Genomic DNA, 111,161 nt, shown 5'->3' with positions numbered 1-111,161 from the left:
AACGAAGACCCGAAACGCTGCGGCTGAATGGAAATTGCGCCCGTCACCCTCAAAAGCCGCGCGGACCATACTGATGGCCTATAATCAAGTCAAGCCAAGTCACGATTGCGTCCCTTCCGATTATGTATTTGATTTACTTGATGATATTGACGCGCACAGCAGCGCTGCACACAGCGTGACGCCGCACCGCAGCAGGTCTGCTTGCGAACGGCGGACGCAGCCGTGCTTTCGCCGCGCTCGCGGGATCAAAGAAGCCGCCGCGTTCGTTGATTTCGGGGCGGCTTTTTGGCGGCGGGTTGCCGGCCGAGGGTGTAGAATTGCAACCGCAGCCGCAGCAGTGCCGGGGCGGAGACAATGATGAGACCTGCGACGTCATCCACGACATCATGGCTCGCGGCGGCGGCCGCGGTGATGGTAGTCAGCGGCGGCCTCGCGGCCGCGCAATCTACGCCCGACGGCGAAAATGGCCGCTACAGCATGACGCCCATCCCCGAGGGCGTGCTGCGGCTCGACACGCGCACCGGCACGGTGTCGACCTGCACCAGGAACGGCGCCGGTTGGGCCTGCTACGCGGTGCCCGACGAGCGGACCGCACTCGACGCCGAGATCGGCAGGCTCCAGGCCGAGGTCGAGCGGCTGAAGGCACAGCTCGCGGCGGGGCCAACGGTATCGGGCAAGATCGACGAGGCGCTGCCGAAATCCGATCCACTCAGGAAGCCCGAGCCCAAGGTCGCCGAGGGCGAGCGCAAGATCGAGATCCCGCTGCCGAGCGAGCAGGACGTCGACCGTGTGATGTCGTTCCTGGAAAAGGCCTGGCGGCGGCTGATCGACATGGCCAACCGCGTGCAGAAAGACGTGTCGGGGAAGATCTGATGCGGGCCCCTCCATGACATCTGCCAGATCCGTCACCCGCTCCGCACCATCGTCCGTACAGGCCACGACCGTCACATCGGCACTGCTCACCGTGCAGACGCCTGGCCGCGGCTTCACCGATCTGACCAGCGAGGCCGCGAGATTCATCGCCGAGGCGCACGCGGGTGAGGGCGCGTTGACGCTGTTCATCCGCCACACCTCGGCCTCGCTGACGATCCAGGAGAACGCCGATCCCTCCGTGCTGGTCGATCTTACGACGGCGCTGTCACGGCTCGCGCCGGAGAACGCCGGGTGGACCCATGATACCGAGGGGCCGGACGACATGCCGGCCCATATCAAGACCATGCTGACGCAGACTTCGCTTCAGGTCCCGGTCCTGAGCGGCAAGCTCGCGCTCGGCACCTGGCAGGCGATCTACCTGATCGAGCATCGCAGCCGCCCGCACCGCCGTGAGATCGTGCTGCAATTCATCGGCAGCGATCGATAACCACACAAAGCAAAACCGGCCGCGGAGACCGCGGCCGGTTGGTGTCGTCGATTGCTGCTGCGATCAGGTCGCCTTGATGTCGACGTCCTTGGTTTCCGGCAGGAACAGGAAGCCGATCACCACGGTAATCGAGGCGAAGATGATCGGGTACCACAGACCGGCATAGATGTCGCCTGTCGAGGCCACGATGGCGAAGGCGGTGGCAGGCAGGAGGCCGCCGAACCAGCCGTTGCCGATGTGGTAGGGCAGCGACATCGAGGTGTAGCGGATGCGGGTTGGGAACAATTCGACCAGCATCGCCGCGATCGGGCCGTACACCATGGTCACGAACAGGACCAGGACGAACAGCAGGCCGATGATCGCCGCCGGCTGCGGACGGAAGACGTCGAACGGATGCGACATCTTCACGATGCCGGTGTCACCCGCCTTGGGATAGCCGGCCGCCTGCACCGCGGCGAGAACCGCCGGGTTGCTGTCCTTGGCATTGGCGTAGGGCACGTCCTTGCCGTTGACCACGACCTTCACGTCCGAGCCGGCCGGACCTGGCGTCGTCGTGTACCTGACCGACGATTGCGACAGGTAGGCGCGCGCGGTGTCGCAAGGCGCGGTGAAGACGCGGGTGCCGACCGGGTTGAACAGATCGCCGCACTTGGCGGGATCGGCCACCACCTCGACCTTGACCGTCTCGATGGCCTTTTCCAGCGCCGGGTTGGCGTTGGAGGTGATCATCTTGAAGATCGGGAAGAAGGTCAGCGCCGCGATCAGGCAGCCGCCGAGGATGATCGGCTTGCGGCCGATCTTGTCGGAGAGCATGCCGAACACGATGAAGAAGCCGGTGCCGAGCAGCAGCGACCATGCAATCAGCAGGTTGGCGGTATAGCCGTCGACCTTCAGGATCGATTGCAGGAAGAACAGCGCGTAGAACTGGCCGGTGTACCAGACCACGCCCTGGCCCATCACACCACCGAGCAGGGCGAGCAGCACGAGCTTGCCGTTCTGCCAGTTGCCGAAGGCCTCCGTCAGCGGCGCCTTCGAACCCTTCCCCTCTTCCTTCATCTTCTGGAAGATCGGCGATTCGTTCAGGCGAAGCCGGATCCAGACCGAGATGCCGAGCAGCAGCACCGAGACCAGGAACGGAATGCGCCAGCCCCACGCTGCGAAATCGGCCTCACCGAGCGCGGTGCGGGTGAACAGAATCACCAGCAGCGACAGGAACAGGCCGAGGGTTGCCGTGGTCTGGATGAAGGAGGTGTAGAAGCCGCGCTTGCCGTTCGGCGCATGCTCCGCGACGTAGGTCGCCGCACCGCCATATTCGCCGCCGAGCGCCAGACCCTGGGCGAGGCGCAGCACGATCAGGATGATCGGGGCCGCGATGCCGATGGTCGCCGCGTTGGGCAACAGGCCGACGATGAAGGTCGACAGACCCATGATCAGGATGGTGACGAGGAAGGTGTATTTGCGGCCGACGATGTCGCCGACACGGCCGAACACAATCGCGCCGAACGGACGCACCAGGAAGCCCGCGGCAAACGCCAGCAGCGCGAAGATATCGCGGGTTGCCGGCGGATAGGCCGAGAAGAACTGCGCGCCGATGATGCCGGCCAGCGAACCGTAGAGATAGAAGTCGTACCACTCGAAGACGGTACCGAGCGAGGAGGCGAGAATGACGAACCGTTCGTCCTTCGTCATCCCCTGCGCGCTCGATTGAGACACAGCCATTGTCGACATGTTTGAGTCGCTCCCCGAAAATCGTTTCCTCTCGCCCCCAGAATGTCCGGACGTGCCGGATCAGCCCAGGTCTTGGCCACAAGGTAACATCGGCGTGAAACCCTCCCCAATACGACTTTCGGCCTTGCGCACTGGTGCTGCGGTATCCAGCGCCGGTGTGCAAATGCCAAGCCGGGGGGATTAACCCCTTTGCAGCAAAGGGATAATGTCCACTTGCATGCCACGGCCGCTCGGGGAAGAATTGACGCACCCGGGATCTGTTCGCCGATCCGCCGCGAACGACAGCAAGAGAACGATGAACGCTCCTTCGACCCATCTCGTCATCGCCGACGATCATCCCCTGTTCCGCGATGCGCTGCGGCAGGCGGTGGCGGGCGTTCTCCCCTCGGCCCGGATCGACGAGGCCGGAACCTTCGAGGATCTGACCAAGCTCCTGGAGCAGACCTCCGAGGTCGATCTGGTCATGCTCGACCTCTCCATGCCCGGGATCTCCGGCTTTTCCGGCCTGATCTATCTGCGCGCGCAATACCCGGCGATTCCGGTCGTGATCGTCTCGGCATCCGACGACAGCGCCACGATCCGCCGCTCGCTCGATTTCGGCGCGTCCGGCTTCATCCCGAAGCGGTTCGGGGTCGAAACCTTGCGCGATGCCATCCTCAAGGTGATGGAGGGCGACGTCTGGGTCCCCGCCGATACCGACCTCTCCGCCGCCGCCGATCCCGACATGACCCGCCTGCGCGACCGCCTGGTGACGCTGACGCCGCAGCAGGTTCGCGTCCTGATGATGCTGTCGGAGGGCCTTCTCAACAAGCAGATCGCCTACGAGCTCGGTGTCTCAGAGGCCACCATCAAGGCGCATGTCTCGGCGATCCTGCAAAAGCTCGGCGTCGAGAGCCGGACGCAAGCGGTGATTGCCGCCGCCAAGATCGCCGGCGGCCAGTGGAAGCAGGGCACGCCGACGGGGTAGCGTTTGCGCGTCAACTGGCGGATGTCCGGGCTCGCGGCAGAGCGCAATCATTCGTCGCGATGAGAGCTTCGGCGGTTTTGACCCGTGTGGGCATGTCGATCGATGGATTAGCTGGACCGCTAAACCGTCGTTTGGAATAGACCGCCAGTAGCTGACGCGGCTAAGTTGGGGTCAAACCCCGGAGGATGAAGATGCCGTACTTCACAGCCAACCAGACCCAATCCGATCGCACGTCTAAGGTGCTTGCAGATGTCTTCTGTGCGCTTTTACTAGGGACCTTTTCCATCGTCTTTTTCGGCCTGGTTGGCGGCCTTATTGCTTTAGTTCTGCTGGAAGCTTGCTTGCTCGCCCTCGATTGGGTGATGCCGAGCGACGATGATGCCGCTGGGGTTGTCCGCTAGGAGATCAAGGGCCAACGAATGAGCAAGCCCGTAAAATCTGAAAGCGAACTCGTCGCCATGGCGAGAGCCGAGTTGAAGGTCCACGCCGACTGTCCCGATGGAATGACGATTTCCATCCTCCGCGACGGGAAATCCTGGGAGTTTCGGGCCAGCGCTGATCAGGCGACCTCTGATCGGCCGGGCTATCCTGAATGCGTTGCCATGCTGGTCCAGATTGGGGATCACCTCTGCAGGCAGTACGACGTCGAGGGTTAGGCGCGCCTCGACAGCCGACACCGGTCAGAAGATGCGGTCGATCACCATCGTCAGGCCAGCTGAGAAGGCCATGATGATCACCAGGGGGACTCCTGTCTCAAAGAATGGCAGCTCCATCCACCGATGTGACTGCCCGTTGCGAGGCAGGAAGACCCAGAGGAGAGCGATCGACAAGACGACCAGGAATGCGCCGATCACGAAATCCTCCTCTGGAGCAGTGATATCTCGCTGGAGGTTGTCCTCCGCCGGTCGCGTCGCCGGTAAGCCCCGAAGGTCAACCCAATTAAGCCTAGTGACGCTAACTTAGACATTGCTGCGGCAAACTGTCCATTTTCCTGTTGACCGGGAATTGGCCGACGGTAAAGGTGGCCCTGCTTCACGCGGCGGCTGAGACCTGAACGTGTCTTGCCGAAAACCGACAGCAAGAACGGGCGGAAGCATCAGGAGGGGTCAACTAGCTCCCGCGCAGACGTGGCAGGCAGCTGATGCAGCGCCATGGTCCTGCTCGCCTGGGGGATAGTACTCAGCGAGCGGGGACAAGGCATCGATGCGCCCATTGTTGGCGATGAGTACGGCTATCGACTGGCTGAACGAAAAGGTCGGCAACGTCTGCAATATTCTGGTGCTCGCGGCCTGCGTCGTGAGTGCTGTCAATGCGATGATCCGCTACGCCTTCAGCTACAGCTCGAACAGCTGGCTAGAGACACAGTGGTATATGTTCGCCGTCATCGTGATGTTCGGCGCGTCCTACACCTTTAAGCGCAACGAGCACGTCCGCGTCGAGATCCTTTATCTCATGCTCACCGAACGCGGCCAGCTGTGGCTGGACCTGATCGGGACATTGGTCTTCCTCGTCCCTGCCTGCCTGCTCCTCAGCTACCTCTCTTGGGGGATGTTCTACAATTCGTTCGTCATCGGCGAAATGTCCAACAATGCAGGCGGCCTTCTGCGGTGGCCGATCAAGTTCGTCCTGCCGGCCGGCTTCTTCATGGTGGCTTTGCAGGGTATCTCGGAGGTCATCAAGCGCGCCGCCGCCTTACGCGGTGAAGTCACCATCGATGCGAAATACGAGCGGCCGACCCAATGATCACGATCGAGATGATGCCGCCGCTGATGTTCGGCGGACTTGTGCTGGCGATGCTCATCGGCTTTCCGGTCGCCTTCACGCTGGCCGCCCTCGGGCTCTCGTTCGGATTTCTCGCGATCCATTTGGGATTTTTCGAGTTCAGCTTCCTCCAGGCGATCCCGGAGCGCATCTACGGCAGCGTTCTGTCCAACGAGCTGCTGCTGGCCATCCCATTCTTCACGTTCATGGGCGCGATCCTCGAACGATGTGGCCTCGCAGAGGACATGCTGGATTCGATGGGACAGCTGTTTGGCCCCGTTCGCGGCGGTCTCGGCTATTCCGTGATCATCGTCGGCTTCATCCTTGGGGCCATCACAGGCACAGTGGCGGCGCAGGTCATCGCCATGGCGCTGATCTCGATGCCGGTCATGATCCGCTACGGCTACAACGTGCGCTACATCACCGGCGTGCTCGCAGCCTCCGGCACCATAACCCAGCTGGTGCCTCCCTCGCTGGTTTTGATCGTGCTCGCGGACCAACTCGGAAAGTCGGTGGGTGACATGTATCTGGGCGCCTGGGGGCCATCGATACTTCAGATCGCGCTGTTCGCGGGCTACACCTTCGTTCTGAGCATCGTCAAACCGGGCCATGTTCCGGCGGTGCCGAAGGAAGCGAGGACGCTCAAGGGCTGGGCACTCTGGCGCAAATGCCTTCTGGGCATCATTCCGTCCGCCGTTCTGATCTTCGTGGTGCTCGGCACGATGATGCTGGGGCTCGCCACGCCGACCGAAGCGGGTGCCATGGGCGCCGTCGGCGCGATCGTCCTCGCCGTCATCCATCACAAGGATTTCAGCTCGGCCGGTCACAAGGTCTTGCTCGTGGGCGTGGCCGCGGCCGGCGTGGGCACCATCATCGGCATCTACTTCACGCCTAATCTGCCGTTCAAAATTGCGTTCGCGATTGCCTATCTGGCGGTGGCCTGGGCGTGTCTCGAGGTAATCAGGATTCCCGACCTGCGCTTGCTGGTAAAGCAGGGTTATGAGACCACCATGCGCATCACCTGCATGGTGACTTTTATCCTCATTGGATCGACCTGTTTCTCGATTGTCTTTCTCGGCTGCAACGGGGGCGTCTGGCTGGAACACATGCTGACATCGTTGCCGGGCGGTGTATGGGGCTTCTTAATCTTCATCAATCTGTTCATCTTCTTTGTCGCCTTCTTCCTCGACTTCTTCGAGATTGCCTTCATTATCGTTCCCATGATCGCGCCGACCGCCCTCAAGCTCCTCACGCCTGTCGTCGGCGCGGATGCCGCCTTGATCTGGTTTGGGATCATGCTGTGCGTGAACATGCAGACCTCCTTCCTGCATCCCCCCTTCGGCTTCGCACTGTTCTATTTGCGCGGCGTGGCGCCGAGGGAAGTCAAGAGTTCAGACATCTATTGGGGTGCGGTGCCGTGGATCGGTCTGCAGGCGATCATGGTTGCGGTCGTGATCGCATTCCCGATCACTGTCACCGGGTTGCTGGACGCCCCGATCAAGGTGGATCTGGATAAGATCAAGATCGAGATTCCGGACATCGAGTTGCCGCCACCGCTGGTCGATTTCGGGCAGCCCAAGAACTAAGGGACGTCCGCCGAAGCACTTCCGCTTTTCGTCCAACCCGGGCGGTTGACGCTCTCCGCTTTTCGCGCTGCTGCTGGAGATGACGGGACATCATGTGCGCGTTCTTCGAAACATGATTTGCAGGGACGTGACCGAGCCACCCCTAGGGGTTGGGCCGTCGTCGCTCAAAACAGCAACGGCTGGGTCAACCGATCGGCGGCCAAGTATTCTACTTTACAGAAATTCGGATTCAGCGTAAATCCTGGCTCACCCTGATCCGGCGAAAGGGGCGGTCGTACGTCGTCACGAGCCGCGGATCGGGCTGCGGTGGACGCTTTGGCGCCGTCGCGGATGTGGGACGCAGGGCGGGGTGATGGATTGAGCCGAGCCCCGTGAGCGCCTCGCAAGCCGCGTTGTACGAACGGCGCCGTTCGCGTAACGGCAAAACCGTGTGGTCCTGGCCGTCGTTGCTACGGTCAAGCGCTTGCGGATGCGGCATCTGCGCCAACCGGCGCGGTGTCGGTGACTTTCGTGAGGGCGAGGGAGGCCAGAGGGAACTCGGCTCCCGGGAGAGCACGGCATAAGCCGTCCGACCATCGCGCAGGGAAGGCCGTGTGTTCGGCTTCACCTGTATGCTGCTGTGCGGTTCCTTCTGCGTGTGCATTTCGCGCAGCGGACCGCGGGTGCGAGCCAGCACCCGGCCTTCCCTGCGCCCTTTCTCCAGGAGGGCGTGACGCGAAGCGCAAAACTCGGGCGAAACGCGCCGCGAGAAGACGAAGCCATGTCTGCGAGTCGAGACGCTGGTTTGAGGTCGATAACGGTTCACCTTGCGCCGTCATTGCGAGGAGCGCAGCGACGAAGCAGGGTACGCCGACGGGGTGATCCGCTACAGCGTGGTCAGAAGCACGCTGGCCGCTTTGATATCCGCCGTATCGGCGCCCTCGGCAAAGCCCTCGAGCGCCGATTGGAGCCATCGCTTCGCCTCGTCGCGCTGCCCGCGTCCGGCAAACAGCCCGGCGAGATCGATCGCAGCGCGCAGCTCCCAGGCCGTGGCGCCTTGCCGGCGGCTGAGATCCAGGGATTGCATGAAGTGGGCTTCTGCCTGCTCGGCGTCGGGCTCCGGCAGCGACAACAGAACTCTGCCTTTCATCCGCAGCAATTCGGGCATGTAGAGATGATCGCCGCTCTGATCGACGAGGCGGATCGCATCGTCGATCAGGCGCGCACTCTGCTCGACCTGTCCAAGCGCCAACAAGCCTTGAACCAGCGCGATGTTGAAGGTCGTGGTGAGCAGTTCGTAGCCGGCCTCGTGGAGCTCGCGTAGGCAAGCCATGATCGTATCGACGCCTTGCGCGGCGTCTCCCCGCCGGATCGCCAGTTCGCCTTTCACGCCGCGGCCCACCACGAGATAGGGACCCATCGAGCGAGATTCGGCATGCGCGATGAATTGGTCGATGCTCTGCTCGGCGCCGTCGAGATCGCCGTCCCAGAGCGAGATCGAGACCGCCCAGATCAACGCGATGCACAGCGTGATCGGATGCTCCATCTGCGCGGCTTCAGTCACCGTCTGTTGCGCCAGCTGCCGCGCGTCCGCGGGCCGGCCCTGCAACCAGAGTTCGCGCGCCAGCGTGATGCCGGCCCGGTTGCGATGATCGAAGCCATGGATGGTGCTGATTCGTTCCGCGCCCGGCCCTTGCCATGCGACCTCCAGCATGTTCAGCGCGTCGCGGTGCTCGCCGGCCAGATGCAGCGAGACCCCGAGCAACGAATGGGCGAGGACGATCGAGCCGGGATCGCCGAGCGGCTGCGCGACCGCAAGGCTCTGCTGCGCATAGCCAAGCGCGGCATGGAACTGCCCCATCCGTTCGTGAAAGATATGCATGCGGCCGAGCAGCTGCAGCTGGTTCGGCGCGTCGCCGCGCGCCTCCGCGATCGCAAGGCTCCTGCTCAAGGCCACGCGCGCCGCCTCGCTGCCGCCGCGCGTGAACATCAGGGTCAGCCCGAGGGCAGCCTGGATGTGCATTTCATCGGCGCTGCCGCGCGCGGACGGGGTCATCGCAAGCAGTGCCCGTTCCGACCAGCGCCGGCATTCGATCAAGAGGGACATCGCGAGGAAGATCGGCGCTGCCGCGGCGGCGAGCGCAATGCCGGCGGTGGCGTCGCCGCCCGCGCCAAAGCACCAGTCCAGCGCGGCACGCACATTGTGGAGCGCGGAGAAGTGGATCGCCCGTTCGTCGGCGTTCGGCGTTGCCGCCCATGTGCTGCCGGCCTGCTCCAGCCATCGCCGGTAGTAGGTCGCGTGGCGGGCGGCGAGCGCGGCATCGTTCGGCTCGATCTCGAGCAGATAGGCGCGCGTGGTATCGAGCAGACGGTAGCGCATCATGGCGCCGACCGGCCGCGGCGCGACCATCGATTTGGCGACGAGACTGTCGATGGCATCGAACAAGCGGGAGCGGTCGGCACGTTCATCCGGGACGACCTCGAGGGCGGCGTCGATGGTGAAGTGACCTGCGAAGACCGCCAGCCTGCGGAGGACGAGGCGCTCGATGTCGGACAGCAGCCCGTAGCTCCAGTCCAGCGTCGCCCGCAACGTCTTCTGTCGCGGCGGCGCGGTGCGCTGGCCCTGCCAGAGCAGATTGAGACGCTCATCGAGCAGCGCGGCCGTCTGCTCCAGGCCGTAAGCTTCGACCCGGCCGGCGGCGAGCTCGATCGCCAGGGCCATGCCGTCGAGGTTGCGGCAGATCCTCGCGATAGTCGCGGCGTTGGTATCGTCGAGCGCGATCTGCGCGCCGCCAGCGGTCGCCCGTTCGATGAAGAGCTGAAGCGCGGGATAGGTCTGTGCAGCCGCCGCACTCAGCCCGGCACTATCAGGCGGTACGGCGAGCGGCGCCAGTCGATAGACCTGCTCGCCCTCGACGCGCAGGGCTTCGCGGCTGGTGGCGAGGATGTGGACATCAGGCGCAGCGTGGAAGATCGCCGAAGCCAGCGGTGCCGCCGCGGCGATGACATGCTCGCAATTGTCGAGGATGAGCAGCAACCGCTTGTCCCTGACATGCGCGAGCAGCGCGGGCAGGGGATCGTCGGTCTCGGCCGGCAAGCCGAGCATCAACAGGATCGAGGTGATCACGAGATTGGGATCGCTGAGCGCGGCAAGGTCGACGAAATGCGCGGCGTCGGAGAACGTCGCGAGCAGGTCGTGGGCGATCGCCACCGCGACGGCAGTCTTGCCGACGCCGCCCGGACCGACGATCGTGACGAAGCGCGAGGTGAGAAGCTTGTCGGAGATGGTGGTGACCGCCTGGTCGCGCCCGATCATCCGTTGCAGCCGATTCGGCAGCTTGACCGGCGGCAGTTCCATCGGCGGGGACGAGCGCCGCGCCGCCGGAAGCTGCGTGTGCGAGATCGGTGCCACGAAGCAATAGCCGCGCCCGGAGAGCGTCGTGATGTATCGCGCGCCGTCCTTGCCGTCGCCGAGCGCCTTGCGGAGAGCGGCGATGTGAAAGCGCAGATTGGCCTCTTCGACGGTGATGCCGGGCCACACCAGCGCCATTAGATCCCATTTGCTGACGACCTCGTTCGGCCGCGACATCAGTGCGGTCAGCGCGTCGAACGCCTTCGCACCCAGCGGCACTGTGACGCCGTCGCGCGTCACGAGCCTTTCATGTGGCGCCACGGTGAATGGTCCGAACGAGAGTCTTGGCCCGGTCGGCGTGGTCATCGCGAAATCTTGCTCATTTGCGAACCGGATAGCCAGAGGGCAGCCATCCCGCAAGGCCTGCGTTGCATCGGCCTCAGACCTTGTTTGCAGGCCTCGCAACAGCTTCTGCGCCGGCCTCACAACTTCTCACAAGTCCAAACGGGTCTCCGGAGCGCGTCGCTGCTAGTCAGTTTGCGCGACTGCAAGGAGCTCTTCATGACGCAAACGGCAAAACTGCTCTACACGGCCCGGACCCACACCAGCGGCGGCCGGCACGACGGCATATCGCGCAGTTCCGACGGTCGCCTCGACGTCAAGCTGTCGCCGCCGGGCGGGGCCGGCATCGGCACAAATCCCGAGCAATTGTTTGCGGCCGGCTGGTCGGCCTGCTTCGAAGGCGCCATGGAACTCGCCGCGCGCAAGCAGAAGGTGACCCTTCCCAGGAAAAGCGCGATCGATGCGGAGATCGATCTGGTGCTCGACGAGGGCGCCTACGCGCTGAGGGCGCGCCTCAATGTCAGCCTGCCGGGACTCGACCCCGAGATCGCACGCGGCATCATCGATGAAGCGCATCAAACCTGCCCCTACTCCAAGGCCGTCCGCGGCAACATCGACGTCACGGTCGCGCTGATCTGACGCACCATCATAAATCCCGACAAGGTCACATCATCATGAAGCAGCTCATCGATCAGCACCGCCGCCAGTTTCTCGGCATCGCCACCGGAGCCGCCGCCGCCGGCATCGGCGTGATCGCGTTCGCTCGTGCCGAGACCGAACCGCAGCGATCCCAAGCATCGAATGCGTCCTTCGGCGCGATCAAGCAGATCGATGCCGGCGTTCTCAACGTCGGCTATGCCGAGGCGGGTCCCTCGAACGGTCCGGTGGCGATCCTGCTGCATGGCTGGCCCTACGACATTCACGCCTTCGTCGAGGTCGCGCCGCTCCTGGCCAAGGCCGGCTATCGCGTGATCATCCCATACCTGCGTGGCTACGGCACGACGCACTTCCTCTCCAGCGAGACGCCGCGCAACGGCGAGCCTGTGGCCATGGCCGCGGACATCATCGCGCTGATGGACAAGCTCGAGATCAAGAAAGCCGTCGTCGCCGGCTTCGACTGGGGTGCACGCACCGCCGACATCATCGCCGCGCTGTGGCCGGACCGTTGTCGCGCGTTGGTAGCGGTCAGCGGCTATCTGATCTCGAGCCAGGCTGCCGGCAACGCGCCGTTGCCGCCGCAGGCGGAGCTGCAATGGTGGTACCAGTTCTACTTCGCGACCGAACGCGGCCGGGCCGGATACGAGAAGTACACGCACGATTTCGCCAAGCTGATCTGGAAGCTGGCCTCGCCGCAGTGGAAGTTCGACGACGCCACCTTCAACAGGAGCGCGGCGGCGCTCGACAACAGGGATCACGTCGCGATCACGATCCACAATTACCGCTGGCGGCTCGGGCTTGCCCAGGGCGAGGCAAAATACGAGCATCTCGAAAAGAAGCTGGCCGCGGCTCCGCAGATCGAGGTGCCGACGATCACGATGGAGGGCGACGCCAACGGAGCGCCGCATCCCGAGCCGAGCGCCTATGCCAAGAAGTTCTTAGGCCGATACGAGTTTCGCCTGATCACAGGCGGCGTCGGCCACAATCTGCCGCAGGAAGCGCCACAAGCCTTCGCCAAGGCCGTCATCGACGCCGACGGCGCCTAGGCATTCGTCGGCACCTCCGTCCAGCCTCATTGATCGAGCCCGATGAAACATCATGACGATAGCCGAACCCGAAAAGAAGAAATCTCTCTACACCACGATGATCGTGCTGACCGTGGTCGTCCTCGTCGTGCTCCTGACCTGCATGCCCTACCTCGTCACGATCGCCTTCGCGGAAGGGCCAGCGGAACAGAGCGCGGCGGACGCCTCGCCGATCTTCGGCGTCACAATTCCAGCCGGCTATAAGCGGTGGGAGCTGATCGCGCCGGCCGAAGAGGCCGCGCCGCTCGACGAGCTGCGCGCTGTTGTCGGCAACCAGATCGCCATCGATGCCCATCAGGCCGGAAAACTGCCGTTCCCGGACGGCACCATCCTGGTCAAGCGCGCTTGGAAGCGAAAGCAGTCACCCGAGTTTGCGTCCGCGACGATTCCCGGCGCCGCCACCACGGTCCAGGTGATGGTGAAGGATTCCAGGAAATACGCGGCTACCGGCGGCTGGGGCTTTGGCCGCTTCATCAACGGCAAGCCGGTGGACGAGGCGCAGCACCGCACCTGCTTCGCCTGCCACGAAGCCCGCGCCAAGAGCCGCGACTATGTCTTCACGCGGCTTGCGCCTTGAGACATACGGTGACTGGCTTGAAGACTTGGTTCATCAGCGGCAGCTCTCGCGGGCTTGGCCGTGCCATCACGGAAGCGGCACTCGCCGCGGGCGACCAGGTGGTTGCCACTGCGCGGACGCTCCAACCGCTTGAACCGTTGCGGGAACGTTTCGCTGAAAGACTGTGCCTTGCAACGCTCGACGTCACGGATGAAGCTGCCGCGCCGGCAGCCATCGCGCTTGCTGCGGAGACGTTCGGCGGACTCGACGTGGTCGTCAACAATGCCGGCTACGGCGACCTCGGATCGGTCGAGGATACTGGCCTGGACTCGTTCCGGCGGCAGATCGAGGCCAATTTGATAGGCACCATTATCGTCACCAAGGCGGCGATTCCGGTGCTGCGCCGGCAGCGCCGTGGCCACATCATGCAAGTCTCGTCCGTAGGCGGCCGGATCGGCGCCCCAGCCCGCGCCGCCTATTCGGCCGCGAAATGGGGTATCGAGGGCTTTTCGGAATCGCTGGCGCGCGAGATGGCGCTGATCGGCGTGAACGTCACGATCGTCGAGCCCGGCGGCTTTCGCACCGGCTTTGCGCGAGCCGCACATGGGACCGGCGAAGGACGCCCGGAATACGATGCGCTCGTCGGCGCTGCCGTCAGGATGCAGCGCGATTACGACGGCCGGCAGCCCGGCGATCCAGCCAAAGCCGCGGCCGTGGTTCTGAAGCTTGCCGATATGGAGCGCCCGCCTCTGCGCATTGCGCTCGGAAGCGATGCCGTCGACGCCATCGCTGCGATCGATAAGCTCCGCCTCGAAGAGCTGGAGAGGTGGCGAGCGCTCAGCGTATCGACTGACTATTGACCCCGGGGGCCTCACTCCGCCGCCACCATTTGTTGCGTGCGCCACTGGCCCAGCAGGGCACGCAGCGAAGCCGGCTTCACCGGCTTGTTGAGCACTGCGATCTTCTCGTCACGCGCGGCGACCTGCACGGCGGGGCTGCGGTCGGCCGTGATCAGGATCGCAGGGATGGTATCGCCGAAACGGCGGCGGATCTCGCGGATGGCGGCGATGCCGTTGCCGCGATCGAGGTGATAGTCGACCAGAAGGCCGGTGACGCGGCGGCCGGCGGCTTCGATCGCAGCGATCGCGCCTTCGGGATCGGCGACCGCGATCACCTCGGCATCCCAGGCCTTGAGCAGCGTGCGCATGCCGTCGAGGATCGCCGCATCGTTCTCGATGCAGACGATCAGCGCGCCCGAGATCGGTGTGCGCGCCAGCGGCGTCGCGCTGGTCACGGCCGCGGTGTGGGTGACCGCCTTCGCCGTCGGCACGGTCACCGAGAACACCGAGCCGCCGCTTCGATTGCCGTCGATGGCGATGCCGTGCTTGAGCACGCGGGCCAGGCGTTCCACGATCGAGAGCCCAAGGCCCAGACCGCGCGCGATCCGCGCGCCCTGCTCCAGGCGATGGAATTCCTTGAAGATCTCGCCTCGCTTGACCGCGGGAATACCGACGCCGGTGTCGTAGACGCAGATCTTGAGCGAGGCGCCGCGGCGGCGGCAGCCGACCAGCACGCGGCCGCGCGGGGTATACTTGATCGCGTTCGAGATCAGGTTCTGGAGCAGGCGCCGCAGCAGGAGCCGGTCCGACTCGACCGGCAACGAGCAGGGCACGAAGGCGAGCTCCAGGCCCTTGGCGCGCGCGATCGGCGCGAACTCGATTTCCAGCGACCGCATCAGATCGGCCATCTTGAAGCTCGAGATCGAGGTCGCCATCGCGCCGGCATCGAGCCTGGAAATGTCGAGCAGCGCGCCGAGGATTTCCTCGATCGCCTGCAAGGATTCGTCGATGTTCTCGACCAGCCGCGTCTCCTCGCCATTGTGCTGGCGCTCGACGAGGCTGGTGACGTAGAGCCGCGCCGCGTTCAGCGGCTGCAGGATGTCGTGGCTGGCGGCGGCGAGGAAACGCGTCTTGGAGATACTGGCGTCCTCCGCCGCGCTCTTGGCGATGGCCAGCTCGGAGTTCAGCCGAGTCAGCTCCTCGGTGCGGTCGCGCACGCGCTTTTCCAACGTCGCATTGGCGCGCTCCAGCGCTTCGGCGGCTTCGAAGCTCGGCGTGACGTCGGTGAAGGTGATGACGAAGCCGCCGCCGGGCATGCGGTTGGTGAGCACTTCGATCACCATGTGGCGTTCCGGCAGCCGCTCGAGATAAGGCTCGCTGTCGGTGGTGTAGGCCGCAAGGCGCCGTTCCAGCAGGGCCTCGCGCTCGAGCGGATCGTTCGGATCGCCGAGGCCGATGAACTCCAGGATCTCGCGCAAGGGCGTGCCGAACTGGATCAGATGCAGCGGCACATTGAGGAGGTCGCCGAACTGCCGGTTGGAGCAGATCAGTTGCAGATCGGCGTCGAACACGGCGATGCCCTGACGCACATGGTTGAGCGCGGTCTGCAGGATCTCGCGGTTGAAATGCAGCGCGGCGTGCGAATCGTCGAGCAGCTTCAGCGCGGCCTTGGCGGAGACCGTCCGCTTGCGCAGCAGCAGCGACATCACGAGACGGGAGGAGGCCGCGCCGATCGAGGAGGCAATCAGATGCTCGGCGTGTTGCAGCAGCTCGAAATCGGCGGGCGCACCGGGCTCCAGCCGCACGTTGCGCCGCGCCGAGAAGGCCTCGAAGGAGTGTCGTGCGCGGTCGGGCCCGAGATACTGCGCCACCGTGGTCTGGATGTCCTGCACGGTGACGGTGCTGCGCCAGCGGCGGAAGCTCGGGGAGATCGGTGCGAGCGTATTGGGCACGAACAGATCGGCTTGCAGCAGCTCGATGGAGGATGGCCGGCGTGCCAGCGACAGCAGCACATAGGTCAGGATGTTGAGGGACAGCGACCAGATCACGCCGTGCATCAGGGGCGGCAGGTCGGCGCCGAACAGTGCCTGCGGCCGCAGCGCCTCGATGCCGAACGGGCCATGCTGCAGCAGCAGGATGCCTGAAGTCGAGGAATCCATGAAGCTCGGCATGAACAGCGTGTAGAGCCACACCGCAAACCCGACCAGCATGCCGCCGATCGCCCCGCGCGCGGTCGCGCGCCGCCAGAGCAGGCCGCCGAAGAAGCTCGGGGCGAGCTGGGCGATGGCGGCAAAGGAGAGCAGGCCGATCGCCGCGAGCTGGGTGCTGCCGAGCGCGCGATAGTAGAAATAGGCCATCACCATGATGGCGAAGATCGCGAGCCGGCGCGAGCGCAGCAGGAAGTTGCTGAAATCGGCCCCGCCGGCGCGCCCCTCCGGCCGACGTTTCAGCACCAGCGGCACCACGAGGTCGTTCGAGACCATGATGGAGAGCGCGACGCATTCGACGATCACCATGGCGGTCGCCGCCGACAGCCCGCCGACGAAGACGGCGACGCTGAGCAGGTTCGCGCCGCTCTCGATCGGCAGGGCCAGCACGTACATATCAGGGTCGGCCGTGCCGAACGGGAAGGTCACGAGGCCGGCGAGCGCGATCGGGATCACGAACAGGTTGATGGCGACGAGGTAGAGCGGAAACAGCCAGCGCGCGCGGCCGACCTCGGCATCCGAGGAATTCTCCACCACGCTGACGTGAAACTGGCGCGGCAGCAGCATGATCGCGCACAGCGACAGCAACGTCATGGTCAGGAAGTTGCCGATCGACGGCGAATAATCGATGGCGCGCACCGCTTCCGGCGTCCTCATCGCGCGCTCGATCAATTCATGCGGCGAGAACATCCAGAAGGTGACGAAGATGCCGGCGGCGAGGAAGGCGACCAGCTTGATGATGGATTCGGTCGCGATCGCCAGCATCAGGCCGTGCTGGTGCTCGGTCGCGTCGGTCTGTCGCGTGCCGAACAGCACAGCGAAGGCCGCCATCGTCAGCGTCACCATCAGCGCCATGTCGCCGAGGATCGGGATGTGCGAGAAGGCCTGGTCTTCGCTCAGGATTGTGCCCAGCGAAGAAGCCACCGCCTTGAGCTGGAGCGCGATATAGGGCACCGAGCCGATGATCGCGATTGCGGCGACGGTCGCCGCCACCGCTTGGCTCTTGCCGTAGCGGGCCCCGATGAAGTCGGCGATCGAGGTGATGTTGTGGGCTTTCGCCAGCTGGATCACGCGTCGGAGCACCCCGGCCCCCAACCCGATCATCAGGATCGGGCCGACATAGATCGCGAGGAAATCGGTCGAGGTGCGGGTCGCGAAGCCGACCGACCCGAAGAAGGTCCAGGACGTGCAGTAGATCGCCAGCGACAGCGGATAGATCAGCCCGGAGGCGCGGCCGCGACCGGCCGGCGAGCGGCGGTCGCCGTGGCTCGCCACCAGGAACAGGAAGCCGATATAGCCGAAGGCGGCGGCGATCACGCCCCAATCGTGCAGCATGGGTCGGGGGCTCTCTCCCTGGGCGCCGGCGGCGCCCGAGCTCATTTTCCTTGCAAACCTAGCGCGTTGAGCGGACGCAAGCGACAGCGAAATGCCGTGCGGCGGTAGGAACTGCCGGCGTCGTTAAGCGGTGGGGCGAGCTGTCCGCCCGCTCTTACCCTCCAGGGGAGGGTAAAAGAGGCCTATTCCGCGGCCAGCGACTTCGCGCGCAGCGGCAGGCCGAGGCGGTCCCACACTTGCAGCAGCGCTTCGGCGAGCTGATCGATCAGGCCCTCGTCGTGATAGGGCGAGGGCGTGATACGCAGGCGCTCGGTGCCCTTGGCGACGGTCGGATAGTTGATCGGCTGGATGTAGATCCCGTGCTGTTCGAGCAGCAGGTCGGAAGCCTGCTTGCACTTCTCGGGATCGCCGACGAACAGCGGTACGATGTGTGTGTCGCTCGACATCACCGGCAGGCCGGCGGCATTGAGGATCGCCTTGACGCGGGCGGCACGGTCCTGGTGGCGCTCGCGCTCCCAGCTCGACGTCTTCAGGTGCCTGATCGCGGCGGTCGCGGCCGAGCAGACCGCCGGCGGCAGCGCGGTGGTGAAGATGAAGCCCGGCGCATAGGAGCGCACGGCGTCGATGATCTGGCCGTTGGCGGCGATGTAGCCGCCGAGACAGCCGAACGCCTTGGCCAGCGTGCCCTCGAGAATGTCGATGCGATGCATCACGCCGTCGCGCTCGGCGATGCCGCCGCCGCGCGGGCCGTACATGCCGACGGCGTGGACTTCGTCGACATAGGTCATCGCGCCATATTTCTCGGCGAGATCGCAGATCCTGGCGAGCGGCGCGACATCGCCGTCCATGGAATAGAGACTCTCGCAGACGATCAGCTTCGGCCGATCGGGACCGGCCGCTTTCAACAGCTCTTCGAGATGCGCAACGTCGTTGTGGCGGAACACGATCCGCTCGCAGCCGGACTGGCGGATGCCCTCGATCATCGAATTGTGGTTGAGCTCGTCCGACAGGATCAGGCAGTTCGGAATGAGCTTTGCGATGGTCGGGATACCAGTCTGGTTCGAGACATAGCCCGAGGTGAACAGCAGCGCGGCTTCCTTGCCGTGGAGATCGGCGAGCTCGGCCTCGAGCTGCACCAGCGGATGATGCGTGCCGGCGATGTTGCGGGTGCCGCCGGCGCCGGTGCCGACGCGCGTCGCGGTCTCGACCATGGCGCCGACCACCTTCGGATGCTGGCCCATGCCGAGATAGTCGTTGGAGCACCAGATCACGACGTCGCGCTTGCCCTTGGGCGAGTGCCAGACCGCATGCGGGAACCGGCCGGCCGTGCGTTCGAGGTCGGCGAACACGCGATAACGCCGCTCGGTGTGGAGACGATCGAGGGCGGAATCGAAGAATTGGGCGTAATCCATCGGCAAACCTGCAACGGAACCTGACCAAGGGGACGGGTCTACTTAGAGCTTTTCCAGCTCCAATGTCTATGCGCTATCCCACATTTGGATCTGTGGGGCATTTGGGCAAAATGCCCTATCCGGCGCGTCTCAGTTTGATCCCGATCAATCCTGCGCGACATATAATGCTGCTCTGCACCATCTGCCGGGGCGACCCAGCCTATGGTCTTCCGTCGCGGCCCGGCGCGCGCTTTCCTTGCTCAACCAAGCTCTCGAAAGGACCCTTCCATGAAGCGCGTGATGATCCTCAACGGTCCCAACCTCAACATGCTCGGCATCCGCGAGCCGCACATCTACGGCACGACGACGCTCGCGGAGGTCAACGCGAGCTGCGAGGACGCAGCCGCCAGGCTCGGCCTCAAGCTCGCCTTCCACCAGTCCAACCACGAGGGCGTGCTGGTTGATCTGATTCAGTCGGCGCGGCAGGACGCCGAGGCCATCGTCATCAATCCGGCCGGCCTCTCCTTCACCTCGGTCTCGATCATGGACGCGATCAAGACGTTCGAGGGCCCGGTGCTGGAGGTGCACATCTCCAACATCCACGCCCGTGACGAATATCACCGGCACTCCAAGATCTCGTACGTGGCGACCGGCGTGATCTGCGGGCTCGGGCCGTTCGGCTACATCGCGGCGCTGCACGCGATCGCGAATATGAAGTGAGGCGCCAGCCGCGCCGGAGGTCTGCTCCCTCGCCCCGTTCTTACGGGGAGAGGGTTGGGGTGAGGGGCTGTTTCGGCAATGATGGTGAGAGTTGGACTCGCGGAGACTCCCCTCACCCGCCACGCTTCGCGTGTCGGCCTCTCCCCGCAGGCGGGGAGAGGCGAAGAACTCACGTCGTCCGAAACTGCAGCACGCCGTCCTGCATCTCGGGCGTGAGGCGGCCCTCGACGATCATGTAGTTGACGTGGGCGACGAGCTCGCCGGCGGCAAAGCCCATCTGGTGCTCGTCCAGCACGTGCTTGTTGAACACCACGGGCACCAGGGCGCGCGAGGTTTGCGGCACCTCACGGCAGGCTTCCGCGATCAATCGGCAGCGCTCTTCATGGTGGTCGGCGAGCTGCTTGATGCGGGTCTTCAATCCGTAGAACGGCACGCCATGGCCAGGCAGCACCAGCACGTCATAGGGCAGCGTCGTGGTGAGGCTGGCGAGCGAGGCCAGATATTCGCCGAGCGAATTCTGGTCGGGCTCGACCGCCCAGACGCTGACATTCGGCGAGATCTTGCTCAGCACCTGGTCGGCGGAGAGGAACAGCTTGTCGTCGGCGCAATACAGCATCACCTGGTCGAGGGCGTGGCCGCCGCCGGTGATGACCTTGAAGCGGCGCGTGCCGATCACGACGTCGTCGCCATGCGAGATGCGGCGGTAGGACGGCGGCAGCACCGAGACGCGCTTCAGATAGTCCTGGCCGCGGCCGAGCAGCTTTTCGGTGAGCGACTCGTCCATGCCATGGCGGCGGAAGAACAGCCGCTGCGCCTCGCGCCGCTCCTCGGTGCCGCGGTTCTGGTGATAGACCGATTGCAGATATTCGACCTGCGACATCACCAGCGGGCAGCCGAACCGCTCGACGATCCAACCGGCGAGACCGACATGATCCGGGTGGGAGTGGGTGACGATCAGGCGCGTGATGTTGACGCCTTTCAGCGGTCCGTCGAACAGCTTCGTCCAGGCCTCGATCGTCTCCTCGTTGCCGAAGCCGGCATCGATCATCGCATAGCCGTCGCCATCGGCGAGCAGGTAGATGTTCACGTGGTTGAGGCGGAACGGCAGCTTCAGCCGCGCCCACAACACGCCGGGCCGCACCTCGACCACCTGTTCGGGGCCGGGATGCTGTTCCCAGGGGTAGCGCAGGGCCTCGGCCGAGGACTGCGGGGTGTCGGTTTTCGAGCTCATGCTATCGGCTTAAACCCAGCGCGCGCGGGGCGCCAGCCGAAAAAGGATGCTGGGCGGCGACAGCATGGCGGTCATACCGAGGCAGTTTTCCGTAGCCCGGATTGCGCTACGCTCCATCCAGGCTACAGGACAGGGCCTTACGCCGCCCGCATGTCGTTGAGGAAGGCGTCGATCTCCCCGCGCAGCATATCGGCCTCGCGGCGCAGCGCGTCCGAAGCGCCCAGCACCTCGGTGGCCGCAGCGCCGGCTTCGGCGGACGCGGTGGAGACGCCGACGATGTTGCTGGAGACCTCGCTGGTGCCGCCGGCGGCATGCTGGATGTTGCGGGCGATTTCGCGCGTCGCGGCGCCCTGCTCCTCGACCGCCGCTGCGATCGTGGTGGTGACGTCGTTGATCTCGCCGATGATCCGGCCGATGCCCTGGATGGCGCCGACCGCGGAGGTCGTGACTGACTGCATGCTGGCGATCTGGGTGCGGATCTCGTCGGTCGCCTTGGCGGTCTGGCTCGCGAGGCTCTTCACCTCGGAGGCAACCACCGCGAAGCCGCGGCCGGCCTCGCCGGCGCGCGCCGCCTCGATGGTGGCGTTGAGCGCGAGCAGATTGGTCTGCGAGGCAATGGTCTGGATCAGGTCGACGACGACGCTGATGCGGCTCGCGCTGTCGGCAAGGCTCTGCACCGTGGCGTCGGTCGCTCCCGCTTCGTCGACCGCCTTTTTGGCGATCTCGGCGGAGGTCACGACCTGGCGGCTGATCTCCTGGATCGAGGAGGACAGCTGCTCGGTGCCGGCCGAGACGGTCTGCACGTTGACCGACGTCTCCTCCGCGGCGGAGGCGACCGCGTTGACCAGCGCGTTGGACTGGTCGGCGGTGTTCGACATGCTCTGCGCGGTCGATTGCATCGAATTGGCCGATTGGGCCAGATTATCGAGCGCGGAGCGCACCGTGCTTTCGAACTGGGCGATCTTCGCCTCCATGCGCGCGGCGCGCTCGGCCTTGGCGATACGGTCCTTGTCCTGCTCGCTCGTCAGCGCGCGGGTCTCGATCATGCTCTCCCGGAACACCTGCAGCGTGTTCGCCATCACCGAGATTTCGTCGTTGTGATTCTTCGAGCGGTAGATCTCGGTTTCGAGATCCCCGTTCGCGAGCAGCTGCATCGACTGCTGCAAGGCGCCGATCCGGCGCAGGATGTTACGGCCGACATAGAGCCAGACGAACAGCGCCGAGCCGACCAGCATCAGCGCGCCCAAGCCCAGCATGACCGACGTCGCGAGCGAAATCTCCTGCCGCGCCTGGAAGGTCGAGGTGTTGGTCTCTTTCTGCACGCCGTCGACGAGCTGCTGCACGCTGATGCCGAGCCCGACATTGAGCTTGCGGGTCTCGTCCAGGATGGTCTGGCCGTAGTCGATGGAGTCGAGCTCTTTCTCGCGCAGATTGAACACGCCGGTCTTGCCGGTGCCGAGCGCGAGCAGCTTTTCCGCGGTGTCGCGCAGCATCTTGTTGCCCTGGTTGTCCGGCAACAGATCGAGGTTCGACCGCAGGCGCCCCTGCGCCGTCTTGAATTCCTTCTGGATGTCATCGAGCTTGTCGCTGGTGTTCGCCGACAGCGCCGCGCTCATGTTGGCGGCGGCGAGATTACCGCTGGCGACGACGTTGCCGAGCTGACCGACGGTCTGCGCGGCGTCGGTCGCGTCTGCGGCTGACAGGTCGGCTGAACCGAGAATGGCATTGACGCGGGTCTGCGCGTCCAGCATCGCCGGACTCGCTGCGCCGACGAAGGCGCCCTGCGCGGCGCGAAGCGCGTCATATTGCTTGTCGTGCAGCGCCGCGATGTCGAGCCGTTCGCGGGCGGCTTTCGTCAGGCTCTGAGCCGCCTCGTTGATGCTCTTCATCGTCTCGCTGAGCCCGGAGACGACGCTCTTGTCGCCGCCGAGCTCGATGATCTCGTTGAGCTTCTGCTGCGTCTGCTCCTGTAATTCCCTGAGTTTCTTGGTGCGCTCGTTCAGAGCGTCCTCGCTCTGCGCCGCAAGCAGGGCCGGTCCCTGCGCCGCGAGGCTCGCACTCAGCGCCGACAATTGCAGGCTGGCGGAAAGGCGCGGAATGTCCCGTCCGCTCAGTTCAGTCATGCGTCCGCCGAGATTCTGCAGCGCAAGGCCGGCGCCGGCCGCGATCACGAGGCCCATGCCCGCGATGACCGCAAACGCCGCGAACAGGCTGCCGCGCACGCCCCATTTGGGCATTTTGAAACGCGGACGGAAACTGCCAAGGAAGCGGCCAAGGCCCAAACGGATCGGCATCGAAAATTCCCCCAATGTTCTTCTATTTGTGGCTGCAGTATCGGCAGCACCGGTTAAGGAATCGCAATGAGCCCAATCGGTTGACGTTGTTCCGCAGAGCGAAAAAAGAGGGGCCGGCAACGAGGCCGGCCCCTTCATCTTGATAAGGTCCTGGTAACCGATCAGTAGCGCGCCATGGCCGGGCTCGCCCAGTTGAAGCGGTAGTTGACGCCCGCCTTGAAGGTATGGTCGTCGGTGGTGAAGGCGCCGGTGCCGGCGAGCGGACCGGCAGTGAAGCTGGCGTCGCCGAAATTGTAGTACTGGTACTCGGCCTTGGCCGACCAGTTCGGGGCGAACATGTATTCGAGGCCGGCGCCGACGGTGTAGCCGTTGCGGTGATCGCCGGTGATGACGAAGGCGGCCGGCACGCCGCCGACGGTGACCCTCTCGTTGTTGTCCGAATAGGCGTAGCCGCCCTTCACATAGACCAGGCCGGGACCCCAGGTGTAGCCGACGCGGCCCGTGATCGAGCCGAGGCCGCGCTGGTCGTTGGTGTAGGCGATGCCGCCCGGGAACACGGCGCCGACGCTGCCGGAGAGCCAGGAATACTGGCCTTCGACGCCGACCACGAAGTTCGGGTGGAACTGCCAGTCCGCACCGACCTGCACGCCGCCGAGGAAGCGGCCGTTGCCGTTGTTGCCGGTGGAGAGGCCATTGAAATTGTTGTCGCTGGAGAACGCGCCGCCGACATGGGCGCCGAGATAGAAGCCCGTCCAATTGTAGATCGGCGCGGCGTAGGCCGGCGCGGGCGTCTTGTAATAATTGCGGTTGCCGAGATCGGCACCGACGGCCGGCGCAGCCGCGCCCAACACGAGCAGCGCCACGGTCGCAAACAGAATCTTCTTCATCGTCTTGAACTCCAGCACGTAAGGTCCCCGGCAGGCGCGTTTTCTGCGCCGCATTGGTTTTGCAGATAGCTCGCTTTTGACGAAAATGCTGTCACATCCGTGGCACAGCGACGGCCAACGTAACTTGTTGGGCCGTAAATGATTTTCGTGCTTAATGGCAACTTAAGAAGTGGTGAAGGAAGGCTTAACGGCGCACTCTGTCGGTAACTTGCGCGCGCCTTGCGTTAACCAAGACGCCGCCGTGCCTCATCGCGCATCTGCGCGCGAAAGGCGGCGCGCTTTGCCGGCCTGTCTTCCTCACGCACGTCGTGTCGATCGAAGATGTCGAACTTCTCCAGGATCGGATAGCGCTCGCTCGCCATCGCGAGCACGCGCAGTATCCTGGTCCCCTCCGGCGTCGGGCCGCTGACCTCCCAGCGACGGATGGTGTCGGCGCCGCCTCTTTCCGGCAGTCCGCAAAGCTTGGCCATGTCGGCCGCGCTGAGCTTGCGCTCGAGGGCATCGGAGAGGTCGTTGCGAAGCTGCTTCAGTTCGGCGCCGGTCATGCTTGCGTCCAGGGAAGTCACTGAAAGCAATGCACTAGCGCTGATTCGGGTCCATCCGAAGACGGTATGAGTCCGCCGCGCTCCGGCACCTTCGTCCGCACACGGAATTATGAAGGGAGAACCCATGGAAATTTGCCGATGCATGAACACTTGGCATATCGGGGCGCGCAACGGGTGAAGGGATCAGCCATGAAAACCATCAGACTCGCCATTTCCGCGCTGATCACGACGGGACTGCTTGCCGCACCATTCGCAGCTGAGGCGAAAAAGGTCCGGTCCAGCCGGCAATACAGCACTGGTGTGGTGGCTCCGACCTATGGCGGAGCCGGAGCGCCGGCCGCGCAACCGAGGGCGGCCTACGGATCGTCGGGACAGTCGGTTGGCACTGTCACCGCGCCGTCGATCGGATCATACAATTGGCCCTCGGTCGGCGTGACCAACTCGGCTCCCACCTGGAGCAACACCACGAGATAGAGGGCTCCGGCAAGGTGGAGGCCACTGGCGGATCAACGCATGCCGCTCGCCGATCCCGAGAGCAGATAAAGCGCGATGAGCAATGTCGCGACCGACAGCATCGTCGTGATCGAGACCGTGGCCGCAACCAGCTTCTCCTCGACCTTGTGTTCATGTGCGAGGACGTAGACGGTTTTCGCCGTCGGCACGGCCGCGCAGATGACCGCCGCAACCGTGTAGAGAGGGGTGAGGCCGATCACGACGCAAAGCCCGTAGACGATGAGCGGCATGACCACCAGTTTCACCGCCGAGAGCGCAAACGACGCTTTCAGGTTGGACCGCAAGCCCTCGATGGACAGGCCAAGCCCGATGGCGAACAGCGCGCACGGCGTGAGCGCGGCAGCGATCATGTTGAGATAGGCCGCGACCGGTGCCGGAATCGGCAGTCCCGTCACCGCCCAGGTGAGGCCGATGAACGTCGACAGCACCATGGGATTGAGCAGGATCTGCTTTGCCAGTCCCATAGAGCCCACGGAGGCCCCGCGTGCATCGCGCTTTTCCAGCAGGATCACCGTGATCGGAAACATCACCGCGGCCACGAACACCGTCGCGACGGCCGCGGGCAGGACGGCGGGTTGGCCGTAGATCGCATGCAGGATCGGCAGCGCAACGAACCCGGTGTTGGTCATCGCCGCCGCCATCCCGTGAATGGTGCTGCTGGCGAGGTCGTGTTTGCCGCCTGCGCGGACCGGCACGAACACGAGCGCGAAGCAGATCAGCGAGCCGCCGCCGAAGGCGAGCAGAAAACGCCATTCCAGGAGATTGCGCGCCGGCTCCTGGGCGATCGTGACAATCAACAGCGCCGGCATCGCCACGTTGTAGGCGAAATGCACCAGGGCATCGGCCAGCGCCCGCGAGAGATAGCCGAGCTCGCCGGCGAGCCAGCCGGTGACGATGATCGCGAATACGGGAAGAACGAGGCTGGCGACCTCCATCCGGCTTCCCCCTCATTTTCGAACAGGGAGGGTAGACCGGCAATGGACTGGCGTCACTCCGTGATTTGTGGGTCGCCTTGATTTGTCGGAGGAGAATCCGCCTCGCTAGATTCCCCGGCGCCCCTGGTCTCCGATCACGCAGCGCCAGGCCGCCAGGCGCTCGGCCGGATGCTGGTTCATCCATTCGGCAAGCTGCGGCGCGCCCATCAGGCAGGCCTGCACCGAGATTTGCGCAAAGTCCGACGTGGTGACGATCTGCTCGTGACAATTGGAGGGAGAGGCGAGGCTGCAAAGCACGGCGATGATCTTGATCACGATACGTTACCTCCGTCGCGGCCGATGAACGGGCGACGGATCGCCGGCCTTCCCTGGCCCTCGTCCGTCGGATCGACCGGCGGGAAGATGCTGTCGTAGATCGCCCGCGCTTCCTGGATGAGGCGCGTTCGCTCGCGCTCGGACTTCGAGACAAATCGAATAACTTCGCCCATGTTGGCTCCGAATAACAGTGTGAGTCCGTCATGAGATGACGTCGATCATTCAAACGTCATCTATGGTCATGCCCTTAAGCTTTGAAGCGGCCGGTCCGGTCACGACCGGATAAAAAGCGCGTGACCAGGCTGCGCAGTTCCCAGCATCCCGGTGCGTCTTGCTTGCTGGGTTGTTGAGCTGCCCATCACATCACGTTCGTTGTACGACGCCAGCCGCGACGAGCGACTATGGCGTCAAGTCACCCCTTGCCGACATGAGCAAGGATGATCTCACGAAAGCAAATGCCGCTGAATCGAATATGTTTCGCCTCGCTCGGCGTGCAAGTTTTTGGAACCATCACGGAAATCAATGAACGAGGACGAGCCGCCTCAGGCCGCCGGCGCGTGCTCCTTCCGTCCGGGCACGGCTGCGAGCAATTCGCGCGTATAGGCGTGCTCGGGCGCGGCGAAGAGTTGCGCCGTCGGCTTCAGCTCGACGATGGCGCCGCGCTGCATCACCGCGATACGGTCGCAGATCTGGGCCGCGACGCGCAGATCGTGGGTGATGAACAGCATCGACAGGCCAAGGCGCGCCTTGAGATCTTCCAGCAGCTTCAACACCTGCGCCTGCACCGAGACGTCGAGCGCGGAGACGGCCTCGTCCGCGACGATGATCTCCGGCTCGAGCGCAAGCGCGCGGGCGATGCCGATGCGCTGGCGCTGGCCGCCCGAGAATTCATGCGGATAGCGCTCGAGCGCGCCGGCGTCCAGGCCCACCATCTTGAGGAGATCGCGGGCGCGGTCGAACGCCACCTTCGGATCGGTCCCGGCTGCGATCGGCCCGTCGGCGATGATGTGGCCGATCTTGCGGCGCGGATTGAGCGAGGCGAACGGATCCTGGAAGATCATCTGGATGCGATGGCGCTCGCCGCGCAGCGCCTTGCCGGAAAGCGAGGTCAGGTCGGTCTCGCCGATCCGCACCGTGCCGCGGTCGGCTTCGATCAGTCGCATCACCAGGCGCGCTACCGACGACTTGCCCGAGCCGGATTCACCGACGAGGCCGAGCGTCTCGCCCTTGAGGATGTTGAAGTTGACCGCGCGCGCCGCATCGACGCGGCGGGCCTGGCGGAACCAGCCGCCCGACGTGACGTAGGTCTTGTCCAGCCCGATCACCTCGACGGCCTTGGCCCGATCGTCCAATGGCTCTCGCGGCGGCGGATCCATCGAGGGCACGGCGGCAAGCAATGCCTTGGTGTAGTCGTGCTGCGGCTCGTTGAAGATGGCCGCGGCCGGACCTTCCTCCACGACCTTGCCGTGGCGGAGCACCACGACCTGGTCGGCGATGTCGGCGACCACGCCGAAATCATGGGTGATGAACATCACCGCCATGTTGCGGCTCCGCTGGAGGTTGCGGATCAGCTTCAGGATCTGGGCCTGCGTGGTGACGTCGAGCGCGGTGGTCGGCTCGTCCGCGACCAGCACCGCGGGCTCGAGCGCGAGCGCCATCGCGATCATGGCGCGCTGGCGTTGGCCGCCGGAGAGCTGGTGCGGATAGGCGCGCACGATACGCTCAGGGTCGGGCAGGCCGACTTCGCTTGCCAGCGCCAGCGCCTTGGCCCGCCGCTCCTTCGGCGTGAGCAGGCCGTGCGCCTCGAACATCTCCGCCATCTGGTCGCCGATCCGCATCAACGGATTGAGCGCGGTCATCGGCTCCTGGAAGATCATCGCCAGCCGACGGCCGCGCAGATCGCGCCAGCCGTCGTCAGCGAGCTTGAGCAGGTCCCGGCCCTCGAACTGGATTTCACCGGAGGTGACCGAGACCGTATCCGGCAAAAGGCCCATCAGCGCATGCGCGCACATCGACTTGCCGGAGCCGGACTCGCCGACGACGCAGACGATCTTGCCGGGCTGCAGATCGAGCGAGAGACCGTCGACCGCGAAGGGGCGCTCGGCGCCCTTGGGCAGCGCGATCCGCAAGTTCCTGATGGAGACGGCGGGCGAGGCGGTCATCGTCAGCGGCCCTCCCGCGACAGGCGCGGATTGAGCGCATCGTTGAGGCCTTCGCCGATCAGGTTCAGCCCGAGCACCGAGATCAGGATGGCGATGCCGGGAAACACGGTGATCCACCAGGCCTGTCGGATCACGGTGCGGCCGGCGCCGACCATGTAGCCCCAGGAGATCAGATTGGGATCGCCGAGGCCGAGGAAGGACAGCGAGGATTCAAGCAGGATCGCGGTGGCCACCATCAACGAGGCCAGCACGATCACGGGCGACAACGCGTTGGGCAGGATCTCGCGCAGGATGATCCAGCTGTTGCTCTGGCCGGTGACGACGGCGGCCTGGACATATTCGCGCGTGCGCAGCGACAGCACCTCGCCGCGCACGAGGCGAGCGACCGGCGGCCAGCTCACCACCGCGATCGAGGCGACGATCGAATAGATCGAGGGCTGCAGGATGGCGACCAGCACGATCGCGAGCGCGAAGCTCGGAATGGTCTGGAAGAACTCGGTGAAGCGCATCAGGGCGTCGTCGACCTTGCCGCCGAAATAACCGGCCATGGCCCCGATCGGCACGCCCACGATCAGCGCCGCCAGCGTGGAGACGAGACCGACCAGAAGCGAGACGCGGGCGCCGAAGATCATGCCGGCGAAGATGTCGCGGCCGAGCGCGTCGGTGCCGAGCGGCACGGCCCCGAGCGTGAACGGCGGCAGGAACGGCCGCTGCACCATGCGCCAGGGCGAGTTCGGGAACAGCATCGGTCCGAACACCGCGACAGAGATTGCAACCAGGAGGATGACGAGCCCGATGACGCCGCTCGGGCTCTTCAGCATCGATTTCCAGAACTGTTTCATGCGGCGTATTCGATCCGCGGATCGACCAGGCGATAGACGAGGTCGGTGATGAGGTTGAAGGTGAGGACCATGGCGGAGCAGATCACGAACACGCCGAGCAGCAGATTGTAATCCCGCTGCAGCAGTGCGTCGTACATCAGCCGCCCGATGCCGGGCCAGGCGAATACGGTCTCGGTGATGACGGCGCCGCCGATCAGCGTGCCGGAATGCACGCCGGCGAGCGTCACCACCGGCAGCAGCGCGTTGCGCAGCACGTGGCGGCGCTGGATCACGGCGTCGGAGAGCCCCTTGGCGCGCGCCGTCTTGACGAAGTCGAGGCGTTTCACCTCCAGCATCGAGGCGCGCGTCATGCGGGTGTAGGTCGCCATGAAGAACAGTCCCAGCGTCATCGCCGGCATGATCAGGTGCTTTGCGACGTCGAACGCGTGGGCAAGGCCGGTGAGATTGGCGCCGACCGTCTCGTAACCGAAGCTCGGCAGCCAATCCATCGTGACCGAGAACAGGAGGATGCCCATCAGCGCCACCCAGAAGATCGGCATGGCGTAGAAGATCAGAGCGAACACGGTGATGGCGGTGTCGAGGAAGGTTCCGGCAAAGCGCGCGGCGAAGGTGCCGAACAGGATGCCGAGCGTGAGCGAGATCGCGAAGGCGGTCAGCGTCAACAACAGCGTCGCCGGCAGCCGCTCGCCGATCAGTTTTGCGACCGGAGCCTGCTGGCGGAAGGAAAAGCCGAGGTCGAGGCTGACGACGCCCTTGACGTAGATGAAGAGCTGCTCGGGCAGCGGCTTGTCGAGCCCGAACTTCTCCCGGAGCTGCTTGACGAAGACCTGATCGCTGGCCCCGGCCTCGCCCGCCATCACGATCGCGGGATCGCCAGGCGCCAGGCGGATCAGGAAGAAATTGAGAACGACGATCGCGAGCAGGACGATCACGCCCTTCAGGACGCGCTGAGCAACGAAGGAGAGCATCTAGTGAGTCATATTGGTGATGTGACCTGGCGCCACGGAGACGGAGTGACTCCCTCGCCCCGCTTGCGGGGAGAGGGTTGGGGTGAGGGGGACTTCCCGCGAACGTATCAGCAGTTGGACTCGTGGAGACTCCCCCTCACCCGAATGTGCGCTATGCGCACATTCGACCTCTCCCCGCAGGGGAGAGAGGTAAGAGGCTTCACTTGTCGAGCCATGCGTCCTTGAAGCCGTCATTGACCCCGATCCCCGTGGTGATCAGGTTCTTGACCTTGCAGCGCATGATGGTCGGAAATTGCAGCTCGAGCATCCAGGCAACCGGCACGTCCTCGACCAGGATCTTCTGCGCCTTCTCGTAGATCTCCTTGCGCTTGGAATCCGGCGTTGCAACCGCGCCCTCGGCGAACAGCTTGTCGATATCCGGGTTGGAGTAACCCTCGACGTTGTTGAACATCTGGCCCTTGGCGATGTTGCTGGAGATGTAGTTGCGTCCCACTCCGAGCGCGGGGTCGCCGTACTGGTAGAGATAGGTAAAGGCGATGTCGTAATCCCACTCGGCGATCTTCTGGTTGCCGCCGGCGACGTCGGTGGCGATCGTCTCGATGGTCATGCCGACATCCTGGAGGTTCTGCTTGACGGCTTCGCCCCAGCGCTGCCAGGTCTCGCCATAGGCGAGCGGCAGCAGGCGGATCTTTTCGCCCTTGTAGCCGGCTTCCTTCAGCAGTGCCTTGGCCTTGGCCGGATCGTAGGGGTATTTCTTCACGTCATCGGTATAGAACTTGATGGTCGAGGCCGACGGGCCGGTGGCGACCTTGCCGAGCCCGTTCCAGATCACGTCCTTCGCGAAGTCGCGGTCGACCGCATACATGATCGCCTGCCGCACCCGCTTGTCGGCGAGCGGACCCTGGCGGTTGTTCAGCCACAGCCAGGCCAGCGGCGAGAAGAATTCCCAGCCGGCGCCGGTGACGCAGGTGTCCTTCAGCTTGGACAGCCGCGGCACGTCGAAATTCTCGACCGAGCCGCCGGGCAGCACGTCGACCTTGCCGGTCTCGTAAGCCACCGAGCGCGCGGCGGCGTCCGGGATGATCTGCCAGTAGATCTCGTCGAGATGGGGCTTGCCCTTTTCGTGGTAGTTCGGATTCTTGACCAGGCGGATGAACGAGCCCTTCTGCCATTCCTTGAACATGAATGGGCCGGTGCCGATGGGTGCGTTGTTGTAGGGGTTGGTCTTCCAGTCGGTGCCTGCATAGAGATGCTTCGGCACCATCGGCATCGAGCCGACCTCGAAGATGCCGAGGAACGGGCCGAACGGCTGCTTCAGCGTGAAGACCACCGTATGATCGTCCGGCGTCTCGACCTTGTCGACCTGCGCCAAATTGGTGCGGGCGCGCGCATGGGTCTGCTTCAGCATCTCGATCGAGAACAGCACGTCGGCGGCGGTGAAGGGCTTGCCGTCGTGCCAGGTCACGCCCTTCTTCAGCTTGAAGATGTAGGTCTTGGCGTCCTCGCTGACGCTCCAGCTCTCGGCGAGCTCCGGCAGGGGATCGAGCTTGGGGCTGTAGCGCAAGAGGCCTTCGAAGATGTTGCCCGAGACCATCTGGGTCGGGCCGTTCTGGACCTGCGCAAGCATCAGGCCGGGCGGCTCGGGCTGGATCACGGCATTGATCACACCCCCCGTCTTCGGCTCTTGCGCCAGCGCAGGGGCCGCAAGGCCGCAAGCCAGGAGGAGACCAAGCAACACTCGTTTTGGCATGTCGTAATCTTTCTCAAGCGAGACCAGCCGGAAACGCTTCGCACGCGCCCTCGCGCGCAAAGCGACGGTCGGTCCATCCCAGTCCCCATCCGCCATCGAGGCTCACACAGTCCCGTTCGGCGCGGCAAGATGAAAGTCGCGACAGTGCTCGCACAAAAAATGTACAGCTCGTCCTGTTTCTCCGCCTGTGCGACGGCACGGCAGATCGGCCAGCTCCGAGGGATCAGGCGGCCTTCAGAAGTGAAGAGAGCATGCAGGGGCAGTGCACAAGTCCGCGCCTGCGACCAAAAGCATCAGCCCCTCATTTTGCGCCGAGCGCCCGCCGCAATTCGTCGAGCGCCTCTGCAAGCTGCTCGCGGTGCGCGATGTCGTCCTTGGGCAGCGCGGCGACGCTGCCGGCGAGCTCCCGCAGGATTCCGGCCAGAAGGCCGAAGTTGATGTGCAGATGCACCGATTTGCGTTCATCGGCCGCACCAGGATGTTGCAGCACCAGCGCAATGCCGCTGCCGTCGAGCTTCGCCTCGAAGCGGGACGAATGCTCGAAGGTGCCGACATAGAATTTGTCGGGATATTCGAGTGCGACCTCTGCCTTGTCGGGAACCGGCTTGGACATGCGAACCTCATCTATGCCCGCGCATTCTGGCCGGGAATGAGCCGGCCCGCCTTGCGCCAGGTCAGAGGCGGTCGACGCCAAATTTGATCCGGATCAAAGCCGGCCCGCCGCTTTTGCGATCGAATGGCAAGTAGCGGGACGCGGCTGCGCATCCCGTTTGCTTGAGCCGTGAGACGATGGATGGACATTCAGGCCACGACTATCCCTGCGGATGACGACGGCGGATCCGATGTCGCCGGTCTTGAGCCGTCGCCGGATGCGGGCGTGCAGCACTGCCTGCAATTGCTCGGCAATGTCGGCTTGCGCCCGACACGCCAGCGCGTGGCGCTGGGCCGATTGCTGTTCCTGGGCGGCCATCGTCACGTCACCGCAGAAAGTCTCTACGCAGAAGCGATGGCTGCGAACGCATACCTGTCGCTCGCCACCGTCTACAACACGCTGAACCAGTTCACCGAAGCGGGCCTCTTGCGCCGGATCGCGGCCGACGGCATCAAGTCGTTCTTCGACACCGACACGTCCCTGCATCCGCATTTCTATCTCGAAGGCGAGGACGTGCTGGTCGACGTGGCCGAGGGCCTCGCCTTCACCAAGATGCCCGAGGCGCTTCCCGGCCACGAGATCGCGCGGCTCGATGTCGTCGTCCATTTACGCCGGAAGCGAACCTAGCGCTTGCGCTGCAGGGAGGCTAAGACGCCTCACTGCAACCCGGCGCGGCGGAATCCCTCCAGATAGTGTTCGCGATCTCGCTCATTGGCCCACGGTAGCTGCGTCGCGATCCAGTGCAGCGAGATGCCCGGCTGGGTGCGGCGGAGCTCTCCGAGTGCCATTTCCGCAAGCGTGCCATCGCCAGTCATGCCGGCGGAGACGGCGAGCACGCGGTATGCGCCGGTAAGATCGCCGCGGTGGCGGATCGCCTCGCGCGCCAGCGCGATGGCCTCGCCATAGTGCCGTTCGGTGAAGCGCGCATAGGCGGCGATACCGTGATAGATCGCCAATGACGGATCGCGCGGCGACAACCGGATCGCCTTTTGCGCGGCCTCGAACGAGTCGTTCGAGCGTCCGGCATAGGACAGTGCCAGCGCGTAATAGCCCTGCGCCAGCGAGAAGTTCGGATTGAGCGCGAGCGCCTGCTCGAACTCGGACAGCGCGTCTGGGAGCCTGCGGGTCGAGAAGCAGACGCTGCCGAGCGCGGCATGTGCCCAGGCGTCCTCATGGTCGCAGCGTACCGCTTTGAGCGCGGCGGCTTCCGCGGACGGCGCAACCGCGGCCAGCTCGGTCCAGCCGAGATGCACGCCGAACATGTCGTTCACGGCCAGCACCGACAACGCCTGGCCGTAATCCGGATCGATCGCGATCGCGCGCGCGAGCAGCGCCTTCGCGGCCGCATGGTCCTGCCGGGTCACGCGCCAATAATGCGACAGCGCGCGCATCAACAGGTCCCAGGCGTCGAGGCTCGCCGGCGGCTTCCGACGGCTGCGGAAATTCTCGGCGGCGTGGATCTGCGGCTCGATCGCGGCGGCGATCGCGTTGGTGATCTCGTCCTGCACGGCGAAGACGTCGACGAGCTCGCGGTCATAGCGCTCGGCCCAGAGATGACCGCCCGACACGGCGTCGTTGAGCTGCGCGGTGATGCGCACCCGGTTGTCCGTCTTGCGCACGCTGCCTTCGACGATGTAGCGGACGCCGAGCTCCTCGGCGATCTGCCTGATATGGACCGCGCGTCCCTTGTAGGTGAAGGAGGAGTTACGGGCGATCACCATGAACCAGCGCTGCTTCGACAGCGCGGTGAGGATGTCCTCGCTGATCCCGTCGCCGAAATAGTCCTGCTCGGGATCCCCGCTCTTGTTCTCGAAGGCGAGCACCGCGACCGCCGGGCGGTCCGCCATGCGCGGGGGAGCGAGCCTGGCTTCGGTCCGCGCGGGCGATGCCGCCACCTCTTCCCGGACCTCGCCGACGAACCGAAAGCCCTTGCGCGGAATGGTCTTGATCAGGCGCTGGCTCGCGCCGTCGTCGCCGAGCGCCTTGCGCGCGGCGTTGATCCGGCTGTTGAGGGCGGAATCCGAGACGATGCGGTCGTTCCAGACCTGGCTGATCAGGTCATCCTTACTGACCACACGCGCCCGTTGCGTGACCAGATAAAGCAGCAGATCGAACACCTGCGGCTGCAACGGGACGGGTTTTCCGTCGCAAGTGAGCTCCCGGAGGTCGCCGTCCAGCACGTTGTTTTCAAAGCGAAATCGCACGTTCTCGTCGTCTCAAGCAAAAATCAAAGTCGTCTCAGGCGAAAATCAATCGTCCGCGAAAGCCGCGGGACGTCCGATCCGGCATGGTGCGAAGACCAAACCGTGTCGATGCCTCGGCACAACGGAGTGTTTCATGACCCAAATTGATCACCAGGTTCATTCTCTCGGCCCGGAGGTTACGGGCTCTCGTATTTTCAGGTTCATCGCCTTTCTGTACGGAATTGCGGCGTATCTCGTGTTTTTCGTCACCATTCTCTACGCGATCGGCTTCGTCATGGGGGTGATGGTGCCCAAGACCATCGATACCGGTGCCGAAGCGCCCGTCGTTCGCGCGGTCGTTATCAATCTGCTGCTGATGTCGCTGTTCGCAGTTCAACACAGCGTGATGGCACGCCGGCAATTCAAGGATTGGTGGACGCAGTTCGTCCCCAAGCCGGTCGAGCGAAGCACGTATGTGCTGTTCGCGAGCCTGTCATTGCTCCTGCTGTTCTGGCAGTGGCGTCCGCTACCCGCGGTCATATGGGAGGTCGAGAACCCCGATCTTGCCGTGACACTGGTCACATTGTCCTTCGCTGGCTGGGTGCTGGTGTTCACCTCGACCTTCATCATCAACCATTTCGAACTGTTCGGCCTGCATCAGGTGACGAATCATCTCGTCGGCAAGGAAATGCAGCCGCCGCGTTTCAAGACGCCGCTGCTCTACAAGTTCGTCCGCCATCCGATCTATCTCGGTTTCATCATCGCGTTCTGGGCGGCGCCAGTCATGACCGCGGGTCATCTCTTGTTCGCGGCCGTGACCACGCTCTACATCTTCGTCGGCATCGCGCTGGAGGAGAGCGATCTCGTCGATCTCTTCGGCGACGAGTACCGGCAGTACAAGCAACGCGTCTCCATGCTTATTCCCTGGCGCCGGTCGGTATAGTCTAGGCCAAGCCCCGCGCATCCAATCGAAACGGCGCGCGGGCGCCGACGCGCGATAGCGATCCATCGGAAAAAGGGAGACGTTCAAATGAAACATGTCGGAAACTGCTTCTGCGGCGCGGTCACGGTCGAGGTCACGGGCGCGCCGGAGGCGATGGGTTACTGCCATTGCCGCTCCTGCCGCTCGTGGTCGGGCGGCCCGGTCAACGCCTTCAGCCTGTGGAAGCCGGAAGCCGTGCGCATCACCGAAGGCGCTCAGAATGTCGAGACCTTCGTCAAGACGCCGCTCAGCCAGCGCAAATATTGCAGGAAGTGCGGTGGCCATCTCATGACCAACCATCCGCCGCTCGGTCTGGTCGACGTTTTCGCCGCCACCATCCCCACCCTCGCGTTCACGCCCGGCGTCCACGTCAACTATGCCGAGACCGTGCTGCCGATGCGCGATGGCCTGCCCAAGCTGAAGGATTTTCCCGCCGAGTTCGGCGGAAGCGGCGAAATGATGCAGGAATAGCGGCGCGCCTTTGGCATTTTTTCGAGAGGGCGGCAGAGCGCTGCCCTCTCTGGCTTCTTCCAAGAGAGAAGGATGAACGACTAGCCTCCGCGCGATTCGACCACCTTGCGGCAGGAATCGGACAGCTTCGACTTGTTCTCGCGCAGGCAGGCATTCATCTGCGACGGCTTGCCGATATGCTCGGCGCAGAATTTGCTGGCGTCGCCGCGGCAGGCCATTTGCTCCTGCACAGATGGACCGGACTGTGCGGCAGCAGGCAGGGCGGCAGCTGCGAGCAGCAGCGCGGCAAGAACCGAAATCTTCATGGAGCACCTCTTTGGAATTCTCGTTGGTCCCGACCGGGATCAATCGGGCCGGACCATTCCGCAAAGGCCGGGCGCCGGTCCATGCCATGTTCATGGCAGCGGCCAGTCCTCCCGCCCGCGGTACCCCCATCTTCATGGCATGTATCCGCGCGCCGACTTTTGTCATTCAGGCTGCACCTCGGCTGCGAGACCCGGTGATTGCGTCGGGACGCCGAACGGAACCAGGAGAGCAAGATGTCGAAGAGAGCTGGAGCGCTGGGCGCAGGGCTGACGGTCATGGCGCTGGCGGGCGCGGCGATGGTGTCGCTGGGCACGAGCCCGGCGCAGGCCGTGGTCTATTGCAAGACCGTCGGCGTGCCGAAGGGCTGCGTGGTGCGGCCGACTGGCGCCGTGGTGGTGGGAGCGCCGGTCGCGCGGGCTGCCGTCGCGACCCCCGGTGTCGGCGCGCCCGGTGTCGGTGTGCGTGCCGGCACGCCGATGAATCGCGGCGGCCCGGTCAATCGCGTCGGCGTGCGCTGATATTTCCGCTTCATTGAATTGATGCATCGCTTCGGGCCAAGGGGCCTGCGGACGAACCCCCCCGTCCTCCGCAGCCAATTTTACCCGGCCCGTCCCCTCTCTCCGTGCGCCCCACACGTTCGGGGAGGGGGCCCTTTCAGCCCGCGGCCATGTCGCTGTCGGGAAAACGTTGCGGCAATTTCAGCCGCACGCGCGTGCCGGAGGAATCAGACGTCAGGTCGAGCACCGCGCCGCAGCGGGCGGCGCGGCTTTTCATGTTGCGCAAGCCGCGCGCGGTCTGGCCGGCCCCCGCGGCCTCGCCATTGCCGGCCAGCGCAAAGCCGCCTCCGTCGTCAGTCACGCTGATCACGCCGTACGGCCCCTGGCCCGCGTCGAACGTGTCGATGGTCACCGCGATGCGGCGGGCCTGCGCGTGCTTGACCGCATTGGTCACGGCTTCGTCGAGGATGCGCACGATCTGGACGACGTGCCATGGCCTGAGCTCGGGATGCAGCGGCAGGCCCTGCGGCGTCGCCACGCGCCAGTCGAGCGTGATGTCGTGCGGGCGCAATTGGGCCGTGGCGCGCTCGCGCCAGGAGCCGAGCGCCAGCATCAGGTCGCCGCCAATGTCGTCCATGGAATCGATCACGAGACGGAGATCCTTCAGCGCCGCGCGGGCGGCATCCGTGATGCTCGCGCCCGTGCTGCCGCGTTCGGACAGCGCGACGATGCTTACGAGCTGGCCGCCAAGGCCGTCGTGCAGGTCTCGCATCAGGCGCGTGCGCTCGTTGGCGAGCGCCGCCGCGCGGGCGCGCTCCTCCTCGCGGGCAAAGCTCGCCTTCAGCCGCTCCTCGGCCTCCCGCACCCGCGTCACCAACTGGCCGGCAAAGCTGTCGACCTGGTTCAAGGCGCGGGCAAAGCGCCAGGTCAGCCCGGCGCCGATCGCGACCAGCATCGCCGAATAGGACAGGCGCGAGACGAAGATGCGATCGTTGCTCACGATATCGAGCACCGTGAGCATGTCCTGGACCCAGCAAACCAGCACGATGGTCACCGCGCAGCCGATCGTGAAGCTCGCCGCGTCCTGCCGTCGCACCACCGCGGTTGCGGTGACGCAGGCCATCAGGAACAGGCAGAGCCCGACGGTGGGAATGCCGAGCACCAGGAACAGGATGCGCGGCAGCGGTGGGCCTCCGATCAGCCCGACCACGAACACGAGGACGCCGGGCACGAACAGCAGCGTGCCGTAGCGCGGCCAGCGCCAGCCGAAGAACAGCACGCCGAACACGACGATCAGCGCGCTCTCGATCGGTGCGGAGGCCAGCAGCACCGCGGCCAGGTGCGAAACCGTAGCCGGCGGCACCGGCGGCGGCGCGAATGCCTGCACCACGCCGAGCACCATCGCCGTCGCCAGTACGCCATAGACCGGCTCGTGACGCCGCATCAGCCACATGATCGCGAGGATGACGGCCAGGATCGCCTGCCAGGCGGAAAACACCACCGGCAGGGTGACGAACAGCAGCGTGCGTGTCTCATAGGCCGGGCGCAAGGCGGCATCCGGCCCGACATAGACGGTGTCGAGGAAGCCCTTGAGCGGGCCCCATACGAACAGCCGCACCGTGATCTCGTTTCCGCCCTCGCGCAGCAGCGACGCGGGGATGGCGGCGATCTGCGGCGTGTTGCGGTCGGGCCGGTTGGCGTTGGTGTCGCGTCGGGAGTCGAGCACGACGACGCCGTTGACGGCGACCTCCACCGCGTTGCTGAAGCGCGGCAGGAACACCGACCAGCCCGAGGCCGCATCGCCGCTCCGGAACGTGAAGGTGCCGGCGTAGATCGGCGGGTCGGCCAGCGAATAGCGCGACGAGGTGAAATGCGGCAGCGTCACGGGGCGCGTCAGACCGTCCTCTCGCACCGAAAAATCGGTCACGGCGAAGTCTTCGGGATCGCTCGGCTGCAGCACCCGAATCCCCAGGATCGTGACGATCACGATCAGCACCTGAAGCAGCAGATAGGGCACGAGGCGCGAGGCGATTAGCCGGCGCCGCGGGCGTGTCGGTGCCTTCGCGGATGCCTTCGTAGGTGCTTTGGCCGCGATCTCGCTCACAGCTTGATCAGGCCCTGCTGCACCGCCTCGAACACTGCCTCGCTGCGCGTATGCACCTCGAGCTTGCGATAGATGTTCTTGATATGCCCAGGCACGGTCTGCTTGGACAGGCCGAGATGGCTCGCGATCTCGGCATAGCTGAAGCCTTTGGCGATGCCCCACAGGATGTCGATCTCGCGCGGGGTGAGCCTTGCCGTGTTGAGCGCGGGGCCGGGCGGCGGCTCCGCCGAATTCTGCGCGGCACCTTGCGTCCTGCGCACGATGAAGCGGGCGATCGAGGCCGAGATCGGCGAATGTCCCGCGACCAGATCGCGCACCGTGGTGGCGATGTCGGTGGGGAAGGCGTCCTTGAGCAGGTAGCCGGTGGCGCCGACCGTGATCGCGGAGATCACGCTTTCCTCGTCGCCCAGCGCGGAAATCACCATGATTTCGGTGTCGGGGAAGCGCTGCCGCATCTCGCGGATCAGCTCGACGCCGTGGCCGTCGGGCAGTCGCAGGTCGGTCAGCAGCACGCGCGGCGCGCCGGCGGCGAGGGCTTGCCGCGCCTCTGCGAGCGTACCGGCGCTGCGTACCTCGTAACCGGCCTTGACCAGCGCATCCTGGAGCCGCCAGCAGGTCGGCGCATCGTCCTCGACGAGGAGGATGGTGATGGCTTCACCCGTCTCGCCTTGTTCGGTCATGATCATGGTCCCGCGATCCGCGTGTCCCCCGCGGCGCGAGGCAAGTCTAACCGTAGCCCGAAGGCCGTGACACCCATAATCATGGGGGCGGGAAAGTCACGGGACTGCCATGTGCCGACCCAACGTTGCCGCGCGACGGAGTGCCGCCGCCAATCCAGCTTACGAAAGATCAACCCGCGGCGGCGGATATCGCCGCGCCAGGACCGATAGCGACAGCGGCCGTTCGTCTTCCGGCAGCTCCAGATAGGCCAGCACGAGCGGCCGCTTCCACTCGCCGACGCCGAAATCCATCGCCGTCCATTTCTGCGGCTCGGGCCCTTCGAGCCCCCGGACCCAGACGAAATAGCGGGGAAGGTCGTCCGTCTCCGTCGTGCGTCTCCTGGCCATCGAAGCGGTCCGCTGCATCAGATCGTTGCCGCACGATATAGGGAATATCTGGGGGAAGTCGAACGCCCCGGGGACGATCGGGGAAGCTTGCCGCCCGCGCCGGTGCCGGTTGGCGACAAAAGCGCTGTCGTTGCCCGTTAAGGTTCGATCCGTTCGAGAAATGATCGCGTCAGCGCGACAACCTCATCGAGGTTGGTTTCGAGCAGCCAATGGCCGCCATCCAGGAGATGCAGTTCGGCATCCGGCAGGTCGCGGAGATAGGCCCGCCCTGACTCCTCAGGCATGTAATGGTCCTGCGGCCCCCACAGGATCAATGTTGGCGGCTTGTGCTGCTGAAGATATCGGCGGTGCTCGGGAAACCATTGGCGGTTCGCCTTGAGGCCAAACAGAACGTCTGCGGCGGCGTCTTTCCGCCGCTCGGTCATCAGCGACCAGTGCAATCGCCAAAGGTCCGGCGCGATCAGTCCAGCCATGTCCGCACGCACATCATTCAGGAACTCGTCCCGGAAATTCTCTTCAGTGATAGCTTCCCTCATCGCCGCACGCATCTCCTGATCGGGCAGTGACCAGGACTTCTCGATGTCAGCGTATGCCGGGCCAAGCGCATCTTCGTAAGGTATGTCGCCGTTTTGAATGATCTGGGCCACCACCCTCTCAGGCCGCATGATCGCCAGCCTCGCTCCGATCGGTGAGCCAAAATCATGAAGGTAGATCACGAAGCGTTCGATCTTCAGCTGCTTCACGAACTGGTCGAGCCACGCGGCATAGCCGTCGAAGCTGTAGTCGAAGTCATCAGGTGTCCCGCTATAGCCGAACCCGGGATAGTCGGGAGCAATCAGCCGCCAATTATCGGCCAGTCGCGGCATCAGATTGCGGAATTCGTAGGATGAACAGGGATAGCCGTGCGGCAGCAGAACGACGGGCGCGCGTTCAGGACCGGCTTCTCGGTAGAAGGTATCCGCGGATCCGATCCGGACCCTGCAATGTCTGACGCGTGTGTCCATGTCTTGCTTCCTTTGTAGATAAAGCAACTTCGGGGGCGGGGTTCCCGGCATCTGCTTCGTGGTGGGTAGAACCGCAGGCGGCTCTGCGGAACAACGACCGGAAGCTCACCGTTACGAAGCAACACCGGAACGGGAGGTCGTTGTGATCCATCATGTCTCCGTCGGTACGAATGATGTTCAGCGTGCGAAGCGCTTCTACGATGCGGTCTTGCCGGTCGTCGGGATCACGCCGATGGCCGAGGACGAGGGTGGACTGGGCTACGGAAGCGGGACGTTTCACTTCAGCGTTCAAGTTCCGATCGATGGAAAACCCGCGACCGTGGGTAACGGCAGTCATATCGCCTTTGCCGTCGAGAACCGCGCGATGGTCGATCGCTTCTACGCAGCAGCATTAGAGCATGGTGGCAGCGACGCTGGCGCTCCCGGGCTGCGGCCGAGTTACGACCTCAACTATTATGGGGCGTTTGTCCGCGATCCAGACGGTCACAAGATCGAGGCCGTGACCTACTCGGCACAATAGTCGCGAGCGGGAAGGCGCCATGCCGACCATGCCCTATGCAATTATCGAAGCTCCTTCGACGCTCGGCCTTGCGACCGACGGCGTGGAGCGCTTGCCCGAACAGCTGCTGAAGCTTGGACTTGCGGAGCGCATCGGCGCACGCCGCGCCGGGCGGCTGGTGGTGCCTTCGAAAGATCCGGTGCCGGATCCCGAGACCGGCATCTTGAACGCCGGCGCAATAGCGGCGTGGTCGCCCCAGCTCGCCGACGCGGTGGAAGCGGTGCTTGTCGCGGGCGAGTTTCCGCTGGTGCTGGGCGGCGATTGCACGATCTTGCTGGGCTCGATGCTCGCGCTTCGACGGCGCGGCCGCTACGGCCTGTTGTTCATCGACGGCCACGCCGATTTTTTCCAGCCCGAGGCGGAGCCCAATGGTGAGGGCGCCTCGATGGACCTTGCCTTCGTTTCCGGCTACGGCCCGTCCCTCCTGGCCGACATCGAAGGTCACGGTCTTCTGGTCCGCCCTGAAGACATTGTGGCGTTTGGATATCGCGATCACCAGGATCAGGCGGAATATGGAAGCCAGCCGCTTCCCGAAGAGCTCAAGGTGCTTGATCTTCCGGCTGTGCGGGCGCGGGGCATCGAGGCCGCTGCACGCGAAGCCGTCGATTACCTGATGCGAGCCGAGCTGGACGGCTTCTTCATCCATCTCGACGCCGATTGTCTCGACGATGCCATCATGCCGGCTGTCGATTTTCGCGTGCCGGGTGGGTTGTCGTGGGACGAGTTATCGACCGTGCTCCGGGTTGGCTTGGCGAGTGGCAAGGCGGTCGGCCTGGAGATCACCATTTACAATCCGGGCCTGGATGAAGACGGCAGCGCCGGGCGTGGCCTGGCCGATGTGCTCGCAGCAACGCTCGGGTCGTAGTTCGAGTTTGCTGAACCAGTCCGACTTCGCCAAGAGGCTTCGCCGGACACGCTTCGCCCTTCTAGCCCCCACGCGAAGCCCAAAGGGCGAAGCGTGGTGCCCCTGGCCGGAATCGAACCAGCACTCCTTGCGGAACTCGATTTTGAGTCGAGCGCGTCTACCAGTTCCGCCACAGGGGCCCTCGGTCGGCCCCATAGGCGGCGTCGCGAAGCCGGCGGACTATAGCCATGGACGGGACGGGGTCAACCCGCGCCAAAGTGATCCCGGCCGTTCTCGACAGCCGCATGGGCCGGGGCTAGAGGCTTAGGGCGCGCGAGATACGAAAGAGGCTGCCGTGACCACCCAGAGTGCCGCCATACCTGCGTTCAAGCCGGGCGCCACGAGCCCCGCGCTGACCGCCGCGGCCTTGGTCACGCTGATCGGCGCAGCCACGATTGCGGGCGCCTGGTTCTTCCAGCTCGTCCTGGAGATCCTGCCCTGCCCATTGTGCCTGGAGCAGCGCTACGCCTATTACCTTGCGATACCGCTCGGTGTGCTGACGGCGCTGGCGGCGCGAAGCGGCGCGCCGCGGCCGCTGCTGCTGGCTGGGCTCGCGATCCTCGCTTTGGCGACGCTCGCCAATGCCGGCCTCGGCGCCTACCATTCCGGGGTCGAATGGGGGTTCTGGAAGGGGCCGACCGATTGCTCCGGTCCGGTCGTCAATCTCGGTAGCGCTGCTGATCTCTTGTCGAAGCTCGACACCGTGAAGGTGGTGCGCTGCGACGAGGTGCAGTGGCGCTTCCTCGGCCTCTCGCTCGCCGGCTACAACGTGCTGATCTCGCTCGTGATGGCCGCGATCGCCGCGTGGGGATTCGTGCAGACCGCGAAGCGCTAAAGCTCAATCGTCCACGTCGTCCTGCGTGCGCCCGAACAGGTGCACGATGCCCGGCGTTGCGATCGTCACGAAGACGAAACGCGACAGGTGGTGGGCGCCGACGAAGATCGGGTCGATGTGCAGCGTCAAGGCCAGCGCCAGCATCGCGTCCATCGCGCCCGGCGCGAAGGCGACGACGACGTCGGAGAACTTCACCTCCGTGGTCAGCGCCACGATGCCGACGAAGATCGCGGAGACGGCGATGGCCACGGCAAACGAGCCCAGCGCCGCGCGGAGGTGGCCGGCGAGCGTCTTGATCCGCATCCGCGCGAAACGGCTGCCGATCAGTGCGCCGATCCCGATCAGTGCCACGCCGCGCACCCACTCCGGCAGGCCGCCCTCGACCCATCCGGCACCATGCAGCACGCTGGAGCCGATCATCGCGCCGAACATCCAGCTCGCGGGAAACTTGATCAGCCGCAACACGAGCGCTGCGGCCAGCGACGCGGCGGCCAGCTCGAGCAGGTCGAGCGGCGAGGCGGTGGCCGTCGTCAGCGACGGCGCAGCCGAGGGCGTGACGCCTGCAATCGCCAGCACCATCGGCAGCGCGGCGGTCAGGATGATGACGCGCATGGTCTGCACCACCGCAATGCCCGGCAAATCGGCGCCGCGCTCGACCGCCAGGATCGTGATCTGGGACAGCGCGCCGGGACTGCCGGCCAGGAAGGCCGAGGTGCGGTCCCAGCCATGGATGCGCTGTAGGTAATAGCTCGACCCGAACGTGGAGCAGAACGTGGCGAGCGCAAGCAGGCCGATGGTGACCGGGTAGGTGCTGACCTGCTGAAGCAAATGGCGCGAGACGACCGAGCCCAATGAGATGCCGAGCAGCACCAGCACGGTCTGGGTCAGGAGCGGCGGCAAGATCAGCTGACGGCCGGCGATCGCGGCGATCCCGACCGCGATCATCGAGCCCGAGATCAGCCCGCCGGGAAGGCCGGCGAGCAGAAACACAAGGCCGCCGGCGGTGCCGATGACGAGCGTCTCCACCGTGCTCAGGAGCGTGGCACGGCTCGGCCATTCGAACGACAGGGAGGCGGTGATGTGCTTCACGCCACCTTATCGCAAATCGGCGCGAGGCGCACAATTGCAGGCTCGTCATGCCGCAATGCGCGGGCTCTCCCGCGGAGGCTCGGAAGGAATCCTGAGGGGCTTATTTCCTGTCGGCTGCGGGAGCTGTGGGAGCTGCGGCTGCGCTGCCGGCCTTCGCCTCCTTTTTGCATTCGCGACGGAATTTCTTGCGCTCCTTCCCCTTCAATCCCTTGGCATCCGCCTGCCTGGAGCATTCGAGCGACTCGGCCGAGCGCTCCTTCGCATTCTTCTCGGTCGCGGCAGCGGCATCAATCTTGGCGGCCGGCGCGGCGGTCTGCGCGATGGCGGTGCCGGTGACGAGCAGGGAGGCGAGAGCAACGGCGGCGAGGCGGGACGTGAAGGTCATGTGGTGCACTCTGCTAACGAGAATTGCGAAGGGCTGGAACGTCGGCTCGCGTTGCTGAACGCGACATGAATGAAGCCGAGCGGCAGCATCACTATATTTTGCCGGCGCAACGCATCGCGTCCTTGTCGCAAGCGGCCGGCACGCTAGGATAGCAATCCTCAATTCACTTCCGTCAGGGAAGATCAGGCAGGAGACCCAGGGATGACCATTCAGACGAAATTGTTGTGTGCGATCGCAGCGTCCGGTGTCGCGGCATTGCTGGCGAGCGTGCCGGCGCAGGCCCTGACCGCGCAGCAGTGCAGCGCGAAGTACCAGGCCGCCAAGAAGGACGGCTCGCTCGGCACCATGAAGTGGAATGACTTCCGCAAGGCCCAATGTGGTGCCGATGCGACACCCGCCGCTGCGCCGACTGCGGCTGCGCCCACAGCTCCCGCGGAGCCGAAGCAGGCCAAGAAGGAAGAGGCACCCGCCGCCGTGCCGGCCCTGCCGGCCGGACCTGCGGTCTACCCGAACGCGGTCGATCCGAAATATGCCAAGGAGACGCCCGGCAAGGCGCGCCTGCACACCTGCGTCGACCAGTACAATGCCAACAAGACCACCAACGGCAACGGTGGCTTGAAGTGGATTCAGAAGGGCGGCGGCTATTACAGCGAATGCACCAAGAAGCTGAAGGGCGCCGCCTGAGCTTCGCATTGCTGCGAAGGCCGGAGCAACGCTCCGGCCTTTTCGCCTGAACTGTCGCGCATGATCTTGTCAGAACACCTGCGCTCACCCGGCGCTTGGGGTCCGGATCATGCTCAGTCGAGCAGCTTCTCGGCCGATTTCGCCAGGAGTTGCGACCGCTTGCGCGGACCGCTCTCGACGAACAACAGGCTCTGGCCGAAGATGAAGCAGTAGAACAGAAAGGCCTGCGCATCGGCCTCTTCGGCCGCAAGGCCGGTCGCCCGATAGAGGTCGCCGACGTGCCTGAGCCGCGCCGCGTCGACGCTCGCCACCGCCGCCGCGGCGTTGTCCTCCGATCGGGCCCATTGCCGGATCGCGAGCTCGATCGCCATCCCTTCTGGATTGAGCCGCTCGGAATAAAGCTGGATCACCGCCTTCAGCCGCTCGCGGGGCGCTTGTCCGTCGAGGCTCGTCTGCTGCGCGATCGCGGCGATGCGGCCCTTGCGCCAGGCTTCGAGCATGGCCTCGAGCAGTGCGGCGCGGTCGGCGAAGCGCCGGTAGAAGCCGCCCTTGGTGACGCCGAGATTCTTGGCGAGCACCTCGACCCGCACGCCCTCCACCCCCGCGCGGCCGAGCTCGGCAAACCCAGCCTCGACCCAGACGTCGCCCTTGCCGTCGCTCATGAAGAAAGCCTCACCCGGTCTTGATACGGTGCCGTATTGCTAACGTGACACGGGTTTGATACGCTACCGTATCAACGAGCAAGGACGAAATTGCGGGAGGAAATGCGATGGAGCAGGAGGCGACCTATCGCGGCACGGTCTATCCGTGGCAATGCGACCATGTCGGGCACATGAACATCATGTGGTATGTCGGCAAGTTCGACGAGGCCAATTGGAATCTGTTCGCTCGTCTCGGCCTGACGCCGAGCTATTTGCGCATCTCCGGCCGCGGCATGGCCGCGGTGCAGCAGAACATCGCCTACAAGCGCGAGCTGCTCGCCGGCGACATCGTCGAGATCCGCAGCCATCTGCTCGAGATCAGGGACAAGTCGATCCGCTTCCGGCACGACATGACGAATGCCGAGACCGGCGAGCTCGCGGCGACGTGCGAGATCACCGGCGTGCACATGGACCGTCAGCTCCGCAAGTCCGCCCCGTTCGCCGATTGCATTCGCGAAGCTGCCTTGAAGCATCTTGCCGAACCAGCCGAGGTGTGAGCCATGACCGCATTCGAGCCGAAAAACCCGGGCTATCGCGCGGCGGCCATCGCCATGTTCGATGCCCAACCGGCCATGCGCACGCTCGGTATCGTGATCGTCCGGCTCGCGCCGGGCGAGGTCGAGCTGGCGATGCTGCATGCGCCGGCCCTCACGCAGCAGAATGGTTTCATCCATGCCGGCATCATCACGGCCGGGCTCGACAACGCCTGCGGCGTTGCGGCCTTCAGCTTGATGCCGGCGGAGGCCGGTATCCTCACCGTCGAATTCAAGACCACGCTGCTCGCGCCTGCCCGCGGCGAGCGTTTCGTCTTCAAGGCCGAAGTGGTCAAGCCCGGCCGCACGCTGACCTTCTGCGAGGCAAAGGCCTACGCCGAGCATGACGGCAAGATCACGCCGATCGCCACGATGAGCGGGACCCTGATGGCGATGCTGCCGGCGGCTTAGTCGAGCCGGGCGCGATTCGCGTGGCAATCGCGCCCGCGGCATTCTATATGACCCGTAACAATGGCCGGGGCGCGGGCGTATATCCGCAAGACGGGACCGGAACGGGACGATATGACTGGATTTGGGAATAATGGCCTTGGGCCGAGCCGGCGCGCAGCCTTGACGCTGATCGGAGCGGGCGCTCTCGCCGTGGGTGGGATCGTTTCGGCGCGCGCCGCCACCGGCGATGACGAGGTGCTGACCGAAGCCAAGGTGCTGCGCGATCCCGACACGCCGGTCGCAGGCAATCCCGACGGCAACATCACCATCGTCGAATGGTCCGACTACAATTGTCCCTATTGCCGCAAGCTCGAGCCCGAGCTGCGCCAGGTGGTCCAGGACGACGGCAAGGTGCGGCTGGTCATGAAGGACTGGCCGATCCTCGGGCCGGTTTCGGTCACCGCGGCGCGGAGCGCGCTGGCGGCCAAGTTCCAGGGCAAGTATCACCAGGCCCATGACGCCCTGATCGGCGTCAGCTCGCGCCTGACCGAGCCGCGCATCAACGAGCTGCTCGCGGCTGCCGGGGTCGACATGGACCGCTTGAAGCGCGATCTCACCGGCCACGCCAAGGACATCGACGCCATCCTCAAGCGCAACAACGAGCAGGCTGAAGCTTTCGGCTTCCAGGGCACCCCGTCCTTCATCGTCGGCAAGTATCGCGTGCCCGGCGTGCTCAGCATGACCGAGTTCGAGCAGGTCATCGCCGACGCCCGCAAGGCCAAGATGAACTGAGCCGGCGATATTTCAGGACGCAATACAAAGGCGCCGTCGCGGGTCTGCGACGGCGCCTCGTTCATGTCGATCGGACGAAATTACTTCGACGAGATCCGGACCCAGTCCTTGTGCGCGCGATCGCGCAGCGCATCCCAATCGGCCTTGGCGACGTCCCAGTTCACGATCGCTCGGTTGGTGGTCGCGATGTCGCCTTTGGCGACTGACGACGTCTGCATGGAATCATAGACGTAGACGCCGCCCGCAAGCAGCAACGCGCCCAGGATCATTCCGAAAAAAGTCTGCATGGCGAACCTCCGGTGACGGGCGATAACGTCGGCCCGGAGTGATGGTTCCGCGACTATGCGGCGCATCCAAGTGAGGTTGTTCATTCTCCATTCAGCCACTCCATCAGCTCCGCATTGATCTCGCGCGGATAGGTGTGGCTGAGGTCGTCGATCTCTCGATAGGTGACTTGGGCACCGGCGGCGGACAGCGCCGCCTGCGTCTGCCGTGCGGTCTGCACCGGAAACATCCAGTCGAGCTTGCCGTGAGTGATGAAGACCGGCAAGCCTTGCAGGCGCGTTGCGTCGGCCATCTCCGCCATCAGCGGATGGAAGGTCGCCGCAACCGGGGCGAGATGCGTGAAGGGCGAGGCGCCGTCGAGGCCGGTGACGTAGCAGAAGGTGCCGCCGTCGCTCATGCCGGTCAGCAGCATGCGCGAGGGGTCGATGCGCCAGCGGCCGCGTACAGTATCGATGATGCGCATGAGGTTCGGTGTGTCGGTGTCGTCGCCCATCAGCGCCCAGGTCGGGCCGGTCGCGGTCGGCGCCACCAGGATCGACCCGAGAGTGCGGGCGTCGCGGAGCCAGCTCCACAGAAAGCCGCGTCCGTTGCCGCTGCCGCCATGCAGCGCCATCACCAGCGGCATGGCACGCTCGGGCGCATAATATTCGGGGACATAGACCGAGAAGCCGCCGCGGCTGCCAGGCTCGTTGTGGTCGTGGAAGATGCCGGTATCTTCGCCCGCGCTGGCTTGGAGCCGCGACAACAAATCCGCATTGTCGCGATTGGCGGCGTTGAGGAAGAAGCTGCTCACCGGCGGAAACTGCGCTGCCAGCGGATAGAGCGCCTCCTGCGCGCGCGGGACAAGGCGCAGCGCGCGGAACACCGCGACGAGATCGCCATGGCCACGCTCGACCTCACGAATGCCGGCAAAGGCAGCGAGCGTCTCGCCGCAGGCGCGATCGAGCCGCTCGCGCAAGCCTCCGAACTGCTCCGGCCAATCCCCGATTGCTGCGTGCGCCGTCTGCAGCGCCTCGTCCGGCGTGCCGATCGCATCCATCACCGAGGCGAAGGCCGGTGGATGCAGATGCCGCTGGAAGAAGCCGAGCGCTTCCAGCGCATTGAGCAGCGGCGGCAGCACGGCCACGATGTCGTCCACCACGGCCTCGGTCATCGCCCGCTTCCTCAAAGCCTTTTGGATCAGTGCAGCTTCGGCGCCTTCAGGAGCTTGAAGCGATCGGTCGACGTCACGGTGACGTCGAAGGTGACGCCTTCGTGATGAACGGTGAGCGGCACGTCGACGCCGGCGGCGCCGAGCGCCCACATCTTCTTGTAGAAGGCGGTCTGGCTCGTCACCCTGTCACCGTTCACGGCGAGAATGACGTCGCCGGTCTTGAGCTCGGCGCGGGCGGCCGGGCCATTGGCGGAGATCCCGATCACCACCACGCGGTTGTCGATCTCGGTCGAATAGAGTCCGAGCCAGGGTCGTGCCGGCTTGTTGACACGGCCGAACTTGCGCAAGTCCTCCAGGACCGGTTTCAGGAGGTCGATCGGCACGATCATGTTGACGTGCTCGGCCTCGCCGTCACGTTCGCGATCGAGCTGGAGCGAGCCGATGCCGATCAGCTCGCCGCGTTCGTTGAGCAATGCCGTGCCGCCCCAGTTCGGATGCGCGGGAGCGGTGAAGATGGCCTCGTCCAGCAGATATTCCCAGTAACCGGCGAATTCCTGCTTGGCCACGATCTGGCTCGCGACCGAACGCGTGCGTCCGCCGGCGCCGCCGACCACGACGCGGTCGCCGATTCGTGTCGCCGCCGACGAACCGAGCGGCAGCGGCGCAATGTCGAGCTGGCCGAGCGCCTGCACCAGCCCGAACCCGGTCTCGGAATCGAAGCCGAGCGCATGGCCCTCCACCACTCGTCCGTCGGCGCGGTGCAGCCAGACCGACTCTGCCTCGGTGATGAGATAACCTATCGTGAGCACCAGGCCCTCATCGATCACGACGCCGTTGCCGGCGCGTTCGGTGCCCAGCGTCTCGGCACTGAAGGCGTCCGGAGGGATGATGGCGTGCAGGCCGACGACGGAGCCGAGTGCGCGGTCGAGATCGAAACCATAGTCGCTCGCCCGCGGCTGGTTCGCCGGCGGCACTCTCCATTCGGTCAGAGCGCTCATGGAGTTCTCCTGGCTGAGAGCATCGCTCCGGCAAGGCTGGCGGAGCGACGCGCGAAGCACGCCTAATTTAGGCCGGAGCAGGCCGTCTTGAAAGCCTCGTTCCCAACTATTCGGGAGAACGCCGCGTGAAATCTTGGAAAGGCCTGGAAACACATCGTCATCTGATCCGGCGCATGGCTGCTGTCCGGCGCGGTGCTAGGCGCCGTGCAGTGAAGCTGCTAACCATTGCCGCCTCGTTTGACCAAGGGATCACGGACGACAAGCATGGACAACCGCAGCGACATCTGGCGTGGCATCGACACGATCAAGGCACGCTTCATCGACCTCAGCGACAGGGTCTGGGGCATGCCTGAGGTCTGCTACACCGAGGCGCGGTCCGCCGCCGAGCATCTCGCCGAGCTCCGTCATCAGGGCTTCCGCATCACTGAGAACGTCGCCGGCATCCCGACTGCGCTGATCGGCGAGTGGGGCGAGGGCGGTCCGGTCATTGCCTTCATGGGCGAGTACGATGCGCTGCCGGGCCTCAGCCAGGAGGCGGGTGTCGCCGAGCATCGCCCGATCGAGACCGGCGGCCATGGCCATGGCTGCGGTCACAACCTGCTCGGTTCCGCAGCGCTGCTCGCCGCGACCGCGGTGAAGGACTGGCTGGCCGAGAACAAGGTGCCCGGCCGCGTGCGCTATTACGGCTGTCCGGCGGAGGAAGGCGGCGCGGCCAAGGCCTTCATGGTGCGCTCCGGCGCGTTCGAGGACGCCGACATCGCCATCACCTGGCACCCGCACAGCTTCTGGGAGGTGGCGGTAACGCCCTCGCTTGCGAATACGCGCGCGGATTTCATCTTCACCGGCCGCACTTCGCATGCGGCGGCCTCGCCGCATCTCGGCCGTTCGGCGCTCGATGCGGTGGAATTGATGAATGTCGGCGTGAACTACATGCGCGAGCACATGCCGAGCGACGCGCGCGTGCACTATGCCCTGCTCGACACCGGCGGCATCGCGCCGAACGTGGTGCAGGCCCATGCCCGCGTGCGCTATTCGATCCGCGCGCGCGATCTTCCCGGCATGAACGAGTTGGTCGAGCGTGTGTCCAAGATCGCGCAAGGCGCGGCGTTGATGACCGAGACCAAGGTCGAGATGAAGATCATCTCCGCGGTCTCCAACATCCTGCCCAACACGCCGCTGGAGCAGGCGCTGCATCAGGTCATGGAAGAGCTCGGACCGCCGCATTTCGACGATGCGGACAAGAGCTTTGCCGGCCAGATCCGTGCGACCTTGAGCGACAAGGATATCGCCTCGGTCTATTACGCGATCGGCATGGAGCCGACCGATCGGCCGCTGGCCGACTTCCTGGTGCCGCTCGATGCCAAGCGCAATCCGCTGGTCGGCTCCACCGATGTCGGCGACGTGAGCTGGGTGGTGCCGACCGTGCAGGTGCACGCACCGACGGTTGCAATCGGCACGCCCTTCCACACCTGGCAGGTGGTGGCGCAGGGCAAGAGCCCGCACGCGCACAAGGCCATGGTGCAGGCCGCCAAGGCGATGGCAGGTCTCGGCATCAAGGCGTTGACGGAACCGGAGCTGATCAAGGTTGCCAAGGCGGATCTCCAGAAGCGGACGGCCCGCACTCCTTACGTCTGTCCGTTGCCGGATCACGTCGCGCCGCCGCTCGACATGTCCGTGGCGTAGGAATTCGCCTCGATACTTCGTCTGATCCAGCGAACAAATTTTCCGCAGTGCAGCGCGCAATCCAGCAGATTTTGATGCTGGATTGCCGAACGGATGGGCTGCGGAGCGCAATTTTGCCCAACGGACAGCCAATAGACCGTTTGCATACACACGGTCCCAGTTGACGTGCACCCCATTCGGTGTGCCATCTACCGCCAGCTAAACTAGGCGGTCGCGAGCGGCCGCCTGCATCCATGTCGGAACCAGACGGGGGACAACCATGCTGGACAAAGAGCTGCGTTCGATGATCGGTCAGGTGAAGGACGGGCGGATGGACCGCCGCGCCTTCGTCAAGCGCCTCGCCGCGGTCGGTCTCACCGCTCCCCTCGCCAACCAGCTCCTCGCGCTTGGCGGCGTTGCCATGGCGCAGAGCCCCGCGGTCTACAAGCCGACCAAGCGCGGGGGCGGCGGCCCTCTCAAGGTGCTGTGGTGGCAGGGGCCGACGCTGCTCAATCCTCATTTCGCCACCGGCACCAAGGACCAGGACGGATCGCGGCTTTTCTACGAACCGCTCGCCAGCTGGGACGCCGACGGCAATCTCAACCCGATCCTCGCGGCAGAGATTCCCTCGCTTGCAAACGGCGGTCTCGCCGCCGATGCCAAATCGGTGGTCTGGAAAGTCAAGCCGGGAGTCAAATGGCACGATGGCAAGCCGCTGACTGCCGACGACTTCGTGTTCACCTGGCAATACGCCAGCGATCCCGCCACGGCTGCCGTCAGCATCAGCACCTATGGTGACATCACGGTCGAGAAGGTCAGCGATCTTTCGATTCGCATCCTGTTCAAGACCCCGACGCCGTTCTGGGCCAACGCGTTCGTCGGCGCTTATGGATGCGTTCTCCCCAAGCATCTGTTTGCCGACTACAAAGGCTCGAAGTCCCGCGAGGCGCCGAACAATCTTGCCCCGGTGGGCACCGGTCCCTACAAGTTCGTCGAGTTCAAGCCGGGCGATGTGGTCCGCGGCGAGCTCAATCCCGACTATCACATGCCCAACCGTCCGCATTTCGACACGATCGAGATGAAGGGCGGCGGCGATGCCGTCTCGGCGGCGCGCGCGGTGATCCAGACCGGCGAATTCGATTTCGCTTGGAACATGCAGGTCGAAGACGACGTGCTGCTGCGTCTGGAGAAGGGCGGGAAGGGCAAGACCGTCTATGCCACCGGCGGCGACATCGAGTTCATCGCGATCAACTTCACCGATCCGAACACTGAGATCGACGGCGAACGGTCCTCGATGAAGACCAAGCACCCGATCTTCTCCGATCCGAACGTGCGCAAGGCGCTCGCCCTGCTCGTCGACCGCGACTCCGTCAAGAAGGCGATCTATGGTCGGGCCGGCCGCACCACGGCCAACTACCTCAACGGCCCCGAGAAGTTCGTCTCCAAGAACACCTCGTGGGAGTTCAACATCGAGAAGGCGTCGAAGATGCTCGATGACGCCGGCTGGAAGGTCGGCGCCGACGGCATCCGCGAGAAGGACGGCAAGAAATTCAAGCTTCTGTACCAGACCTCGACCAACGGTCCGCGCCAGAAGACCCAGGCCATCGTCAAGCAGGCCTGTCAGAAGGCCGGCATCGACGTGGAGCTGAAATCGGTCGTCGCCTCGGTCTTCTTCTCGTCTGACGTCGCCAACCCGGACACCTATCCGAAGTTCTATGCCGACATCGAGGAGTTCCAGATCCCGATGACGCAGCCCGATCCGGCCCTGCACATGCGGCGCTACATCTCCGCCAATGTGGCCACCAAGGAGAACAAATGGCAGGGGCAGAACTTCCCGCGCTACGTCAACAAGGAGTATGATGACGCCATTGCTGCGGCTGAGACCGAGACCGATCCAGTCAAGCGCGCCGCGCTCTACATCAAGTGCAACGACCTGTTGTGGCAGGACACCGTGTTCATTCCGGTGATGCATCGCCTGCTGGTGGATGCCTGCTCCAACACGTTGCGGCCGGCGCTCTCGGGCTGGGCCAATCGGACCGATAACCTTCAGGACTGGTACCGGGAGGCATGAGCGCAGGCTAGACGGGATTCTTCCCTATGAGTCAGTATGTCCTGCGTCGCCTCCTGATCGCCGTTCCGAGCCTGCTGGCGATTTCGCTGGTGCTGTTCGTCGTGCTTGCGCTCGCGCCCGGCGATCCGTTCTCCGAACTGGCCACCAATCCGAACGTGCCGCCCGAAGTGCAGGCGGCACTCCGGGCCAAGTTCGGTCTCGACGACCCGATCTACCTCCGCTACCTGCACTGGCTCAACGCCATGCTGCACGGCGACTGGGGCTTCTCCTTCGTCAGCCGGATGAACGTCGACACGCTGATCCTCCAGCGCCTGCCCGCCACGCTCTACGTGATCGGCTCGGCGCAGATCCTGGCGCTGCTGATCGCGATTCCGGTCGGCGTCTATGCCGCGACCAGGCCGTATTCGCTGTTCGACCAGATCGCGAATACGCTCGCCTTCGTCGGCTTCTCGCTGCCGACCTTCTTCACCGGCATCCTGTTCATCCTGATCTTCTCGGTCACGCTGGACTGGCTGCCTTTCGTCTACACCACCGACATCAAGGCCACCGGCATCCGCTGGGTGCTGGAGATGATCCGTCAGGCGATCATGCCGGTGGCGGTACTCGGCCTGTTCCAAGCGGCGTCGATGACGCGCTTCGTGCGCTCGGCGATGCTCGACGTCATCCGGCTCGACTACGTCACCACGGCGCGGGCCAAGGGCCTCGGCCAGACCACGGTGATCATCAAGCACGTGATGCGCAACGCCATGATTCCCGTGGTCACGCTGATCGCGTTGCAGATGCCCGCGGTGTTCGGCGGCGCCATCGTCACCGAGCAGATCTTCCGCATTCCCGGCATCGGCTCGCTGCTGATCTCCTCCATCCTTTCCAACGACACGCCGGTGGTGATGGCCGTCACCTTCGTCTTCGCGTGCCTCGTGGTGCTGTTCAATCTCATCGCGGACGTGCTTTATGGCTGGCTTGACCCTCGCATCTCCCTCCGCTGAGCGGCGCGCCTATTCGCCCTGGCGCGAAGCATGGCGGCGTTACAGCCGCCACCGGCTCGCGGTGGTCAGCGCTGTCCTGCTCCTCATCCTGGTGCTCGCCGTCGTGCTTGGGCCGTTCGTGTGGCGTGTGAAGATCAACGAGATCGACATCGTCGCGGGCCTGCAGGGTCCGTCGCTCGCCCATCCCTTCGGCACCGACGATCTCGGCCAGGACATTCTGGCGCGCATGATCTATGGCGGCCGCATCTCGCTCGCGGTCGGGCTCGCCGCGATGCTGGTCGCTGTCATCATCGGCACAGTGATCGGCGCGCTCGCCGGTATGTCGCGCGGCGCGCTCGGACACGGATTGATGTGGCTCACCGACCTGTTCCTGTCGCTGCCGCAGCTGCCGCTGCTGCTGCTGCTGATCTATCTGTTCCGCGACGGGCTGAAGCAGGTGTTCGGGCCCGAAGGCGGCATCTTCATCTTGATCGTGCTCGTGATCGGAGGTCTGCGCTGGATGCCGGTGGCCCGGCTGGTGCGTGCCCAGTTCTTGTCGCTCCGCGAAAAGGAGTTCGTCGAAGCCGCCCGTGCGCTCGGTGCCAGTCCGGTGCGGCAGGTGGTACGGCACATCCTGCCCAATGCGGTCGGCCCGGTGATCATCGCCGGTACCATCGACGTCGCCGCCGCGATCATCGCGGAATCGACGCTGTCCTTCCTCGGCCTCGGTTTCCCGCCGGATACCCCGACCTGGGGCCGGCTGCTGTTTGACGCCAAGGATTTTCTCGACATCGGCCCGCACTGGGCGCTGTTTCCGGGCGGCGCGATCTTCGTCGCGGTGGTGGCCATCAACTTCATCGGCGACGGTCTGCGCGACGCGCTCGATGCGCGACGGGTGATCTGATGGCGCCGCTGCTCGAGATCAAGGGCCTGAAAACCCACTTCTCCACGGACGACGGCATCCTCCAGGCCGTCGACGGTGTCGACATCTCCATCAACAGGGGCGAGACGCTCTGCGTCGTCGGCGAATCCGGCTGCGGCAAGACCGTGACCGCGATGTCGATTCTGAAGCTGATCGCAATGCCGCCGGGCCGGATCGCGGCGGGCCAGATCATCTTCGAGGGGCGCGATCTGGTGCCGCTGACCAGCAACCAGCTCGACGAGATCAGGGCGAAGGAGATCGGCTTCATCTTCCAGGAGCCGATGACCTCGCTCAATCCGGTGCTCACCATCGGCGAGCAGATCGCCGAGAGCCTGCGACGGCACGAAGCGGTGACCAGGAAGCAGGCGCTCGAGCGCACCATCGAGATGCTGAAACTGGTGCAGATCCCGAACGCCGAAGGCCGCGTGCACAATTATCCGCATCAGTTTTCCGGCGGCATGCGCCAGCGCGTGATGATCGCGATGGCGCTCGCCTGCAAGCCGAAGCTGATCATCGCCGACGAGCCCACCACCGCGCTCGACGTCACCATCCAGGCGCAGATCCTCGACCTGTTGCAGGACATGAAGGACCGCTTCGGCATGGCGGTGATGCTGATCACCCATGCCATGGGCGTCGTCGCCGAGACCGCGCAGCGCGTCGTCGTGATGTATGCCGGCAAGGTGGTGGAGGAGGCGCCCGTCGACGATCTCTTCGGCGATCCCCGTCACCCCTATACGCAAGGCTTGATCCGCTCGATCCCGCGCATCGATCTCGACAGCGAGCACAAGACGCGGCTCGAGGCGATCGGCGGCTCTGTGCCGATCCTGATCAACCCGCCGGCCGGCTGCCGCTTCGCGCCGCGCTGCAAGTTCGCCATGAATGTCTGCACCGAGAAGGAGCCGCTGCTGCGCGAGATCGCGCCCGGTCACCGCATGGCCTGTCATCTCGGAGATACCAGCGTGGGAGCCGCGTCATGAGCGAGCCCTTGCTCCGCGTCAGCGGCCTGAAGAAACATTTCCCGGTGCTCGGCGGCCTCTTGTCGCGCCAGGTCGGCACCGTCTATGCGGTCGACGGCGTGTCGTTCTCGGTCAACCGCGGCGAGACGCTCGGCCTCGTCGGCGAATCCGGTTGCGGCAAGTCGACGACCGGGCGCTGCGTGCTGCGCCTGATCGAGCCGACCGACGGCGAGGTCACCTTCGACGGCCAGAACGTACGCAAGCTCGGCGGCAACGATCTGCGCGCGATGCGGCGGAACATGCAGCTGGTGTTCCAGGATCCGTTCGCCTCGCTCAATCCGCGCATGACGGTCGGGGCCATTCTCGGCGAGGCCTTTACCATCCACAATCTCGCCTCCTCCTCGAAAGAGCGCGAGGAGCGCGTTGCGGGGCTTCTGGTCAAGGTCGGGCTCAAGGCCGAGCACATGCGGCGCTATCCGCATGAATTCTCCGGCGGCCAGCGCCAGCGCATCGTGATCGCGCGCGCGCTCGCGGTCGAGCCGAAGCTGATCGTCTGCGACGAGCCGGTCTCCGCGCTCGACGTGTCGATCCAGGCCCAGGTCATCAACCTGCTGGAGGACCTTCAGGCCGAGCTGAACCTGACCTATCTGTTCGTCGCGCACGATCTCTCGGTGGTCGAGCACATCTCCGACCGTGTCGCGGTGATGTATCTCGGCCGCATCGTCGAGCTCGCGAAAGCCAGCGACCTCTACCGCAACCCGCAGCATCCCTACACCAGGGCGCTACTGTCGGCGGTGCCGGTGCCAGATCCAAAACTCAAGCGCGAGCGCATCCGCCTCAAGGGCGACGTGCCGAGCCCGATGAAGCCGCCCTCCGGCTGTCACTTCCACACCCGCTGCCCGATCGCCCAGCCACGCTGCGCGGAAAGCGCGCCGCCGCTGAAGGAGGGCGCGGGCGGCCATTTCGTGGCGTGCCATCTGGCGTAGTGCTATGTATCCGTAGACGGCCGATCAGCTCACGCGCTTTTCGCGGGCCATGCTATCACCTGGCCCGACATCACCAGCCGGTCTCGGCCGCTCTCCTTGGCGACGTAGAGCGCACGGTCGGCGGCGGCGACCAGCGTACTACAGTCCATCGCGGTCTGGGACGGAAGAGCCGCGGCGCCGCCGATGCTCGCAGTCACCAGCCGCGAAGGCGGATTTTGCGCGTGCAGCATGGCGAGATCGAGCAGCGCCTGGCGAATCGCTTCGCCGACCTCGGCGCAGCCTTCAGGACCGGTGTTCGGCAGCAGCACGGCGAATTCCTCGCCGCCATAGCGCGCCGCGAGGTCGGCCGGACGCCTGGCCTGGGCGGATAAAATCCGGGCCAGCGCGCGCAGGCAGGCGTCGCCCGCCAGATGCCCATAGAGATCGTTGAATTTCTTGAAATGATCGACATCGATCAGTAGCAGCGAGAGCTGGGTTCCGTCGCGCCGAGCCCGCGCCCATTCGTCGGCAAGGTGGTCGTCGAAGGCGCGACGGTTGGCGAGGCCGGTGAGACCGTCAGTGATTGCCAGCGAGGCGAGCCTGTCCTGAAGATCCTTCTGCTCGGTCATGTCGCGCACGACCGCGACGACGCCGTCGATCACGCCGCTGTCGGACGCCACGGTGACGTGTAGCGCCGCCTCGGCCCAGATCTCGCCTTTGTCGCGATGACGCTGCCGATAGACGAACCGCGCTTCCTCCGCCTCGCCATTCTTCAGCGCGGCGATGGCCTGCTCAACTCGTTCCATGTCGTCGGCGTGAATGCCGGCCAGGGCCGAGGTGCCCATCAGTTCTTCGGCCGACCAGCCGGTGATGCGCGCGCAGGAGGGAGAGACGTAGAGCAACCGGTTATTCAGCCCGATGCGGGTCACCATGTCGCTGGATTGCTCGGCCAGCAGGCGGAAATTGGCTTCCTTGGCGACCAGGGCCTGTGCCGTGCGCTGCCGCTGCAGCAACTGACGGACCAGATAGTAGCCGATCACCGCGATCAAGAGGACGAGTCCGAGGACGAAGCTCATGCGTGCTGCTGCCGCGCGTCGCCAGGGGGCGAGCACGTCAGCCTGCGACTTGCTCGCCAGCACCATCAGGGGATAGCGGCTGCTGCGCTGGTAGTAGCTCAGCCGCTCCGCGCCATCGAGCGGCGATTTGAAGTAATAGACCGCTGCGGCGGGGCGGCTTTTCCAGCTTCTGAACAAGGGCGCATCGGACAGGTCGCGTCCGACGAAGGCGCCGCTCTCGTCACGGCTGCGCGCCAGCATGATGCCGCTGTCGTTGAGCAGAGATGCCGAGCCGTTCGGCCCGATGTCGAACCGCTCGTAGAATTTGACGAAATAGCTGACGTCGATCGTGAGCAGGGCGACGCCGGCGAAGCCGCCGTCGGAATCGTTGATCCGGCGGGATGCGGTGACGATCCACTGACCGCCGGAGCGGCTCTTGACGGGTCGCCCGATCAGCGTGCCCGTGTCCGTAGAATCGCGATGGCGTTGGAAATATTCACGGTCGCTGTTGTTGAGCTTGGAGAAATCGAGGTGCTCCGTCGTGGCGAGCCAGCGGCCGGTCGCATCATAGATGAAGATGCCGCGGATGCGTTCCGATGATTTGCGGGTGGGCAGATAGGCCTGGAGCTTCATGATCGTGTCCGGGCCCATCCCGTCGATCTCGAGCCGGTGGACCAGCCCGACGAGAATCGTATCGGCAAGCTCGAACGTGTCGTCCGCGTGCTGGATCAGCGACTGAGCGAGGTTGGTGACGTCGATTTCGGCGTTCCTCAGATCGGCGTTGCGCGCCTCCCATTCGCGCCACGCACTCAGGCCGAGGATAGCCACGCAAGTCAGCACGACGAATCCGGCCGCCCAGAGCGGAAGGCGCGTCTTGCCGAGTTCGCGGCTTGTGACCATCAGGCTTGCTCCAAATCGGAGCAAACCTCTCACTTTCGCCTTAACGGCTTGTTGCAATATCCGCGATGATTGTGCGGGGTCTGTACTCGACCGGGAACATGGCCGACATCGAGTTCCACTCTCGTCGGCCCGCTTTCATGGTGGTGTCGCCGCGCGATGGGCGGCCTGACGTCTCATCCTTCCAACGTGAAGCCGACGCGCAGCGTCACCTGAAAATGACGCACGGCGCCGTTCTCGACATGGCCGCGCGTTTGCACGACCTCGAACCATCTTATTTCGCGAACGGTCTTGGAGGCGCGGCTGATGGCGTTCTTGATCGCATCCTCGATCGAGGTCTCGGATGATCCGACGAGGTCCAGGATCTTGTAGACGTGATCGTGCTCGGCTGTGGGCATGGCCTTCCCTCATTTGGTATATTGCCATCCGAAACATGCGTATGGCGGAACGTGCGCAGGCGAGCATGCCTGGCCCACGGTCTGAACGGTCGTGGGAGCTTCGGGTTCCTTGCTCCGCGATGGCCCGCATGCACCAGGCGAGGTGGAGCGGCCGGCGCTGGCCTGCTAAGCGCTGGGTATGGACACGGCGCGACGCGACAGGACGATCGGCTCTCTCTGCCTGTGCGTAACGGCGTTCGGCTGGGCGTTGAACTGGCCGCTGATGAAGCTGCTGCTGCAGCAATGGCCGCCTTTGTTCGCGCGCGGCCTTGCGGGTGTTTGCGCCTCGCTCATTCTCGGCACCCTGGTGCTGATCCGGAAGGAATCCTTCGCCGTTCCGCGCGAGGCGGTGCCGCGCCTCTTGTTTGCGACCTTCACCAACGTCTTAGCCTGGATGGGTCTCGGCACGGTCGCGATGAAATATGTGAGCGTGAGCGAGGGCGCACTGCTCGCCTATACGATGCCGATCTGGGCGATGCTGTTCGCCTGGCCGGTGCTGCACACGCGGCCGGCGCGACGGGATGTTCTCGGGCTTGTCCTCGGCATTGCCGGCGTCACGCTGCTCCTGAGCGGCAACGGTCTTGCGTTCAGCACCGACAAGCTGGTCGGCATTGCGCTCGCACTGCTCTGCGCCATCCTGTTCGCGCTCGGCAATGTGCTCAACCGCAAGCCGCTGCCGATGCCGCCGCTGGTCGTCGTCGCCTGGCAGGTCGGGCTGGGCTGCGCCACGATGCTGGTCCTCGGCGTGCTGTTCGAGCGCCCTGACGTCACCGCCATCACTCCGCTGGGGCTCGGCTGCTTCGTCTACATGACGCTGGTGCCGATGGGCCTCTGCTACGTCACCTGGTTCGAGACGCTGCGCCGTCTGCCCCCAACCACGGCGTCGACCGGCATGCTGATCGTGCCCGTGATCGGCGTCGTCTCAGCGGCGATCATTCTCGGCGAGCCGCTCGGCTATCGCGAATGGACGGCGATGGCGCTCACGCTCGGCGGCGTGACGCTGGCGTTGCAGCGGGGGTAGCAGAGCGCGCTGGCTCGCACCTACGGATCCAGCTCCGTATCCCAGTACAGATAGTCCAGCCAGCTGTCGTGCAGATAGTTCGGCGGAAACAGCCGGCCGTTGCGGTGGAGCTGGTGCACGGTGGGCGCGAACGCGGTCTGGCGCGGAAACATTTTGGACTGCGCCGGTGTGAGATTGCCCTTGCGCAAATTACACGGCGAGCACGCCGCGACCACGTTCTCCCAGGTGGTCTGGCCGCCTTTGCTGCGCGGGATGATGTGATCGAAGGTGAGGTCTTCGGGCGAGCCGCAATATTGGCAGGCGAAACGATCGCGCAGGAAGACGTTGAAGCGGGTGAAGGCGGGGTGGGTGGTCGGCTTGACGAAGGATTTGAGCGAGACGACGCTGGGCAGCTGCATTTCGAGCGTGGGACTTCGAACCGCCTGATCGTAATGTGCGACGATGTTGACGCGGTCGAGGAACACCGCCTTGATCGCGTCTTGCCACGACCACAACGACAGTGGGTAGTAACTCAGCGGCCGGAAGTCCGCATTCAGCACCAACACCGGCCAACTGCCTTGCGAGACATGTGCGTTCAAGTAACGCTCCCGGCCTCCAATATACGCTGCGAAGCAGCATGTAGTGACATACTACATGCAGCGTGACGGGATTGTGAAGCCCGTTGAGCGACTTATTCAAGCGCAAGCAATGCGGCGGCGGGGTGGCAAACGTGCTCAAAAAGCCGCGATCCAGGGGGCGCGCGGAACCGCCCCAGCATGGGCTGCCGTTGCCATGGCAGCTACTCCCGTACCCGCTCCAGCTTCTGCAGGCAGCGCGTCGCGCGCACCGCGGCCGGCATCTCCTCGTCCGGAAAGCTGGTCTCCCAATTGGTGACGCCGACCTCGCCGACATAGATATCGCCCTTCGAGTCCAGCGCGATGCCGTGCGGCGCCAGGAATTTGCCGCTGGCGACGCCCGGCCCCTCCTCGCCGCCGAGCCGCGCGATGCGATTTCCCTTGGTGTCCACGATCGACAGCCGCGGGCCGAGATTGGGTACATTGCGGTTGATGGCGAGGCCGGGGCCGAGCTCGCCGATCACGAAGGTCGGGCTTTTGGCCCCGCCGCAATAGCACAGCGCGCAGGGTCGGTGCAGATTGTTCCACTGCGTCTCGTATTTGCCCTCGCCGTCGAACACCTGGACGCGGTGGTTCTCGCGATCGGCGACATAGACCCAGCCGTCGGCATCGGTGGCGATATTGTGCACGATATTGAACTGACCGGGATCAGTGCCCGGCTCGCCCCAGCTCTTGATCAGCTTGCCGTCGGGCGTGAATTTGTGCACGCGCGCATTGCCATAGCCGTCGGAGACGTAGATCTCGCCCTTCGGCGACAGCGCGGTGTGGGTGCAGCGGTGGAACGGCTCGCCGCTCATGAACGGCGCCGGCTTTGCCGGGATGCCGATCGTCAGCAGCACCTTGCCGTCGGCGGTGCATTTGCGCACGGTATGGTCGCCGTCGTCGGTGCAATAGAGATTGTCGTCGGCGTCGATGTGCAGGCCGTGCGCGCGGGAAAACAGTCCTTCGCCCCAACTGCGCAGGAAATTGCCGTCGCGGTCCAGCACCACCATCGGGTGGGCGCCGCGGTTGAAGACGTAGACGCGGTCCTTGCTGTCGACCGCGACCGAGGCGACGTCGGTGAGTTGCCAGCCGTCCGGCAATTTCGCGAAGTTGTCGACGACGCGGTAGCGGTGCTCGCCGGTGCCGAGAATGGCTGGCATTGATCTCTCCTCTTGTCATTCCGGGGCGCGCGAAGCGTGACCATGATGCGCAATTGCGCATCTGAGAATCCATTGGGCAGCATACTCTGTGGTTAGATGGATTCCGGGTTCGCGCTTCGCGCGCCCCGGAATGACGGCTGTAGCTATATTCGTGCCAAAATCCCTTCCTCGATCGCCTTGATCTGCAGCGCCAGATATTTCGAGTTGATCCGGCATTGCGCCAGGCTCCCGGCGATGAACCAGAGGCCGGGCTGCCTGGTGCGCGCATACATGTTGCGCAGCTCGAAGCCGTCGCCAAAACCCCAGATCGGCCCGACGCGGTCGGCGATGCCGTCGCCGAACAGCTTGCGCACCAGATATTCCTGCGGCTTGTAGCCGGTCGAGAGCACGACCAGGTCGGCGGTAATGATCGAGCCGTCCTTCATCCGCGCGCCCTCAGCGTTGAAGCTTTCGATGTCGGAGAACTGCCTGAGGCTGATCTTGCCCTCGACGATCAGGTTGGAGCAGCCGACGTTGAAGTAATAGCCGCCGCCGCGGGTGAGGTATTTGAACTGCCAGCCGGTGCCGGCTTCGCCGAAATCGAGCTTGAAGCCGACGCGCGCGAGGCCGTCGAGTAGCTCCTTGTCGAGCTGCTTGGATTGCTCGGTCAGCATCACATGCGTCTTCTTCGCGAGCGGCGTCGGCATCGAGGCCGCAATCAGATCGTTGTCCTCTAGCGTGCCCTCGTTGTAGGTCGCATAAGCGAGCTGCGCCGACGGTTCGATATTGGTCACGAGTGTGGGCGAGCGCTGCACCAGCGTCACCTCGGCGCCGCTGGAATGAAGATCCTGCGCGATGTCGTGACCGCTGTTGCCGGTGCCGAGGACGATGGCGCGCTTGCCGGTCCAGTTCTCGCCGTCCTCGTAGCCGCTGGAATGCACCAGCGTCCCCTTGAAATTGTCGAGGGTCGCAATGTCGGGAATGTTGGCGATGCCGCTGACGCCGGTCGCCATGATCACATGGCGCGGATGCATGGTGCGCTTGCTGCCGTCGGCGCGCCGCAGCGTGACGGTCCAGTGGCCCTTGGCCTCGTCATAGGCCCCGCCCTCGAACTCGGTGCCGGTCCAGAAGTTCAGCTCCATCGCATCGACATAGGCCTCGAACCAGTTGGCGAGCTTGTCCTTGGGGATATAGACCGGCCAGTTCGGCGGAAACGGCATATAGGGCAGGTGATTCACCTGCACCTGGTTGTGCAGGGTCAGCGCGTGATAGCGCTTGCGCCAATTGTCGCCGATCCGCATCTCGCGATCGACGATCAGGGTGTCGACGTTCAGCTGCTTCAGCCGCGCGGCAATCGCGAGCCCGGCCTGGCCACCGCCGACCACCAGCACGGCCGGATCGTGGTCGGCATAGGCGCGCGCAGCGTTGCGCTGGTCGAGCCAGTTCGGCCCGCGGAAGTCGCGAGAATAGGCCTGCCCCCGCGGCCGCGAGGTGCCGAGCTGTTCCTCGAAGCCTTTCAATTCGTCGAGCGCGGTGAGCAGCGTCCAGGCTTTCAGGCTGTCGTCAGGGCCGTCGGGAATGAGCCGGACAATGCCGCTGCCGCGGCCGAGCGCGGTCTCAAAATTGAAGATCGCTTCGATGTTGTTGGTGCCGGCGCGCGTCACCCAGCGCGGCGGCGCCCGGTTCGGCGCGATCTTGAAATTGCTGGGCGCCGCCTTGGGCGCGCGCGCCGCAAGCTCCTGCGCGATCGCATCGCGGCCCGCGATGGTCTGCAGGTTCCAGCTCAGCGCCAGCACGTCGCGCCAGAAGCCGTCGGCGAGGAAGAGCGGGCCCAGCGTCGCGGGATCAGGTCTGCTTAAGGTGCGCTCGAAGTCGTCGAGCCACGCCTGTGCGGCGATGGAAATATCCTGCGTCCGGTCCAGCATGCGCGACCTCATGGCCGTCTTCGCGGCGTTTCCTCAGAGATCGAACGCTATACGGTTTCGCCGACCGCCAAAAGCCGCGGACCTGAGCGAGGCCGGCATGCGGCCCTGCCCGGACGGAATATGGCCCGGAATTCCGCACGTGCGGACGCGGCCGGAGGACGACTTAATCGCCGCCCGGCCTCCGGTCCGCCCAATAGGGGTCGCGCAGCTTGCGCTTGAAGATCTTTCCGGTTGCCTCGCGGGGCAGCGCATCCAGGAACTTGACCTCCTTCGGCACCTTGAAGTTGGCCAGACGCTCGCGCAGATAAGCCTGCACCGCGGCGGCGGAGAGCTGCTCGGCCCTGTCGGGCTCGATGCAGGCGCACAGCCGCTCGCCATATTCCGCGTCCGGAATGCCGAACACGGCGCAATCGCGCACGCCGGGCATCGCGATCAACACGTTCTCGATTTCGGCGGGATAGATGTTGACGCCGCCCGAGATCACCATGTCGCGCTTGCGGTCGCAGAGGAACAGATAGCCGTCCTCATCGAGATAGCCGACATCGCCGACGCTGACGAGACCGTCGCGCCCGGCCTCGGCGCGCGCCTGCGCCTTGCCGTGATAGTCGAAATCCGGCACCGCGGTCTGGCGCATGTAGATCTCGCCGACCTCACCAGCATCGCAGAGGCTGCCGTCGTCGCGAAAGATCTTGACGATGCCACCTTCGATGGCGCGGCCGACCGTGCCGGGCTTCTTCAGCGCCTCTTCGGCCGAGTGCCAGACCGGGATGCCGGTCTCAGTCGAGCCGAAATATTCGTTGATGACCGGTCCCCACCACTCGATCATCGCCCGCTTCACCTCGGGCGGGCAGGGCGCCGCGCCGTGCACGACGAAGCGCAGCGACGACAGGTCGTAGCGCTGCCTGACCGCTTCGGGCAGGCGCAACAGGCGCACGAACATGGTCGGCACCATGTGGATATGCGTCACACGGTGGCGCTCGATCAGCGCCAGCAGCTCCTCGGCGTCGAACCGCGGCTGAAGCACGATGGTGCAGCCGTTGCGGAAGGCCATCATGCCGTAGGAATGCGGCGCCGAGTGATACATCGGACCGTTGATCAGCACGACCTGGTCCTCGCGCGGCTTGATGCCGTAGGCGATCGCGCCGACGCGCTCCGAGGCGGCGGCCTGCTCCGGCGGCATCGGCATGCGCCGCACGCCCTTCGGCATGCCTGTGGTCCCCGACGTGTAGATCATCGCCGCGGCCCGGCGCGGCGGCTCCTCTGTTTCCGTGTGGCCGTCGCGCCAGCGGTCCCAATCGGTCAGGCCCGAAGAGATCTCGGTCAGCTCACGGGGAATGGCGAAGGTCGCCGCCAGCTCGGGCGGTGTTGCGACCACGAGCAGGCGGACATCCTCCGGAATGCCGCCGCGGATTTGTGGCAGCAGGTCGGCGTGGCAGATCAGGATCTTCGCGCCACTGTCGGTCAGGATGTAGCGGACCTCCTCGGCCTTCAGGTGCCAATTGATTGGCACCACGGGGCTGCCCAGTGCGGCCGAGGCCGCGACCACCTCGAACAAGGCGAAGTCGTTGCGCAGCATCATGGCAACCGGTGCGCCTGCGGCAAGGTCGAGGGCGCGCAGCCCGCTCGCCGCGCGTCTGATGCGCGCCTGGATCTCGTCATGGCCGATCCGGCGTTCGCCGCTGATGATCATGGTCATTCCCATTCCGTTGGAGTCAGCGATCGTCCAGCACGTCGCCGAAGCCGACCCAGCTCTTGCCGTTGAAGCGCCGCAGCTGCAGCTGCTGGAACGGCAGATAGTCGTCGGCGGCGGTGCTGACGGATATGCCGGGCAGCAGCAGCGGCAGCTTCACCTCTTTCAGCGAGGCGGACTGGCGCATGATGTTGTCGCGGCTGAAATCGTCCTTGCACGCCTTCAGCACCGTCATCAGCAGCGTCGCGTAATGGTAGCCGGCCGCATAGTTGGAGTTGGAGAGATCCGCGTTCGGCATGTACTGCTTCATGAAGGCGAAATACTCCTTCACGCCGGGATCGCTGGCCCATTGCGGGTCCATCGTGTCCTTCTGGTTGCTCGACGAGATCAGGCCGACGGCGTTGTCGAGCCCGGCCGGCTCCAGGAACGAAATCGACGAGGCCGAGGTCGGCACGAAGAACAGCTCGGGCTTCCAGCCGAGCTCGGCGACGCCCTTGATCATCTGCGAGGTGAACTTGCCGAGCACGACGCCGAACAGCACGTCGGCGCCCGATGCCTTCAGGGTCGAGAGCTGCGAGCTGATCGTCGGCGCGCTGGTCTCGTAGGTCGCTTCCGCAACGATCATGCCGGCAGCCTTGTCGCCGAGCGCGCGCTTGAAGCCGGCGACGTAGTCGCGGCCGAAATCGTCGTTCTGGGAGAGGATGGCGATCTTGGCGCCCGGCTTGGTGCGCAGCACGTGCTTGGCATAGACCACGCCTTCGGATTCATAGGCGGCCATGCCGGGCATGGTCCATGGATATTTCTGCGGATCGGCCCATTTGGTCGCGCCGGAAAGCACGAACAGCTGCGGCACCTTCTTGCCGTTGAGGTAGCGATGCACGGCGCTGTTGGTGGCGGTGCCGAGCGAGCCGAACAGCATCAGCACTTCGTCCTGCTCCACCAGCTTGCGGGTCTGCTCGACCGTCTTCGGCGGCGAGTAGGCATCGTCCAGCGTGATGAACTTGACCTTGCGGCCGTTGATGCCGCCTTCGGCATTGATCTTCTCGAAGAACGCCTCCTGCGTGCGGCCGATCGCGCCGAAGCCGGAGGCCGGGCCGCTATAGGGCAGGGTCTGTCCGATCCGGATCTCCGTGCCTTCGGCGTGGGCGCTGTCCGTGGCGAGTGCCAGCAGGGACAGACCGATCAGTGCGGCTGCCAGCTTCATGATATCCTCCCGTTTGTCTTGTCAGTTGGAGACGTCAGGCGCTGACGCGCATCAGGAAATCCTGCCTCGCCTGATCGAATTCACGCTTCATGCGGTCGACGAGCTCCGCGACGGGCGGGGCATCGGTGATCTGGCCGATGCCCTGGCCCGATCCCCAGATGTCGCGCCACGCCTTGGATTTCATGTTGCCGCCGGAGCCGAAATTCATCTTCGATTTGTCGGCGGCGGGGAGGTTGTCCGGATCGAGGCCGGCGGCAGCGATCGACGGACCGAGATAATTGCCGTGCACGCCGGTGAACAGGTTGGTGTAGACGATGTCGTGCGCGGCGTGCTGCGTCAGCGCCGATTTGTAGGCTTGGTCGGCATTGGCTTCCTGCGTCGCGATGAAGCGCGTGCCCATATAGGCGAGGTCGGCGCCCAGCGTCAGCGCCGAGGCGATGCCATAGCCGTCGCTGATCGCGCCCGACAGCAGGACGGCGCCGTCAAACCATTGCTTGACCTCGCGCACCAGCGCAAAGGGCGACAGCGTGCCGGCGTGTCCGCCCGCACCGGCGCAGACCAGGATCAGGCCGTCGACGCCCTGCTCGGCCGCTTTGCGCGCGTGCTTGACGTTGATGACGTCGTGGAACACCAGTCCGCCATAGGAATGCGCGGCCTCGACGATCTCCGCCGGCGGCCGCAGCGAGGTGATGATGATCGGCGCCTTGTGCTTGACGCAGGTCTCCATGTCCTTCATCAGCCGGTCGTTGGAGGCATGGCAGATCTGGTTGACGGCGTAGGGCGCGACCTTCTTGCCGGGATTGCGCGATTTGTACTCGCCGAGCTCGTCTTCGATCCGGCTCAGCCATTCGCCGAGCTTCTCGACCGGACGGGCATTGAGCGCGGGAAAGGAGCCGACGACGCCCGCCTTGCACTGGGCGATCACCAGTTCCGGGCCGGAGACGATGAACAGCGGCGAGCCGACCACGGGCAGCTCGAGCGAATCCTTCAAGAGATTGGGCAGTGCCATCATGTCCTCCCGAAACGCGGCCCCGCCGGCGGGCGGATGACGAGGCGTTTCCGTATTGATTGTCGCGCGGGCGGATGGGCCGCCCGTGGCCGCGGATTTGATCCCATTATAAGGTTGGACGGCGCCGCCCGGGCCGTTCAATAATGAACGGACGATCATTCAGGTATGAACAGGGCCGCCGATGGATTGGGACCTTTGCAAGACCTTCGTCGCGGTCGCCGATACCGGCAGCTTCACCGCCGCCGCCCGCCGCCTGCACACCAGCCATCCCACCGTCAGCCGCAAGATCGCGGCGCTGGAAGCCCAGCTCGGCACCAGATTGGTGGCGCGGGCTGCCGATGGCCTGGCGCTGACCGCGGATGGACGGACCTTGCGCGAGCACGCCGAGGCCATGGCGGCCGCAGCGCTGCGGGCCGAAACCGCAGTGGCGGCGGGTGGACACAAGGCGCGCGGCATCGTCAAGCTGTCGATCGGCGCGACGCTGGCCTCGCACTGGCTGATGCCGCGCTTGCCAGCCTTCCTGCGCGCGCACGATCATATCCAGCTCGAGATCATCACCCATCCATTTCCGGCGAGCGTGCGCCGGCGTGAGGCGGACGTGGTGCTGCGGCCCTTCGATACCGGGGAGGAGAACCTGGTCGGCCGCAAGATCGGCCGTCTCGGCACCGGCTTCTATGCCTCGCGCGATTATGCCGCCGGGCGGTCCCTGCCGGAAAGGCGCGGCGATTGGAAGGAGCACAGCGTCATCGGCTTCGCCGACCAGACGTCCAATGCGCAGCTTGCGCGCTGGAGCGACGTCGTCATGCGGCAGGCAAGGGTGGCGATGCGCTGCTCGTCCCAGGGGGACATGCTGGCGGCGGTCCGCGCCGGCATCGGAATCTCCGCGCTGTCGTGCTTCGTCGCCGAAGCCTATTCCGATCTCGTGCGCGTCGCCCCGCAGAAGCTCGCCAGCGTTGCGGATCTCTGGCTGCTGGCCCATCCCGACCTCGTCGAGCTGCCGGCGGTGCGCGCCGTAATCGAATTCGTCGCCGAATGCGCCCGGACCGACCGCGCGCGGCTGCGGGGTTAGCCCGATTCCGCGAGCACGCCCTCGCGCTTCTTCACCGCGCGGTAATAGCTCCACCACAGATGCGCCGCCGCACCGCGCAGCGGACGCCAGGGCTCGGCAATCGGCGCCATCTGCTTCTCCGTCGGCCGCGCCTTGAGGCCGAGGCCGATACGGATGCCTTCCTGCACGGCGAGGTCGCCGGCCGGCCAGGCATCGCCGTGGCCGAGGCAGAACAGCAAGTAGAGGTCGGCCGTCCAGGGGCCGATGCCGGGCAGCGCGATCAGGGTGTGATGCGCGGCGTCGGCATCCTCCTCGGCGAGCACGTCGAGATTCAGCCGCTGCGCGGCGATCTCGCGGGCGAGATGCTTGAGCGTCTTGATCTTGGCGGCGGAGAGGCCGAGCCGCCCCAGCCGGTCGGCGCGGGCGCGGCGCACGGCGTCATGGTCGAGCGGATCGAATGCGGCCGACAGCCGCCCCCAGATCGCCGCGGCGCTCGCGGTGGAGAGCTGCTGCCCGCAGACGATGTGCGCGAGCCCCGTAAACCCGGGCTCGCGCCGCCGCAACGCCGGCATGCCCGCGATCTCGAGCACGGGCTTGAGCCGCGGATCGCGCTTGATCAGCGTGTGGACGGCCTCTTCGAGATCGGACTGGGTTTCGAGGTGGATGGTCATGGCGGGCGGGTTCTCTCCAGCGTCATGGCGGGCTTGTCCCGGCCATCCACGTCTTTCTCACCGCGAGGCACTGTGTAGCATGAGCGGTGATCGTGGTGTTTGTTCGTGACGTTGACACCATCGGTCTGTGGTACCGAAGAACGTGGATGGCCGGGACAAGCCCGGCCATGACGAGATTCATGTGATGGCACCACCCGTTTTCCGATTCGCCCCGAGCCCGAACGGCTTCCTGCATCTCGGCCACGCCTATTCCGCGCTGCTCAACTTCGATCGTGCGCGAAAGACGGGCGGGCGGTTGTTGCTGCGGATCGAGGACATCGACGTGACGCGGTGCCGGCCGGAGTTCGAGACGGCGATCTACGAGGATCTCGCCTGGCTCGGGATTGCCTGGGAGACGCCGGTGCGGCGGCAGTCGGAGCATCTCGCCGATTATCGCGCTGCGCTGGACAAGATGTCTGCGCTCAGTCTCGTCTATCCCGCCTTCGAAAGTCGGGCCGAGATCGCAAGGCTGGTCGCGGCGCGCGAGGCCGACGGGCCGTGGCCGCGCGATCCCGACGGCGCGCCGCTTTATCCGGGCGAGGCCAAATCGCTGTCGGTTGACGAGCGCTCGCGGCTGATCGCCTCGGGCGCGCCCTATGCGCTGCGGCTCGACATGGCGGCCGCCTGCCGTCACGCCCCAGGCGTGAGCTGGAACGAGCTCGGCGAGGGGCCGGACGGCGCGCGCGGCGTGGTGCCGGCGCGGCCGGAGGCCTGGGGCGATGTCATCCTGGCCCGCAAGGAGACGCCGACCAGCTACCATCTCTCGGTGGTCGTCGACGACGCGCTCCAGGGCGCCAGCGAGATCGTGCGGGGGCAGGACCTGTTTTACGCCACCGCGGTGCACCGCCTGCTCCAGGTTCTGCTCGGCCTGCCCGAGCCGGCCTATCGCCATCACCGGCTGATTCGCGATGAGGCGGGTCGGAAGCTGTCGAAATCGGGCCGCTCGACCGGTCTGCGCGAATTGCGCGCGGCCGGCCTCACGCCTGCCGCGATCCGCCGGCTAGTGGGATTAGGTTAAGTTTCTCTGGGGGTTAGCGAAACGTCGCCGTGACTCCGGGCGTTCCTCCGTGCCATGCTTGGCCAGCGCGGGGTTCGAAGAGGGTACTTCGAAGGGGATTCATGGCGGCGAAGACGCGTCCAGTGCGCACCACCCGGACGTCCAGGCGGCGGCCGCTTCGGAAGCGGCCCAAGGCGGCCGGCCAGTTGCGCAAGCGCAGCACCAAGGCGGCTGCGCCTGATGTCGTCCAGGCGGCGCTGGCCGCGTTTGCCCATGAGGTCCGCACCCCCCTGACCGGCATTCTCGCGATCAGCGACCTGCTCGCGACCTCCGATCTCGGCGAGCGGGAGCGGCGCTGGGCCGACACCATCAAGGCCGGCGCCGAGCATCTGGCGAGCCTCGCCACGCTGTTCGTGGATGCTGCCAGAACGGAGAAGGGCGGCAGCACGCCGCGCCAGGATCTGTTCGATCTCAAGGCGCTCGCCCGCACCGCCGGCGATTCCCTGGCCGGCCGCGCCGCGGCCAAAGGTCTCCAGGCCAAGGTCGAGATCGCCGACAAGATCCCAGGGCTCGTGGTCGGTGATTCCGTCCGCCTGCGCGCCGCGCTTGAGAACCTGATCGACAACGCCGTGAAATTTACCGACCAGGGCGGAGTAGCCCTCGCCGTCGAGCCGTGGCGTCCCGCCAAAGGCAAAGCAAAGGGCAGGGTCGGCGTCGCTTTCGCCGTGTCCGACAGCGGCATCGGCCTGACCATGGCCGAGATCAAGCGGCTTTTCCGCCCGTTCACCCAGGCCAATGTCACCATCGCCGCACGCTTCGGCGGCGCCGGCTTGGGGCTCTCCTCGGTCAAGCAATTGGCGCGGGCGATGGGCGGCGACATCAATGTCGCTCCGCGCCGCGGTGGCGGCGCCACCTTCACATTGACGGTGTCGCTGGACTTGGCGGGACGGGGCAAGACCCGCAAGGCAAAGGACGGTAGCGAGCCCGAGGCGGCCGCTGCGCTTCGCGTTCTCAGCGTCGAGGACAATCCGTTCGGCCGCGTCGTGCTCAACACCATCCTGACCGAGCTCGGCCATCACGCCGAGTTCATCGGGCGCGGTGAGGACACCGTGAACCGGCTGGAGCAGGGCGCATTCGACGCGGTGCTAATGGACATGGTGCTGCCGGGCATCGACGGCATCGAGGCCATCCGGCGGATCCGCAGGCTGCCAACCCCGCTGGCTCGGATCCCGATCATCGGCGTGTCCGGCCGCGGCGAGGACGAGGCCGCCTCGCGCGAAGCCGGGGCCGACGCCTTCCTGGTCAAGCCTGTGTCTCCGAGGGCTTTAGCGACTGCGCTGCTTGAAGCGACACGCCGTGAGGAAGCCGCGACTTGATGATCGCGGCATTGAGCTCGCCGCCGTAAACGAAGATCGCGGCGATGAAGTACAGAAACACCAGCGCGATGATCACCGAGGCGAGGCCCGCATACATGGTCACGTAGTTGTTGGCAAAGCGGGCCAGGTATTGGCCGAACACGATGCTGGAGATCAGTGACGCCACGATGGTGAAGACGATGCCGGGCAGTATCTGCAGGAAGCTGCGCCGTCCCGCCGGCAGCCAGGCGTGCAGGATGATCAGCGCCACCACCAGCGCGCCGATGGAGATGCCGTAGCGCACCCAGGTGAGGATGCTCTCGTTGGATTCGACGAACAGCGGAATGTGGCGCCGCGCCGCCTCGATAATGAGCGGACCGAGCACGATCAGGAACGCCATAGCGAGCGCCGTGAAGGCCGCAATGATCGTATAGGCAATCGACTCCAGCCGAAGCCAGTACCAGCTTCGCATCTCCACCACCGCATAGGCGCGGTTGAGCGCCACCCTGAGCGCCTCGACGCCGTTCGAGGCGAAATAGACCGACAGCGCCGCGCCGATGGTCAAAAGGCCGGTCCGGGTGGTGGTCAGCACGTCATGCACCTCGCCCGAGATCGAATCGGCGACCTGCTTGGGCCAGACCTGGAGCATCAGGCTGGCGGCCTGGTCGGCGAGTTCCTTCGAGCCGAAGAAGCCGGCGAGCGCGGTCAGCACGATCAGGAATGGGAACAGCGCCATCAGCGTCGAGAGCGCGATGTGGCTCGCGATCGCCCAGCCGTCATCGGCGAGGAACGTGTAGAACGCGTCCTCAGCGACGCAGTAGATGTAGCGGATGGCTTTCACTTGGCACCTACGCCGCTGCTGTCTCCTTCTGAACGTAGGGAGAGGCCAGGAGAACAAGCAATGGGCGCAAATCGAAAAATCATCGCGCTACCATCTGATATTCTTGGCCCAAAAGCCAGTTCGCGAAGCCCCCTTTGTCATTCCGGGGCGCGCGCAGCGCGAGGCCGGAATCCATCTAGCCGCGGCGCAAGTGGCGCGATGGATTCCGGGCTCGACGCGCCGGGTCTCGCTTCGCTCGATCCCGCCGCGTCGCCCCGGAATGACGAGCTGGGGAGATGGCGGACCGGCACACACGGTGTTATCTACCCTCAAATGGCATCTTTTCTGAGTACTTTCATCCTGCCGGCCGCAGCCGGCGCCGTGGCGCTGGTGCTGCTGCTCGGGCTCATCAACATGATGCGCGGCGGCTCGCCCAACACCTCGCAGAAGCTGATGCGTTGGCGCGTGCTGCTTCAGTTCGTGGCGATCATCGTCGCGATGCTCGCGGTCTGGGCGATGGGACGCTGATCATGGTGGTGCTGAACCGCATCTACACGAAGACCGGTGACGATGGCACGACGGCGCTCGGAACCGGAGAGCGGCGTCCGAAATACGATCTGCGCATCGAGGCCTATGGCACCGTCGACGAGACCAACGCGGCGATCGGCGTGGTCAGGCTCTACACCGCGGAGATGCCCGAGCTCGATGCGATGCTCGGCCGCATCCAGAACGATCTGTTTGATCTTGGTGCCGATCTCGCCGTGCCGGAGCGGGAAGGCAAGGCCGAGCGGCTGCGGGTGGTGGCGAGCCAGGTCGAGCGGCTCGAGCGCGACATCGACATGCTCAACGACAAGCTCGCGCCGCTGACCTCCTTCGTGCTTCCCGGCGGCACGCCGGCCGCGGCCCATCTGCATGTGGCGCGCACGATATGCCGCAGGGCGGAACGCGTGATCGTGGAACTGGCGGCCCAGCCGGGCGAGCCGGTCAGCGCGGCTGGCATCCAATATATGAATCGCCTGTCCGACTTTCTCTTCGTGGCCAGCCGGGTCGTGAACGGCAATGGCGCCGGCGACGTGCTCTGGGTTCCCGGCCAGAACCGCTGACCCATCGCGCTCCCGCATTTCAGAAGGCCAAAATTAGACCCGTTCGCGCGTTGACCGGGGCAGATCGGGCCTTTAGGTTCCGCGCCAGTTGATAACCCCCCTCCCAAATTGAGTGAAAGAGGATCGATGAAGGTCTTAGTGCCGGTAAAGCGGGTGGTCGATTACAACGTCAAGGTCCGCGTCAAGGGCGATGGATCGGGCGTTGAACTCGCCAACGTCAAGATGTCCATGAACCCCTTCGACGAAATCGCTGTCGAGGAAGCGCTGCGCCTGAAGGAAGCCGGCAAGGCCACCGAGGTCGTGGTGGTCTCGATTGGACCTGCGCAGGCGTCCGAAACGATCCGCACCGGTCTTGCCATGGGCGCCGATCGCGGCATCCTGGTGAAGGCGGACGGCACCGTCGAGCCGCTCGCCGTCGCCAAGATCCTGAAGAAGGTTGCGGACGAAGAGCAGCCGGGCCTGATCATTCTCGGCAAGCAGGCGATCGACGACGACTCGAACCAGACCGGCCAGATGCTGGCCGCGCTGCTCGGCTGGTCGCAGGCGACCTTCGCCTCCAAGCTCGAGGTCGAAGGTACCGACTTCAAGGTGACGCGTGAAGTCGATGGCGGTCTGCAGACCGTGAAGCTGAAGGGACCGGCGATCATCACCACCGATCTCCGCCTCAACGAGCCGCGCTACGCCTCGCTGCCCAACATCATGAAGGCGAAGAAGAAGCCGATCGCGGAGAAGACGGTCGCCGATTACGGCGTCGACATCGCCGCGCGCCTCGAAGTTCTGAAGACGGCTGAGCCCGCGGGCCGCAAGGCCGGCGTCAAGGTCAAGGACGTCGCCGAGCTGGTGTCGAAACTCAAGAACGAAGCCGGGGTGCTCTGATGACGACGCTTCTGATTGCCGAACACGACAATGCGTCGCTCAAGGACGCCACCAACAAGGCCCTGACCGCAGCTGCCGCGCTTGGCGCGGATGTCGAGGTGCTGGTCGCCGGCCAGAACGCCAAGGCCGCGGCGGATGCCGCTGCCAAGCTCGCTGGCGTGAAGAAGGTGCTGCTCGCCGATGGCGACCTCTACGCGCACGATCTCGCCGAGCCGCTGGCTGCGCTGGTGGTGTCGCTGGCGTCCGGCTATGACGCCATCGTCGCGCCGGCGACCTCGCGCTTCAAGAACGTGATGCCCCGCATCGCCGCTCTGCTCGACGTCATGCAGGTCTCGGAGATCACCAAGGTGGTCGCGCCCGATACCTATGAGCGCCCGATCTACGCCGGCAACGCCATCCAGACGGTGAAGTCGAAGGACGCCAAGAAGGTCATCACGGTCCGCACCTCGACCTTCGCCGCAGCAGGCGAGGGCGGCAGCGCCCCGGTCGAGACCGTGGCGGCGGCGGCCGATCCGGGCCTGTCGACTTTCGTCGGTGAGGAAGTCGCCAAGAGCGATCGCCCCGAGCTGACCTCGGCCAAGATCATCGTCTCCGGTGGCCGCGCCATGCAGAGCCGCGAGAACTTTGCCAAGTACATCGAGCCGCTCGCGGACAAGCTTGGGGCCGGTGTCGGTGCCTCGCGCGCCGCGGTCGATGCCGGCTATGCGCCGAACGACTGGCAGGTCGGCCAGACGGGCAAGGTGGTGGCCCCCGAGCTCTATGTCGCGGTCGGCATTTCCGGCGCGATCCAGCATCTGGCCGGCATGAAGGACTCCAAGGTGATCGTTGCGATCAACAAGGACGAGGACGCGCCGATCTTCCAGGTCGCCGACTACGGCCTGGTCGCCGATCTCTACCAGGCGGTTCCGGAGCTGACCGCCGAACTCGGCAAGCTCGGCAAGTAAAAGGCATCGAAAACACCGGCCGGAGGTATAAACTCCGGCCGGTGTTGCGTTTCAGAGGCGTTTTCTTTGGCGTGGGGCGCGCCCTTGGAGGCGATCCAATCTAGGTTTCGAGCCAAGGTTCTGATTAAATCGGACCTCCCGGCTCGAGGGGAAAAGGCAGGGCGCGCCCCCCGCGCGCCGTTCCGGTGGATGACAATATGGCGGCAGTGATCAAGAAGGTCGGCGTGATCGGCGCGGGTCAGATGGGCAATGGCATCGCGCATGTCGCGGCGCTCGCTGGCTTCGACGTGGTGCTCAACGACGTTTCGGCCGACCGCCTCAAGTCGGGCATGGCCACCATCAACGGCAATCTGGCGCGCCAGGTCTCCAAGAAGGCCGTCACCGAGGACGACAGGGCCAAGGCGATTGCGCGTATCAAGCTAGCCGAGAAGCTGGACGATCTCGCCGATTGCGACCTCGTCATCGAGACCGCGGTCGAGAAGGAAGAGGTCAAGCGCAAGATCTTCCACGAGCTCTGCGCCGTATTGAAGCCGGAGGCGATCGTCGCCTCCGATACGTCCTCGATCTCGATCACGCGCCTCGCCGCCGCCACCGACCGCCCGGAGCGCTTCATCGGCATTCACTTCATGAATCCAGTGCCGTTGATGGAACTGGTCGAGCTGATCCGCGGCATCGCCACCGACGACGCCACCTTCGAGACCGCCAAGGACTTCGTCGGCAAGCTCGGCAAGCAGGTCGCGGTCTCCGAGGATTTCCCGGCCTTCATCGTCAACCGCATCCTGCTGCCGATGATCAACGAGGCGATCTACACGCTGTATGAAGGCGTCGGCAACGTCGAGGCGATCGACGCGGCGATGAAACTGGGCGCCCACCATCCCATGGGTCCGCTCGAGCTTGCCGATTTCATCGGGCTCGACACCTGCCTCTCCATCATGCAGGTGCTGCACGAGGGGCTGGCCGACTCCAAGTACCGCCCGTGCCCGCTGCTGGTCAAATACGTCGAGGCCGGCTGGCTCGGCCGCAAGACCCAGCGCGGCTTCTACGACTACCGCGGCGCCAAGCCGGTGCCGACGCGGTAAGGTGGCCTTGTGCCCCGGACGCAGCGCGGAGCGCTGCAGAGCCGAGGCCCAGGAGCCGCGCGCTGAAGGCTAGGTCCCGGCTCTGCGGTGCGTCACTTGCGTGCCGCCCCTTGTCCGGGACACGATTGCCCGTACTGCTCCATGACAATTCATGTCGCGTTAACCTCTCGCGCCTAGGTTACGGCCGGTACGAGGGTTCGCGTAATGGACATGATGGCAATGGTCAGCAGCATGCTGACCGCACAGCAAGGCGCGCTGCAGTCGAATATCGCGGCGACGCTGACCAAGCAGAACGCGGATATGGAGAAATCCACCGTCCTGACGCTGCTCGGCACCGGCCAGCCCTCGCTCGCCAATGTCGCCCCCGGCGTCGGCGGCAATCTCAATGTGACGGCCTAAACTCTTAAAGCGCCGCGGCGGCCTTGCCGGTTGCCGCGCGGATCAGCTTGAGCGCGTCCTCACTCGCCCATTCCGCCGGCCCCGCGATCGTCGCGATTTCACACCCCTGCGGGTCGACCAGCACGGAGGTGGGCATGCCCAGTGCCCGTCCCACGGCCTTAAGCTCCTGGAACACCTTGGCTTTCTGGTCGCTGAAATAGGCGAGCCGGGTCAGGTTGGCCTCTTTCAGGAAGGTTTTCGGCTTCTCCAGGTCGCGGGTGTCGATGTTGATCGCCACCACCTCGAAATTCGGGCCCGATAGCTTGCCCTGGAGCTCGTCCAGCGCCGGCATCTCCTTGCGGCAGGGCACGCACCAGGTGGCCCAGAGGTTCACCAGCAGGGTCTTGCCGCGGAAGTCGGACAGCTTCTTCGGCTTGCCCTCGGCATCCTCGAAGGTGAGGTCGGGCAGCTTCAGCGGGGCGCTCGCCATGGTCAGCGCCGCCACCTCGCCATGGGCGAACGGGGCGATCTTCTGCGCCGTCGCCACCGCCGCCTTGCAGGTCGGATCGCCCAAGGGCGCCCGGCTCGGGCCGAGCCCGTACAGCGCGGCGAAGCCGGCCAGCCCGACGATCGCCACGGCGGCGATGACGAAGGGGATGCGGCGCGTGGCGGAGGGCTTCTGGTCGAGCATATCGTTTGTCATCCGGTCGCAGATATGGCTATCAGGGGCCTCTTAATACGGCTGGCCGCGGCCAGCAAACGTGCGGCAAATCAGGCGTGAGCAGGGGATCATGAGCAACAAGATGTGGGGCGGCCGGTTCTCGGAACGCCCCGACGAGATCATGGAAGAGATCAACGTCTCCATCGACGTCGATCGTCACCTCTTCGCCCAGGACATTGCCGCGTCCAAGGCCCACGCCGCGATGTTGGCCAATCAGGGCATCATCACGGCTTCTGATGCGAAAAATATCGGCAAGGGTCTAGACACAATCCTGTCAGAGATCGGCAAGGGCGGCTTCGAATTCAAGCGCGCGCTCGAGGACATCCATATGAATGTCGAGAGCCGCCTGTCGGAGCTGATCGGCCCGGCCGCCGGAAGGCTGCACACCGCGCGTTCGCGCAACGACCAGGTCGCCACCGACTTCCGTCTGTTCGTCCGCGACGTCATCGACGAGACCGATGCCGCGCTCGCCGCGTTCCAGCAGGCCCTGGTGGACCGCGCGCTGGAGCACGCCGCAACCGTGATGCCCGGCTTCACGCATCTGCAAACGGCGCAGCCCGTCACGTTCGGCCATCACCTGCTGGCTTATGTCGAGATGGCGGCGCGCGACCGCGGCCGCTTCCAGGACGCCCGCAAGCGGCTGAACGAATCGCCGCTGGGCGCGGCTGCGCTCGCCGGCACCTCGTTCCCGATCGACCGCCATGCCACCGCGAAGGCGCTCCTGTTCGACCGCCCGATGGCGAACTCGCTCGATGCCGTCTCCGACCGCGATTTCGTGCTGGAGACGCTGTCGGCCGCCTCGATCTGCGCCGTGCACATGTCGCGCTTTGCCGAGGAGATCGTGATCTGGACCTCGCCGCTGGTCGGCATGATCCGGCTCAGCGACAAGTTCACCACGGGATCCTCGATCATGCCGCAGAAGCGCAACCCGGATGCCGCCGAGCTGGTGCGCGCCAAGACCGGCCGCGTCATCGGCGCGCTCAACGGCCTCCTGATCGTCATGAAGGGCCTGCCGCTCGCCTATCAAAAGGACATGCAGGAGGACAAGCAGGGCGCCATGGAGGGTTTTGCCGCGCTGTCGCTGGCAATCCGCGCCATGACCGGCATGGTCCGTGATCTCGTTCCGGACGAAGCCAAGATGAAGGCGGCCGCGGGCGAGGGCTATGCCACGGCGACCGACCTCGCCGACTGGCTGGTGCGGACGCTGAAGATGCCGTTCCGCGAGGCGCACCACGTCACGGGCCGCATCGTCGCCAAGGCCGCCGAGGGGGGCGTCGCGCTGCACGAGCTGCCGCTCAAGGAAATGCAGGCGATCGAGCCCAAAATCACCAAGGACGTGCTCGGCGTGCTGTCGGTCGAATCGTCGGTGAAGAGCCGCACCAGCTTTGGCGGCACCGCGCCGAAGAACGTGGCGTCCCAGGCCAAGGCCTGGGCGAAGCGGCTGGAAAAAGAGCGAAAATTGGGCTGAGGGCAAAATTTCGCTTATGTTTCATGGTCATCCGGCTCTCGCCAGAACGCGCCAATCTCTGTATGGTGCGCCGCGCGTAGTGGGGATTTTCGTCGTGACGTCAAAGTTTCGCCCGGCCGGCTCGGGGTGGGCCATCATTGTCTTGAGCCTGACGGCGCTCGCGCTTGCAGGTTGCGGCCGCAAGGGCCCGCTGGATCTGCCGCCGACCGCCTCCAACGCCCCCGCAGCCACCGGCGCCGCACCCGTCGAGCCCGAGACCGCGGCCCAGAAGGCGCCGAGCCTGTTCGAACCCACGGCCAGCGCGGATGCTGCGCCCGCGGCGGCCAAGGGCCGGAAGAAATCGTTTATTCTCGACCCGCTCCTGGACGAACCTCCCGGCAAGAAATAAGCCGGGACAACCGAGCCTGCGCCATGAACCATTTCGACTATCGCAACGGCGTGCTGCACGCCGAGGCGGTGAACCTGTCCGAGCTGGCCGCCACCGTCGGCACGCCGTTCTACTGCTATTCGACCGCAACGCTGGAGCGGCATTACCGCGTCTTCACCGAGGCCTTTGCCGGCGAGAAGGTGCTGGTCTGCTACGCCATGAAGGCGAACTCCAACCAGTCGGTGCTGCGGACGCTGGCCAAGCTCGGCGCCGGCGCCGACGTGGTTTCGGGCGGCGAGCTGAAGCGCGCTTTGGCCGCCGGCATTCCCGCCAGCAAGATCGTCTTCTCCGGCGTCGGCAAGACCGAGGCAGAGCTGCGCGCGGCGCTCGCCGCCGACATCCTCTGCCTCAACGTCGAATCCGAGCCGGAGCTCGAGCTGCTGTCGCGCCTGGCGACCGAGATGGGCAAGACCGCGCGCATCTCGCTCCGCGTCAATCCCGACGTCGATGCCGGCACGCATGCAAAGATCTCCACCGGCAAGTCCGAGAACAAGTTCGGCATCCCGATCGTGCATGCCCGCGAGGTCTATGCGCGCGCGGCGAAGCTGCCCGGAATCAAGGTGACCGGCACCGACGTGCATATCGGCAGCCAGATCACCGACCTGTCCGGCATGGAGACCGCGTTCCGCATCCTCTCCGAATTCGTACAGGAGCTGCGCGGCGACGGCCACGACATCAGCCACGTCGATTTCGGCGGCGGTCTCGGCATTCCCTATTACATGGATCGCGAGGCGCCGCCGGCGCCGGCCGCCTATGCCGCCATGGTCAAGCGCGTCAGCCACAATCTCGGCTGCACGCTGATGTTCGAGCCGGGCCGCATGATCGTCGGCAATGCCGGCATCCTGGTCGCGAAGGTGATCTATGTGAAGCACGGCGACGGCAAGAATTTCGTCATCATCGACGCGGCCATGAACGACCTGATCCGCCCGACACTGTACGAGGCGCATCACGACATCCTGGCGGTGAAGCAGCCCGCCAAGGGCGCCGCCACCATCAAGGCCGATGTCGTCGGCCCGGTCTGCGAGACCGGCGACTATCTTGCCCTCGACCGCACGTTGCCGACGCCCGCGCCCGGCGATCTCCTCGCCATCATGACCGCAGGCGCCTATGGCGCGGTGCAGGCCGGAACCTACAACACCCGGCCCTTGGTGCCGGAGGTGCTGGTGAAGGGCGACCAATACGCCGTGGTGCGCCCGCGCATCGAGGTGGAGCAGCTCATTGCAATGGACACGCCGGCGCCGTGGCTGTGAGTTGACGACATCGGCTCAACAGCCGCGGTGTCGTCCCCGCGTAGGCGGGGACCCATACTCCCAGGCAGTCATTGTGACGCCAAGCTAGTAACTCCGAGTCTTCGCCACACGTTGTCCTGTGGTTATGGGTCCCGGGCTCGCGCTGCGCGCGCCCCGGGACGACGAGCGGAGGGGCAGCGCTACTTCCCCGTCACTCCGCCCTTCGCTCCACCCACCACGACACCCGCTTTCTTCTCGATCGGCTTGATCGCCGCGGTGAAATCGGACTCGGCGCCTTCGGCGCTGATCACCGTTTCCCACAACCGTCCGACCGCGTCGGCGACCTCCATCGACAGGCCGAGCTGCTTCATCTCCTCCAGCGCCAGCCGCACGTCCTTCACCATCAATCCCGTGGCGAAGCCGAAGTCGAAGGTGCGCGGCAGCACCGCGCGCGGAAACTTGTCGCGGCTCGCGGTGTTCATGCCCGAGCCGGCATTGATGACGTCGATCATCACGGCGGGATCGAGCCCGGCCTTCACGCCCATCACCACGGCTTCCGACGTCGCGACGATCGCGGTCGCCGACAGAAAATTGTTGGCGAGCTTCATGGTCTGCGCCGCGCCCGGCTTCTCGCCGATGAAGAACACCTTTCCGATCACCTCGAGCGCGGGCTTGAGCAGCTCGAACTCGGCTTTCGGGCCCGACACCATCACGGCAAGCGTGCCCTTCTCGGCGCCGCCGACGCCGCCGGAGACGGGACAGTCGATCTGCACGATGCCGCGCTCGGCGAGCAGCCCGTGAATCTTCACAGCCATTGCCGAGCCGACGGTGGAGAGATCGACGAAGCGTTTGGCGCGCCTGCCCTCGATCACGCCGTTCGCTCCCGTTGCGACGTCGAGTGAAGCCTGCAGCGAAGGCAAACTCGCCATGACGGTCTCGGCCTGGTCAGCGACGTCCTTCGGCGACGACGCGGCAAGGGCACCGCGCGCGACCAGCTTGCCGATAACCTCCTTGCGCGTGTCGAATACGACGAGCCTGTGCCCCGCCTCGATCAGCCGCCGCGCCATCGGGAAACCCATGTTTCCGAGCCCGATGAATCCGATGTCCATGGTGTTTCCCTTTGGTTGTTGAAAACGCGCACACCGATGTCGTCCCGGACAAGCGCGCCCTAAAGCGCGCGCCGGTCCGGGACCCATAACCACAACAAGGAGGAATCGTCCCGCAAAGGCGCCGCTCCGAGTCGTCGTAGCAACATCGTCCTGTTGCTATGGGTCCCGGGCTCGCGCTTCGCGCGCCCCGGGACGACAGTTGAGATTGGCGCTGGGTCTCACGCCTTCCCGTCGATCTCTGCGAACACCTCGCGCGCGATGCGGAAGCTGTCGACCGCGGCGGGCATGCCGCCATAGATCGCGACCTGCATCAGGATCTCGCGGATCTCCTCGCGGGTGACGCCGTTGGTCAGCGCGCCCTTCAGGTGCGCGCGAAACTCGTGCTGACGGTTGAGGATCGCGATCATGGCGATGTTGAGCATGCTGCGGGTCTTGCGCGGCAGCTCCTCGCGGGCCCACACCGTGCCCCAGCAATATTCGTTGAGCATCTCCTGGAACGGGCGGTTGAAATCGTCGACGTTCTTCAGGGCGTTGTTGACATAGGCCTCGCCCAGCACAGCTTTGCGGACTTCCAGGCCCTTGTCGTGCATCTTCTTGTCCATGGCGTTTCCTTCGTTTCCCTCGAGATTGGCGCGCGGAAATTACGGGGTTGCACCCGGCCAGTCACGTCCTCGTGTTATGCGGGAAAAGGAGGCGCTCCCGTACGGGAACGGATGCCTCAGTGCTGCCGTTGTGATAGGCTCTGCTCTACCGGGCAACCTGGAGAGTTGATTGAACGGCGTCCCCCCCGAGCCGTCAGACCCGATCCGCAACGGCGATGCGCTGTCGCGGCTGAAGCTGGCGCAGGCCCTTGATCGGGCGACTTATGCCATCGCGTGGGAGCGTGCCTGGCCCAATGCGGCGCGCCTTCTGACCGTCGTCGGCCTGTTCCTGGTGGTGTCCTGGGCCGGCCTCTGGCTGGCGCTGCCGTTCACGGCCAGGGCCGTCGGTCTCGCCCTCTTCGCCGCGATCGCGGCGGCCGCCCTGTTCCCGCTGATTCGCTTCCGCTGGCCGAGCCGCGAGGAAGCGCTGGCCCGGCTCGACCGTGGCTCCGGCATCCGGCACCGCCCGGCCACCGCGCTCACGGACACGCTGACCTCACAGGACCCGGTCGCGCAGGCGCTGTGGCAGGCGCAGCGCGAGCGGACGCTTGCCTCCATCAAGCGCATCCGCGCCGGTGTGCCGCAGCCCCGGCTCGCGCTTCACGACCCCTGGGCGCTGCGTGCCCTCGTGATGGTGATGCTGGTCGCGACCTTCTTTGCCGCGGGTGACGAGCGTGCGATGCGCCTTGGCGCCGCCTTCGACTGGAACGGGGTGCTGGCGCCGGCCAATGTTCGCGTCGATGCCTGGGTCACGCCGCCGCTCTACACCGGCAGGCCGCCGGTCATCCTGTCGGCCGCCAACAAGGAAGCCGCGGCGCTGCCCGCCAGCGGCCCGCTTGCCGTTCCCGCCGGCTCGACCCTGATCGTGCGCTCCTCCGGCGGCAATTTGGATGTCGCCGTCTCCGGCGGCCTCAAGGAGGTCGCCCCGGCCGAAGCCAGCCCCAAGGGGACCAACGAAAGGCATTTCGCGATTTCCGGCGACGGCACCGCGCATGTCCGGGCGCCCTCCGGCCAGCCGCAATGGGCCTTCGCCGCCACGCCGGATCGTCCGCCGACGATCGCGCTCGCGAAGGACCCGGAGCGCCAGGCGCGCGGCGCGCTCCAGCTCTCCTACAAGATCGAGGACGATTACGGCGTCACCGGCGCCGAGGCGAAATTCGCCCCGCGGCCGACCGACGCCAAAGATGGTGCCAAGGATGGCCCTAAGGATGGTCCGAAGGCCGCCGTCGGCGATGGCGACAGCAGGACGGCGCGGCCGCTGTTCCAGCCGCCGAAATTTCCGCTCGCGCTGCCGAATGCGCGTACCCGCAACGGCGTCGGGCAATCCGTGAAGGATCTCAGCGAGGATCCCTATGCCGGCGCCGAGGTCACGCTGACGCTCACGGCCAAGGACGAGGCCGGCAACGAGGCCGCCAGCGAGCCGTTCAACATGCGCCTGCCCGAGCGGCTCTTCACCAAGCCGCTGGCCCGTGCATTGATCGAGCAGCGCCGCATCCTCGCGCTCGACGCCAACAAGAATTCGGACGTCTATGCCGCGCTCGACGGCCTGATGATCGCGCCCGAGATGTTCACGCCGGAGCCGGGACAATATCTCGGCCTGCACAGCGTGGCCCGGCAGCTCGAAGCGGCGCGTACCGACGATGCCCTGCGCGAGGTCGTGGCGAGCCTGTGGGCGCTTGCGGTGACGATCGAGGACGGCAAGATCTCCGACGTCGAGAAGGCGTTGCGCGCGGCCCAGGAGGCGCTGAAGCAGGCGCTGGAGCGCGGCGCGAGCGACGAGGAGATCAAGAAGCTCACGCAGGATCTGCGTCAGGCGCTGAACGATTTCATGCGTCAGCTCGCCGAGCAGTTCCGCAACAACAATGACCCGCAGCAGCTGGCGCGGCCGCTCGATCCGAACACCAAGGTCCTGCGCCAGCAGGATCTGCAGAACATGATCGACCGGATGGAGCGCCTGTCGCGCTCCGGCGACAAGGATGCCGCCAAGCAATTGCTCGACCAGCTCCAGCAGATGCTGGAAGGCCTGCAGATGGCGCAGCCGGGACAGTCCGGCGAGAGCGACATGGAGCAGGCGCTCAATGAGCTCGGCGACATGATCCGCAAGCAGCAGCAATTGCGCGACAAGACGTTCAAGCAGGGCCAGGACTCCCGGCGCGACCGCTCGCGCGGCAAGCAGCAGCAGGGCGATCAGTCCATGTCGGAGCTGCAGCAGGACCAGCAGGGACTGCGCGACCGCCTGAAGAAGCTGCAGGACGAGCTTGCCAAGCGCGGCCTCACCCAGAAGGGGCAGAAGGGTCAGCAGGGCCAGCAGGCACAGAAGGGCCAGAAGGGGCAGCAAGGCGAACAGGGCCAGCCCGGCCAGAACGGCGATCAGGACGGCGACCAGGGCGATGACGGCAGCCTGGACGCAGCCGACGGTGCCATGGGCGATGCCGGATCAAAGCTCGGCGAGGGTAATGCCGACGGCGCCGTGGACTCGCAGGGCAAGGCACTCGACGCCATGCGCAAGGGTGCGCAGAAGATGGCCGAGGCGATGCAGCAGGGTGATGGCGACGGCCAGGGCGACGGCCCCGGCCAGCGTGCCGGCCGGCAGCAGAGCGGCGGCAACCAGACCGATCCGCTCGGCCGGCCGCTGCATGGGCGCGAATATGGCGACGATTACACGGTCAAGATTCCCGGCGAGATCGACACACAGCGGGTCCGCCGTATTCTCGAAGAGCTCCGCCGCCGTCTCGGCGATCCTTCGCGGCCGCAGATCGAGCTCGACTATCTCGAGCGGCTGCTGAAGGAGTTTTGAGGGACGGCTCAGTTCTCGTAGCCCGGATGAGCGCAGCGACATCCGGGGCAGTGTTCCCGCATATTAGCTGCGCTGATGCGGGCTACGATCGCGCCACAGTTTTCGTCATTGCGAGCGCAGCGAAGCAATCCAGAGTCTTTCCGCGCCGGCAGTCTGGATTGCTTCGCTGCGCTCGCAATGACGATATGGGGATACCGCCGACGCTAGCCCTTCTTCGCCGCCAGCGCATCGGCGACCGCCGTGCGGATATCGGCGACCGAGAACGGCTTGGTCACGACGTCATGCACCAGCGCGTTCAGGTTCGAGGCGCGCTCGCGCTGGTCGGCAAAGCCGGTCATCAGCAGGATGGTCAGGTCGGGAAAATCGCGCGCCGCGGAGAGCGCCAGCGCGATGCCGTCCATCACCGGCATCTGGATGTCGGTGAGCAACAGGTCGAAGGCGCCATCCTCGCGGGTCAGGATCTCCAGCGCCTCTGCGCCGTCCTGGGCGGTGACGGTCTCGTGGCCGTCCATGGCGATGGCGCGCGCCACCAGCGCGCGCATCGAATCCTCGTCGTCGGCGATCAAGATCTTCGGCATGAGACGAACCTTGGTATCAACCTCCCCTGGGGGGCGATTATACGCTGCCGCCGGCAATGTCGCGCCGGTTGAAGAAACGAACGTCGATGTTGCGGCCTTCCGGCGGCGGTGAGGCCAGGCGCGAGCGGAAGAAGGCGCGCTCACCTGGCCGCAGCACGGTCTGCTCCAGCACCGCATTCCAGGCATAGATCTCCGCGCCCTGGGCGTCGCGCACGGCAAAACGCAGCCGCGGAATGTCGAGCGGCTTCTTGCCCTCGCCGACGATGACGCCCTCGATCACCAACACCTGTTTACCGTCCACGGTCTCGCTGGAGAGCTTGACGTCCTTGAAGGCGAGACCCCGCAAGTTCACCTCGAGCCCGACCATCTTGTAGAACGCTGCCGTCTGCGGCAGCAGCCGCACCACGTCGCCGCGCCAGAGCACCAGTGCCAGCACCAGCGCGCCCATCGCGGCGCAGGCGGTCGGCAGGCCAAGATAGGATTTGCGCGGAGCTGTGGTGGCGACCGGGCGGCTCACCCGCGCGCCGCGGCGGGGGAACAGGCTGCGGAACCAGGACTGGTGTTGCGCGCCGACGGCCTCCTCTTCGGCCTGCCGGGCCGCTGCCGACCATTCGTCCTCGGTCTCGCGGGTCTCCTCATCCGGCCAGTCGCTGGCGATCGAGGGACTATCGACGACCGGCGTATCAGTGGCGCCGTCGTCCTTGGCATAGGAGTTCCATTGTTCGGCGAGGTCGGACTGGTCGTCGGCTCGGCTGGCCGCGGCCATGGCCGGAACGGACGCCTCCTCGATGGCATCCTCGGCGTGGGCGATCCAGGTCTCCTTGCAGCGGGAGCAGCGGACCGCCCGCCCGTTCGCCCCAAGGCTCGCGAGCTTGATGGCGTAGGATGTCATACAATGGGGGCAGACGATATGCATGGACGAGCCTTGATGCATGAACGAAGGTCTTGACGATGCCACGGTCGCGGAGACCGGGCGCCCCTTATGCTACTGGGCGACCGTTAACGAACCGGAAACCATAACGGCGGCAAAACCCGTTGATCGCGTATGGCGGACCGCCGCAATGCGGCCCGCGCCCCCTCTCGAACGGAGCTGAGCTTGGTTCGGTTCGAAAATGTCGGATTGCGTTACGGTCTGGGGCCGGAGATTTTGCGCGACCTCACCTTCCAGATCCCCGCGCATTCCTTCCAGTTTCTCACCGGGCCGTCAGGTGCCGGCAAGACGTCCCTGCTGCGCCTGTTGTTCCTGTCGCATCGACCGACGCGGGGCCTCGTCAACCTGTTCGGCCACGACATCTCGCAGCTCGGCAAGGACGAGATCGCAGACCTGCGCAAGCGCATCGGCATCGTGCTCCAGGATTTCCGCCTGCTCGATCACATGACGACCTATGAGAACGTCGCGCTGCCGTTCCGCGTCATGGGCCGCAGCGAGTCGAGCTACCGCAAGGAGGTGATCGATCTGTTGCGCTGGGTCGGCCTCGGCGACCGCATGGACGCGCTGCCGCCGATCCTGTCAGGCGGCGAGAAGCAGCGCGCCGCGATCGCGCGCGCCGTGATCTCGCGGCCGCAGCTGCTGCTCGCGGACGAGCCGACCGGCAGCGTCGATCCGACGCTCGGCCGTCGGCTGCTGCGGTTGTTCATCGAGCTCAACAAATCAGGCACCGCCGTCATCATCGCGACCCACGACATCGGCCTGATGGACCAGTACGAGGCGCGGCGCCTGGTGCTGCACCAGGGACGGCTGCACGTCTATGAGTAGGCTGGACGAGCGCGGCGTGCTGGTCGATCTCGGGCAGGAGCGTCCGCAGCTTCCGGCCAAGGCGCGCAACATGTCGCCGATCGTGCCGCGCGCCTCGATCCACGGGAGAGCGCTGCTCGCGGTGGTCGCCATCATGACGTTCCTCGCCTCGATGGCCACGGGCACGGTGCTGCTGGTGAGTGCCTCCGCCGCCGAATGGCAATCGGATGTCGCGAGCGAAATCACCATCCAGATTCGTCCGCAGGCCGGCCGCGATCTCGATCGCGACACCGCCGCCGTGGCGGAAGCGATGCGCACGCAAGCCGGTATCGTCGAGGTCAAGCCGTTCACCAGGGACGAGAGCGGCAAGCTGCTCGAGCCCTGGCTCGGCACCGGCCTGTCGATGGACGATCTGCCGGTGCCACGCATGATCATCGCGCGCGTGCAGCCGGGCACGCCGCTCGATCTCGGCGCCTTGCGCGCGCGCGTGGCGCAGGTCGCGCCGGGCGCCAGCGTCGACGATCACCGCGCCTGGATCGAGCGCATGCGCCTGATGACGAACGCCACCGTGCTGGCCGGCCTCGGCATCCTCGCGCTCGTCATCGTCGCAACCATCATCTCGGTGTCGTTCGCGACGCGCGGCGCAATGGCGGCGAACCGTCCGATCGTCGAGGTCCTGCATTTCGTTGGCGCCGGCGACCGCTACATCGCCAACCACTTCCTGCGTCATTTCCTCAGGCTGGGCCTGGAGGGCGGCGTGATCGGCGGCGGTGCCGCCATGCTGATGTTCGGCTTCTCCGAGTCCATCGCAGGCTGGTTTTCCGGGACTCCCGTCGGCGACCAGTTCGCCGCGCTGCTCGGCACCTTCTCGCTGCGCCCCTCCGGCTACATCGTGCTCGCGGTTCAGGCCGTCCTGATCGGCGCCATTACCGCAGTCGCCTCGCGCCAAACGCTGTTCGCGACATTGAACGATGTTGATTGAGTTTCTTTTCTTCCCTTCTCCCCTTGTGGGAGAAGGTGGCGCGAAGCGCCGGATGAGGGGTTCTGTCCACGCGTACAAATGTCGAGGTGAATGCGCGGAGAGAACCCCTCACCCGTCTCGCCGCTTTCGCCATAGCCGATGCAAAGCATCGGCGTTCTTAAGAACGGCGGTCGGCGGCCGCCTATGCCACCCTCTCCCACAAGGGGAGAGGGTGAAGAAACCGGACTCCACTTCGCCTCAAAACGTCATAAAATCAGATCGGGAAGGGATCACCGACATCGCATGAGCTCGCCGACCGACGATCGATCGCCGAAACTGCCGCGCGGCTGGCTGCGCGCGGCAATCGTGTCGACGATCGCGCTCGCCTTCGTCGGCGCGGCGGCGGGCTTCATTGCGTTCCTGGCGCAATTGCGCGGGGCCGAGAAAGTACCTGATCGCAAGGCGGACGGCATCGTGGTCCTGACCGGCGGCTCCTCGCGGGTATCGGACGCGATGGAGCTGCTGGCTGCCGGCTACGGCAGGCGGCTCCTGATTTCCGGCGTGCATCCGACCTCGACGGCGAACGACATCTCCCGCACCTTGCCGGAGAATCAGTCCTTCATGACCTGTTGCGTCGACCTCGACCGCACCGCGCTCACGACCCGCGGCAACGCGGCGGAGGCGCGGCGCTGGGCCGAGGGACGCCGATTTACGTCTCTGATCGTGGTCACCTCGAACTATCACATGCCGCGCGCGCTGGTGGAATTCTCGCATGCGATGCCGCGGACGACGCTGATCCCGTTCGCGGTGGTCGGCGAAAAATGGCGCGAGGAGCCGTGGTGGATCTCAGGCTCGACGCTGCGGCTGCTCCTGTCCGAATACGTCAAGTACGTTGCGGCCGAGCTCAGGGTGCGGCTGGAGGATTTCGGGATTGACCTTTGGCCCGAGATGTCGGAGCAGCCTGCAGGTCAGCAACCGAAGCGGCCCGCCACCGCGCAGGCCAATTGATCGGACCATCGATGTTCCTGATTTTCCTGCGATCGCTCGTATTCAACGTGCTGTTCTATGCCGTGTTGGTCTGTCTGGCGATCGTTGCGCTGCCGACCTTTGCATTGCCGCCGCGCGCCATGCTGACGGTGGCGCAATGGTGGGCCAAGGCCACGCTGGTCCTGATGCGCCTGGTATGCAACATCAAGGTGGAATTCCGCGGGGTGGAGAAGATCCCGACAGGACCGCTGCTGATCGTGGCCAAGCATCAGTCGTTCTGGGAGACTTTCGTGCTGCCGGGCTTTTTCAATCGCCCGATCTTCATCCTCAAGCGCCAGCTGATGCAGATCCCGGTGTTCGGCCAGTTCCTGGTCAAGACCGGGATGATCGCGATCGACCGCAATGCCGGCGTGAAGGCGCTGCTCGAGATGACGCGGCGCGCGCGCGAGGCGGTGCGCAGTGGAAAGCAGCTCGTGATCTTTCCGGAAGGCACGCGCCGTGCGCCGGGCGCGCCGCCCGATTACAAGACCGGTTTTGCGCAGATCTATTCCTCCTGCGGCGTGCCGTGCCTGCCGATCGCGCTCAATTCCGGCCTGTTCTGGCCGCGCCGCACCTTCATGCGCTACCCGGGCACGCTGGTGGTCGAGTTTCTCGAACCGTTGCCGCCGGGCCTGCCGAAGGACGAGTTTCTCGCACGCGTGCAAGCGGCGATCGAGGACGCGACCGCCCGGCTCGTCGAAGCAGGACGGAAGGAGCAGGAGCAGTTGATCGGCTCGGCGCCGAGCTACGCGCCGACCGGCTAAAGCGCGATGAGATTGGGATGAATCTTCATCGCGCTCTAGGTTGTTGTTTACGCATGATCTTTCCGGAAAACCGCTTCGCACTTTTCCGGGTCATGCTTTAGCGGCTTTCCCGATCCTGGTCCCGAGCCGCCGCGTGCAGGGAATGCGCATCACCGTGCAGCATCAATGCAAGCTGATGCAGCTGCGTGTCGCGAAAGCCTTCGGCCTCGATCGCCTTCACCGTCGCGGTGACGTAGTCGCGGTTGGCGCCGGACTGGCCGTGGCCCTGGACGACATGGCGGTGCTGCTCGGCGAGCGAGAGGCGGCCGGCATATTGCACATGACCGCGGTCGACGACGTAGGCGAGCGCGGCGACGCGCTGGCGTGCATCGTTCTCCAGCCACACCGAGCGCATCACCTCGCGATAGACCGAGGTGACCTGCTCGCGTGCGCGCAAATAGGCGACCACTTCGGCACGGTTCTTCTCGGCGACACGGAAGGCGATGCCGCGGCAGGCGCCGCCGCGGTCTAGTCCGAGCACCAGGCCCGGCTTCTCCGGCGTGCCGCGATGCACGAAGGAATAGACGCAGAGCGCTCGATGCTCGCCGACCAGCCGCGCCGGGACGCGCTCCTCGAAATCGAAGCCCGGCCGCCACATCAGCGAGCCGTAGCCGAACACCCAGAGGTCGCCCTTGGCTGTGGTGACGGAGGGGAGGGTGATTTCGGACATTTCGGGGACGGCTACCAGAACCCTGCGCCCAAGCGAAGCGATTTCTGCGCCTTTCGTCGCAGGCCCGCCCCGCTTACATTTGCCTGAATCTGGCGTCAAAGGGTCGCCGCATGTCCAATATGACCGTTGCCACTGGCCGCCGCTCCCGCTGGGGCCTTTTCATCGCCCCCGTTCTCGTCCTGGTCCTCGCCGTCGGCTGGACCTGCTTCTGGTTCTATGCGGCGTGGCAGGCCGAAATCGTCGCCGACGCCTGGCGGGCGCAGGAGGCCAAGGCCGGCCGCATCTATGATTGTGCCAAGCGCTCGATCGCCGGCTTCCCGTTCCGCTTCGAGGTCCAGTGCTCCGGCGCCAGCGTCGCCCTGGTCTCGCAGAACGCGAGCAAGACGCCGTTCACGGCCAAGCTCGACAACATCCTGGTCGTGGCCCAGGTCTACGACCCCAAGCGCATCATCGCCGAATTCGCAGCGCCCGCCACGCTGATCGACGGCATTACACAAAACACCTTCACCGTGAATTGGAGCAAGGGCCGCGCCAGTGTGGCGGGTCTGCCGGCTGTGCCGGATCGCGCTTCCATCGTGTTCGACGACCCCAGCCTCAACCGTCTCGATGGCAGCGTGCAGGTGCCGCTTGCGCGCGCCAAGCAGGTCGAGCTGCACGGGCGCCTTGCCGATGGCTCGCCGGCCGATCATCCGGTGATCGAGACCGTGCTCCATGTCGCGCAGGGCAGCATCCAGGGCGTGCATCCGCTGCTCTCCGAGCCGTTCGAGGCGGACACCCGCGCCAAGATCACCGGCCTCTCCGACCTCACGCCCAAACCGTGGCCGCAGCGCTTCCGCGAGATCCAGGCCGCCGGCGGTCACATCGAGATCGTGCAGTCGCGCATTCAGCAGGGCGAGATGATCGCGGTCGCGGCCGGCACGCTCGGCCTGTCGCCCAACGGCCGACTCGACGGCGAATTGCAGATGACGGTGACCGGCCTCGAGCGCGTGATCCCGGCGCTCGGCATCGAGAAGATGCTGGAGGAGGGCGTACCGCAGGCAACGCTCGATCGCCTCGCGCCCGGCGTGAAGTCGCAGGACCTGAATAATCTGTTCGGCGCGCTCGACCGCGCCGTGCCGGGCCTCGGCAAGGTCATCAAGCAGAACGCCAATGCCGGCGTTGCCGCCGGCATCAATTCGATCGGTACCGAGAGCACGCTGGAAGGCAAGAAAGCGCGGAGCTTCCCGCTAAAATTCGTCGACGGTGCCGTGCTGCTCGGCCCGGTCAAGGTCGGCCAGATCCCGCCGCTGTATTAGTTGGCTCCCGTAGCCCGGATGGAGCGCAGCGCAATCCGGGGTTCTTGATCACAGCTGGCACTGTCCCGGATTACGCTTGTGCTCCATCCGGGCTACGCAGCTTTGTCCGGGCTACAGGCTCACGGCTTCTTCAGCGCGCCATGCTGGCGGCCGAAATCGGGCGCGGCGGAATCCTGGCCGATCTCGACGATGCCGCGGCGGATGGCGCGGGTGCGGGTGAAGTGGTCGAACAGCGCCTCCCCGTCGCCGCGGCGGATCGCGCGGGTGAGTTTTGCCAGATCCTCGGTGAAGGTGCCGAGCATCTCCAGCACGGCCTCCTTGTTGGCGAGGAAGACGTCGCGCCACATCGTCGGATCGGACGCCGCGATGCGGGTGAAATCGCGAAAACCGCCGGCGGAGAATTTGATCACCTCGGATTCCGTCACCTGCGCCAATTCGTCGGCGGTGCCGACGATGGTGTAGGCGATCAGATGCGGCAGGTGGCTGGTGATCGCGAGCACGAGGTCGTGATGATCCGGCGTCATCACCTCGACCTTGGCGCCCATCGCCGCCCAGAACGCGCGCAGGTGCTCCGTCGCCGCTGCGTCGCTGCCATCAGGCGGGGTCAGGATGCACCAGCGGTTGATGAAGAGCTCGGCAAAGCCCGAATCCGGGCCGGAATGCTCGGTGCCCGCCACCGGATGCGCCGGCACGAAATGAATGCCGCCCGGCAGATGCGGGGCCATGTCGCGGACCACAGCGCCCTTGACCGAGCCGACGTCGGAGACGATCGCACCCGGCTTGAGATGCGGCGCGATCTCCTGCGCTACGGGTCCGCAGGCGCCGACGGGAATGCAGAGGATGACGAGATCGGCATCCCTCACGGCCTCCGCATTGGTCGCCACCACCTGATCGACGATGCCGAGCTCGGCGACACGCGCGCGTGTCTTCTCCGAGCGTGCGGTGGTGACGATTTCACCGGCAAGCCCCTGGAGCTTCGCAGCGCGGGCGATCGAGCCGCCGATCAGGCCGAAGCCGATCAGCGCCACGCGCTGGAAGTGCGCCTGCGCGCTCATTTGCCGCCCATGAAGTCGCGCAAGCCTTCGACGACGAGGCGGTTGGCCTCCTCAGTGCCGATGGTCATGCGCAGCGCATGCGGCAGGCCGTAGTTCTTCAAGCCGCGCAGCACGAGCCCCCGCTTGGTCAGGAACGCGTCGGCGTCATCGGCGGTCGTGCCCTTGTCCGTCGGGAAATGGATCAGCACGAAATTGGCGACGCTCGGCGTCACCTTCAGCCCGAGCTTGCCGATCTCCTCGGTGAGCCAGTTGCGCCAGGTCTCGGTGAACTGCTTCGACATCGCCTGATGCGCGGTATCCTCGATCGCGGCGACCGCGGCATACATCGCCGGCGTCGACACGTTGAAGGGACCGCGGATGCGATTGACCGCATCGATGACGTGCTCGGGCCCGAACATCCAGCCGATGCGCAGCGCGGCAAGACCGTGGATCTTGGAGAAGGTGTGCGTCACCACCGTGTTCTCGGTGGTGGCGACGAGCTCGATCCCCATCTCATAGTCGTTGCGCGAGACGTAGTCGCAATAGGCGGCGTCCAGCACCAGCAGCACGTGCGAGGGCAGGCCGGCGCGCAGCCGCTTGACCTCGTCGAACGGAAGATAGGTGCCGGTCGGGTTGTTGGGGTTGGCGAGCCAGACCAGCTTCGTCTTCGGCGTCACGGCCTTCAGGATGGCGTCGACGTCGGCGGTGAGGTTGGTCTCCTGGGCGATGACGTTCCTGGCGCCGACCGCCATCGTCGCGATCGGGTAGACAAGGAAGCCGTGCGTCGTCGAGATCGCCTCGTCGCCCTGGCTGAGATAGGTGTGCGCGAGCAGATTGAGGATCTCGTCCGAGCCGGCGCCGCAGATGATGCGGTTGGGATCGAGGCCGAACGAGCGGCCGATCGCCTCGCGCAGCACGCGCGAGGTGCCTTCCGGGTAGTCCTCCAGATGATCTGCCACGCGCTTGAAGGCTTCGATCGCCTTGGGCGAGGGCCCGAACGGCGTCTCGTTGGCGGAGAGTTTGAACACCTTGCGGCCCGGCTCCGGCACCGGGCTCTTGCCGGGCGTGTAGGGCGCAATATCGAGAATGCCGGGATTCGGCACGGGGCGGGACATCTTGGACTCCGGATAGGCTGGGCTGCTCGCGATTTTACGATTTCGGCCCGGTCGGGGGCACCGTATAGCGCGTTGCGTGGCTGCCGACGAGGGCCACAGAGCGCACCGAGGCCCCCGCCTCGATCAGGGCAGCCCTGATCTTGTCGATGCTGGTCGCGCCGGTGACCGAGACCAAGAGCGCCGCGCCGTCGAAGGCGGTATCAGGCACGGCCACGATCTCGGCGAGCGGCGACAGCGCGCGGGCGACCTCGGCGTTCCATCCCGAGACGCGCACGCTGAAGGTCTCGACCTCCGTCACCAGGGCGCTGTCGGCGACGCGCGAGATCGCGAACACCGGCAAGGCGGCCGGATGGTCGGCGCGCTCGATGAAGGGCATCCGCGCGATGATCTTCGGCGCGCCGTCCGCTTCCAGCTCCAGCCACCATGGCGTGCGGCTCGAGGTCGCCGAGACCATTGCCAGATCACCCTTGGATTTCGCTACCGCCTCGACCGCGGCCTGTGCGCTGAAATGCGCGACGTAAGGCACCGTGAAGCCGAAATTGAAGCGCACGGAATCGCGCATCGCCGCCTCGCTGGCCGAGATGTCGGCATGCACCGAGAACGGCGCCTGTACGTAAGTGAAGGTCGAGATGATGACGCGCCAGATGCTCTCGACCGTGTCGAGCGGCAGGATGCCGCGATGACGCTGCACGATCTCGCGCATCATCGAAGCTTCGCGCGCAGGCCGGAACGCCGAGCCGACCTCCTGGGTCTGCTTCACCTGGATCAGGCGATCGATGATCTCGCCGCGCTGCATGAGGAGGCGATGCATGCCCTCGTCGATCGCGTCGATCTCCTTGCGCAGTTCCTGAAGCGATGGTGGCGCGGGCGGACGTTGGGACATGTCTGGTCGTCGATCGTTCCGGTGGGGGATATCCTGATTAGGCAGTCGGGGCGGCGAAAGCAAAGAGAAATGACGTGCTTTGCGGGCGTCGCGGCAGAGGCGAATTGGGCCGATCCGGGCCGCGACTTGACGAAAACCGCCCAAGACGGTAGCTTTTGCCCGTTCCGTGGTCATTTGAGCCGGCCGGCTTGCAGCCACGTTAAAAAACTCGCTAAACAGGCCGGGGACGCTTCCGATCCCGGCCGAACCTATCGTTCAGGCCGGGTTTTTCATGGCCTGATGTCAGCGGCGCGGTCGAGCAGCCAGTCGCAAACGAGGTCGATGTCCGAGATGGGTAGCGTCAAGTCGATACCGAGTCCTGCGATCAGCGCCGACGAGCGGTCGCACGAGGTCGATCATCCAAGCTCGCTGGTTGCGCATTTCGGCACCGAGCAGCCGCTGCGGCTCGATTGCGGCGTCGATCTCTCCCCGTTCCAGATCGCCTACCAGACCTATGGCGAGCTCAATGCCGATCGCTCCAACGCCGTGCTGATCTGTCATGCGTTGACCGGCGATCAGCATGTCGCCAACGTGCATCCCGTCACCGGCAAGCCGGGCTGGTGGGAGACGCTGGTCGGTCCCGGCCGACCCATCGATCCCAAGCACTACTTCATCATCTGCTCCAACGTGATCGGCGGCTGTATGGGCTCGACCGGGCCGGCGTCGATCAATCCCGCCACCGGCAAGGTCTGGGGCCTGGACTTCCCCGTCATCACCATTCCGGACATGGTGCGCGCGCAGGCGATGCTGATCGACCGGCTCGGCATCGACACGCTGTTTGCGGTCGTCGGCGGCTCGATGGGCGGCATGCAGGTGCTGCAATGGACCGCCGCCTATCCGGAGCGCGTGTACTCCGCGCTGGCGATCGCCTGCGCGACGCGGCACTCGGCGCAGAACATCGCCTTCCACGAGCTCGGCCGCCAGGCCGTGATGGCCGACCCCGACTGGCACGGTGGCGGCTATGCCGATCGCGGCATCCATCCGCATCGCGGGCTCGCGGTGGCGCGGATGGCGGCGCACATCACCTATCTCTCGGACGCGGCGCTGCACCGCAAGTTCGGCCGGCGCATGCAGGACCGCGAGCTGCCGACCTTCTCGTTCGACGCCGACTTCCAGGTCGAATCCTATCTGCGTTATCAAGGCTCGTCCTTCGTCGAGCGCTTCGACGCCAATTCCTATCTCTACCTGACGCGGGCGATGGACTATTTCGACATCGCCGCCGACCATGGCGGCGTGCTGGCCAAGGCCTTCGCCGACATCAAGACCCGCTTCTGCGTGGTCTCCTTCACCAGCGACTGGCTGTTTCCGACCTCGGAATCGCGCGCGCTGGTGCACGCGCTGAACGCTTCGAGCGCGCGCGTGTCATTCGCCGAGATCGAGACCGATCGCGGCCACGACGCCTTCCTGCTCGACGTGCTCGAATTCTTCGACATCTCCCGGGCCTTCCTGCAATCGGCAGGCAAGGCCCGCGGGCTCAACCTCGAGGACCGTTAGCGATGTCCGTGCAGGAAGTGCTGCCGCTGGACGGCGTTGCGGCCAGGCCGTCCGGTGATTATCGCGCCGATCATCGGCTGGTCGCCGAGATGGTCAAGCCGGGCTCGAAGGTGCTCGACGTCGGCTGCGGCGACGGCGATCTGCTTCAGCTGCTGGAGACCCGCGGCATCGACGGCCGCGGCATCGAATTGTCGCGCGAGGGCGTCAACCGCTGCGTCGCCAAGGGGCTCGCGGTGGTGCAGGGCGATGCCGACACCGATCTCGTCAACTATCCCGACGATGCCTTCGACTACGTGATCCTGTCGCAGACGCTGCAGGCGACGCGGCAGCCGAAGGTCGTGCTGGAGAACCTGCTGCGCATCGGCCGCCGCGCCATCGTCTCGTTCCCGAATTTCGGGTTCTGGAAGATGCGACTCCAGCTCCTGATCGGCGGCCACATGCCGCGCACGGAGAATCTGCCGGCGACCTGGTACGACACCGCCAACATCCATTTCTGCACCATCAAGGATTTCGTGCAGCTCTGCGACGAGATCAACGTCAAGATGGAGCGCTCGGTCGCGCTCGATCTCTACGGCCGCCCGGTGCCGCTGAACCTGCCCTGGTGGGTGTGGAACATGTTCGGCGAGCAGGCGGTGTTCTTGCTGAGCCGCGGCGGGGGGAAGTAGTTTCTCTCCGTCATTCCGGGGCGATGCGAAGCATCGAGCCCGGAATCCATCGTCCGACAGCGCCTGCAGCCCGATGGATTCCGGGCCTGCGCCTTCGGCGCATCCCGGAATGACAGCTAGTGGGAAACCAGCGACCGCGGGTCCCGCACCGGCCAACGTCCTGCTTCCACCAGCGTCACGAACCGCTCGACACTCTCATTGAACAGCGCGGGCTCCTCCAGGTTCAGCACGTGGCCGGACTTCGGAAACATCGCGAGCCCCGCCGCGGGCAGGTGCTTCTTCAGGAACAGGCTGGCGCCCATGCAAGGCTCGTCCTCGTCGCCGCAGATGATCAGCGCGGGTGTTGCCGCGCCTCTGATCGCGTCCGTCATCGTGTAGATCGAGGGACGGCCGCCCTGGAATCCGCGCATGGTGCGCGCCGATCCCATGGCATCGTGCCGCGCCAGTGCGGCGTAGAAATCGGCATGCCCGCGTGGATCCTTCACCAGGAACGGAATCCGGCTCGGCGCCTCGCGCGTGACTTTCGCGACCTCCACCGATCCCAGCGTCTCGAACTGCTCGGCATTGGCGCGGCACTGCGTGCGCCAGGTCTCCAGGTTCTCGAGCTCCGAGCCGGAGCCGACGCCGGCCAGCGTCATCGACAGCGCGCGCTGCGGCGCGTTCAGTCCGATCTGCAGCGAGGAATAGGCGCCCATCGAAAGACCGACGAGATGCGCGCGCTCGATGCCGAGATGATCGAGCACCGCAAGCGCATCGGTGTAGAAATGCGTGTAGGTGTAGACCTCGCCGTCAGGCACGTCCGACGGCGTGTAGCCGCGCGCCGAATAGGTGATGCAGCGATGGCCACGCGAGAAGTAGCGCATCTGCGGCTCCCAATTGGTGTAGTCGGCCGCGAACTCGTGCAGAAAAAGTATCGGCGTTCCCTGGCCCGCCTCCTCGAAATAGATGCGGACGCCGTCCCTGGTCGTGGCGTGGGGCATTAACCGTTTCCCTCTGTTTCAAGCCGTGTTCGAGGATCGCAGTTAATTCTGTTGTCGGCAATGCGGCAGCAGCGCCGAGCACGAACACAAAATCATTGCAGCCATTCGCGGGCGTTGCGTCTTTTTCTCGCCACATCGGGCGGCTTAACGGCCAAACGGATGTCGGCCATTGCACGGGCCGGCGGGAAGTGGGGGTGTCAAGAAGGATGAAGAATGTTCGAGTTGTTTGCGTCTCGCCTGTCGCGTTGTGTTGTCGCGCTGGCGCTGTTCTTCGCGGCGGTCGCCGTGTTCGTTTCTCCGGCCTCGGCACGGCCGTATCATCGTCATAGCGCAGAGCGGCACGGTTACGTGCATCACGCCAGACATCATCACCACCGTCACTATCGCCATCATGCCCGCAGTTCGCGCTTCGAGCGCAGCGCGGCGCAATTGCAGGCAAGCGGCTTCGCCGACACCCAGGCGAGCTATGATCCGAATGCCAATGCCAGCGGTGCCGGCATGAACGGAGGCTTCAGCGGAGGATCGGGTCTCGTCTCCGAGGCGCGCCGCCATATCGGCGGCAATCCGACCGGGCGCGGCCGCCTGTGGTGCGCGCGCTTCATGAACATGGTGCTGGAGCATACCGGCCATCGGGGCACCGGCTCCGACATGGCGAGCTCGTTCGCGCGCTACGGCACGCGCATCTCCGGACCGCAGGTCGGTGCCATCGCCGTGATGTCGCGCGGCCGCCGCGGCGGTCATGTCGGCATCATCACCGGCATCGACGCGCAGGGTAATCCGATCATGATCTCCGGCAACAACGGCAACCGAGTCCGCGAAGCCCCGGTCTCGCGCGGCAAGATCTATGCGTATGTGATGCCGAACTGACGGTGGAGCTGTAGCGACGGTCTCGTAGGGTGGGCAGAGCGAAGCGTGCCCACCACCTCCCTCCGCTCGACGAGATGGTGGGCAAGAGCGCCTTTGCCCACCCTACGGCAGCGGAGTTAGCTCACAGCAGCTTCGGCTCTTCCACCGCCACCACATCGCCGACGCCGACGTCACCGTCGGCGATCACCTCGGCATAGATGCCGCAGTCCATATGGCCGAGATGGCGCGAGAGCGTGGGCGGGATTTCGAGATCGCGCTTGGCGGTCTCGGGGTCGACATTGGTGGCCGGGCAGCGGACGATGCGCTTGATCACCTTCAGCCGGGCCTGTCCGATCGCGAGCGTCTGGCCGACGAGGTCGAGCTCCGACCAGGCCGGCCAGCCTTTCACGTAGAGATTGGCGCGGAAGCGCAGCGGATGCACGGCGACGCCGCCGAGCATGGTCTCGATGGCGCGGACGCTGTCGAGATTGATGATGGAGACGACCTTGCGGGCGACGTCGGAGAAGCTGTGGTCGCGGCCGGAGAGAATTTTGGGCGGGCCCTTCAACTCGGGTTGGAAGTTCTCGCGAAAATAGGCCTCGATGGCGGCGCGCCCGGCGGCGGTCTCGAGATCGCCGCTGGCGACGATCTGGCCGTCCTTGCGGATGGTCAGCACGTTGGTTTCGTCGTCGAACCGGCTGTCGAGCTCGGCCAGCCGCTCATTGCGCGCCAGCATCAGGAACTGGATTTTCGGCTTCCATTCGGGCGCCTCGGGGTTGAACCCGCTCGGGCCGTTCTCGATGGCGTAGCGGCGGTCGGCCGGCAGGGTCTGGCCGACCCGCAAAGGAACGTGCGACAGGCGCTCCGGCGTCAGGCCCTTGATCGGGTAGCGGTAGAGGCCGGTGATCTCGGCGGTATGGCTGGCTGTCATGCCGCTACTTAAGGGATTCGGCCCGCCACCGCCAAGCCCGCTCCCGCGCGCACGAAATTGTGAAGTTGCCTCTTTCGCATCCGCAACCTGCTTCCCACATCTGGCCCAGGCCGGCGGCAACGCCGGCAAAAGACGACCGTTACCGGTTGAGAAACGTCAATGCGGTAATTGGAAACCCAATGAAGATGCCGTTTGGGGTGCCTTACAGGGCCCCGAGGGCAGGCCGAGGGACAGAAAAGATGAATATCGAGAAGTATACCGAACGCTCCAGGGGCTTTATCCAGTCCGCGCAGTCGCTCGCGATGCGCGAGGGGCACCAGCAGTTCTCAACCCTGCATGTGCTGAAGGTCCTCTTGGACGACAATGAGGGGCTCGCCGCCGGTCTGATCGACCGCGCTGGCGGCAATTCCCGCGCAATCCTGAAGGCGACAGAGGACGCCCTCAACAAGGTGCCGAAGGTCTCCGGCGGCGGTGCCGGGCAGATCTATCTCGCGCCCGAGCTGGCCCGCACTTTCGATTCGGCCGAAAAGGCCGGCGAGAAGGCCGGCGACAGCTTCGTCACGGTCGAGCGCCTTTTGCTCGGCCTCACGCTGGAAAAGACCAGCGAGGCCGGCACCATCCTGAGCAAAGGCGGCGTCACGCCGCAAAACCTCAACGCGGCGATCGAGGCGCTGCGCAAGGGCCGCACGGCCGACTCTGCGACCGCCGAGAATGCCTATGATGCGCTGAAGAAGTATGCCCGCGACCTCACCCAGGCCGCGCGCGACGGCAAGCTCGATCCGGTCATCGGCCGCGACGAGGAGATCCGCCGTACGATTCAAGTGCTCTCGCGTCGGACCAAGAACAACCCCGTCCTGATCGGCGAGCCCGGCGTCGGCAAGACCGCCATCGCCGAAGGCCTCGCGCTGCGCATCGTCAACGGCGACGTGCCGGAGAGCCTCAAGGACAAGAAGCTGCTCTCGCTCGACCTCGGTGCATTGATCGCCGGTGCGAAATACCGCGGCGAGTTCGAGGAGCGGCTGAAGGCCGTGCTGCAGGAAGTGACCGGCAGCGAGGGCACCTTCATCCTGTTCATCGACGAGATGCACACGCTGATCGGCGCCGGCAAGGGCGACGGCGCGATGGACGCCTCCAACCTGCTCAAGCCGGCGCTCGCGCGCGGCGAGCTGCACTGCATCGGCGCGACCACGCTCGACGAATACCAGAAGCACGTCGAGAAGGATGCCGCGCTGGCCCGGCGTTTCCAGCCGATCTTCGTCAGCGAGCCCTCGGTCGAGGACACCATCTCGATCCTGCGCGGCTTGAAGGACAAGTATGAGCAGCATCACGGCGTGCGGATCACCGATTCCGCGCTTGTTGCGGCGACGACGCTGTCCAACCGCTACATCACCGACCGCTTCCTGCCTGACAAGGCGATCGACCTCATGGACGAGGCCGCGGCGCGGCTGAAGATGCAGGTCGATTCCAAGCCGGAAGAGCTGGATTCGCTCGACCGCGAGATCATCCGGCTCAAGATCGAGCAGGAGGCGCTGAAGAAGGAAAGCGATGTCGGCTCCAAGTCCCGGCTCCAGACCCTGGAGAAGGACCTGGCCGAGCTCGAGGAGAAGTCGGCGGCGCTGACGGCGCGCTGGAGCGCGGAGAAAAACAAGCTCTCCGACGCCCAGAAGCTGAAGGCCGAGCTCGACGGCTTGCGTGTCGAGCTCGCCAATGCGCAGCGGCGCGGCGAATTCCAGAAGGCCGGCGAGCTGGCCTATGGACGGATCCCGCAGCTCGAGAAGCAGCTTGCCGATATCGAAGCCAAGGAGAACTCGGGCGAGATGATGGAGGAGGCTGTTACCGCCAACCACATCGCGCAGGTGGTCTCGCGCTGGACCGGCGTGCCCGTCGACAAGATGCTGGAAGGCGAGAAGGAGAAGCTCCTGAAGATGGAGGAGCAGCTCGGCAAGCGCGTCGTCGGCCAGGCCGAGGCCGTGCGTGCGGTCGCAACCGCCGTGCGCCGCTCGCGTGCCGGCTTGCAGGACCCGAACCGCCCAACGGGCTCGTTCATGTTCTTAGGGCCGACCGGCGTCGGCAAGACCGAGCTGACCAAGGCTCTCGCGGAGTACCTGTTCAACGACGAGACCGCGATGGTCCGCCTCGACATGTCCGAATACATGGAGAAGCACTCGGTCTCGCGGCTGATCGGCGCGCCTCCCGGCTATGTCGGCTATGACGAGGGCGGCGCGCTCACCGAGGCGGTGCGGCGCCGGCCCTACCAGGTCGTGCTGTTCGACGAGATCGAGAAGGCGCATCCTGATGTCTTCAACGTGCTGCTGCAGGTGCTCGACGACGGCCGCCTGACCGACGGCCAGGGCCGCACCGTCGACTTCCGCAACACGCTGATCATCATGACCTCGAACCTTGGTTCGGAATATCTGGTGAACCAGCCGGAGGGCGAGGACACCGCGGCGGTGCGCGAGCAGGTGATGGGAATGGTGCGGGCGCACTTCCGCCCCGAATTCCTCAACCGCGTCGACGAGATCATCCTGTTCCACCGGCTGCAGCGCAGCGAGATGGGCCGCATCGTCGAGATCCAGTTCGCGCGGCTGCAGAAGCTCCTGACCGATCGCAAGATCGTGCTGAGCCTCGATGCCGCGGGCCGCGACTGGCTCGCTGCCAAGGGCTGGGATCCCGCCTACGGCGCAAGGCCCTTGAAGCGGGTGATCCAGCGCTACCTCCAGGACCCGCTCGCCGAGATGATCCTCGCCGGCGACGTCAGGGACGGCGACAATGTCGCGATCTCGTCCGAAGGCAACGTGCTGACCTTCAACGGCAAGGCGCCGCAGACCGCCGAGATCACCCAGTTCGAGGCGCCGGTGGCGAAGCGGAAGCTGAACTGATGAAATACACGCCCTCCGCGCCAACCTCGCGGAGGGCGTTTTCAATCCACTAAGAACGCGTCCACCACTGCCTGATCGCGGTCGTAGACCCAGCATTCGCTCAGCAGGCCTTCACGCACGGCATAGACCAGCAACCGTTCCAATTCAGCCGTGCGACCGTCCCGGCTGAATGATTCCCGTGCGAGAATGGCGCCGCGCCGCGGCCCGGCCATGACGTCATCGATGGCGAGCAGTTTTCGGTTGGAGCGGCGTGCGACCTCGGCCAGAGTGGCAAGCGCGGCCGCCTTGCCGCGGTGAGTGCCGGCGAGCGGATTATGGCCGGCATAGTGCAGCATGAATTCATCGTGGTAGCAGGCGGCGATCGCGGCGCGGTCACCGGCCTGCCAGGCGGCCGCGTAGCGCGTCACGGCGGCGCGGATAGCGGCGATTTGTGCGGCGTCGTCTACCAGAACTCTGTCCATCGATATGATCTCCCGGGTCATCGGCAGCGCTGTGCCGGTGCGCTATGATGAGGCATGACCTCGCCTTCCGGCTTTCAGGAACTGGCTATCAGCACGCCGCCCAGCGGCGGACCAAAGAGGGCGCGGATGCTCGATTGGGACGCGCGGGTGCTCTATCTCGGTCCAGCCTTCGGGCTGACGCCCCACCGCAATGCCACCGGCGTGCTGGCCGTCGCGCTCGACGGGGCGATAGGCGTAGCTAACGATCCGAGGGCGCGCTCACCGTCTTATCGCGAGACCCGCAGCGTGCTGATCATGCCCAACAGTCTGCACCATCTCCGCACCGATGCTGGACGGATGGCCTTCCTCTATGTCGATCCCCTCGGCCGCGATATCGAGGCGCTTCGCTCACGAATGAAGGAGGTCGGATCGAGGGCCGCGTTCGACATGATCGACGAGAGGTCGGTCGTCGCGCTGTTTGGCGCCATCGCGGAGCGACGCCTCGCATCTGAGGACGCGCAGCAAGCAGCCCGCGATATGCTTGGGATCGGATCAAGTCCGCAGCCAGATGCAAGAATTGCCGCCGCCATCGAGCGGATGCGCGAGCAGCCCAGCGGTTCGCACACCCTTGCTGAACTCGGCCGCAGGGCCGGACTTTCGTCCTCGCGCTTCCTGCATCTTTTCAAGGACGTCACGGGTGTGCCGCTCCGCCGCTACCGGATCTGGTCCCGGATCGGCGCTGCCGCGCGGGCGGTCGCACAAGGCCAATCGCTGACCGAGGCCGCGCATGACGCGGGCTTTTCCAGCTCCGCGCATTTCAGCACGGCCTTCCGCGACATGTTCGGTATGATGCCGTCGGAATTGTTCGCACGGGTGCGTGCGGGTTAACGTCTTCAACGTGCTGTTGCAGGCGCTCGGCGACGGCCCGCTGGCCGAGGGCCAGGGCCGTACCGTCGATTCCGCGACATGCTGATCATCATGGCCTCGAACCTCGGTCCGAGTATCTCGTGAACCAGCCGGAGGGTGAGGATCTGAAATGAAAGCCGCCCCGGAGGGTCACCTCTCCGGGGCGTCCTGTTTTGCTGTCTGGCTAGTTGCCAGGGGCCGAGGCGGAGCGCGGCTCGACGCCGTCCTCCTCGTCCTCCTCCAGCTCCGACAAAATATCCACCAGCTCGCGCACCCGGCCCTGCGCCAGCGGGCGCAGATCGTTGATCATCGGCTCATCGTTGGCGAGCCAGGCCTGGGCCTCAGCAAGCTCCTCAGCGGTCGCGCCGGTCCCGATGATCTGGGCAATGGTGACGTCATCGGCGCGGTCCACGGCCTTGACGACATCGTCGCGTGAGAGGCGCGTCATGAGCGATCCTCCTGCTGGCTTCCGTCAGCGTCTAACCGGGGAACCGGCGTGACGGTTCCCGCCAGTCCCGTGCACGTAGCTCCTACTTCTTCACCACCTTGTAGATCGCATTCTCGACATCCGAGCTGACGTAGATCGCGCCCGTCGCGCCGACTGCGACGCCGGTGGGGATATGCGTCGGCAAGCCGCCGGGGGCGCCGGTCAGGCCGATCGGGAGATTGGCTGCGATCTCGGTGACCTTGCCGGATTCCGGCACGATCTCGATCAGCCGCTTGGCGCCGACTTCGGCGACGATCAGCTTGCCGTCGCCGGTGCGCGCGATGCCTTCTGGCATCTTCAGATCCTTGGCGATCACGGTCTTTTCGCCGGTGCTGTTGATTTTGGAGATGATGCCAGCAAAAGCCTCGGTGACGTAAACCTCGTCGCCGGCCCCGCGGACGAGACCCATCGGACCCTCGAGCGCGCTGATCAGCGTCGTGCGATCCTTGCCGTGCTCGCCGCTCACCTTGACCAGTGACTTGGTGCCGAGCTCGGCCACCAGGATGCTGCCGTCCGCGAGTACGACCGCGTCATGCGGCGCCTTGAAGTCGTGCAGCATGTCGCGCGTCGCGCCGGTCTTGCCGTCGATCACCTGCACGGTGCCGGTGAACCAGCTCGACAGGACCACGTCGTTGCCCTTCGCCGTCGCGCTCATCGGATATTCGAGCGTCGTGCCAGCGGCGTGCATGCGCGCCTTTTCGGTGACCTCGCCGGTCACGCCGTCCACCGTGCGATAGGCGAACAGGTCGGCGACGTGGATCGTATCCTTGCCGTTCTCCGAGGTGACGCCGATGCCGCCGGGCAAAGCGAGCTTGCCGATGATGATCTGCTTGGCATGACCAGTCGCGGGATCGACCTCCTGGATGCCGTTGTCGGCCATGTTGGAGACGTAGATGCGGTCCTTGTCGTCGATGGCGAGATTGTCCAGCGACGGCTTCAGCTGCGCGACCATGGTCTTGGCGCCCGATTTGGGATCGACCCGGACGAGCTGGCCGAGCGCGGTGTCGATCACGACGAGATTGCCCTTGGAATCGAAGTTCACGGCGGCCGGGATCTTGAAGCCGTCGGTGACGACACTCAGCTCGGCCTTGTCGACGTCGACCCTTGCGACCTGGCCCTTGAACCACAGCGGACCATAGAGCTTGTCGTCGGGACCGAACTCGAAGCCGTTGAGGCCGCCCATCTTCTCCATGATCTGGCGGGGCGGTTTGACGCCCTCGACGTCGATCTCGTAGAGCGCATCGCCGAGGAAAACGGTGGTGGCGTAGAGCCTGCCGTCCTTGCGGAAGGCGAGCGAGTTGATGCCGGGCAGCCCGGACGCGAGCTTCTTGATCGGACCGTCGCCCTTGCGCGCATAGAGATCGCCGGCGAGGAAGCCGGTCCAGGCCATGGTGCCGTCGGGTGCGAACGCGATGTCGTCGGCCATCCCGACCGGTGCCGGGATTGCAACCTTGGCGCTGCCGCCGCCAATGTCGACCTCGTAGAGCGCAGCGCCCGCGACGCTGCCGGCAAACAAATGGCCGGCCTTGTCGACACCGAGCCCGTGCACACCGTGGAATGCCGAGCCCGGCACGAGTCTCGTGACTTCCCAGCCATCGGCCGATGCGCTCGTTGTGCAGAACAGCGCAGCAATCAGGGCTGCGCAGGCGAGCCTGTTTCTCATGGCGTGACCTCCCATTTTTTTGGAAAGTATTCGCCCGTCCTGCGGCTTTGGCAAACGAAACTTGACGTTGTGACGCCGCGAAGCGGCCTCGCTGCGCAGCGTACTTGCTTGAAATCCTGTTTGAAAATACCGGCCTTCTCGGCCGGTTGTCGGCTTACCGGTTGGTGACCTGCAGCGGCCCGCCGGTGGCGTCCGACATCCGGGCGATGGCGCCGCCGCGGCCGCTCATCATGCCGTCGAGCCGGTCGCGCTCCTTCTCGAAGCTTGCCAGCATCGGGCCCTCCAGCGAACGGCCACGCGGCAGCTTCACGCGCATCGGGTCGACGAAGCGGCCGTTGACCAGGATCTCGTAATGGACGTGCGGGCCGGTCGACAGACCGGAGGAGCCGACGAAGCCGATCACCTGGCCCTGCCGCACCTTCTTGCCGGGCTCCATGCCCTTGGCGAAGGCCGACATGTGGCCGTAGGCAGTCTCGTAGCCGTTGGCGTGCTTGATGCGGATGTACTTGCCATAGCCGCCCTCGGGGCCGGCCTTCTCGATCATGCCGTTGCCGGAGGCGAAGATCGGCGTGCCGTAGGAGGTGGACCAGTCGACGCCGGTATGCATCTTCACGTAGCCGAGGATCGGGTGGCGGCGGCCGCCGAAGCCGGAGCGCATGATGGCGTTGTTGACGGGCTTTCTGACCAGGAACTTCTTCGCGCTCTTGCCGGTCTCGTCGTAATAGTCGACGAGGCCGTCGTCGGGGCTCTGGTAGCGGTAGTATTTCTTGGTCTCGCCGCCGACGGTGAGCGAGGCGAACAGCACCTCGTTCTTCTCGGTCGCGGTCACGCCCTCGTCCTCGCCCGCGTAAAACACGTCGAATGAATCTCCGGGCTGCACCTTGCGCTGGAAATCGACGTCGTAGGAGTAGATCTTGATCATGTCCTCGATGACGGGCATCGGGACCTTGTTGCGCATCGCGGTCTCGTAGATGCTCTGGTAGAGCCGCACGCCGGAGCCGTCATCGTCATCCTCGTCGTCGCTGCTGGCGTTGGCCGCAGTATCGGCGACGGTATTCATGCTGGAGACGTCGACGGCGACGTATTTGCCGAGATCGGACAGCGCCGCGATCGCTTCCACCATCGTGTCGTTTGCAACCACGACGCGATAGGGCTGCAGGCGGGCGCCGGGGCTTGCGGGCGCCATCAGGATGCGGAGCTTCTCGCCTTCCTTCAGGCCGCCGTCGCGGCCGCGCGGTCCGAGCGTCGCGGTGATCGCCTTGATCTCGTCGGCATTGGCGCCGAGATCGCGCAGCACGCCGGCGACGCTGTCGCCCTTCTTGACCATGTGGACGCGTTCGCCGTTGGGATTGCCGCCGGTGATCTGCTCCTTGGTCTTGGGCAGCAGCGTGACGTTCTCCGGCACCACGCGCGTTTCGAAGCCGGCATAGGGATCGGACGGCGAGGCCTCGGCGGCGTAGGCGGTTCTGATGTCGGAAGGACCGGTCGCGCCGGAGATGTCGGCAGCCGTGTTGGCGAGCGAGGCGTAGCGCACCCCGCCATTGCCGCGCCAATTGGCGGCATCGCGCACCCGCATCAGGATGTCGTCGAGTGCCACCACCGCGGAAATCTTGGCCTTCGGCAGCACCGGCGACAGGTCCTTGGTGACGAAGGACACTTCCGCGTCGGGCTCGACGGCTTCGGGATTGTTGGGATCGTCGGACGCCGTCTTCGGGTCGGAGCCGACATCGGTCAGCAGGCGCTGGGCGTTGAACGGCGGGATCTTCGCCGACAGATCGCTCGTCGTCATCGACAGATTGCCGGCGATCCGCACGAACGGACGCACCCGCATCACGTCACGGTTGCCGACGCGGGCAACCGTCGAGACGCGCATCACGTTGCGTGAAGCGGTGGATTCGCTCGGCGGCGGCAGGCGATCGCTCTTGTGCAGCGTGGCGGCACGATCGGCGGCGCCGAATGCTCCGCGCAGCGCGCCTTCGACCCGCTCCGGCACCTTGGCGAAGGTCATCTCGCCGTCGAGCGAAGCGAAAACGGCGCCGCCGATCAGGGCTGCGCCGCAGAGTCCGGTCAAAATTGTCCCGCTGAACCATTGCACCGAGACGCGTCGGCGGTCGATCACCGCGGCTTCAGAACCATCGACGGACAGCGGCGGCTCGTGGCCGAGATCGATGATCCCGGTCTCACGCCCGTAAGTGCCGCGTGACGTCCTGTGGTTCAACCCAAGTCCCCCAACTCAACGACCCAAGATGCCCGGTTTCGAACCTGTCCCAGGCTGCCCTCTTGAACGGGGATCGCCGGAGCAGGCAAGCCGCACAACTGTCCGCGCCCAGAAAGCCCCTTGATGGGGCCGGCCGAAATTACGAACAGCTGGACGGGTAAAGCTCTCTCGATGTCTTTCGAATGCCGAAGGAAGGTCGCGTCATTTGCAACATCGCCTTCCTCTGACCCCATGAAAATCGCCGGCAGCCCCCACAGGCGTCCCCGCGATTCAAGCTTGTCTCTTATCAGAACGCCGCGGGATTGTGGCTCAAGTACGGCGCCAAATATGGAAAAAGTTTCCTAAATGCCGGGCCGTAAAGGCCCCCGTGAGATCACGGGCTGAGCTCGAGCGGGGTGGGGGACAGGGCCCCATCT

At 65.3% G+C, this 111,161-nt stretch carries 108 protein-coding genes, 1 tRNA gene, 1 pseudogene and 1 riboswitch; of the genes and pseudogenes, 55 read left to right on the top strand and 55 right to left on the bottom strand.

The annotated features are described in order from the left end of the window. Window positions 1-357: 357 nt before the first annotated feature. On the top strand, window positions 358-873 hold the full coding sequence (locus tag I6F21_RS12680) for a hypothetical protein (protein ID WP_036020619.1): 516 nt from the start codon (window positions 358-360) through the stop codon (window positions 871-873). Window positions 874-886: 13 nt separating this feature from the next. Continuing rightward, the gene (locus I6F21_RS12675; RefSeq protein ID WP_036020587.1) at window positions 887-1,360 is read left to right on the top strand and encodes a secondary thiamine-phosphate synthase enzyme YjbQ; all 474 of its coding nucleotides are present in this window, start codon (window positions 887-889) and stop codon (window positions 1,358-1,360) included. Between the two features lie 63 nt (window positions 1,361-1,423). Here the strand turns inward: I6F21_RS12675 and I6F21_RS12670 are convergent, their stop codons facing one another. Beyond that, window positions 1,424-3,049, bottom strand: coding sequence for an MFS transporter (locus tag I6F21_RS12670; protein WP_193375171.1), 1,626 nt, complete (start codon window positions 3,047-3,049; stop codon window positions 1,424-1,426). 334 nt (window positions 3,050-3,383) lie between these two features. Between I6F21_RS12670 and I6F21_RS12665 the strand changes: the two genes are divergently transcribed. From I6F21_RS12665 to I6F21_RS12655, 3 genes are all read left to right on the top strand, one after another. Further along, a complete protein-coding gene (locus I6F21_RS12665) occupies window positions 3,384-4,055 on the top strand; it encodes a response regulator transcription factor (protein ID WP_225183185.1) in 672 nt (223 codons plus the stop codon). A gap of 191 nt (window positions 4,056-4,246) precedes the next feature. Further along, window positions 4,247-4,456, top strand: coding sequence for a hypothetical protein (locus I6F21_RS12660; protein WP_036020622.1), 210 nt, complete (start codon window positions 4,247-4,249; stop codon window positions 4,454-4,456). An 18-nt stretch (window positions 4,457-4,474) separates the two neighbouring features. After that, window positions 4,475-4,711, top strand: coding sequence for a hypothetical protein (locus tag I6F21_RS12655; protein WP_025033504.1), 237 nt, complete (start codon window positions 4,475-4,477; stop codon window positions 4,709-4,711). 24 nt (window positions 4,712-4,735) lie between these two features. On the opposite strand, the gene I6F21_RS12650 is transcribed toward I6F21_RS12655, so the two are convergent. Further along, entirely contained in the window at window positions 4,736-4,909 is a 174-nt protein-coding gene (locus tag I6F21_RS12650) for a hypothetical protein (protein ID WP_157785976.1), read from the bottom strand. 349 nt (window positions 4,910-5,258) lie between these two features. Between I6F21_RS12650 and I6F21_RS12645 the strand changes: the two genes are divergently transcribed. After that, window positions 5,259-5,798, top strand: a complete 540-nt coding sequence (locus I6F21_RS12645; protein ID WP_036020596.1) for a TRAP transporter small permease subunit — start codon at window positions 5,259-5,261, stop codon at window positions 5,796-5,798. Next, window positions 5,795-7,402 (top strand): TRAP transporter large permease subunit, encoded by a 1,608-nt coding sequence (locus I6F21_RS12640; protein WP_225126868.1) that lies wholly within the window; start codon window positions 5,795-5,797, stop codon window positions 7,400-7,402. The genes I6F21_RS12645 and I6F21_RS12640 overlap by 4 nt, the downstream gene beginning before the upstream one ends. 865 nt (window positions 7,403-8,267) lie before the next feature. On the opposite strand, the gene I6F21_RS12635 is transcribed toward I6F21_RS12640, so the two are convergent. Continuing rightward, window positions 8,268-11,099: a winged helix-turn-helix domain-containing protein gene (locus tag I6F21_RS12635; RefSeq protein ID WP_225183184.1), complete on the bottom strand. Its 2,832-nt coding sequence runs from the start codon at window positions 11,097-11,099 to the stop codon at window positions 8,268-8,270. 195 nt (window positions 11,100-11,294) lie between these two features. Here I6F21_RS12635 and I6F21_RS12630 point away from each other — a divergent pair, with 195 nt between their 5' ends. From I6F21_RS12630 to I6F21_RS12615, 4 genes are read left to right on the top strand one after another with little or no spacing between them, the layout of a single operon-like run. Then, window positions 11,295-11,714, top strand: a complete 420-nt coding sequence (locus tag I6F21_RS12630) for an organic hydroperoxide resistance protein (protein WP_035996651.1) — start codon at window positions 11,295-11,297, stop codon at window positions 11,712-11,714. A gap of 35 nt (window positions 11,715-11,749) precedes the next feature. Next, window positions 11,750-12,778, top strand: coding sequence for an alpha/beta hydrolase (locus I6F21_RS12625; RefSeq protein ID WP_225183183.1), 1,029 nt, complete (start codon window positions 11,750-11,752; stop codon window positions 12,776-12,778). A 52-nt stretch (window positions 12,779-12,830) separates the two neighbouring features. After that, the gene (locus tag I6F21_RS12620) at window positions 12,831-13,394 is read left to right on the top strand and encodes a cytochrome P460 family protein (protein WP_225183182.1); all 564 of its coding nucleotides are present in this window, start codon (window positions 12,831-12,833) and stop codon (window positions 13,392-13,394) included. Window positions 13,395-13,411: 17 nt separating this feature from the next. Beyond that, complete coding sequence (locus I6F21_RS12615; protein ID WP_225142883.1) at window positions 13,412-14,233, top strand: SDR family NAD(P)-dependent oxidoreductase; 822 nt, start codon at window positions 13,412-13,414, stop codon at window positions 14,231-14,233. A gap of 11 nt (window positions 14,234-14,244) precedes the next feature. Here I6F21_RS12615 and I6F21_RS12610 read toward each other — a convergent pair whose 3' ends face one another. Both I6F21_RS12610 and hemA read right to left on the bottom strand, forming a co-directional pair. Next, entirely contained in the window at window positions 14,245-17,754 is a 3,510-nt protein-coding gene (locus I6F21_RS12610) for a hybrid sensor histidine kinase/response regulator (RefSeq protein WP_225183181.1), read from the bottom strand. 182 nt (window positions 17,755-17,936) lie between these two features. Then, complete coding sequence (gene hemA / locus I6F21_RS12605; RefSeq protein WP_225183180.1) at window positions 17,937-19,166, bottom strand: 5-aminolevulinate synthase; 1,230 nt, start codon at window positions 19,164-19,166, stop codon at window positions 17,937-17,939. A 267-nt stretch (window positions 19,167-19,433) separates the two neighbouring features. Here hemA and aroQ point away from each other — a divergent pair, with 267 nt between their 5' ends. Further along, window positions 19,434-19,865 (top strand): type II 3-dehydroquinate dehydratase, encoded by a 432-nt coding sequence (gene aroQ, locus I6F21_RS12600; RefSeq protein ID WP_036020614.1) that lies wholly within the window; start codon window positions 19,434-19,436, stop codon window positions 19,863-19,865. A 169-nt stretch (window positions 19,866-20,034) separates the two neighbouring features. Here aroQ and I6F21_RS12595 read toward each other — a convergent pair whose 3' ends face one another. The 4 genes from I6F21_RS12595 to I6F21_RS12580 all read right to left on the bottom strand — a co-directional run bounded on the left by I6F21_RS12595 (window position 20,035) and on the right by I6F21_RS12580 (window position 24,822). Then, window positions 20,035-21,096, bottom strand: coding sequence for an MBL fold metallo-hydrolase (locus I6F21_RS12595; RefSeq protein ID WP_035996672.1), 1,062 nt, complete (start codon window positions 21,094-21,096; stop codon window positions 20,035-20,037). Window positions 21,097-21,233: 137 nt separating this feature from the next. After that, on the bottom strand, window positions 21,234-23,390 hold the full coding sequence (locus tag I6F21_RS12590; RefSeq protein WP_074447650.1) for a methyl-accepting chemotaxis protein: 2,157 nt from the start codon (window positions 23,388-23,390) through the stop codon (window positions 21,234-21,236). A 161-nt stretch (window positions 23,391-23,551) separates the two neighbouring features. Beyond that, window positions 23,552-24,277, bottom strand: coding sequence for an outer membrane protein (locus I6F21_RS12585; protein WP_035996788.1), 726 nt, complete (start codon window positions 24,275-24,277; stop codon window positions 23,552-23,554). Between the two features lie 224 nt (window positions 24,278-24,501). Continuing rightward, complete coding sequence (locus I6F21_RS12580; RefSeq protein WP_035996689.1) at window positions 24,502-24,822, bottom strand: hypothetical protein; 321 nt, start codon at window positions 24,820-24,822, stop codon at window positions 24,502-24,504. Between the two features lie 189 nt (window positions 24,823-25,011). Here I6F21_RS12580 and I6F21_RS12575 point away from each other — a divergent pair, with 189 nt between their 5' ends. Next, window positions 25,012-25,296, top strand: coding sequence for a hypothetical protein (locus tag I6F21_RS12575; protein ID WP_036020690.1), 285 nt, complete (start codon window positions 25,012-25,014; stop codon window positions 25,294-25,296). A 32-nt stretch (window positions 25,297-25,328) separates the two neighbouring features. Here I6F21_RS12575 and I6F21_RS12570 read toward each other — a convergent pair whose 3' ends face one another. The 8 genes from I6F21_RS12570 to I6F21_RS12535 form a co-directional block, all read right to left on the bottom strand. After that, complete coding sequence (locus I6F21_RS12570) at window positions 25,329-26,270, bottom strand: AEC family transporter (RefSeq protein WP_225183179.1); 942 nt, start codon at window positions 26,268-26,270, stop codon at window positions 25,329-25,331. A gap of 105 nt (window positions 26,271-26,375) precedes the next feature. Further along, window positions 26,376-26,585, bottom strand: a complete 210-nt coding sequence (locus I6F21_RS12565; protein WP_035996696.1) for a hypothetical protein — start codon at window positions 26,583-26,585, stop codon at window positions 26,376-26,378. Further along, window positions 26,582-26,758 (bottom strand): hypothetical protein, encoded by a 177-nt coding sequence (locus I6F21_RS12560; protein WP_167361648.1) that lies wholly within the window; start codon window positions 26,756-26,758, stop codon window positions 26,582-26,584. The genes I6F21_RS12565 and I6F21_RS12560 overlap by 4 nt, the downstream gene beginning before the upstream one ends. A 369-nt stretch (window positions 26,759-27,127) precedes the next feature. Next, window positions 27,128-28,747 (bottom strand): ABC transporter ATP-binding protein, encoded by a 1,620-nt coding sequence (locus I6F21_RS12555; RefSeq protein WP_225183178.1) that lies wholly within the window; start codon window positions 28,745-28,747, stop codon window positions 27,128-27,130. A 2-nt stretch (window positions 28,748-28,749) separates the two neighbouring features. Then, window positions 28,750-29,589: an ABC transporter permease gene (locus tag I6F21_RS12550; RefSeq protein WP_035996700.1), complete on the bottom strand. Its 840-nt coding sequence runs from the start codon at window positions 29,587-29,589 to the stop codon at window positions 28,750-28,752. Next, window positions 29,586-30,557: an ABC transporter permease gene (locus tag I6F21_RS12545; RefSeq protein ID WP_035996702.1), complete on the bottom strand. Its 972-nt coding sequence runs from the start codon at window positions 30,555-30,557 to the stop codon at window positions 29,586-29,588. The genes I6F21_RS12550 and I6F21_RS12545 overlap by 4 nt, the downstream gene beginning before the upstream one ends. 199 nt (window positions 30,558-30,756) lie before the next feature. Beyond that, on the bottom strand, window positions 30,757-32,307 hold the full coding sequence (locus I6F21_RS12540) for an ABC transporter substrate-binding protein (RefSeq protein WP_035996790.1): 1,551 nt from the start codon (window positions 32,305-32,307) through the stop codon (window positions 30,757-30,759). A gap of 301 nt (window positions 32,308-32,608) precedes the next feature. Beyond that, window positions 32,609-32,920 carry a hypothetical protein gene (locus I6F21_RS12535; protein ID WP_225140744.1) on the bottom strand — a complete coding sequence of 104 codons (312 nt, stop codon included), beginning with the start codon at window positions 32,918-32,920 and terminating at the stop codon, window positions 32,609-32,611. A gap of 180 nt (window positions 32,921-33,100) precedes the next feature. Between I6F21_RS12535 and irr the strand changes: the two genes are divergently transcribed. Beyond that, on the top strand, window positions 33,101-33,586 hold the full coding sequence (gene irr, locus I6F21_RS12530; RefSeq protein ID WP_225140746.1) for a Fur family transcriptional regulator Irr: 486 nt from the start codon (window positions 33,101-33,103) through the stop codon (window positions 33,584-33,586). A gap of 29 nt (window positions 33,587-33,615) precedes the next feature. On the opposite strand, the gene I6F21_RS12525 is transcribed toward irr, so the two are convergent. After that, window positions 33,616-35,163, bottom strand: a complete 1,548-nt coding sequence (locus I6F21_RS12525; protein WP_225183177.1) for a winged helix-turn-helix domain-containing tetratricopeptide repeat protein — start codon at window positions 35,161-35,163, stop codon at window positions 33,616-33,618. A gap of 133 nt (window positions 35,164-35,296) precedes the next feature. On the opposite strand from I6F21_RS12525, the gene mddA reads away from it, so the two are divergent. Both mddA and I6F21_RS12515 read left to right on the top strand, forming a co-directional pair. After that, the gene (gene mddA, locus I6F21_RS12520; RefSeq protein WP_225157527.1) at window positions 35,297-36,085 is read left to right on the top strand and encodes a methanethiol S-methyltransferase; all 789 of its coding nucleotides are present in this window, start codon (window positions 35,297-35,299) and stop codon (window positions 36,083-36,085) included. Between the two features lie 87 nt (window positions 36,086-36,172). Continuing rightward, a complete protein-coding gene (locus I6F21_RS12515; protein WP_036040263.1) occupies window positions 36,173-36,595 on the top strand; it encodes a GFA family protein in 423 nt (140 codons plus the stop codon). A gap of 80 nt (window positions 36,596-36,675) precedes the next feature. On the opposite strand, the gene I6F21_RS12510 is transcribed toward I6F21_RS12515, so the two are convergent. Then, window positions 36,676-36,900 carry a hypothetical protein gene (locus tag I6F21_RS12510; RefSeq protein WP_035996719.1) on the bottom strand — a complete coding sequence of 75 codons (225 nt, stop codon included), beginning with the start codon at window positions 36,898-36,900 and terminating at the stop codon, window positions 36,676-36,678. 234 nt (window positions 36,901-37,134) lie between these two features. On the opposite strand from I6F21_RS12510, the gene I6F21_RS12505 reads away from it, so the two are divergent. Next, entirely contained in the window at window positions 37,135-37,419 is a 285-nt protein-coding gene (locus tag I6F21_RS12505) for a hypothetical protein (RefSeq protein WP_035996722.1), read from the top strand. Window positions 37,420-37,555: 136 nt separating this feature from the next. Here I6F21_RS12505 and I6F21_RS12500 read toward each other — a convergent pair whose 3' ends face one another. The 4 genes from I6F21_RS12500 to I6F21_RS12485 form a co-directional block, all read right to left on the bottom strand. Then, window positions 37,556-39,502, bottom strand: coding sequence for an ATP-binding protein (locus I6F21_RS12500; protein WP_225183176.1), 1,947 nt, complete (start codon window positions 39,500-39,502; stop codon window positions 37,556-37,558). After that, complete coding sequence (locus I6F21_RS12495) at window positions 39,499-40,182, bottom strand: response regulator transcription factor (protein ID WP_035996793.1); 684 nt, start codon at window positions 40,180-40,182, stop codon at window positions 39,499-39,501. The genes I6F21_RS12500 and I6F21_RS12495 overlap by 4 nt, the downstream gene beginning before the upstream one ends. A 159-nt stretch (window positions 40,183-40,341) precedes the next feature. Further along, complete coding sequence (locus tag I6F21_RS12490) at window positions 40,342-40,569, bottom strand: hypothetical protein (protein ID WP_225183175.1); 228 nt, start codon at window positions 40,567-40,569, stop codon at window positions 40,342-40,344. A 137-nt stretch (window positions 40,570-40,706) separates the two neighbouring features. Continuing rightward, entirely contained in the window at window positions 40,707-41,573 is an 867-nt protein-coding gene (locus tag I6F21_RS12485; RefSeq protein ID WP_225183174.1) for an alpha/beta hydrolase, read from the bottom strand. Window positions 41,574-41,715: 142 nt separating this feature from the next. Here I6F21_RS12485 and I6F21_RS12480 point away from each other — a divergent pair, with 142 nt between their 5' ends. Further along, on the top strand, window positions 41,716-42,093 hold the full coding sequence (locus I6F21_RS12480) for a VOC family protein (RefSeq protein ID WP_035996730.1): 378 nt from the start codon (window positions 41,716-41,718) through the stop codon (window positions 42,091-42,093). A 19-nt stretch (window positions 42,094-42,112) separates the two neighbouring features. Then, complete coding sequence (locus I6F21_RS12475) at window positions 42,113-42,997, top strand: arginase family protein (protein ID WP_225183173.1); 885 nt, start codon at window positions 42,113-42,115, stop codon at window positions 42,995-42,997. 94 nt (window positions 42,998-43,091) lie between these two features. Here I6F21_RS12475 and I6F21_RS12470 read toward each other — a convergent pair. Continuing rightward, window positions 43,092-43,176, bottom strand: a tRNA-Leu gene (locus tag I6F21_RS12470). Between the two features lie 155 nt (window positions 43,177-43,331). Between I6F21_RS12470 and I6F21_RS12465 the strand changes: the two genes are divergently transcribed. Beyond that, window positions 43,332-43,871: a disulfide bond formation protein B gene (locus I6F21_RS12465; protein ID WP_225183172.1), complete on the top strand. Its 540-nt coding sequence runs from the start codon at window positions 43,332-43,334 to the stop codon at window positions 43,869-43,871. A 3-nt stretch (window positions 43,872-43,874) separates the two neighbouring features. Here the strand turns inward: I6F21_RS12465 and I6F21_RS12460 are convergent, their stop codons facing one another. Continuing rightward, window positions 43,875-44,960 carry an AbrB family transcriptional regulator gene (locus I6F21_RS12460; protein ID WP_225183171.1) on the bottom strand — a complete coding sequence of 362 codons (1,086 nt, stop codon included), beginning with the start codon at window positions 44,958-44,960 and terminating at the stop codon, window positions 43,875-43,877. Window positions 44,961-45,060: 100 nt separating this feature from the next. Next, window positions 45,061-45,345 carry a PsiF family protein gene (locus I6F21_RS12455; protein WP_225183170.1) on the bottom strand — a complete coding sequence of 95 codons (285 nt, stop codon included), beginning with the start codon at window positions 45,343-45,345 and terminating at the stop codon, window positions 45,061-45,063. 201 nt (window positions 45,346-45,546) lie between these two features. On the opposite strand from I6F21_RS12455, the gene I6F21_RS12450 reads away from it, so the two are divergent. After that, window positions 45,547-46,029 carry a hypothetical protein gene (locus tag I6F21_RS12450; RefSeq protein ID WP_225183169.1) on the top strand — a complete coding sequence of 161 codons (483 nt, stop codon included), beginning with the start codon at window positions 45,547-45,549 and terminating at the stop codon, window positions 46,027-46,029. A 113-nt stretch (window positions 46,030-46,142) separates the two neighbouring features. Here the strand turns inward: I6F21_RS12450 and I6F21_RS12445 are convergent, their stop codons facing one another. Next, on the bottom strand, window positions 46,143-46,691 hold the full coding sequence (locus I6F21_RS12445) for a TetR/AcrR family transcriptional regulator (RefSeq protein ID WP_225183168.1): 549 nt from the start codon (window positions 46,689-46,691) through the stop codon (window positions 46,143-46,145). Window positions 46,692-46,798: 107 nt separating this feature from the next. Here I6F21_RS12445 and I6F21_RS12440 point away from each other — a divergent pair, with 107 nt between their 5' ends. From I6F21_RS12440 to I6F21_RS12430, 3 genes are all read left to right on the top strand, one after another. Beyond that, window positions 46,799-47,227 (top strand): acyl-CoA thioesterase, encoded by a 429-nt coding sequence (locus tag I6F21_RS12440; RefSeq protein ID WP_035996751.1) that lies wholly within the window; start codon window positions 46,799-46,801, stop codon window positions 47,225-47,227. A gap of 3 nt (window positions 47,228-47,230) precedes the next feature. Continuing rightward, window positions 47,231-47,674, top strand: a complete 444-nt coding sequence (locus I6F21_RS12435) for a PaaI family thioesterase (RefSeq protein WP_225113022.1) — start codon at window positions 47,231-47,233, stop codon at window positions 47,672-47,674. A 111-nt stretch (window positions 47,675-47,785) separates the two neighbouring features. Beyond that, window positions 47,786-48,445, top strand: a complete 660-nt coding sequence (locus tag I6F21_RS12430; protein ID WP_035996797.1) for a DsbA family protein — start codon at window positions 47,786-47,788, stop codon at window positions 48,443-48,445. A gap of 80 nt (window positions 48,446-48,525) precedes the next feature. Here I6F21_RS12430 and I6F21_RS12425 read toward each other — a convergent pair whose 3' ends face one another. The 3 genes from I6F21_RS12425 to I6F21_RS12415 form a co-directional block, all read right to left on the bottom strand. After that, entirely contained in the window at window positions 48,526-48,732 is a 207-nt protein-coding gene (locus I6F21_RS12425) for a hypothetical protein (protein WP_225183167.1), read from the bottom strand. Between the two features lie 80 nt (window positions 48,733-48,812). Next, window positions 48,813-49,883 (bottom strand): phospholipase, encoded by a 1,071-nt coding sequence (locus I6F21_RS12420; protein ID WP_225140762.1) that lies wholly within the window; start codon window positions 49,881-49,883, stop codon window positions 48,813-48,815. Between the two features lie 26 nt (window positions 49,884-49,909). Further along, window positions 49,910-50,881 (bottom strand): S1C family serine protease, encoded by a 972-nt coding sequence (locus I6F21_RS12415; protein ID WP_225140763.1) that lies wholly within the window; start codon window positions 50,879-50,881, stop codon window positions 49,910-49,912. Window positions 50,882-51,145: 264 nt separating this feature from the next. Between I6F21_RS12415 and I6F21_RS12410 the strand changes: the two genes are divergently transcribed. From I6F21_RS12410 to I6F21_RS12385, 6 genes are all read left to right on the top strand, one after another. Further along, window positions 51,146-52,564: a M20 family metallopeptidase gene (locus I6F21_RS12410; protein WP_035996763.1), complete on the top strand. Its 1,419-nt coding sequence runs from the start codon at window positions 51,146-51,148 to the stop codon at window positions 52,562-52,564. A gap of 259 nt (window positions 52,565-52,823) precedes the next feature. Then, entirely contained in the window at window positions 52,824-54,614 is a 1,791-nt protein-coding gene (locus I6F21_RS12405) for a peptide ABC transporter substrate-binding protein (RefSeq protein WP_225183166.1), read from the top strand. Window positions 54,615-54,640: 26 nt separating this feature from the next. Then, a complete protein-coding gene (locus I6F21_RS12400) occupies window positions 54,641-55,600 on the top strand; it encodes an ABC transporter permease (RefSeq protein WP_025033623.1) in 960 nt (319 codons plus the stop codon). Further along, complete coding sequence (locus I6F21_RS12395) at window positions 55,566-56,483, top strand: ABC transporter permease (RefSeq protein ID WP_035996800.1); 918 nt, start codon at window positions 55,566-55,568, stop codon at window positions 56,481-56,483. The genes I6F21_RS12400 and I6F21_RS12395 overlap by 35 nt, the downstream gene beginning before the upstream one ends. Beyond that, on the top strand, window positions 56,483-57,478 hold the full coding sequence (locus tag I6F21_RS12390) for an ABC transporter ATP-binding protein (RefSeq protein WP_225183165.1): 996 nt from the start codon (window positions 56,483-56,485) through the stop codon (window positions 57,476-57,478). The genes I6F21_RS12395 and I6F21_RS12390 overlap by 1 nt, the downstream gene beginning before the upstream one ends. After that, on the top strand, window positions 57,475-58,443 hold the full coding sequence (locus tag I6F21_RS12385; RefSeq protein WP_036020704.1) for a dipeptide ABC transporter ATP-binding protein: 969 nt from the start codon (window positions 57,475-57,477) through the stop codon (window positions 58,441-58,443). The genes I6F21_RS12390 and I6F21_RS12385 overlap by 4 nt, the downstream gene beginning before the upstream one ends. Window positions 58,444-58,472: 29 nt before the next feature. On the opposite strand, the gene I6F21_RS12380 is transcribed toward I6F21_RS12385, so the two are convergent. Then, window positions 58,473-60,377 carry a diguanylate cyclase gene (locus I6F21_RS12380; protein ID WP_225183164.1) on the bottom strand — a complete coding sequence of 635 codons (1,905 nt, stop codon included), beginning with the start codon at window positions 60,375-60,377 and terminating at the stop codon, window positions 58,473-58,475. A 173-nt stretch (window positions 60,378-60,550) separates the two neighbouring features. Beyond that, window positions 60,551-60,772: a dodecin gene (locus tag I6F21_RS12375; protein WP_036020706.1), complete on the bottom strand. Its 222-nt coding sequence runs from the start codon at window positions 60,770-60,772 to the stop codon at window positions 60,551-60,553. Between the two features lie 178 nt (window positions 60,773-60,950). On the opposite strand from I6F21_RS12375, the gene I6F21_RS12370 reads away from it, so the two are divergent. Beyond that, a complete protein-coding gene (locus tag I6F21_RS12370) occupies window positions 60,951-61,832 on the top strand; it encodes a DMT family transporter (protein ID WP_157286813.1) in 882 nt (293 codons plus the stop codon). A gap of 20 nt (window positions 61,833-61,852) precedes the next feature. On the opposite strand, the gene I6F21_RS12365 is transcribed toward I6F21_RS12370, so the two are convergent. The 6 genes from I6F21_RS12365 to I6F21_RS12340 form a co-directional block, all read right to left on the bottom strand. After that, a complete protein-coding gene (locus tag I6F21_RS12365) occupies window positions 61,853-62,410 on the bottom strand; it encodes an HNH endonuclease (protein WP_057028390.1) in 558 nt (185 codons plus the stop codon). A 200-nt stretch (window positions 62,411-62,610) separates the two neighbouring features. Then, on the bottom strand, window positions 62,611-63,588 hold the full coding sequence (locus I6F21_RS12360; protein ID WP_225183163.1) for a peptidyl-alpha-hydroxyglycine alpha-amidating lyase family protein: 978 nt from the start codon (window positions 63,586-63,588) through the stop codon (window positions 62,611-62,613). 143 nt (window positions 63,589-63,731) lie between these two features. Further along, on the bottom strand, window positions 63,732-65,492 hold the full coding sequence (locus I6F21_RS12355; protein WP_225142858.1) for an NAD(P)/FAD-dependent oxidoreductase: 1,761 nt from the start codon (window positions 65,490-65,492) through the stop codon (window positions 63,732-63,734). Between the two features lie 163 nt (window positions 65,493-65,655). Then, window positions 65,656-67,182 (bottom strand): acyl-CoA synthetase, encoded by a 1,527-nt coding sequence (locus tag I6F21_RS12350; RefSeq protein WP_225142895.1) that lies wholly within the window; start codon window positions 67,180-67,182, stop codon window positions 65,656-65,658. Between the two features lie 22 nt (window positions 67,183-67,204). Then, window positions 67,205-68,386: an ABC transporter substrate-binding protein gene (locus I6F21_RS12345; RefSeq protein ID WP_036020716.1), complete on the bottom strand. Its 1,182-nt coding sequence runs from the start codon at window positions 68,384-68,386 to the stop codon at window positions 67,205-67,207. A 34-nt stretch (window positions 68,387-68,420) separates the two neighbouring features. Then, window positions 68,421-69,395, bottom strand: a complete 975-nt coding sequence (locus I6F21_RS12340; protein ID WP_035996871.1) for a nitronate monooxygenase family protein — start codon at window positions 69,393-69,395, stop codon at window positions 68,421-68,423. Between the two features lie 181 nt (window positions 69,396-69,576). Between I6F21_RS12340 and I6F21_RS12335 the strand changes: the two genes are divergently transcribed. Continuing rightward, window positions 69,577-70,464 (top strand): LysR family transcriptional regulator, encoded by an 888-nt coding sequence (locus I6F21_RS12335; protein WP_225142856.1) that lies wholly within the window; start codon window positions 69,577-69,579, stop codon window positions 70,462-70,464. On the opposite strand, the gene I6F21_RS12330 is transcribed toward I6F21_RS12335, so the two are convergent. Continuing rightward, window positions 70,461-71,114: a DNA-3-methyladenine glycosylase 2 family protein gene (locus I6F21_RS12330; RefSeq protein ID WP_225142854.1), complete on the bottom strand. Its 654-nt coding sequence runs from the start codon at window positions 71,112-71,114 to the stop codon at window positions 70,461-70,463. The genes I6F21_RS12335 and I6F21_RS12330 overlap by 4 nt on opposite strands. Window positions 71,115-71,298: 184 nt before the next feature. Here I6F21_RS12330 and gluQRS point away from each other — a divergent pair, with 184 nt between their 5' ends. Together gluQRS and I6F21_RS12320 are read left to right on the top strand one after the other, a co-directional pair. Next, on the top strand, window positions 71,299-72,171 hold the full coding sequence (gene gluQRS / locus I6F21_RS12325) for a tRNA glutamyl-Q(34) synthetase GluQRS (RefSeq protein ID WP_225142852.1): 873 nt from the start codon (window positions 71,299-71,301) through the stop codon (window positions 72,169-72,171). Between the two features lie 101 nt (window positions 72,172-72,272). Next, a complete protein-coding gene (locus I6F21_RS12320) occupies window positions 72,273-73,526 on the top strand; it encodes an ATP-binding protein (RefSeq protein ID WP_225142850.1) in 1,254 nt (417 codons plus the stop codon). Here I6F21_RS12320 and I6F21_RS12315 read toward each other — a convergent pair. Next, window positions 73,453-74,346, bottom strand: coding sequence for a YihY/virulence factor BrkB family protein (locus tag I6F21_RS12315; RefSeq protein ID WP_109142243.1), 894 nt, complete (start codon window positions 74,344-74,346; stop codon window positions 73,453-73,455). The two genes, I6F21_RS12320 and I6F21_RS12315, sit on opposite strands and share 74 nt — an antisense overlap. A 312-nt stretch (window positions 74,347-74,658) precedes the next feature. Here I6F21_RS12315 and I6F21_RS12310 point away from each other — a divergent pair, with 312 nt between their 5' ends. The 6 genes from I6F21_RS12310 (at window position 74,659) to I6F21_RS12285 (ending at window position 78,726) form a co-directional block, all read left to right on the top strand. Continuing rightward, complete coding sequence (locus I6F21_RS12310) at window positions 74,659-74,853, top strand: twin transmembrane helix small protein (RefSeq protein WP_036020744.1); 195 nt, start codon at window positions 74,659-74,661, stop codon at window positions 74,851-74,853. A gap of 2 nt (window positions 74,854-74,855) precedes the next feature. Then, window positions 74,856-75,428 carry a cob(I)yrinic acid a,c-diamide adenosyltransferase gene (locus I6F21_RS12305; protein WP_035996833.1) on the top strand — a complete coding sequence of 191 codons (573 nt, stop codon included), beginning with the start codon at window positions 74,856-74,858 and terminating at the stop codon, window positions 75,426-75,428. Window positions 75,429-75,554: 126 nt separating this feature from the next. Further along, window positions 75,555-76,304, top strand: coding sequence for an electron transfer flavoprotein subunit beta/FixA family protein (locus I6F21_RS12300; RefSeq protein ID WP_109142244.1), 750 nt, complete (start codon window positions 75,555-75,557; stop codon window positions 76,302-76,304). Further along, on the top strand, window positions 76,304-77,248 hold the full coding sequence (locus I6F21_RS12295) for an FAD-binding protein (RefSeq protein ID WP_036020748.1): 945 nt from the start codon (window positions 76,304-76,306) through the stop codon (window positions 77,246-77,248). The genes I6F21_RS12300 and I6F21_RS12295 overlap by 1 nt, the downstream gene beginning before the upstream one ends. A gap of 197 nt (window positions 77,249-77,445) precedes the next feature. Next, on the top strand, window positions 77,446-78,327 hold the full coding sequence (locus I6F21_RS12290; RefSeq protein WP_035996839.1) for a 3-hydroxybutyryl-CoA dehydrogenase: 882 nt from the start codon (window positions 77,446-77,448) through the stop codon (window positions 78,325-78,327). 204 nt (window positions 78,328-78,531) lie between these two features. Further along, entirely contained in the window at window positions 78,532-78,726 is a 195-nt protein-coding gene (locus I6F21_RS12285) for a hypothetical protein (RefSeq protein WP_225183162.1), read from the top strand. Between the two features lie 4 nt (window positions 78,727-78,730). Here the strand turns inward: I6F21_RS12285 and I6F21_RS12280 are convergent, their stop codons facing one another. Continuing rightward, a complete protein-coding gene (locus I6F21_RS12280) occupies window positions 78,731-79,396 on the bottom strand; it encodes a TlpA disulfide reductase family protein (RefSeq protein ID WP_225183161.1) in 666 nt (221 codons plus the stop codon). 100 nt (window positions 79,397-79,496) lie between these two features. Here I6F21_RS12280 and argH point away from each other — a divergent pair, with 100 nt between their 5' ends. The 3 genes from argH (at window position 79,497) to lysA (ending at window position 82,571) form a co-directional block, all read left to right on the top strand. Beyond that, window positions 79,497-80,894 (top strand): argininosuccinate lyase, encoded by a 1,398-nt coding sequence (gene argH, locus I6F21_RS12275; RefSeq protein WP_225128567.1) that lies wholly within the window; start codon window positions 79,497-79,499, stop codon window positions 80,892-80,894. A gap of 94 nt (window positions 80,895-80,988) precedes the next feature. Beyond that, a complete protein-coding gene (locus tag I6F21_RS12270) occupies window positions 80,989-81,282 on the top strand; it encodes a lipoprotein (RefSeq protein ID WP_035996882.1) in 294 nt (97 codons plus the stop codon). 23 nt (window positions 81,283-81,305) lie between these two features. Beyond that, window positions 81,306-82,571 carry a diaminopimelate decarboxylase gene (gene lysA, locus I6F21_RS12265; RefSeq protein ID WP_225140780.1) on the top strand — a complete coding sequence of 422 codons (1,266 nt, stop codon included), beginning with the start codon at window positions 81,306-81,308 and terminating at the stop codon, window positions 82,569-82,571. 179 nt (window positions 82,572-82,750) lie between these two features. Here lysA and I6F21_RS12260 read toward each other — a convergent pair whose 3' ends face one another. Continuing rightward, window positions 82,751-83,659 (bottom strand): NAD(P)-dependent oxidoreductase, encoded by a 909-nt coding sequence (locus tag I6F21_RS12260; RefSeq protein ID WP_225183160.1) that lies wholly within the window; start codon window positions 83,657-83,659, stop codon window positions 82,751-82,753. Window positions 83,660-83,877: 218 nt separating this feature from the next. Beyond that, window positions 83,878-84,261 carry a carboxymuconolactone decarboxylase family protein gene (locus tag I6F21_RS12255; protein WP_225183159.1) on the bottom strand — a complete coding sequence of 128 codons (384 nt, stop codon included), beginning with the start codon at window positions 84,259-84,261 and terminating at the stop codon, window positions 83,878-83,880. Between the two features lie 169 nt (window positions 84,262-84,430). On the opposite strand from I6F21_RS12255, the gene I6F21_RS12250 reads away from it, so the two are divergent. Beyond that, window positions 84,431-87,097, top strand: coding sequence for a TIGR02302 family protein (locus I6F21_RS12250; protein WP_225183158.1), 2,667 nt, complete (start codon window positions 84,431-84,433; stop codon window positions 87,095-87,097). A gap of 203 nt (window positions 87,098-87,300) precedes the next feature. Here I6F21_RS12250 and I6F21_RS12245 read toward each other — a convergent pair whose 3' ends face one another. Then, on the bottom strand, window positions 87,301-87,675 hold the full coding sequence (locus I6F21_RS12245) for a response regulator (protein WP_035996894.1): 375 nt from the start codon (window positions 87,673-87,675) through the stop codon (window positions 87,301-87,303). Window positions 87,676-87,712: 37 nt separating this feature from the next. Next, on the bottom strand, window positions 87,713-88,591 hold the full coding sequence (locus tag I6F21_RS12240; RefSeq protein ID WP_225128574.1) for an MJ0042-type zinc finger domain-containing protein: 879 nt from the start codon (window positions 88,589-88,591) through the stop codon (window positions 87,713-87,715). Window positions 88,592-88,771: 180 nt separating this feature from the next. Between I6F21_RS12240 and ftsE the strand changes: the two genes are divergently transcribed. The 4 genes from ftsE to I6F21_RS12220 all read left to right on the top strand — a co-directional run bounded on the left by ftsE (window position 88,772) and on the right by I6F21_RS12220 (window position 92,161). Next, window positions 88,772-89,431 carry a cell division ATP-binding protein FtsE gene (gene ftsE / locus I6F21_RS12235; RefSeq protein ID WP_057028593.1) on the top strand — a complete coding sequence of 220 codons (660 nt, stop codon included), beginning with the start codon at window positions 88,772-88,774 and terminating at the stop codon, window positions 89,429-89,431. Next, window positions 89,424-90,392: an ABC transporter permease gene (locus I6F21_RS12230; protein WP_225147392.1), complete on the top strand. Its 969-nt coding sequence runs from the start codon at window positions 89,424-89,426 to the stop codon at window positions 90,390-90,392. The genes ftsE and I6F21_RS12230 overlap by 8 nt, the downstream gene beginning before the upstream one ends. A 282-nt stretch (window positions 90,393-90,674) precedes the next feature. Beyond that, on the top strand, window positions 90,675-91,379 hold the full coding sequence (locus I6F21_RS12225) for a YdcF family protein (RefSeq protein ID WP_035996919.1): 705 nt from the start codon (window positions 90,675-90,677) through the stop codon (window positions 91,377-91,379). An 11-nt stretch (window positions 91,380-91,390) separates the two neighbouring features. Further along, window positions 91,391-92,161, top strand: coding sequence for a lysophospholipid acyltransferase family protein (locus tag I6F21_RS12220; RefSeq protein ID WP_035996922.1), 771 nt, complete (start codon window positions 91,391-91,393; stop codon window positions 92,159-92,161). A 97-nt stretch (window positions 92,162-92,258) separates the two neighbouring features. On the opposite strand, the gene I6F21_RS12215 is transcribed toward I6F21_RS12220, so the two are convergent. Continuing rightward, window positions 92,259-92,870 carry a gamma-glutamylcyclotransferase gene (locus I6F21_RS12215; protein ID WP_109142250.1) on the bottom strand — a complete coding sequence of 204 codons (612 nt, stop codon included), beginning with the start codon at window positions 92,868-92,870 and terminating at the stop codon, window positions 92,259-92,261. A gap of 110 nt (window positions 92,871-92,980) precedes the next feature. Between I6F21_RS12215 and I6F21_RS12210 the strand changes: the two genes are divergently transcribed. Next, the gene (locus I6F21_RS12210) at window positions 92,981-94,165 is read left to right on the top strand and encodes a DUF2125 domain-containing protein (protein ID WP_225134266.1); all 1,185 of its coding nucleotides are present in this window, start codon (window positions 92,981-92,983) and stop codon (window positions 94,163-94,165) included. A gap of 119 nt (window positions 94,166-94,284) precedes the next feature. On the opposite strand, the gene I6F21_RS12205 is transcribed toward I6F21_RS12210, so the two are convergent. Genes I6F21_RS12205 through I6F21_RS12195 form a run of 3 tightly spaced genes read right to left on the bottom strand, consistent with a single transcriptional unit; the run spans window position 94,285 to window position 97,197 of the window. Next, the gene (locus I6F21_RS12205; protein ID WP_036040388.1) at window positions 94,285-95,220 is read right to left on the bottom strand and encodes a prephenate/arogenate dehydrogenase family protein; all 936 of its coding nucleotides are present in this window, start codon (window positions 95,218-95,220) and stop codon (window positions 94,285-94,287) included. Then, entirely contained in the window at window positions 95,217-96,314 is a 1,098-nt protein-coding gene (hisC, locus tag I6F21_RS12200) for a histidinol-phosphate transaminase (RefSeq protein ID WP_225128580.1), read from the bottom strand. The genes I6F21_RS12205 and hisC overlap by 4 nt, the downstream gene beginning before the upstream one ends. A 34-nt stretch (window positions 96,315-96,348) precedes the next feature. Continuing rightward, window positions 96,349-97,197: a chorismate mutase gene (locus I6F21_RS12195; RefSeq protein WP_035996937.1), complete on the bottom strand. Its 849-nt coding sequence runs from the start codon at window positions 97,195-97,197 to the stop codon at window positions 96,349-96,351. Window positions 97,198-97,353: 156 nt separating this feature from the next. Further along, window positions 97,354-97,433: riboswitch (SAM riboswitch) on the top strand. Window positions 97,434-97,527: 94 nt separating this feature from the next. Between I6F21_RS12195 and I6F21_RS12190 the strand changes: the two genes are divergently transcribed. Together I6F21_RS12190 and metW are read left to right on the top strand one after the other, a co-directional pair. Next, a complete protein-coding gene (locus tag I6F21_RS12190; RefSeq protein WP_225183250.1) occupies window positions 97,528-98,730 on the top strand; it encodes a homoserine O-acetyltransferase in 1,203 nt (400 codons plus the stop codon). 2 nt (window positions 98,731-98,732) lie between these two features. After that, window positions 98,733-99,395: a methionine biosynthesis protein MetW gene (metW, locus tag I6F21_RS12185; RefSeq protein ID WP_035996939.1), complete on the top strand. Its 663-nt coding sequence runs from the start codon at window positions 98,733-98,735 to the stop codon at window positions 99,393-99,395. A 116-nt stretch (window positions 99,396-99,511) separates the two neighbouring features. Here the strand turns inward: metW and I6F21_RS12180 are convergent, their stop codons facing one another. Then, complete coding sequence (locus I6F21_RS12180; RefSeq protein WP_225142823.1) at window positions 99,512-100,375, bottom strand: alpha/beta hydrolase; 864 nt, start codon at window positions 100,373-100,375, stop codon at window positions 99,512-99,514. 213 nt (window positions 100,376-100,588) lie between these two features. Between I6F21_RS12180 and I6F21_RS12175 the strand changes: the two genes are divergently transcribed. After that, on the top strand, window positions 100,589-101,242 hold the full coding sequence (locus I6F21_RS12175) for a TIGR02594 family protein (RefSeq protein WP_225183157.1): 654 nt from the start codon (window positions 100,589-100,591) through the stop codon (window positions 101,240-101,242). Between the two features lie 121 nt (window positions 101,243-101,363). On the opposite strand, the gene I6F21_RS12170 is transcribed toward I6F21_RS12175, so the two are convergent. After that, on the bottom strand, window positions 101,364-102,152 hold the full coding sequence (locus I6F21_RS12170) for an MOSC domain-containing protein (RefSeq protein WP_225183156.1): 789 nt from the start codon (window positions 102,150-102,152) through the stop codon (window positions 101,364-101,366). 239 nt (window positions 102,153-102,391) lie between these two features. On the opposite strand from I6F21_RS12170, the gene clpB reads away from it, so the two are divergent. Then, a complete protein-coding gene (gene clpB, locus I6F21_RS12165; protein WP_225183155.1) occupies window positions 102,392-105,031 on the top strand; it encodes an ATP-dependent chaperone ClpB in 2,640 nt (879 codons plus the stop codon). A 41-nt stretch (window positions 105,032-105,072) separates the two neighbouring features. Here clpB and I6F21_RS12160 read toward each other — a convergent pair whose 3' ends face one another. Next, window positions 105,073-105,492 carry a nuclear transport factor 2 family protein gene (locus I6F21_RS12160; RefSeq protein ID WP_225183154.1) on the bottom strand — a complete coding sequence of 140 codons (420 nt, stop codon included), beginning with the start codon at window positions 105,490-105,492 and terminating at the stop codon, window positions 105,073-105,075. 54 nt (window positions 105,493-105,546) lie between these two features. Between I6F21_RS12160 and I6F21_RS39020 the strand changes: the two genes are divergently transcribed. Next, entirely contained in the window at window positions 105,547-106,359 is an 813-nt protein-coding gene (locus I6F21_RS39020) for an AraC family transcriptional regulator (protein WP_311735346.1), read from the top strand. Beyond that, window positions 106,358-106,502 (top strand): annotated as a pseudogene (locus I6F21_RS12150) (AAA family ATPase); the annotation flags it as partial. The gene I6F21_RS39020 and the pseudogene I6F21_RS12150, both read left to right, overlap by 2 nt. Before the next feature lie 59 nt (window positions 106,503-106,561). Here I6F21_RS12150 and I6F21_RS12145 read toward each other — a convergent pair. From I6F21_RS12145 to I6F21_RS12135, 3 genes are all read right to left on the bottom strand, one after another. After that, window positions 106,562-106,825, bottom strand: a complete 264-nt coding sequence (locus tag I6F21_RS12145; protein WP_035996955.1) for a hypothetical protein — start codon at window positions 106,823-106,825, stop codon at window positions 106,562-106,564. 82 nt (window positions 106,826-106,907) lie between these two features. Further along, the gene (locus tag I6F21_RS12140) at window positions 106,908-108,527 is read right to left on the bottom strand and encodes a hypothetical protein (protein WP_225183153.1); all 1,620 of its coding nucleotides are present in this window, start codon (window positions 108,525-108,527) and stop codon (window positions 106,908-106,910) included. Window positions 108,528-108,681: 154 nt separating this feature from the next. Further along, entirely contained in the window at window positions 108,682-110,745 is a 2,064-nt protein-coding gene (locus tag I6F21_RS12135; RefSeq protein WP_035996962.1) for a M23 family metallopeptidase, read from the bottom strand. Window positions 110,746-111,161: the final 416 nt, after the last annotated feature.

Source organism: Bradyrhizobium sp. NBAIM03, from assembly GCF_020194055.1.
In the GTDB taxonomy this organism is placed as follows: domain Bacteria; phylum Pseudomonadota; class Alphaproteobacteria; order Rhizobiales; family Xanthobacteraceae; genus Bradyrhizobium; species Bradyrhizobium yuanmingense.
Note: the sequence above shows the minus strand (reverse complement) of the source record. Positions and strands in the feature narration are given on the sequence as shown.

Bases quoted from the DNA above. Each gene is read 5' to 3' on its own strand.
- I6F21_RS12680 (WP_036020619.1), top strand. From the start codon at position 358: ATGAGACCTGCGACGTCATCCACGACATCATGGCTCGCGGCGGCGGCC.
- I6F21_RS12675 (WP_036020587.1), top strand. From the start codon at position 887: ATGACATCTGCCAGATCCGTCACCCGCTCCGCACCATCGTCCGTACAG.
- I6F21_RS12670 (WP_193375171.1), bottom strand. From the start codon at position 3,049: ATGACGAAGGACGAACGGTTCGTCATTCTCGCCTCCTCGCTCGGTACC.
- I6F21_RS12665 (WP_225183185.1), top strand. From the start codon at position 3,384: ATGAACGCTCCTTCGACCCATCTCGTCATCGCCGACGATCATCCCCTG.
- I6F21_RS12660 (WP_036020622.1), top strand. From the start codon at position 4,247: ATGCCGTACTTCACAGCCAACCAGACCCAATCCGATCGCACGTCTAAG.
- I6F21_RS12655 (WP_025033504.1), top strand. From the start codon at position 4,475: ATGAGCAAGCCCGTAAAATCTGAAAGCGAACTCGTCGCCATGGCGAGA.
- I6F21_RS12645 (WP_036020596.1), top strand. From the start codon at position 5,259: ATGCGCCCATTGTTGGCGATGAGTACGGCTATCGACTGGCTGAACGAA.
- I6F21_RS12640 (WP_225126868.1), top strand. From the start codon at position 5,795: ATGATCACGATCGAGATGATGCCGCCGCTGATGTTCGGCGGACTTGTG.
- I6F21_RS12635 (WP_225183184.1), bottom strand. From the start codon at position 11,099: ATGACCACGCCGACCGGGCCAAGACTCTCGTTCGGACCATTCACCGTG.
- I6F21_RS12630 (WP_035996651.1), top strand. From the start codon at position 11,295: ATGACGCAAACGGCAAAACTGCTCTACACGGCCCGGACCCACACCAGC.
- I6F21_RS12625 (WP_225183183.1), top strand. From the start codon at position 11,750: ATGAAGCAGCTCATCGATCAGCACCGCCGCCAGTTTCTCGGCATCGCC.
- I6F21_RS12620 (WP_225183182.1), top strand. From the start codon at position 12,831: ATGACGATAGCCGAACCCGAAAAGAAGAAATCTCTCTACACCACGATG.
- I6F21_RS12610 (WP_225183181.1), bottom strand. From the start codon at position 17,754: ATGCTGCACGATTGGGGCGTGATCGCCGCCGCCTTCGGCTATATCGGC.
- hemA (WP_225183180.1), bottom strand. From the start codon at position 19,166: ATGGATTACGCCCAATTCTTCGATTCCGCCCTCGATCGTCTCCACACC.
- aroQ (WP_036020614.1), top strand. From the start codon at position 19,434: ATGAAGCGCGTGATGATCCTCAACGGTCCCAACCTCAACATGCTCGGC.
- I6F21_RS12595 (WP_035996672.1), bottom strand. From the start codon at position 21,096: ATGAGCTCGAAAACCGACACCCCGCAGTCCTCGGCCGAGGCCCTGCGC.
- I6F21_RS12590 (WP_074447650.1), bottom strand. From the start codon at position 23,390: ATGCCGATCCGTTTGGGCCTTGGCCGCTTCCTTGGCAGTTTCCGTCCG.
- I6F21_RS12585 (WP_035996788.1), bottom strand. From the start codon at position 24,277: ATGAAGAAGATTCTGTTTGCGACCGTGGCGCTGCTCGTGTTGGGCGCG.
- I6F21_RS12580 (WP_035996689.1), bottom strand. From the start codon at position 24,822: ATGACCGGCGCCGAACTGAAGCAGCTTCGCAACGACCTCTCCGATGCC.
- I6F21_RS12575 (WP_036020690.1), top strand. From the start codon at position 25,012: ATGAAAACCATCAGACTCGCCATTTCCGCGCTGATCACGACGGGACTG.
- I6F21_RS12570 (WP_225183179.1), bottom strand. From the start codon at position 26,270: ATGGAGGTCGCCAGCCTCGTTCTTCCCGTATTCGCGATCATCGTCACC.
- I6F21_RS12560 (WP_167361648.1), bottom strand. From the start codon at position 26,758: ATGGGCGAAGTTATTCGATTTGTCTCGAAGTCCGAGCGCGAGCGAACG.
- I6F21_RS12555 (WP_225183178.1), bottom strand. From the start codon at position 28,747: ATGACCGCCTCGCCCGCCGTCTCCATCAGGAACTTGCGGATCGCGCTG.
- I6F21_RS12550 (WP_035996700.1), bottom strand. From the start codon at position 29,589: ATGAAACAGTTCTGGAAATCGATGCTGAAGAGCCCGAGCGGCGTCATC.
- I6F21_RS12545 (WP_035996702.1), bottom strand. From the start codon at position 30,557: ATGCTCTCCTTCGTTGCTCAGCGCGTCCTGAAGGGCGTGATCGTCCTG.
- I6F21_RS12540 (WP_035996790.1), bottom strand. From the start codon at position 32,307: ATGCCAAAACGAGTGTTGCTTGGTCTCCTCCTGGCTTGCGGCCTTGCG.
- I6F21_RS12535 (WP_225140744.1), bottom strand. From the start codon at position 32,920: ATGTCCAAGCCGGTTCCCGACAAGGCAGAGGTCGCACTCGAATATCCC.
- irr (WP_225140746.1), top strand. From the start codon at position 33,101: ATGGACATTCAGGCCACGACTATCCCTGCGGATGACGACGGCGGATCC.
- mddA (WP_225157527.1), top strand. From the start codon at position 35,297: ATGACCCAAATTGATCACCAGGTTCATTCTCTCGGCCCGGAGGTTACG.
- I6F21_RS12515 (WP_036040263.1), top strand. From the start codon at position 36,173: ATGAAACATGTCGGAAACTGCTTCTGCGGCGCGGTCACGGTCGAGGTC.
- I6F21_RS12510 (WP_035996719.1), bottom strand. From the start codon at position 36,900: ATGAAGATTTCGGTTCTTGCCGCGCTGCTGCTCGCAGCTGCCGCCCTG.
- I6F21_RS12505 (WP_035996722.1), top strand. From the start codon at position 37,135: ATGTCGAAGAGAGCTGGAGCGCTGGGCGCAGGGCTGACGGTCATGGCG.
- I6F21_RS12495 (WP_035996793.1), bottom strand. From the start codon at position 40,182: ATGACCGAACAAGGCGAGACGGGTGAAGCCATCACCATCCTCCTCGTC.
- I6F21_RS12490 (WP_225183175.1), bottom strand. From the start codon at position 40,569: ATGGCCAGGAGACGCACGACGGAGACGGACGACCTTCCCCGCTATTTC.
- I6F21_RS12485 (WP_225183174.1), bottom strand. From the start codon at position 41,573: ATGGACACACGCGTCAGACATTGCAGGGTCCGGATCGGATCCGCGGAT.
- I6F21_RS12475 (WP_225183173.1), top strand. From the start codon at position 42,113: ATGCCGACCATGCCCTATGCAATTATCGAAGCTCCTTCGACGCTCGGC.
- I6F21_RS12455 (WP_225183170.1), bottom strand. From the start codon at position 45,345: ATGACCTTCACGTCCCGCCTCGCCGCCGTTGCTCTCGCCTCCCTGCTC.
- I6F21_RS12450 (WP_225183169.1), top strand. From the start codon at position 45,547: ATGACCATTCAGACGAAATTGTTGTGTGCGATCGCAGCGTCCGGTGTC.
- I6F21_RS12445 (WP_225183168.1), bottom strand. From the start codon at position 46,691: ATGAGCGACGGCAAGGGCGACGTCTGGGTCGAGGCTGGGTTTGCCGAG.
- I6F21_RS12440 (WP_035996751.1), top strand. From the start codon at position 46,799: ATGGAGCAGGAGGCGACCTATCGCGGCACGGTCTATCCGTGGCAATGC.
- I6F21_RS12435 (WP_225113022.1), top strand. From the start codon at position 47,231: ATGACCGCATTCGAGCCGAAAAACCCGGGCTATCGCGCGGCGGCCATC.
- I6F21_RS12430 (WP_035996797.1), top strand. From the start codon at position 47,786: ATGACTGGATTTGGGAATAATGGCCTTGGGCCGAGCCGGCGCGCAGCC.
- I6F21_RS12425 (WP_225183167.1), bottom strand. From the start codon at position 48,732: ATGCAGACTTTTTTCGGAATGATCCTGGGCGCGTTGCTGCTTGCGGGC.
- I6F21_RS12420 (WP_225140762.1), bottom strand. From the start codon at position 49,883: ATGACCGAGGCCGTGGTGGACGACATCGTGGCCGTGCTGCCGCCGCTG.
- I6F21_RS12415 (WP_225140763.1), bottom strand. From the start codon at position 50,881: ATGAGCGCTCTGACCGAATGGAGAGTGCCGCCGGCGAACCAGCCGCGG.
- I6F21_RS12410 (WP_035996763.1), top strand. From the start codon at position 51,146: ATGGACAACCGCAGCGACATCTGGCGTGGCATCGACACGATCAAGGCA.
- I6F21_RS12405 (WP_225183166.1), top strand. From the start codon at position 52,824: ATGCTGGACAAAGAGCTGCGTTCGATGATCGGTCAGGTGAAGGACGGG.
- I6F21_RS12400 (WP_025033623.1), top strand. From the start codon at position 54,641: ATGAGTCAGTATGTCCTGCGTCGCCTCCTGATCGCCGTTCCGAGCCTG.
- I6F21_RS12395 (WP_035996800.1), top strand. From the start codon at position 55,566: ATGGCTGGCTTGACCCTCGCATCTCCCTCCGCTGAGCGGCGCGCCTAT.
- I6F21_RS12390 (WP_225183165.1), top strand. From the start codon at position 56,483: ATGGCGCCGCTGCTCGAGATCAAGGGCCTGAAAACCCACTTCTCCACG.
- I6F21_RS12385 (WP_036020704.1), top strand. From the start codon at position 57,475: ATGAGCGAGCCCTTGCTCCGCGTCAGCGGCCTGAAGAAACATTTCCCG.
- I6F21_RS12380 (WP_225183164.1), bottom strand. From the start codon at position 60,377: ATGGTCACAAGCCGCGAACTCGGCAAGACGCGCCTTCCGCTCTGGGCG.
- I6F21_RS12375 (WP_036020706.1), bottom strand. From the start codon at position 60,772: ATGCCCACAGCCGAGCACGATCACGTCTACAAGATCCTGGACCTCGTC.
- I6F21_RS12370 (WP_157286813.1), top strand. From the start codon at position 60,951: ATGGACACGGCGCGACGCGACAGGACGATCGGCTCTCTCTGCCTGTGC.
- I6F21_RS12360 (WP_225183163.1), bottom strand. From the start codon at position 63,588: ATGCCAGCCATTCTCGGCACCGGCGAGCACCGCTACCGCGTCGTCGAC.
- I6F21_RS12355 (WP_225142858.1), bottom strand. From the start codon at position 65,492: ATGCTGGACCGGACGCAGGATATTTCCATCGCCGCACAGGCGTGGCTC.
- I6F21_RS12350 (WP_225142895.1), bottom strand. From the start codon at position 67,182: ATGATCATCAGCGGCGAACGCCGGATCGGCCATGACGAGATCCAGGCG.
- I6F21_RS12345 (WP_036020716.1), bottom strand. From the start codon at position 68,386: ATGAAGCTGGCAGCCGCACTGATCGGTCTGTCCCTGCTGGCACTCGCC.
- I6F21_RS12340 (WP_035996871.1), bottom strand. From the start codon at position 69,395: ATGGCACTGCCCAATCTCTTGAAGGATTCGCTCGAGCTGCCCGTGGTC.
- I6F21_RS12335 (WP_225142856.1), top strand. From the start codon at position 69,577: ATGGATTGGGACCTTTGCAAGACCTTCGTCGCGGTCGCCGATACCGGC.
- I6F21_RS12330 (WP_225142854.1), bottom strand. From the start codon at position 71,114: ATGACCATCCACCTCGAAACCCAGTCCGATCTCGAAGAGGCCGTCCAC.
- gluQRS (WP_225142852.1), top strand. From the start codon at position 71,299: ATGGCACCACCCGTTTTCCGATTCGCCCCGAGCCCGAACGGCTTCCTG.
- I6F21_RS12320 (WP_225142850.1), top strand. From the start codon at position 72,273: ATGGCGGCGAAGACGCGTCCAGTGCGCACCACCCGGACGTCCAGGCGG.
- I6F21_RS12310 (WP_036020744.1), top strand. From the start codon at position 74,659: ATGGCATCTTTTCTGAGTACTTTCATCCTGCCGGCCGCAGCCGGCGCC.
- I6F21_RS12305 (WP_035996833.1), top strand. From the start codon at position 74,856: ATGGTGGTGCTGAACCGCATCTACACGAAGACCGGTGACGATGGCACG.
- I6F21_RS12300 (WP_109142244.1), top strand. From the start codon at position 75,555: ATGAAGGTCTTAGTGCCGGTAAAGCGGGTGGTCGATTACAACGTCAAG.
- I6F21_RS12295 (WP_036020748.1), top strand. From the start codon at position 76,304: ATGACGACGCTTCTGATTGCCGAACACGACAATGCGTCGCTCAAGGAC.
- I6F21_RS12290 (WP_035996839.1), top strand. From the start codon at position 77,446: ATGGCGGCAGTGATCAAGAAGGTCGGCGTGATCGGCGCGGGTCAGATG.
- I6F21_RS12285 (WP_225183162.1), top strand. From the start codon at position 78,532: ATGGACATGATGGCAATGGTCAGCAGCATGCTGACCGCACAGCAAGGC.
- I6F21_RS12280 (WP_225183161.1), bottom strand. From the start codon at position 79,396: ATGCTCGACCAGAAGCCCTCCGCCACGCGCCGCATCCCCTTCGTCATC.
- argH (WP_225128567.1), top strand. From the start codon at position 79,497: ATGAGCAACAAGATGTGGGGCGGCCGGTTCTCGGAACGCCCCGACGAG.
- lysA (WP_225140780.1), top strand. From the start codon at position 81,306: ATGAACCATTTCGACTATCGCAACGGCGTGCTGCACGCCGAGGCGGTG.
- I6F21_RS12260 (WP_225183160.1), bottom strand. From the start codon at position 83,659: ATGGACATCGGATTCATCGGGCTCGGAAACATGGGTTTCCCGATGGCG.
- I6F21_RS12255 (WP_225183159.1), bottom strand. From the start codon at position 84,261: ATGGACAAGAAGATGCACGACAAGGGCCTGGAAGTCCGCAAAGCTGTG.
- I6F21_RS12245 (WP_035996894.1), bottom strand. From the start codon at position 87,675: ATGCCGAAGATCTTGATCGCCGACGACGAGGATTCGATGCGCGCGCTG.
- I6F21_RS12240 (WP_225128574.1), bottom strand. From the start codon at position 88,591: ATGCATATCGTCTGCCCCCATTGTATGACATCCTACGCCATCAAGCTC.
- I6F21_RS12230 (WP_225147392.1), top strand. From the start codon at position 89,424: ATGAGTAGGCTGGACGAGCGCGGCGTGCTGGTCGATCTCGGGCAGGAG.
- I6F21_RS12225 (WP_035996919.1), top strand. From the start codon at position 90,675: ATGAGCTCGCCGACCGACGATCGATCGCCGAAACTGCCGCGCGGCTGG.
- I6F21_RS12220 (WP_035996922.1), top strand. From the start codon at position 91,391: ATGTTCCTGATTTTCCTGCGATCGCTCGTATTCAACGTGCTGTTCTAT.
- I6F21_RS12215 (WP_109142250.1), bottom strand. From the start codon at position 92,870: ATGTCCGAAATCACCCTCCCCTCCGTCACCACAGCCAAGGGCGACCTC.
- I6F21_RS12210 (WP_225134266.1), top strand. From the start codon at position 92,981: ATGTCCAATATGACCGTTGCCACTGGCCGCCGCTCCCGCTGGGGCCTT.
- I6F21_RS12205 (WP_036040388.1), bottom strand. From the start codon at position 95,220: ATGAGCGCGCAGGCGCACTTCCAGCGCGTGGCGCTGATCGGCTTCGGC.
- hisC (WP_225128580.1), bottom strand. From the start codon at position 96,314: ATGTCCCGCCCCGTGCCGAATCCCGGCATTCTCGATATTGCGCCCTAC.
- I6F21_RS12195 (WP_035996937.1), bottom strand. From the start codon at position 97,197: ATGTCCCAACGTCCGCCCGCGCCACCATCGCTTCAGGAACTGCGCAAG.
- I6F21_RS12190 (WP_225183250.1), top strand. From the start codon at position 97,528: ATGGGTAGCGTCAAGTCGATACCGAGTCCTGCGATCAGCGCCGACGAG.
- metW (WP_035996939.1), top strand. From the start codon at position 98,733: ATGTCCGTGCAGGAAGTGCTGCCGCTGGACGGCGTTGCGGCCAGGCCG.
- I6F21_RS12180 (WP_225142823.1), bottom strand. From the start codon at position 100,375: ATGCCCCACGCCACGACCAGGGACGGCGTCCGCATCTATTTCGAGGAG.
- I6F21_RS12175 (WP_225183157.1), top strand. From the start codon at position 100,589: ATGTTCGAGTTGTTTGCGTCTCGCCTGTCGCGTTGTGTTGTCGCGCTG.
- I6F21_RS12170 (WP_225183156.1), bottom strand. From the start codon at position 102,152: ATGACAGCCAGCCATACCGCCGAGATCACCGGCCTCTACCGCTACCCG.
- clpB (WP_225183155.1), top strand. From the start codon at position 102,392: ATGAATATCGAGAAGTATACCGAACGCTCCAGGGGCTTTATCCAGTCC.
- I6F21_RS12160 (WP_225183154.1), bottom strand. From the start codon at position 105,492: ATGGACAGAGTTCTGGTAGACGACGCCGCACAAATCGCCGCTATCCGC.
- I6F21_RS39020 (WP_311735346.1), top strand. From the start codon at position 105,547: ATGACCTCGCCTTCCGGCTTTCAGGAACTGGCTATCAGCACGCCGCCC.
- I6F21_RS12145 (WP_035996955.1), bottom strand. From the start codon at position 106,825: ATGACGCGCCTCTCACGCGACGATGTCGTCAAGGCCGTGGACCGCGCC.
- I6F21_RS12140 (WP_225183153.1), bottom strand. From the start codon at position 108,527: ATGAGAAACAGGCTCGCCTGCGCAGCCCTGATTGCTGCGCTGTTCTGC.